This is a genomic window from Arthrobacter sp. NPDC058192, from assembly GCF_042883665.1.
In the GTDB taxonomy this organism is placed as follows: Bacteria; Actinomycetota; Actinomycetes; order Actinomycetales; family Micrococcaceae; genus Arthrobacter.
The window spans coordinates 1-111,435 of record NZ_JBHVVJ010000007.1 but is presented as its reverse complement, the minus strand read 5'-3'; the positions used below and the strand labels follow the sequence as shown (position 1 = coordinate 111,435).

Genomic DNA, 111,435 nt, shown 5'->3' with positions numbered 1-111,435 from the left:
CGTCGGCCGGCTTTTCGCGGCTGTCCTCGGCCTGGCGCCGGACGGCGGAGGTGAAATGCGGCGTCGCCTCGGCCATGGTGCCGGAATCAAAGATGTCTGCCGGTGCCGTGGCGTCATAGGCGGAGCCAAAGATGAAGGACTCGAGCGCCACGATCGCTGGGATGATCCGCTCCTGCGGGAAACCCGCCCGGCTGAAGCCCGCACTCACTGCCTCATACATCGCCAGCGTCTTGGGCGCATCGGCAACGGGCAGTACGGCGATGACCGGGATCAGCGGGGTGTGCTTAGAGAATACGTCGCGGTAGCTCCAGGCCCAGTCCCGCACGGCTTGTTCCCAGGGGCTGGCTTCGAAGGCGGTGACGTCCACGAACGAGGTCAAGTGGTCCTGGACGAGGACCAGGACGTCCCGCTTGGAGGAAACGTGGTTGTACAGCGCGGAGGGGGCCACATTGAGCGTCCTCGCCAGCGCCGCCATCGTGAAGCCGTCGTAGCCGCTCTTGCCGATCAGGCGCAGGGCGGCGGCAGTGATGCCCTCTTGGTCCAGGACTGCGGCCGCGGGCCGGCCGACGCGCCGACGCGGCTCGGCCGCGGCACTGTGCGGATCGGCGGGGGCGCTGGTTGCTGCCGTCATTGCGGGCCTTCCTGGCGTTTGCGGTTTTCGGGGCTCTCCCATTCTGCCCCTAACTCTACGGGCGAAATTCGTCGGCAAAAGGCCCTTCCCTAGGTCCGGAGGAAGGTCTATCATCATAAATGAACGCCATTCATTTAGTGGTCTGCCTCACTCGGGGGACTACGGAAAGGACACCATGCTTGAACTGGACCGCGACGTCGTCATCGTTGGAGCCGGGCCTTCGGGCCTGACCGCCGCCCGCGAACTGAGGAAGGCCGGGCTGAGTGTCGCCGTGCTCGAAGCGCGGGACCGCGTGGGCGGCCGGACCTGGACCGATACGATTGATGGCGCCACGCTCGAAATCGGCGGGCAATGGGTTTCACCGGACCAGACGGCGCTGCTGGGGCTGCTCGATGAACTCGGACTGCAGACCTACTCCCGCTACCGGGACGGCGAATCCGTGTACATCGGTGCGGACGGCAAGCGCACCCTGTACACGGGGGAGACCTTCCCCGTCAGTGAATCCACCGCCGCCGAAATGGACAGACTCACCGCCCTGCTGGATTTCCTGGCCGCCGAGATCGGCCCCGAGGAGCCGTGGGCACACCCCAAGGCGCGCGAGCTGGACACCATCTCCTTCCACCACTGGCTGCGGCAGAACTCAACGGACGAGGAAGCCTGCAACAATATCGGGCTGTTCATCGCCGGGGGCATGCTGACCAAGCCCGCCCACGCCTTCTCCGCGCTGCAGGCCGTCCTGATGGCCGCGTCCGCCGGTTCCTTCACCAATCTCACCGATGAGGACTTCATCCTGGACAAGCGGGTTGTCGGCGGCATGCAGCAGGTGTCACTGCTGCAGGCGGCGGAACTGGGCGACGACGTCGTCCTCGGCAGCCCCGTCCGCACGATCAATTGGGCCGAACGTGCCGGCGGGGGCTACCGGGTGACTGCCGTATCGGAAAGGGCGATCGTCAACGCCCGGTTCGTCATTATGGCCGTGCCGCCGAACCTCTACTCCAGGGTGTCCTTTAACCCGCCGTTGCCCCGCCGTCAGCACCAGATGCACCAGCACCAGTCCCTCGGCCTGGTCATCAAGGTTCACGCTGTGTACAGCACGCCGTTCTGGCGCGAAGACGGCCTGTCCGGAACCGCCTTCGGTGCCGGCGCCCTGGTGCAGGAGGTCTACGACAACACGAACCACGAGGACCCGCGCGGCACGCTGGTGGGCTTTGTCTCGGATGAAAAAGCCGATGCCATGTTCGAGCTCAGCGCGGAAGACCGCCGGCGAGCCATCCTCGAATCGATCGCCTCCTACCTTGGCGACAAGGCCCTCGAGCCAGAGGTCTATTACGAGTCCGACTGGGGCTCGGAGGAATGGACCCGCGGGGCCTACGCCGCCAGCTACGACCTCGGCGGTCTCCACCGCTACGGCAAGGACCAGCTGAAGCCGGTCGGTCCCATCTACTGGTCCTGCTCCGACCTTGCGGCAGAGGGGTACCAGCATGTCGACGGCGCCGTGCGGATGGGGCAGAACACGGCGGCACGGATCGTCGCCGCCGCGGACCGGACGTCCGTGACCTCATAGCAATACCCGGCAGTTCACGCCCAACAGCCCAGACCCGAACAACCCGGAGAGGATCGGTCAGATGCGGTACGTAGTGGGATACATAGCCAACGCCAGAGGCCACGATGCCGTGAACCTGGCCGTCGCTCTGGCCCGCGGACGCGGGGCGGCCCTGGACCTTGTGGTGGTGGTCCCCGAAGTGCAGCAGTTCGGGGCCGCCCATGCCCCCAGGGCCGGATTCGAGAACGTGCTCCACGAGCAGGCCCAGGAGTGGCTCGACGAGGCGCTGGCGCTGGTGCCATCCGATGTGCCGGCCAAGGCCCACCTCCGCACGGGGGATTCGGACGCCCACGCCCTGATCGAGGCGGCGGAAGTGCTGGGCGCAGACCTGCTGGTCATCGGGGCAACGAACAGCGGGATCTTCAAGCGGTTTACGATCGGGTCCGTGGCCAGCGCCCTGCTCCACGCCTCGACCGTCCCGGTGGTCCTTGCACCGCACGGCTACTATCGCCAGGAGGCCCTGACCCGGATCAGCTGCGGGCTTGGGAGCCGGGCGGGCGCCGAGAAACTGCTCGACTTCGCCCTGGGCATGGCCACGAATCGGGAGGTTCCGCTGCGCGTGGTGTCGCTTCTGGCGCTCGACGGCGGCGCTGAAGCCGACGCAGCCAAGGCCGCCGACGCGGCCCGGGAATATGCGGAGAAACACCTTGCCGCAGCCCTGCCGCCCCGGGGTCCCGAAGCGAAGGAACCGGAGGTCCGTGCGGAGGCAAAGACTGAGGTGGTCGTCGCCCACGGGCGCAGCATCGAAGAAGCCGTGGACCGGCTGGAGTGGGAAGCCGGCGAGGTCCTGTTGATCGGATCGAGCAGGCTCGCCGCAGGCCGGTCGATCTTCCTCGGCAGCACCGCCAACCGAATTCTGCGGGCCCTGCCGGTACCGATGATCGTGGTCCCCAGCGACTACGAACTCAAGCAGCTCAACCATTCAGCGTCGAATGACACACCCCGAGAGGCACAATCATGAGTACCGAACACGCGATGCCCAGGCCCTCAGGTGCCGGACGCCAGGCCGGACACCAAACCGGGCAGCGCACCGAAGAGCAGCACGGGCTGAGCGGGAAAGGCCTGAAGGCCGGATCCGTGGGGCTGATTGGCGCCGTCGTGATCGGCATTTCCTGCATCGCGCCCGCCTATACCCTGACCGCGGCCCTGGGCCCCACCGTCTCGGAGGTCGGCGTGCAGCTGCCGGCGATCTTCCTGGTCGGCTTCATCCCCATGCTGCTGGTGGCGCTCGGCTACCGCGAGCTGAACAACGCCATGCCCGACGCCGGCACGTCCTTCACCTGGGCCTCGCGGGCGTTCGGCCCGTGGATTGGCTGGATGGGCGGGTGGGGGCTGATCGCCGCGACGATCATCGTGCTCTCGAACCTGGCCGCCGTCGCGGTGGACTTCTTCTACCTGATGCTGGCACAGCTTTTCGGCAATCCGGAACTGGCCGACCTCACCACGAACCTGCCGCTGAACATCGCCACGACGCTGGTGTTCATCGCCCTCGCGTGCTGGATCTCGTACCGCGGGATGGAAACCACCAAATCCGTCCAGTACGTTCTGGTGGGATTCCAGCTGCTGGTGCTCGGCTGGTTCTCGGTGGCTGCGTTCAGCCACGTCGCCAACGGCACCGCCTTTGACGCCACCGCCATCCAGGCGGACTGGTTCAATCCCTTCGCCGTCGGATCGTTCTCCGCCTTCGCCGCCGGCGTTTCCCTGTCCATCTTCATCTACTGGGGCTGGGACGTCACGCTGACCATGAACGAGGAGACCAAGAACCCGGAGAAGACCCCGGGCCGTGCCGCCACCGTGACGGTGCTGGTCATCGTGATCATCTACATGACCGTCGCCCTGGCCACCCTGTCCTACGCCGGCGTCGGGGACACCGGGCTGGGCGCCGGAAACCCGGAGAACCAGGGCAGCATTTTCGCCGTCCTGGCCGGCCCTGTCATGGGCCCGTTTGCCATCCTGATGTCCCTGGCCATCCTGAGCAGCTCGGCCGCGTCCCTGCAGTCCACCTTCGTGTCGCCGGCCCGCACGCTGCTGTCCATGGGCCACTACAAGGCCCTGCCGCAGAAGTTCGGCCGGATCAGCCCCACGCACAAGTCGCCGAGCTACGCCACGATCGCCTCCGCTGTGGCTGCCGCCGCGTTCTACGTCATTACCCGCACCACGTCGGAGAACGCACTGTGGGACACCATCACGGCGCTGGGCATGATGATCTGCTTCTACTACGGCATCACCGCCCTTGCCTGCGTCTGGTTCTTCCGCGCCGAGGCCTTCACTGGTGCGAAGCCGTTCTTCTTCAGGTTCCTCGCCCCCCTCCTGGGCGGCGTCATGCTGCTGGTCATGTTCGTCAAGACGGCCTACGACTCCATGGACCCCGCCTACGGTTCGGGCTCATCGATCGGCGGTGTGGGCCTGGTCTTCGTCCTCGGCATGGGGGTCATCCTGCTGGGTGTGGTGCTCATGCTGGTCATGGCCAGGATCCGGCCCGAGTTCTTCAAGGGCAGGGTGCTGTCCCGCGGGCACTGAATCCGCGGCCCGCTCCGGTTCGGGAAGGTCCCCATCCGGCAGCCCTTGGAAAGTAAGCAAACTTACCAATAGGCTGTTCGGAGGGGGACCTTCCTCCGTTGGAACGAGAACGAGGTGAGAGCATGTCGGATGCCGAAAGCATCAGCAAAATCACGGACATCATCAACGATTCGCACATCGGAATGTTCACCACCATCAACGAAGAAGGCGCGCTCGTCAGCCGGCCGCTCGCCGTCCAGGAAGTCAAGGACGACGGCGACATGTGGTTCTTCACGTCGGCGAGCACCTCGCAGGTGGCCCACATCCACGCCAACCCCGCAGTGAACGTCTCGTTCGGCCAGCGCACCGAGTGGGTCTCGGTGGCCGGGACCGCCGAGGTGGTGACCGACCGCCAGCTGATCCACGACAAGTGGAACCAGGTGGTGGAGGCGTGGTTCCCCGACGGACCGGACACCCCGGAGGTGGTCCTGCTCCACGTTGACTCCGACTCCGCCGAATATTGGACCAGCCCGGGCGGCACGGCGGCCACAGTGCTGCAGTGGATCAAATCCAAGGTCACCCACAGCCGGATGAGCGTCGGCGAAAGCGGAACGGTTGAGCTGTAGCGCCCGAACAGCCAGACCGTTAGGTGTGGCCGGACTGCGCTGGATCAACGCCGCCCCGGACCGACGATCCGGGGCGATGACCCTACTCGATGATTTTCAGGCCGGTGCCCCAGTTGAAGTTTGGGTACGCCGGGTTGGCCTGCAGGGCCATGACCAGCAGCTGGAAGCCTTCGAGTTCACGGGCATGGCGCAGTCCGCCCACCTGGAGCGGACGCAGCCCGGCCGCCGCGGCGAAGGCCGCCACCTCATTGCGGGCCTCTTCCGAGTCCGAGGCGATGAACACATCCAGCAGCATTCCGCCGACGGTCCCGGGGCCGAGCACCCCGGCGAAAGTGGTGTTAAACGCTTTCACCACCCGCGCGCCGGGCAGCAGCGCGGCGATCTCCTCGGCCGCCGACGTCCCGGACTCGACCACGAGCGAGTCGAACGTTTCCGTGTTGATCGGGTTGCTGATGTCCACCACCGTCTTGCCGCTGAGCGTGTCACCGAAATGCGTGGCAACTTCCACGGCCGGGCCGAAGTAGAGCGCCAGGACCACGATGTCGCCCTCGGGAACCTCGCTCAGGCCGCCGGAGGTGGCGTTGCCGCCAAGGTCGGCCGCCAGTTTGGCGGCGTTCTCCGGTGTCCGGTTGAGAATCTGGACGGAACGGCCGGCGGCCACGGCCCGGGTGCCAATCGCCCGTGCCATGTTGCCGCTGCCAATGATCGTGATGTCAGCCATGATGGTCCTTCCAAGGTTGCGCGGACTGTCGGATGAGCGGTTTCAGGAAGTCAGTGGCGCGCGGGGTCGGGGCCCGGCAGACCTGCGGTGCCGACACCTGCCGCGCGTTCGGCGGCAGCCAGGGCGTGCTCCAACTGGTCCACCGCCGGGGCGTAGGCGGTGTCGATGCTCGCGCGGTCCTGACCGCCGAGGCGTCCGGCTGCCTTGATGGCCCGGATCAGGGCGGCCGTCTCCGGCTGCCGGGGATCGCTCATCGCGGGATAATCAATCGAAAACCGCGGATCAAGTTCGTACCGTTGCCACCGGGCAAGGGCACTCCGATGCCGTGCGGCCGCGGCCTCGTTCAAAAGCTGCGTCTTCCGGCTGGTCCGGCGAGCTTCTTGCCGGCGGAGCAGCCGGGGAGCCGTCGCAAAAGCCGCCAGGCCGGTCCCGGCGGCCAGTATCCCGAGCGCCAGCCCGGCCCAAGGCCACGTGAACGAGGCAAGGACCACTGCGGGCACCACGACGGCGAGCCCGGCGAAAACGTCCCAGAACAGGCCGTCGGCACCCTCAGAAAGCGGGTCGTCGGCTGCCAGGTGCTTGCGGGCGAAGTAGGCCGAGACGAAGGCGGCCCCGGCGACCAGGGCGGCGAGGGTCAGGAACTGCCAGGCCGCGAGGGCACCTGATGGTGAGAGCGACGTCATTGCACACCTCCCCGGAACGGGCTCCCGGGCGGGCGCAGTTCCGTTAGTTCCATTGGAATCCCTGGCGGCGGGGCCGTCAATGCCTGCCCTGCACCGGGCACCGACCGGCCGCTCAGCAGGCACGCCAGCCGTGAAGGGCACCGCCGCAGCCGCTTGGCGGAGGGTTTCCACGGCAATGCGCTCGGTCTGTTGCCTCACGTCAATACCTCCGGGAGTAGCCTAGGGACCATGCGACTGAAAATGTGCAGTATCCACGTCAAGGACCCTGCGTCCGCCCACGAGTTCTACACCGGCATCCTGGGCTTTGAGACCCTGCTGGCCATGCCGGAACACAACCTTTTCATCGTCAAGGACCCGGACGGCGCCGGAGGTGCCGGACTGCTGCTGGAGCCCAGCGACAACCCCATCGGGTCGGCCTACATGAACGGCCTTCACGACGCCGGCATTCCAGCCATCGTGTTTGGCGTGCCCGACGTGCGCGCGGAATATGACCGGCTGGCGGCCAAGGGCGTCATGTTCCAGGCAGAGCCGTCCGAGGGCCCCGCCGGGACCACAGTGGTCCTGGATGACGGCTGCGGGAACTTCGTGCAGCTGCACCAGGACTGACGGCAGAGCGGGCCTAGCGGCTCACTTTGTCCTTGTCCGGATGCTCGTCGCCGATATGGCCGGGTGCGTTGGCGGCAAGGACCCGCTCCACGAAGGAACCATACTCCTCCATGTAATGGCGCAGCAGCCCGGCCGTGACTTGGTCCTTGACCTCGCCGTCCTCGCCGTAGACCTCCGGGACGAATCGGATGTAAGCCTCTGGCGCGTTGAGCTGCGGAGCGTCGAGAAAGCTCAGCACGCTGCGGAACGAGGACTGCATCACGGCCGTGCCGATGCCGCCGGGGGACGCGCCGATGATCCCGGTGGGCTTGCGGGCGAAGGAGTTGGTGCCCCAGGGCCTGGATCCCCAGTCGATGGCGTTTTTGAGCGCCCCCGGGATGGACCGGTTGTATTCCGGCGAAACGAACAAGATGCCGTCGGAAGCGGCGACGGCCTCTTTCAGGGCCTGCCCCTCGGGCGGAAACGCGGCATCAAAATCCGGGTTGTACAGCGGCAGGTCCTTGATGGGGATTTCCGTGAATTCCAGTTCCGCAGGTGCAAGCTTGATCAGGGCCTTGGACAAGGTGCGGTTGATCGAAGTGCTTGAAAGGCTCCCGACGAAATATCCGATCTTGAGGACCATGGACTGATTCCTTCCCGATGCTCCGCCGGGGCTGGTGGATGGGAAACGCCAATGCGAAGCGGACCGGCGGTCCCGACTCACTCGGCGAGCATAGCCCGGGTCCGGGGGAAGAAAATAGGGGAGGGAAGGAACCGGCGCCGCTATTCGGCCTTGGCGCGGGCCTTCTTGGCGTCCTTCTTGGCCGCGTCGTCCTTGACCCGCTTGGCCTCGGCGCGGACGGCAGCGTGGGTGGCGCGCTCGGCAACCAGCCAGGCCGGGGGAGCCTGCAGCAGTGCGGTGATTTCCGCCGTCGTCAGCGCTTCCTCAACACCGCCGCGGGCCAGGCCGCTGATGGAGACGTTGAGCTTCTGCGCCACCACGGGCCGCGGGTGCGGGCCGTTGCGGCGCAGTTCCGCCAGCCACTCCGGCGGGTTGGCCTGGAGCTCGGCGAAATCAGCGCGCGTGATGGTCGAATCCTGAAACTCCTGGGGCGTTGCCGGCAGGTAGATGCCAAGCTTCTTGGCAACGGTGGCCGGTTTCATGGACTGGGAGTTCGCGGAGGTCATGGTTCAAGGGTATCCGGCCCGGGCGTCGCGGGGCACCATACAGGCTTCCGGCAACGGACCTCCGGCAACGCAAGGACACCGCCGGCGGTGGCGGTACTGTGAACTTGTGTCCGCTCCAGAAGAAACCCCCCACAACGCACCGTCCGAGCCCGGCGACCGCGAGCTGCGCTTCGCGTACGTCGCCGGCGTGACCCCCGGAAAGTGGATCCGGCGCTGGGAGGAGCGGATGCCGGACGTGCCGCTGCACTCCTTTATGTCCGACGACGGCGCGCAGCTCGCCGTGCTCCGCGACGGTTCCGCGGATCTCAGCTTTGTCCGGCTCCCGGTGGAACGCGAGGGCCTCAGTGTCATCCCGCTCTATGAGGAACAGCCGGTGGTGGTGGCACCGAAGGGGCACGAGATCTCCTTGTTTGAGGAAGTGGACCTGGCGGACTTGTCCGCCGAGACCTTCCTGGACGTACAGGACCTCGGCGGCCCGGCCATGGCCCTACAGGTGGTGGCCTCCGGCGCCGGACTGGTGATCCTGCCGATGTCGGTAGCCCGTCACTTCAACGTCAAGGACACTGTGGCCCGCAAACTCACGGGGGCGCCCGCCACCGAGATCGCCCTGGCCTGGCCCAGCGACGCCACGGACGAGGTCATCGAGGAATTCATCGGCATTGTCCGTGGTCGCACCGCAACAAGCTCCCGCCAGCCCTCGGCGCAGCAGGCGAAACCCAAGCGTGAGCCCAAACCGGACCGTCGAGGGACCGGAACGGCCGCCAAGAAACCCAAGGTGGCCCAGCGCTACGCGCCCAACCCGGACAAGGGCCGCGGCAAGGGATCGCGGAAAAAGGGGAAACGCTAGGGCGTAGCCGTGCGGGCACCGGCACGCATAGGCTCGGTTCGTGGACATCGTCGAGTTCCTCACCGCACGGATAGAAGAAGACGAAGCCGCCGCCCTGAAGCTGCTAGGCGATCCCACCCTGGCCGTATCCGGCGAGTGGTACGAACGCCGCCTGCTGCGCGAGTGCGAAGCGAAACGGCGGCTCATCGGCATTATTGAATCCGCCCGGCAGTCGGTGCTGGCCACGCTGGTCAGCCAGGAACGCGGCGATTCCGGATGGGTGCCGGATGTCATCGAATGGACCACCCTCTCCCTGAACACCCTGGCACTGCCGTACGCCGACCATCCTGAATACCAGCCCCGCTGGCGGCTCCCCGGGTAGTAAGCACGGGTCGGGAACAGAGGTAGGGCCGCACGAGCGGCTCAACCACGCCTCAATGACGCCTTCGTGACGCCTCGATGACGTAGGAAACCTGCAGGAAATCTCCCGGGCTTACGCTGGTCGCACCGCGGCATCCGCGGTCCGGCAGCCGGTCGGCTCTCGAAGGGATTCCGTCATGCACCTACTGCCCCGTGAGCAGGAAAAGCTCATGATCGTGCTCGCGGCGGACCTCGCCCGACGCCGCCAGGCCCGCGGACTGAAACTGAACTTCCCCGAGGCCGTCGCCGTCATCACCTACGAACTGATCGAAGGCGCCCGGGACGGCCACACCGTGGCGGAACTCATGAGTTACGGAACCACCCTCCTTGGCCGCGACGACGTCATGGAGGGCGTACCGGAAATGATCCACGACGTCCAGGTCGAGGCCACATTCCCGGACGGAACCAAGCTCGTCACCGTCCACGATCCGATCCGCTAGGGGCTTCCATGATTCCGGGAGAATACGTTCTCGGCAGTGCGCCGCTGGTGATCAACGCCGGCCGGGAGGCGGTGGAGATCGCCGTGACCAACTCCGGCGACCGGCCCGTCCAGGTGGGCTCGCACTACCATTTTGCCGAAGCGAACCCGGCGCTGCAGTTCGACCGGCAGGCCGCCTATGGCCGCCGCCTGGACATACCGGCCGGCACCGCCGCACGGTTCGAGCCGGGGGACAGCCGGAGCGTCAGACTGATCGAACTCGCGGGCAGCCGTGAAGTGTACGGCCTCAGCAACGCAGTCAACGGCACACTCCACGAGTCCGGAAAGCCAGGAGACGCCCAGTGAGTTTCGAATTGTCCCGCAAGCAGTACGCCGACCTCTACGGCCCGACCACCGGCGACGCCATCCGGCTGGCCGACACCGAGCTGTTCCTCGAGATCGAGAAAGACCTCACCGCCTACGGCGAGGAGGTGGTGTTCGGCGGCGGCAAGGTGATCCGCGACGGCATGGGCCAGAACGGCCAGATGACCCGGGACGGTGACGTCGTGGGGGGAGCCATCCCGGACACCGTGATCACCAACGTCGTAGTGCTGGACTACACCGGCATCTACAAGGCCGACGTCGCGCTCAGGGACGGCCACATCTTCCGGATCGGCAAGGCCGGCAACCCGCAGATCACCGACGGCGTGGACATCGTGATCGGTGCCAGCACCGAGATCATTGCCGGTGAACGGAAAATCCTGACCGCTGGCGGCATCGACTCGCACATCCATTTCATCTCCCCGGACCAAGTTTCCGCCGCCCTGTGCAGCGGGGTGACCACGATGGTGGGCGGCGGCACCGGCCCCGCCGAAGGCACCAAGGCCACCACCGTCACCCCCGGAAAATGGCACATCCAGCGGATGCTACAGGCGGCCGAAGGCCTCCCCATCAACATCGGCCTGTTTGGCAAGGGCCACGCGTCCGCCGTCGAGCCCCTGGCCGAACAGATCCGCGCCGGCGCGATCGGGCTGAAAGTCCACGAGGACTGGGGCTCCACCACCTCCTCGATCGACACCTCGCTGAAGGTCGCGGACCAATATGACGTCCAGGTGGCCATCCACACCGACACCCTGAACGAGTGCGGCTTTGTGGAGGACACCATCCGGGCCATCGACGGCCGGGTGATCCACACCTTCCACACCGAGGGCGCCGGCGGCGGCCACGCCCCGGACATCATCAAGATCGCCGGACTGCCCAACGTCCTGCCGGCGTCCACGAACCCCACCCTGCCGTACACGCGCAACACGATCGAAGAGCACCTGGACATGCTCATGGTGTGCCACCACCTGAACCCCGACATTCCGGAGGACGTGGCGTTCGCGGACTCACGGATCCGGGCCGAGACGATCGCCGCCGAGGACGTGCTGCAGGATCTGGGCATCTTCGCGATCACGTCCTCGGATTCCCAGGCCATGGGCCGGGTGGGCGAAGTGATCATCCGCACCTGGCAGGTGGCGGACAAGATGAAGAAGCAGCGCGGCGTGCTCAAAGACCCCCAGAGGGACGGCGCTGGGGACAGCACAGGCGGCGGGACGCACGGCGCGGCCGAGGGTTTGGGCGCGGAGAGCGATAACTTCCGGCTCAAGCGCTACGTGGCGAAATACACCATCAATCCGGCCATCGCGCAGGGGATGGCCGACTCGATCGGTTCGGTGGAAGTCGGAAAATTCGCTGACCTCGTGCTCTGGGATCCGGCGTTCTTCGGCGTGAAGCCGGAGCTGGTGCTCAAGGGCGGCCAGATCGCCTACGCCCTCATGGGCGACGCCAACGCCTCCATTCCCACCCCTCAGCCGCGCACCATGCGGCCGATGTTCGCCGCCTACGGCAAGGCCCTGCAGCAGTCCTCCATCACTTTCCTCTCGCAGGCCGCCATCGAGGCCGGGGTCCCGGAAGAGCTCGGGCTGGAGAAGGTCATTCGGCCGGTGTCCGGCATCCGGAGCCTCACGAAGGCTGACCTCAAGTACAACGGCGCCACCCCGGATATTGAGGTGGACCCGGAAACCTATCAGGTGAGGGTGGACGGCGAAGACGTCACCTGTGAACCGTCGGACGTGCTGCCCATGGCCCAGCGCTACTTCCTTTTCTAGGCTTCAGGAGTCGAACATGATCATCGAAAAGGTTCTCGGCAACACGCACGACGTTCCTCCCGGGCCCGACCCCTATCTCGGGCTCCACCGCGAAAAGGTGGTGCTGCCCAGCGCCCAGCTGGTCAAGCGCATCCAGCGTGTCACCACCGATCACGGCAAGGAGCTGGGCATCCGCCTGCCCTCGGGTTCGTCGGACCTGCGCGACGGCGACATCCTGCACGTGGCGGAGACCAACATGATCGTGGTGTCGGTGCTGCCCACCGACGTCCTGGTCATCGCCCCGCGTTCCATCCACGAAATGGGGGTGGTGGCACACTCCCTGGGCAACCGGCATCTGCAGGCCCAGTTCTTCGACGCTTCCTCGGAGTACGGGGCCGACGTGATGGTCTGCCAGTACGACCACACCGTGGAGGACTATCTCAAACACGTCGGAGCGCCCTACGACCGCCAGGAACGCGTGATGCCTGTACCTTTCCGCCATGCCGAACATAGCCATTAGTTCCGCGCAATGCGCGCCAGCGGGTGAAGGGGGCCGTGCCCGCTCCGCGGTGCCCGCCACGCCGCGGCCCCCTTCACCCGCCGCCGCTGCGGCCACGACGCGCGCCCTGCTAGGAAGGTGGCAGTCGCCACATCGCGGTGCCCGCCAGGCCGCGGCCCCCAAACCGGGGCGTCGCTTGGCTTCCTCACGTTGGGCGGCACTTCAGTGAGCGGATACCAGCTCGCTTTGCAGCAGTTGACGGATTCCGCGCTGCCTACTGGGGCGTTTGCTCACTCGCTGGGGTTTGAGGCCTATATTGAGCGCGGGTTGGTGCACGATGAGGAGTCGTTTGGGGTGTGGCTGGCGGCGTTTGTGGGGCAGCAGTTGACTTATTCGGATGCGTTGGCGATTCGGTTCCTGTATGACGGGGTGCCGGTTGGGGAACTGGATTCGTTGCTGACTGCGCAGCTTTTGCCACGGCAGGTGCGCGAGGCAAGTGTCAAGATGGGGAACCGGCTGCTGGAAATCGGGGCCGAGATTTTTCCGTCCCCGGGGCTGGCCGAGTACCGGGAGTTGGTGGCATCTGGGCGGGGTGCGGGGCACCAGCCGCTGGCGTTCGCGGTAATCACCCGCTCCCTGAGTGTCCCGCTGACCGAGGCCCTGGCAGCCTACTTGTTCGCCACGGTCACGTCGTTGACGCAGAACGCCGTCCGGGCGATCCCACTGGGGCAGAACGCCGGCCAGCGGCTCCTGCGCAAGGCCGCCGACGACGTTGATGCCGCCGCTGAGCGGGCCAGCCAACTCACGCCCGACGACTTTGGGTCGGTCAGCCCCGGCCTCGAAATTTCGCAGATGCGGCACGAGCGCCAGCGCGCCCGCATGTTCATGAGCTAGCCCAGTTTTCAAGGAAATATGTCTGGAGAAGAATATGTCTGAGTCCATCATCATCGGCATCGGCGGCCCGGTAGGTGCCGGCAAGACCCAACTCGTAGAGCGCCTCACCCGCCACATGAGCCGGGAAATCTCCATGGCGGCTATCACCAACGACATCTACACGATCGAGGATGCCAAAATCCTCGCCGCGAACGGGATCCTCCCGCTGGACCGGATCATCGGCGTCGAAACCGGCGGCTGCCCGCATACCGCCATCCGTGAAGACACCTCCATGAACACGGCAGCCATCGAGGAGCTGAAGAAGCGACACCCGGATCTGCAGGTGATTTTCGTCGAATCCGGCGGCGACAATCTCTCCGCCACGTTCAGCCCCGAACTCGTGGACTTCTCCATCTACATCATCGACGTCGCCCAGGGCGAGAAAATCCCGCGCAAGGCCGGCCAAGGCATGATCAAGTCCGACCTCTTCATCATCAACAAGACCGACCTCGCACCCCACGTCGGTGCGGACCTCTCCGTCATGGAACGGGATTCCAAGGAATTCAGGGGTGAGAAGCCGTTCTGCTTCACGAACCTCAAGACGGACGAGGGACTGGAGCGCGTCATCGAATGGGTGCGGCGGGACGTCCTGATGCTCGATCTGGCTTCATGAGCGCCGTACGGCTGAGTCCGGTGGCGGTCCAGCCCAGTGCGGTTGTCTCACCTAGGCCGGCGTCCGCTGATCGGCCCGTGATCGGTCGCCTTGAGCTTTTCATCGCTGACCGTGCGGGACGTTCTGTTGCCATGCGCCAGTTCCATCAGGGCGCCTTGCGCGTTTTGCGGCCGCATTACTTGGATGACTCCGGGCAGGTTTGTTATGTGGTCATAAATCCGGGCGGGGCGTATTTGGGGGCTGATCTTTATGTGATTGATGTGGAGGTGGCGGACGGGGCGAAGTTGCTGCTGACCACGCAGTCGGCCACCAAGATCTACCGGACGCCGGGGTCCTTTGCCGAGCAGCGGATGCGGCTGCGGCTGGGGGAGGGGGCGCAGTTGGAGCTGGCCCCGGACCAGGTGATCGCCTACAGGGACGCCAGCTACCGACAGAACACGCACGTTGCCATGCATCCGACGTCGAGCCTGATCATGGCCGAAATCATCACCCCGGGGTGGTCGCCGGAAGGCGCCTCGTTCCGGTACGAGGAACTGCGGCTGCGGACCGAGATCCGGGTCGAGTCCGGCGGAGCGGGCCGGCTGCTGGCCGTCGATAATCTGCTGATCCGGCCGCCGCAGCACGACGTGACCGGGATGGCGTTCATGGAGGGCTTCAGCCATCTGGGGTCATTGATCGTGGTTGACCCGCGCGTGGATCAGGCCCTCGCCGACGAACTGCACGAGATCACGGCTGTTTACGGAGCCCACACCGGCATTTCACTCACCGCCGCAGTGATGGGGACGGCAGGGCTGGTGATGCGATCACTCTCCAACAGCACGGAGGAACTCCAGCGCGTTGCCGGAGCCGCCACGGCCCTGCTGCGGAAACGCTGGTACGGCCAAGGTCCGTTGGACTTGAGGAGGTACTGATGGCCGCAGTCGAGCAGATGACGGTGCTGTACCGGCTCTACCGGGGGCGGGCGCACCTGCCGCTGAGGACCCGGCTCGTGGTGACTTTCGGTGCGGTGGCCGCACTGCATGTCGCCGCCGTCGTGCTCGTGGTGGCAGGTGTATCCGGAGGGGGACAGCCGCTGGGGATCGGGCTGGTCCTGACCGCCTATCTGGCCGGGGTGAAACACAGTTACGACTGCGACCACCTCGCGGCGATCGACAACTCCACCCGGAAGTTCGCGGCCGAGCACCGCGATCCGGTCAGTGTGGGCTTTGCCTTCAGTTTGGGTCACAGTTCCGTGGTGGTCCTCGCAGGGGTGCTCGTGGTTTCGGGAGTTTCGTTGGTGGGCGGTTTCATGGTCGAGGGGACTGCCGGCAACCGGATGCTCGGGTTGGTCGGCAGCGGGGTATCGGGGCTATTCCTGCTGGCCATGGGGGCATTCAACGGTTCGGCCTTCCTCCGGACCATCAAGGCCTGCCACGATGCCCGCAAGGGAGCCGAGATCTCCCATGATGATCTTGCCGCGCGGGGCTTCGTGGCCAGGCTGCTTGCCCGTCCGCTGGCCCGGGTCCGGCATCCCCGGAACATTTTCGTGATTGGTTTCCTCTTCGGGCTGGGCTTCGATACCGCCACCACCATCGGGCTGCTGGTCATGGCGGCGGCGGCCTCGCTGGCAGGCGTTCCCCCGCTCGCCCTGCTGGCGCTTCCGCTGGCCTTCGCAGCGGCCATGACGCTGTGCGACACCATCAACGGCGTGGCCATGATGCGAATGTACCGCTCGGCCTTGGCCGATCCGCGGCACAAACTCGGCTTCAATGCGGTCATTACCGGCCTGTCCGCGGTGTCCGCCCTCTTCATTGCGGTCATCACCCTGACCGGAGCCCTTCAGCGGGTATTCGGACTCGGCGACCCGCTGACCAGCTGGCTCCGGGCGGTGGATCTCGGCGACGGCGGGCTGCTGCTGGTGGCGCTGTTAACGTCCGTCTGGGCCTGTTTCTGGGCTGTGGCCTCGCTGCGTGGGCGAGCAAGGAGCGTACGCTGACCCACCCTGTCACAGCCGCCACGTCACAGCCGGGCTGGCAGGGGTAAGCTCCCCGGTCGTCAGCTATCTGGTGAACGGCGGCCACACCCGGGGCGGAGCGGCGAGTTGCGTCTTTTATGTCACCGGGAATCGGAACATGACGATCGCAAGGTTTCCTCCAGGTTAACTTTTGTGCCTGTGTTTTCCGGTCTTTTGCCGGTGAACTTACATTCGCAACCCCCGGCTGTGCGATGGACGAGGACTGCATGAAATGGGACAGAAACAAATTCAAAGCGTCCTGAAACAATTCGCTCCTACATTGAGCTCGTTGGGTCCGCCACCGGACCCGGGAGACCATGCGCTGCCTTGGGCAACGCGGAGCGAGAAGCAGGTAAACATGAAGGTTTCGGTAAGAAAGAGCGCTTTCATCCCCTTGGCCGCGGCAACCATGGCGATCGCCCTGGCGGGCTGCGGCAGTCAGGTTTCGAATCCGGCGTCCGCCGGTTCCTCCGCCAGCGGAGCAAAGTCCTGCGTCGACACGTCAGGTAGCAGCGTCAAGGTCGGATTCATCAACTCGCTGTCCGGCACGATGGCCATCAGCGAAAGCACCGTGTTCGATTCGCTCAGCCTGGCCGCCGAGGAAATCAATGCGGCCGGCGGTGTGCTGGGCAAACAGCTTCAGATCATCAGTGAAGACGGCGCCAGCGAACCCACGAAATTCGCCGAACGTGCCGGGAAGCTGATCCAGCAGGACTGCACGGCGGCGGTGTTCGGCGGTTGGACATCGTCCAGCCGCAAGGCGATGCTCCCCGTCTTCGAAGCCAACGACGCCCTGCTGTTCTACCCCGTGCAGTACGAGGGGCTCGAATCATCCAAGAACATCTTCTATACCGGCGCAACCACCAACCAGCAGATCATCCCGGCCCTGGACTACCTCGCTGAACAGGGCACCAAATCGATCTTCCTGGTCGGCAGCGATTATGTATTTCCCCGCACGGCCAACAAGATCATCCAGGCCTACGCCTCCGCCCACGGCATGAAGGTCCTGGGCGAGGAATACGCTCCCCTGGGTTCCACGGAATTTTCAACCATTGTCAACAAAGTCCGCGATTCCAAAGCCGACGCCGTGTTCAACACTCTCAACGGTGACAGCAACGTGGCCTTCTTCCGGCAGTACAAGAGCGTGGGACTGACAGCTGAATCGATGCCAGTGGTGTCGGTATCCATCGCCGAAGAGGAAGTCCCCGGCGTCGGGCTCGAGAACGTTGAGGGCCAGCTGACCGCCTGGGACTACTACCAGACCCTGGATACCCCGGCTAACAAGAAATTCGTGGCGGCCTTCAAAGCAAAGTTCGGGGCCGACAGGGTGACCAGCGACCCCATGGAGGCGGCCTACACCTCGCTTTACCTGTGGAAGGCCATGGTGGAAAAGGCCGGATCCTTCGAGGTGGATAAAGTCCAGGCTGCCGCGGGCGGTGTGACGTTTGAGGCACCTGAGGGAACGGTCACGGTAGACGCGAAGAACAACCACATCACCAAGACCCCCCGGATCGGGAAAATCACCTCCAATGGCCTGATCAACACGGTCTGGTCCTCGCCTGCCGCGGTGGAGCCTGACCCGTTCCTCGCCACGTACGACTGGGCCAAGGGCCTGGCCAAATAACTGCCGTCATCCCTGCACGAAATCGGAGGAAGGGCCCGCTGGAATGGAATTGCTGATTGGACAGATGTTCGCCGGACTCAGTCTCGGCTCGGTGCTGCTGCTTGCGGCGCTCGGGCTGTCACTGACCTTCGGCCAGATGGGGGTCATCAACATGGCCCACGGCGAATTCATGATGGCCGGTGCGTACACGGCCTTCGTGGTGCAGCGGAGCATCTCCGACGCCGGCCTCTCGCTGCTCGTATCCATTCCGGTGGGCTTCCTCGTGGGCGGGCTGCTGGGGCTTGTTCTCGAGGCCGTCCTGCTGCGCAGGATGTACCACCGCCCCTTGGACACCCTGCTGGTTACCTTCGGGGTGTCGCTCATCCTGCAGCAGGCCGCCCGGGACATCTTCGGGGCGCCCAGCGTGGACGTCCGGGCCCCACAGTGGCTGCAGGGCAACATCGAACTGCTGGGCGCCCCCATTCCGACGACCCGGCTGTTCATCCTGCTGCTGTCCCTCGTCTGTGTTTCCGCGCTGGTGGTGGTTTTGAAGGGGACCACGCTGGGGCGTCGGATACGGGCAGTAGTGCTGAACCGGGACCTCGCCGAGACGAGCGGCATTTGCAGCCGCCGCACGGACCAGTTGACGTTCTTCATTGGGTCAGGCCTCGCCGGTGTCGCGGGGGTGGCCGTCACCCTGATCGGGTCCACTAGCCCGTACTTGGGAACGAACTACATCGTCGACGCCTTCTTGGTGGTGGTGGCCGGAGGAGTCGGCCAGGTCAAGGGCGCGGTCATCGCCGCGTTCGCGCTTGGCGTGTTGCAATCCGTCTTTGAATTTTCGACGACGGCGAGCATCGGCAAAGTGCTGATCCTCGTTCTCGTGGTCGTGTTCCTTCAGCTTCGGCCGCAGGGCATCTTCAGCCTCAAGACAAGGAGCTTGGCATGAGCACATTCCTGACCAGCCGCTGGGGAGTACTGGCCGGATTCGCCCTGGGTGCAGGGCTCCTGTTGGTGGCGGCGCCCGTGGCCCTTTCCGTCTTCAACCTCGCCCTCCTGGGGAAATTCATCTGCTTCGCGATCGTGGCTGTAGGTATCGGCCTGGCCTGGGGCCGCGGCGGGATGCTGACCCTGGGCCAGGGGGTGTTCTTTGGCCTGGGCGCCTACATCATGGCGATGCATCTCAAGCTCGCCGATGCCTCCCTCTTCGGCGGTTCCGGCGTCCCGGATTTCATGTCGCTGTACGGCACCGGCAACGTTCCGGGGTGGTGGGAGCCGTTCCGGAACCCCGTGGTGACCCTGCTCGCCGTCGTTCTGGTGCCGGGACTGGTGGCGCTGGTTCTGGGCCTCGCCGTGTTCAAACGCCGCGTCAAGGGCGCCTATTTCGCGATCCTCAGCCAGGCTCTCGCCGCGGCTTTCGCCGTTTTCCTGATCGGCCAGCAGGCCACCACCGGGGGCTCTAACGGGTTAAGCGGCTTCCGGTCCTTCTTCGGCTTCGACCTGCAGGACCCAGCCAACAAATTGATGCTCTACTCGATGGCTGCGGTGGTGCTGCTGCTGGCGCTGGCGGCGACACGGCAGCTGATGGTCAGCCGATTCGGCGAACTGCTCGTTGCCGTACGGGACCAGGAAGAAAGGGTGCGGTTCCTCGGCTACGACCCGGCGGTCATCAAGACAGTCACCTATGTGATTGCCGCGGTGATGGCCGGGATCGCCGGGGCGCTGTTTGTTCCCCTCGTGGGGATCATCTCACCGGCGGACGTGGGAGTCATTCCGTCCATCGCCTTCCTGATCGGCGTGGCCATCGGCGGCAGGGCCACTCTGCTGGGCCCGGTGCTCGGCGCGCTCAGCGTCGCAATCGCGCAGACCAGCCTGTCTTCAACCTTCCCGTCCTTCTGGATCTACTTCCAAGGCCTTCTGTTTGTCCTGGTCATTGGTTTCATGCCCGGCGGGCTGGCCTCCCTGCCGGGCTTGATCGCCCGGCTGCGGGACCGCAGGCCCGCCGGGCAGCGAGCAGTTCCGGATCCTAAGGCGGCCGGCTCCGGGCTGCAAGACCGGGCAGGGTCGGGACCTGAGAGGTCCCTGGCGCCCGGCGCTGCAAAGTCCGCAGAGATTCCGGAGGAGGTTAGCCGATGACCAGCCCTACCCTGCTGCCCGACGGCGTTCCCCGCGCAGGCGGGCTCCGGCACGGCCGACCCAAGTACCTCGAAGTGCGTGGACTCACCGTTGCGTTTGACGGCGCCGTCGCGGTGGACAATGTTGACATCAACGTCGTCCAGGGCGATCTAAGGTTCCTCATCGGACCGAACGGCGCAGGTAAAACCACCATCATCGATGCGATCACCGGGCTGGTTCCGGCAACCGGGTCCGTAAACCATACCGGCATAGAAATCCTTGGCCGCAAGGTGCATCAGATCGCCCGGCTGGGCGTGGGGCGGACATTCCAGACGGCCAGCGTCTTCGAACACCTCTCTGTCCTCCAGAACCTGGACATCGCCGCCGGCTCGGGCCGCAACGCCCGCGAGCTGCTGCGGCGGCGCAAGGGCGTGGACCCCGCCGTGCAGGAGGCACTGGAAATCATCGGGCTGGAGAAGGCGGCGGATAGCCGGGCCGGAACACTGGCGCACGGGCAGAAGCAATGGCTTGAAATAGGCATGCTGCTGGTCCAGAACTCGGACATATTGCTCCTAGATGAGCCGATCGCCGGGATGAGCCAGGACGAGCGCGACGAAACGGGGGAATTGTTGCGCAGGATCGCCGCCAGCCGCATCACCATCGTGGTGGAACACGATATTGATTTTGTCCGGGAGTTCGCCACTTCTGTTACTGTGCTTGCCGCCGGGAAGGTGCTCAGCGAAGGCACGGTAGCCCAGGTTCAGGCCGACGCAAATGTGCAGAACGTGTATCTGGGCAATGCTGGATTGGAGGGGCACTGATGCTTGAAATCACGAACATGCAGACCGGCTACGGCCGCACGCAGGTCATTTCCGGGGTCAGTATCACCGTCCCCGACAATGCCCTTGTCGCCATCATGGGGCACAATGGCGCCGGGAAAACGACGCTGCTGCGCGCCGTCGTCGGGCTCCTCAAGCCCACCCGCGGGAGCATCCGCTTGGATGGAGAGGACATCACGGCATTGCCCCCGCACCAGCGGGTGGCGCGAGGAATGGCGTATGTTCCGCAGGGCCAGCAGTCCTTTGGGCAACTTACTGCCCAGGAAAACCTCCAGCTGGTAGCCGACGGGCGGAAGAATGGGAAGGAACGGGTGGCGGAGGCGTTGGACATGTTTCCGGCGCTCCGGCCGTTGCTGGGCCGGCGCGCAGGTCTCCTCTCCGGCGGTCAGCGCCAGCAACTGGCGATCGCCCGGGCCCTGGTCACGGAGCCCCGGATCCTCATTTTGGATGAGCCCACGGAAGGAATCCAGCCCAACGTGGTTGCCGAAATCCAGGAGACCATCATCAACCTGTCCCAGCGGAGCGGAATGCGGGTCCTGCTGGTAGAACAGCATGTCGGGTTTGCCCTCAAGGCCGCCGACAGCTATTACGTGCTGGCCGCCGGCCGGACAAGTTCCTCCGGGAAGGGCGGCGTTGAATCAGCGGCGGATGTGCGTGAAGCAATGCTGATCTGAGCGGGCGCGCCCTCGGCCCGGCCCGGATGTCCGGACGTGCGTCGTTGAACAGCCCCGCAAACGGCTGCGACCCGGATTGGCCCTCAACCGGCCAACCCGGGTCGCTCCTGTTATGAGGTCACCGCTGTGCGCTAGCGGGCAGCCGACGGTGCCGGCTGGCCAGCGCCGGCGGCCGGCATGCCGGCGATGATGGCGTCAACTTCAGCCTTTTCCGTGGCGCCCCAGGTTTCGCGGGTGTTCAGCACGCCGAGCAGGCCGATGATGCCCACCAGAACGTACAACGAGGCGCCGCCGGCCCACCCGAAGACGGAAGCCAGGAGAACCGCCAGGAAGGGGGCGAATCCGGAAATCGAGGCAGCAACCTGGTACCCGATGGATGCTCCGGAAGTCCTGGTGTTCGTCCGGAACAGCTCCGCGAACCAGGCGCCCTGCGTGCCGGTAAACGTGGCGTGGATGATGCCGATGCCGATCACGAACGCCAGGACAATGAGGAACGGGTTGCCGGTGTTGCTGAGCAGGAACATCGGGAAGCCGAAGACGATGACGGCGATGGTTCCGCCGAGGTAGAGCTTGCGCCGGCCGATGCGGTCGGTGAGCGCCCCGGCCATCATCGTGACCGGGATGGCCAGGAGGCTTGCGATCACAATGCCGGTCAGGCCGACAGCCCGGTCGCCGGGGTTGTTGTTGGTGATGTAGGAGAGCAGGTACGTGGCCGTGACGTAGTACGCGCAGCTCTCCACGATGCGCAGCGAGATCACCCGCAGGATGTTCCGCCAGTCATTTTTGACCACGGTGGCCAAGGGGTTCTTGACGATTGCGCCGGTGGCCTTGGTGTGTTCGAACTCCGGGGATTCCTCAAGTTTCATCCGGACAATCAGGCCCACGACGATCAGGATGGAGCTGGCAAGGAACGGCAGGCGCCAGGCCCAGTCGGTCTGCAGGGAGGCGGAGAGCAGGAAGGCGGCGTTTGCAAGAGTGATGCCCAGCGGGTTGCCCGCCTGCGGGATGGCGGAGTAGCAGCCGCGCCGCTTCCAGGGCGCGTGCTCGAAGGTCATCATGACGGCGCCGCCCCATTCCGCGCCGAAGGCGAGGCCCTGGATCATCCGGATGATGACCAGCAGGATGGGCGCAAGGATGCCGACCTGGCCGTATGTGGGAAGGCAGCCGATCAGGACGGTGGCGATGCCCATGGTCAGCAGCGCGCCGACGAGAACGGGCTTTCGGCCGAACTTGTCGCCGAGGTAGCCGCCTACAGCACCGCCGATGGGACGCATGAGGAAGCCCACGGCCAGGGTGGCGAACGCGAGGAGCGTTCCGACAACGGGGTCTGTGTTGGGGAAGAAGACCTTGCCGAAGTACAACGCCGCGGCTGTGCCGTAGGCGACGAAGTCGTAGTTTTCCACGCAGGTGCCGGCGGCCGAAGCCATGGCCGTCTTGATCTTTCCGGGTGAACCGTGGGCGGCCTGGCGAGGCCGGTCCGTGATTTCTGCCGTCATGTTCGATATCTCCTTTGATATTGCTGGGCAGCCTTGAGCGGTGTGCCGAAGGCCAGGTAAACGTTTGTCGTGCGAGGCCGGTCAGATTTCGGCTGCCAGCTCCCTGGCGCCCTCGAGTTCCATTTCGCGAAGCTTCCGTACCCGCCGGATGGTGTCCTCGTCGTTGTCGAACTTCGCGTCGAGGAAGGACTGGAGGACTTCCTTCGCGGTGGCCCGGCCAATCAGCCAGGCACCCATGGCGATGGCGTTCGCGTCGTCGTGCTCCACGCTTTGATGGGCGGAGTAGACGTCGTGTCCTAGGGCGCAGCGGATGCCCGGGATCTTATTGGCCGCCATCACGGCGCCGACCCCAGTGCCGCAGACCAGGACGGCCCGCTCGGCCTCGCCGGACCTGACGAGATCGCAGGTGGCCCTTGTGATGTCCGGGAAATCTACCGGCGCGTCGCTGGGCGAGCCGCGGTCAATGACCTCATGGCCGAGCTCCTCCAGGACTGTTTGGACAAACGATTTCAGCGGGAAGCCGGCGTGATCGTTGCCAAGTGCGATTTTCATGGGTCTCCTTAGTTCGGAACGACGGGACTGGACGTTGCAAGGGATGGTGCTGGTGCGGGGTTTTCCGCTGCTGGTACGGGGAGGGCCGGCAGTTTGCTTTCCGGGTCTTCGTCTGCCGGAAGTTCATCCCGCCATGGAATCGATTCCATGGCGCCGGTACGGGTAACGGCAAGAGCCGCCGCGCGGCTGGCGCGGGCCATGGCCGCGGGCAGCTCGCAGGCGCCTGCCAGCGATGCGGCGAGGTAGCCCACGAACGTGTCGCCGGCACCGGTGCTGTCCGCGGCGCTTACTTTCGTTGCCGGAACGTGCACGAGCTTGCCCTCGAGGACCGTAAAGGCCCCCTGCGCGCCGGCGGTGCACAGGACGGCCGCGCCCAGGATGGACGGTAGCGCCTGAACCAGCTCGTGGAGGTTCCCGGATATCCCGGCGAGGTCCGCCAGGACCTGGATTTCCTGTTCGTTCACCACCAGGAGGTCGACGTCGTCGAACAGTCCGTCGATCCGCCCGGGGGCGGGGGCAGCGTTAAGGATGACGGATGCCCCGCGGCTCTTCGCCGTGCGGGCGGCTTGCCGGACGAGCTCCGTGGGGATCTCCAGCTGCAGGACCAGGACATCGTCGGACCGCACAGCGGCGAGTCCCGCCTCGACGTCCGCGGCGGTGAGTGCAGCGTTCGCGCCCGGGCTGATGATGATCTGGTTTTCGCCCTGGTCGTCGACCGCGATAATCGCTGTTCCGGTCGCGGCAGCGCTGCTGACCCGGACGTGCCTCGCGTCGATGTGCGCCTCAGACAGGATCTGCAGAATCCGCCGTCCATGGGCGTCGTCGCCGACGGCGCCGGTAAATGCCGTCGCGGCACCGGCACGGGCCGCCGCCACGGCCTGGTTGCCGCCCTTGCCGCCCGGGCTGAAGGATGCGTCGGAGCCCCGCACGGTTTCGCCCGCCCGGGGCAGGGAACGGACCCGGATGTTCTGGTCGATATTGAGGCTTCCGACCACAAAAACCCTGCTCATTGGACGTGCTCCTTCGGTGGTGTCGAACGGGGACCCAAGCCGTAAATGAGAGGGGTCTGGCGGGAGGCAACCGATGTTGTCATGGCTGCCCAAGGCTGGGATCCGGGTTGCCCGAGGAGGCACGGACAACCAATTCGCTCGGCAGAACCACTGATTCCGGCTTCTGCCCGTCGATAACCTCCAGAAGGAGCCTGACCGCCGTCCGGCCCATTGCCTCGACATCGTGGGCGATAACGGTCAGCGGAGGATCAAGCAGGGAAAACCACTCGATGTCATCGAACGCGATGAGGGCCATGTCCCGACCGATGCGCAGGCCCTTGCGGTTCAGAGTGGCCAGCGCTCCGACGGCCATGGGGCTGTCGGCAGCCAACAGCGCGGTCGGCGGCTGGGCGAGGCCCAGAAGGTGGTGGGCGCCGGCTGAGCCGCTGGCTGACTGGAAGTCACCGAAATAGGTCAAGCCGGGATCGCTGCTCAGCCCGAACTCGCGGGCTGCGCGGGTGAATGACTTGAGCCGGTCCCGTCCGGTGGATGTGCTTTGTGGCCCGGCGATGTAGCCGACGCGTTGGTGACCCTGACGGGCAAGATGCTCCACGGCCTGCCGGATACCGGCTTCACTGTCCGTCGTGACGCTCGGGACGTCGATCCCGTCGATGGTGCGGTCGACGAACACCATCGGGATGTCCCGTTCCAGCAGGGCCTGAAGGCTGGAACTGCCTTCGCCCTGCGGTGCTGCTATGACGCCATCCACCCGCTGGGAAATGAAGGTGTCGAGATATCGGTCTTGCTGCGGGATGCTTTCGTTGGCGTTTCCCAGCAGGGTGACAAGCCCCTCCGAGAGGGCCGCCTGCTCGGCCGCGTGCGCCAGATCGGCGAAGAACGGGTTGCGGACGTCGGAAAGGAGCAACCCGATAACGTTGGTTCTGGTGGAGCGGAGTGCACGCGCCTGGGCGTTGGGGTGAAAATCCAACTCGGCGACGGCGGCGGCCACCTTCTGCCTGGACTCCGGGGAGGTGGCCGGGTTTCCGGAAAGCACTCTGGACGCGGTCGCGGGGGAGACGCCGGCGAGTGCCGCGACGTCTTTGATGGTGATGGACGGTCCCGTCACTGGTCTACCCCTCTCTTGAAGCTTCATCTTAAGTCCGCCATGGAATCGTTTCCATGGAATCGGTTCCACAAGTATGTGACACGCCTTACAAACTGTCAATGGCGGCGGGCGACGCCGCCGGCGGCCGCTTCCCACACGCACCGGCCCGATATCATGAGCCGGGAGTGTCTGGCCGAATACAGATCCTTTAATACACGTCCTTGAGGAGCCTTGGGAATGAACCATCAGCCGAACCGTGAAATGGTTGTGGAGTTGGAAGATGTGACGTTCCGCCGGGGTGACAAGGAAATCATCAGCGGGGTATCGATGTCTGTCCGGGCGGGAGAGCATTGGGCCCTGCTGGGCGCGAACGGGGCGGGGAAAAGCACGCTGATGGGGCTCTGCGGAGCCGTCACCCACCCCAGTTCCGGCACCGTGCGGGTCCTGGGCGAACGCCTGGGCCGCGTGGAACTGCAGGCCCTGCGGCGCGCCATTGGCCACGTCAATCCGCGGCACCGGATACTCTCCCCGCTGACCATCCACCAAGTTGTACTCACCGGCCTCACGGGCAGCAACGAACTGCCGGCCAGGTGGGAGCCGGGCCCCGCCCAGCTCGCCCGCGCCAATGCCCTGCTCGAAGAGCTCGGCCTGGCCGGCAAGGCCGCCTCCCGCTGGCCGACACTCTCGCAAGGGGAGCGGGGACGGGCCCTGATCGCCCGCGCGCTCATTTCCTCGCCCAAATTGCTGCTGCTTGATGAACCCTGCACGGGTTTGGACGTTGCTGCCCGGGAACAGCTGCTGGAAACCATCGACATTCTCACCCACACCCACCCGCAGATGGCGTCCGTCCTGGTCACTCACCATTTGGAAGAATTGCCGACGACCACCAGCCATGCCCTGCTGATCGCAGACGGCCGGACGGTCGCCGCCGGCCCGGCAGCAGAAATCATTACCAGCGCAAACATCACGTCCGCTTTCAGGCACCCCATCGAAGTTGAGCACCGGCACCGGCGCTGGAGCGCCCGCGTCGACCGTCCCCTCCGGTCAGTGCACTCCAGGGAAGCTGTCCCCGCCTGACAGCAGCTCGTGGGAGCGACCTGGCCAGAACTCAGTTGCCGAGCTCTTGGACATTAGACGGCGGCTGTAGTGCTCTTACGGACCACGAGTTCAGGTTCCACCACGGTGCTGCCCGGGCCTTTCCCCTCCCTGATGGCGGTCAACATGACATCCATGCAGCGCCGCCCCAGCTCCTCGAAATCCTGACGCACCGTGGTCAGGGGCGGGGTGAAGTAACCCGACTCGGGCTGGTCGTCGAAGCCCACAACGGAGACGTCCTCGGGCACCCGGACGCCAGCTTCGTTGAAGGCGCGCAGGAGACCCAGGGCCATCTGGTCGTTGCCCACGAACAGCGCCGTGGCGGAACGGTCCACGGCCAGTTTCCTGCCGATCTGGTAACCGCTGCCGGCACTCCAGTCACCCTCCACGAGCAGATCGGCGTCGAGGCCCGCCGATTCCAGAGCCGATCTCCAGCCCTCGGCCCGTGCGACGCCGTCGATCCAGTCCTGGGGCCCCGCGACATGCCCGATCCGGCGGTGGCCCTGCTCGATCAGATGCCTGACGGCGAGCTCCGTCCCGCGGAGCTGGTCCACCATGACGCCGCTCACGGCGTCGTTTCCCTGCGTCCCGACGGCCACCACGGGAATTCCGAGTGCCACCTCGGCGAGGGCTGCCAGGGTTTCCGAATGCGGCACGATCACCACGATGCCGTCCACGGACTGATCCAAAAAGTGCATGGTGGCGTCTTGAATCGCCTCCCGGCCAACCTCACGCAGGGCCGCAATGCTGACAAAGTACCCGGCGTCGCGCGCAGCCTGCTCGACTCCCAGCAAGGTGTTGGCCGGGCCATACTGGGACATCTCACTGCCCAGCACTCCGATTGTCTGGGAACGCCGGGTGACCAGGCTTCGCGCCGCGGTGTTGCGCCGGTAGCCCAGTTCGGCGATGGCCGCCTCAACCTTCCCCCGCGTGGAGGCGCTCACGTTGGGATGATTATTGATCACCCTGGACACAGTCTGGTGCGAGACTCCCGCGCGGTCCGCCACATCCTCAAGCCGTGGCAGGCGCCGCTCATTCCTTTGTCTCATGTGGCTATTCTGCGTCATTTGAGTGGCCGGGCAGTTGAAGACCGGACAATGAGTGTCGGATTTACGACTGATGCAGCGCTTGAATATCCGCTGCCCATGTCGAATCCGGTGTCCATCTCCGAAAGGAGCATCTGGATGCACCGGCCCCCGAGTTCCTTGAAACCCTGGTTGACGGAGGTAAGCGGTGGGACAAAGTAGGCCGCCTCGGGCTGGTCGTCATAGCCAACCACACTGATATCCTCCGGAACGCGCAGCCCCGCTTCAGCGAAGGCGCGCAGCGCTCCCAGGGCCATTTGGTCATTTGCCGCAAACAGGGCGGTGGCGGCGCGCCCACCCGCCAGCTCGAGGCCGGCCCGGTACCCGCTTTCAGCGCTCCAGTCGCCCCTGATCAGTGACGTAGCCGCCAGTCCGGCCTCCAGCAAGGTATGCCGCCACCCTTCAATGCGGGCTGCGGCATCGATCCAGTCGGGCGGCCCGGATACATGCGCGATTGCGGTGTGGCCGAGATCCACCAGGTGCTGCACTGCAAGGCTGGCGCCCATCCGCTGGTTCACTGCGGCGACTCTCAGCCCCTCGTCGACACCGAACCCGACGGCAACCAGGGGAACTGCGATCCTGATGGTGCGCAACGAACGGAACATCGCCTCATGCGGCACGATGACGACCATCCCGTCCACTGACTGCAGCATGAAATGCTCGAGCGCATCCCGGATGGCCGCCGGGGTCACTTTGCTAAGGCTCGCCATGCTCACGGAATACCCTTTGTCCCGCGCTGCCTCCTGGACTCCCAGCAGCACATTGGCAGGACCATACTCGGACATGCCGCTGCCCAGGACCCCGATGGTCTGGGAGCGCCGAGTCACCAGGCTGCGGGCTGCCGTGTTGCGGCGATAGCCCAATTCGGCGATGGCCTTTTCGACCCGCTCGCGTGTCTTCGCACTGACGTTGGGATGCTTGTTGAGGACCCGTGAAACCGTCTGATGGGAGACGCCGGCAAGCTTCGCCACGTCCTCCATTACAGCAGGACGCCTGTCCAATGAGTCTGCTCGCATCCCTCTCCTTTCCCGCGCGCCTCGTGCGTCTAAGCGGCGAAGATGCGCCAGGACGCCTGGTGTGATGTGCCGGGCTTCAGCTCCACCAAGTCCTGATCGCTGTTGAACGCATCCGGCGGGCAAGTCATGGGTTCCACGGCAAGCCCCAGCCGATTGGGCGCAGGCGGCTGCTTGTCGGCGGTGTGGATCTGGAGCCAGCGGCACTTCCGGTCCCAAGCCAATCCGACGCCGGTTCCGCCCGGGTCGCGGACGAGTACGCGGGCCTGTCCGTCGCCGTCGAACGCGATGTCGGTGAATGCGTGGTCGATCTCGATGGCGCCAATGGCGCGCGCGGCACGAAAGTCGAACTTGTGGCCTTCCACGGCGCGTATTTCCTTCGGCAGCAGCCGGTCCGGGGTGACCTCCAAGAATGCGCCCGCGGGGATTTCGAGGATCCAGTCGTCGAGGGGCGCCGGGCCGGCGACCAGGTAGGGGTGCGGGCAGACACCGTACGGGGCCGTGGCCCCGCCCACGTTGCTCGCGGTGACGCTAAAGTGCAGGCCGTTGCCGTCCAGCACGTACTGTGCCTGTAGCTCGAGCTCAAACGGGTAGCCGGCGGCGGGCCCCACAGTGCACACCAACGTAAGCGAGCCACCGTCCTGTTCATTCAGGGTCCAGTCGAGCGCAAAAGCCAGCCCGTGCAGGGACGTCTTCCGCTCTGGTTCATTGATCGGCAGCCGGTGCATCTCGCCGTCGAAGCTGTAAGTGCCGTCGGCGATGCGGTTTGGCCAAGGCGCCGCGATGATCCCCCGGTAATCGGGAACGGGACCGCCCGCCGGGGACGGGACAATCAGGTCCCGTCCCCGGTGGAGGAGCTCCCGCAGGGCCGCCCCCCGCGGGGTGATGACGGCGGCGTAGCCTCCGGCGCGGATTTCGTACTCGTTCACAGTCCGCCGGCGAGTTTGTAGTACGCGGCGTTCCAGGCGAGCTCTTTCTTGAACGCCCTGATGGTGGTGCCGTCGTCGATGGTGAGGAGCTCTGTCTGCGCGATGTCGGCGAAATCCTCGAAGACGTCCATGCCGATCTGGGTGCTCAGCACGGTGTGGTGCGCGGCTCCGGCGGTCAGCCAGGCGGCGGCCGACGTCGCGAAGTCCGGCTTGGGCGACCACAGCGCCCGGGCGACGGGCAGGTTGGGCAGCGGTTCGTCGAGGTCGACGACGTCGACGGCGTTTGCCACGAGGCGGAAGCGGTCGCGCATGTCCGACAGGGCGACGACGACGCCGGGGCCGGCGTCGGTGTCAAAGACCAGCCGCACGGGGTCCTCCTTGCCGCCGATCCCGAGGGGGTGGATCTCCACGCGGGGTTTGGTGGCGGTCAGGGAGGGGCAGACCTCGAGCATGTGCGCGCCAAGAATCTTCTCCTGGCCCGGGACCAGGTGGTAGGTGTAGTCCTCCATGAGCGATGCGCCGCCGGGAAGGCCGGCGCCCATGACCTTGGCCGCGCGGACCAGGATGGCGGTCTTCCAGTCACCCTCGGCGCCAAACCCGTAACCGTCGGCCATCAGCCGCTGGACCGCCATGCCAGGCAGCTGGCGCAGCGCGCCGAGGTCCTCAAAGGAGGTGGTGAACGCGGCGGAACCGTTGGCTTCGAGGAAACTGCGCAGGCCAAGCTCGATCCGTGCACTGTAGCGCAGCGATTCGTGCCGGGCACCGCCCGCCTGAAGCTCCGGGGCTACCTCATAAAGGCGCCCGTACTCGGCGATGAGGGCGTCGACGTCGGACTCCGCGGCGCCGTGCACGGCGCCGGCGAGCTCGTTGACGGACCAGGTGTTGACGGAGACGCCGAAGCGCAGTTCGGCCTCGGTCTTGTCGCCTTCGGTGACGGCGACGTTGCGCATGTTGTCCCCGAATCGGGTGAGCTTGAGGGTCCGGACGGCGGCCCAGCCTGCGGAGGCGCGCTGCCAGGCGCCGACCTGGCGGGTGACCTCCGGGTTGGAGACGTGGCCCACCACGGTCTTGCGCGGGATGCCCAGCCGGGACTGGATATAACCGAATTCGCGGTCGCCGTGGGCGGCCTGGTTCAGGTTCATGAAGTCGAAGTCGATGTCCGCCCACGGCAGTTCAACGTTGGCCTGGGTGTGCAGGTGCAGCAACGGTTTGCGCAGCAGGTCCAAGCCCTGAATCCACATCTTGGCCGGGGAGAAGGTGTGCATCCAGGCGGTCACGCCGATCACGGCGTCCTCGGAGTTCGCGTCGAGGGCGGTGCGGCGGATGGCGTCGGAGTCGGTGAGGACCGGCTTCCAGACGACCTTGACCGGGACGGCGGAGGACGCGTTCAGCGCGTCCGCAATCTCCTGCGACTGCGCGGCCACCTGCTTCAGGACGTCCTCGCCGTAGAGGTGCTGGCTGCCGGTCAGGAACCAGACCTCGTACTGCTCAAGGGACGTGCTGTTGGCGGAGGTGCTGCTGGCGTGGGGCATGGGTTTCTCCTGGAGGTTCTGTGGAAGATTCGGCGGCCTAGCGGCCGTAGACGTTTTGGTAGCGGTCGTAAAGCGACTCGATCTGGCCCGGGTCGATGGGCAGCGGCTCGCCGAGCTGCCGCGAGACGTGGACCGTCCGGGCCACTTCCTCGCACATCACGGCCGCCTTCACGGCCGAGCGGGCGTCCTTGCCGATGGTGAAGGGGCCGTGGTTCTGCATCAGAACGGCCGGGGAATTCGAGTTCCGGAGCGTTTCGACGATTCCCTTGCCGATCGAGTCGTCTCCGATCAATGCGAACGGGCCCGTGGGGATGGGTCCGCCGAATTCGTCGCCCATCATGGTGAGCACGCACGGAATGTCTTCCCCGCGCGCAGCCCAGGCGGTGGCGTAGGTGGAGTGGGTGTGCACCACGCCGCCGACGTCGGGCATGTTCCGGTAGACGTAGGCGTGCGCGGCCGTGTCAGAAGAGGGGCTCAGGGCCGGATTGCCCCACTCAATAATGTCCCCGCCTCCGCCGTTAGAGGCCGCGCTGACCGGGATTCCGTACAGGTCGGTGACCACCATGAGATCGGGGGTCAAGTCGTCATAGGACACCCCGGAGGGCTTGATGACCATGAGGTCGTAGCCGGGGACGCGGCCCGAGACGTTGCCGGCCGTCCAGACCACCAGCCCGTAGCGGGTCAGCTCGGCATGCAGGTCGCAGACCTCGCGGCGGATGCGCTCAATCGATTCGAGCAGCGTGCTCATGCGGAGACTCCCTCGAGGGCGGCGGTGCGTGTGTGGTGTGCACTGCGCTGGATGGCTTTGAGCCGGTGCATCACGTCATTGCCGCCCCGGCCGAAGTAGTCGTGCAGTGCCCGGTACTCCTGGAAGAGCGCCTCGTACGCGGCCACGTTCTCCGGGATCGGGGTGTACACCTCGCCCGGGGCGGCGCCCATGGCTTCGGCGGCAGCACGGATTTCCGGGTAGGCGCCGGCAGCGACGGCGGCGTGGATGGCCGAACCAAGGGCGGGACCCTGCGTGGAGCCGATGGTGGAGAGCTGCAGCCCGGTGACGTCCGCGTAGATCTGCATCAGCAGCCTGTTCTTCAGAAGGCCGCCGGCGGCAATGAATTCCGTCACCGGCACCCCGGAGTCGCGGAAGGCGTCAACGATGGTGCGGGTGCCGAAGGCCGTGGCCTCCAGCAGCGCCCGGTAGGTGTCCTCGGGCTTGGTCGCAAGGGTCTGGCCCACGACGATTCCGGACAGTTCGTGGTCCACCAGCACCGACCGGTTGCCCGAGTGCCAGTCCAGGGCAAGAAGTCCGTGTTCGCCGATGGCCTGGGCGGAGGCCAGTTCGGTGAGGTATTCGTGGACGCCCTGCCCGGCCGCGGCGGCGGCCTGATGGTAGGCGGGCGGCAAGCCGTTCTTGATGAACCAGCCGAAGATGTCGCCGACGCCGCTCTGCCCGGCTTCATAGCCCCAAAGTCCGTCGACGATTCCGCCGTCCACCGCACCGCACATGCCGGGGACTTCCTGCAGTTCGGCGCCGTTCAGAACGTGGCAGGTGGAGGTGCCCATGATGGCCACGAGCTGGCCGGGCTCCACGGCCTTCGCCGCGGGGGCCGTGACGTGGGCGTCGACATTGCCGACCGCCACCGCGATGCCCTCGGGCAGACCGGTCCAGGCCGCGGCTTCGGCCGTCAGGCGGCCGGCGGCGTCGCCGAGCCGGCCGATGGTGTGCTCCAGCTTCGTGCTGACGAAATCCTCGAAGTCCGGGTTGAGGGCGGCGAGAAACTCCTCCGAGGGGTAGCGGCCGTCCTGGTAGATGCCCTTGTACCCCGCTGTGCAGGCGTTGCGGACATAGTTGCCGCACAGCTGCCAGACGATCCAGTCGGCCGCCTCCACCCAGCGGTCCATGGCCGCGTAGGTCTCCGGGTCTTCCTCGAGCAGCTGCAGGCCCTTGGCGAACTCCCATTCCGAGGAGATGAGCCCGCCGTAGCGCGGCAGCCAGCTTTCGCCGCGTTCCGCGGCCAGGGCATTGATGCGGTCCGCCTGCGGCTGCGCGGCGTGGTGGCGCCACAGCTTCACGTAGGCGTGCGGGCGGTCAGCGAAGCCGGGCACCTCGTTCAGTGGAGTACCGTCGGCTTTGACCGGCACCATGGTGCACGCCGTGAAGTCGGTACCAATGCCGACGACGGCGGCCGGGTCGATCCCCGCGTCGGCGATCGCCGCCGGGACAGCGTGCCGGAGCACGTCCCGGTAGTCGTTGGGCACCTGAAGCCCCCAATCCCCGGGAAGGCGGGCGGCTGTTCCGTCCGCGACGCCCGCCACCCCGGCAGGAAGGGCGTCGGTGACCACGGCGTGCGGGTAGTCGAACACCCCGCTGCCGAGTTCCTTGCCGTCACGGACGCGGACCACCACGGCCCGCCCGGAAAGCGTGCCGTAGTCCACGCCGATGACGTAGCTGTCAGTGCCGGGGTCGAAGTCGACGGCATGGTTTGCATCTGCCATGAAACTGCCTCCATCCGGGAGGCGTCGGCCTCATTACCGGGGTTGTAGGGAAAGATCAGTCCAATTGTGAACGCTAACAAAACGGAAGTCAATGCCCCGCCGCCTGCCCCGCCTCGGCCCGGAGCCAGCTCCGGCTCGCTCTCCGACCTGCCTGGCAGGACGACGAAAAAAAGCTCTTGTTAGCGTTCACAATTGCGCTTATATTGGTACGAACACATCACCAATGTGCCGACGGTCAGGAAGCATAGACGCTACTCGGCCCAACAACACTCGCGGCAATGTTGCCGCGGAAGGAGCAGATCGTGCGAATCAAGAAACTCCTCGGCGCGTTCGTCGTCGCCCTCACGCTGGCGGCGGGGGCCACCGGTTGCGGTGCCCGGGGTGCCGCCAGCGAACCTAGCGGAACGGCCAACCCCAGCGACTCGCTGGTGGGAATCTCCATGCCGACCCAGACCTCCGAACGGTGGATCGCGGACGGCAAGAACGTCTCCGAGTCCCTGGCGAAGCTCGGCTACAAAACGGACCTGCAGTACGCCAATGACGACATCCCCACCCAGGTGTCCCAGATCGAAAACATGCTGACCAAGGGCGCCAAGGCCCTCGTTATCGCCGCGATCGACGGAACCACCCTGACCGATGTCCTCGCCAAGGCCAAGGAGCAGAACGTCAAAGTCATCGCCTATGACCGCCTCATCAACGGCACGCCCAACGTGGACTATTACACGACCTTCGACAACTACACCGTGGGCGTCCAGCAGGCGACCTCGCTCCTGACCGGGCTGGGCCTGATCGATGCCAGCGGAAAGAAGGTGGAGGGCAAGGGACCCTTCAACATTGAACTGTTCGCCGGGAGCCCGGATGACAACAATGCCAACTTCTTCTGGACCGGGGCCATGGACACCCTCAAGCCCTACCTGGATGCCGGAACGCTGAAGGTTCCCAGCGGCCAGACCAAGTTCGAGCAGGCCGCCATCCTGCGCTGGCAGGCCCCCGTGGCCCAGAAGCGCATGGAAGACATCCTCACAGCCGCCTACAGCTCCGGCACCAAGCTGCACGGTGTCCTGTCCCCGTACGACGGGCTGTCGATCGGCATCATCTCGGCCCTGACCAGCACCGGCGGCTATGCCAAGGGAAGCTTGCCGGTGGTCACCGGCCAGGACGCAGAAAAGGGTTCAGTCAAGTCCATCGTCGCCGGCGAGCAGTACTCCACGATCTTCAAGGACACCCGCCAGCTCGGCTCGCAGGCAGTCAAGATGGTCGACGCCGTCCTGAAGGGCCAGGAGCCGGAGGTCAATGACTCCAAGACCTACGACAACAAGGTCAAGGTCGTCCCGGCCTACCTGCTCAAGTCCGTGATTGTCACGGCGGACAACTACCAGAAGGAACTCATCGACTCCGGGTACTACACCGCAGCCGACGTCAAGTAGCCAACCCCGAGGGGTTGTGGCCGGGCGTCCGGCGCGGCCACAACCCCTCCCGCAAGCCCCTGCAGCCGCAGGAAAGCCCAGCTTCGACCAGTCAGCGGGAATTGACGATGAATACACCCATTCTTCAAATGCGAGGAATCACCAAGACCTTCCCCGGCGTGAAGGCCCTCCAGGACGTCATGCTGGATGTGAACCGCGGCGAGGTGCACGCCATTTGCGGTGAAAACGGCGCCGGAAAATCCACCCTCATGAAAGTGCTGTCGGGCGTCTACCCGCACAGCTCGTTTGAGGGAGACATCCTCTTCGAAAATGAACCGTGCGACTTCTCCAGCATCTCGGACAGTGAGAAGCGCGGCATTGTGATCATCCACCAGGAACTGGCGCTGAGTCCCTTCCTGTCCATCGCCGAAAACATCTACCTCGGCAACGAACAGGCCAAGAACGGCTGGGTGGACTGGCGGAAGACCAACCTCGAAGCGAGCAAGCTGCTGGCCCGGGTGGGCCTCAGCGAGAACCCCGTCACCCCCGTCCAGCACATCAGCGTCGGCAAGCAGCAACTGGTGGAAATCGCCAAGGCACTCTCCAAAGAGGTCAAGCTGCTGATCCTGGACGAGCCCACCGCCGCGCTCAATGACGAGGACTCCGGCCACCTGCTGGACCTGATCCTCCACCTGAAGGGGCAGGGCGTCACCAGCATCATCATCAGCCACAAACTGAACGAAATCCGCAAGGTTGCGGACGCCGTCACCATCATCCGCGACGGCAAGACCATCGAGACTCTCCGGCTGGACGAGGGCCAGATCACCCAGGAACGCATCATCCGCGGCATGGTGGGCCGGGACCTTGAAAGCCTGTATCCGGACCGTGACCCCAACATCGGCGAGGAGGTCCTCCGGATCGAGGACTGGTCAGTGCGGCACCCGCAGGACCACACCCGGATGGTCGTCAACAACGCCAGTCTCAATGTCCGCAAGGGCGAAGTGGTGGGACTCGCCGGCCTGATGGGTGCCGGCCGGACAGAGCTCGCCATGAGCGTCTTCGGCCGGACCTACGGCACCGCAACCTCGGGGAAGGTCTTTAAATACGGCAAGGAAATCAACACAGGCACCGTCGCAGGGGCCATCAAGCACGGCATCGCGTATGCCACCGAGGACCGCAAGCATTACGGCTTGAACCTCATCGAGGACATCAAGCGGAACATCTCCATGGCCGCGCTCCGCAAACTGGTCAAGGGCGGCTGGGTGGACAAGAACGAAGAGACCCTCGTTGCCAACGGCTACCGGAAGAGCATGAACATCAAGGCTCCTTCGGTGGCAGCCGTCACCGGCAAGCTCTCCGGCGGGAACCAGCAGAAGGTCGTGCTCAGCAAATGGATGTTCTCCGATCCGGACGTCCTCATCCTCGATGAACCCACCCGCGGGATCGACGTCGGCGCCAAGTTCGAGATCTACACGATCATCGCCAAGCTCGCGGCCGAAGGAAAAGCCGTCATCGTGATCTCCTCGGAGCTCCCCGAGCTCCTCGGGATCTGCGACCGCATCTACACCCTGTCCGCCGGCCACGTCACCGGCGAAGTGCCCATCGCAGAAGCATCCCAGGAATCCCTCATGCACTACATGACCCAAGAGAAGGAATAGCGAACATGTCCGCCCTACGAGAATCCCTCGGCTTCCTGACAAGCCGCCTCCGCCAGGTTGGCATCTTCGTCGCCCTGATCCTGATCGTCCTGCTGTTCCAAGGACTCACCGGCGGAATCCTGCTGGAACCGCAGAACGTCACCAACCTCGTTGTCCAGAACAGCTACATCCTCATCCTCGCCATCGGCATGGTGATGGTCATCATCGCCGGCCACATCGACCTTTCCGTGGGGTCCGTCGCCGGCTTCGTCGGAGCCATTGCCGGCGTCATGATCGTTCATTGGGGCTGGCCCTGGTGGCTCGCCATCCCGGCCTGCCTGCTGGTCGGCGCCCTGGTCGGCGCCTGGCAGGGTTACTGGATTGCCCACGTCGGCATCCCTGCCTTCATCGTTACCCTCGCCGGCATGCTGATCTTCCGCGGACTAACCCTGATCGTGCTCAAGAACCAGCAGATCACCCCCTTTCCCGCCGAACTGCGGGCCTTGGGCGGAGGCTTCCTCCCGGACATCTCGGGGGGCACCTCGGTGCTGGAGTGGCTCACCGTCATCCTCGGCGTGGGGGCAACCCTTGCCCTCCTGATCCAGGCGGTCAAGGAGCGGCGGATCCGCAAGAAGTTCGACCTTGAAAGCGAACCCACGGTCTGGTTCGTCGTCAAGACCGCCTTCATCGCGCTGCTCATGCTGACCATCACCTTCCTGCTCGCCTCCTACCGGGGCACGCCGGTCGTCCTGATCGTGCTTGCCGTCCTGGTGATCGTGTACACGGCCCTCATGAACAACAGCGTCTTCGGCCGGCACACCTACGCCATCGGCGGCAACCTCCACGCCGCCGAACTCTCCGGCATCAAGACCAAGGCAGTCACCTTTAGGCTCTTCGTCAACATGGGCGTCCTCGCGGCCCTCGCTGGCCTCGTTTTCACGGCCCGGCTCAACTCAGCACAGCCCGCCGGCGGCACCGGCTTCGAACTGGATGCCATCGCGGCGGCGTTCATTGGCGGCGCCGCGGTCACGGGCGGCATCGGAACCGTGGCGGGCGCCATGGTCGGCGGCCTCATCATGGGCGTCCTGAACAACGGCATGTCGATCCTCGGGCTCGGCACCGACTACCAGCAACTCATCAAGGGCCTGGTGCTCCTCCTGGCCGTTGCTTTCGACATCTTCAACAAGAACCGCAGCGGCGGGGAAAGCATCCTCGGGAAGCAGTTCAAGCGCAAGACCACGCCTCCGCCCGTCCCGGAGAAGACCACGCCCGCCCAGAGCGAAACCGTGGGCGCGAATACCAAATAATCCGTCCGATGCCATAACGCTCGGCACCGTCCAGACTGGACGGTGCCGAGCTTTTTTGGGTGCCGAGCGGGGGACAGCAAGCTAGTGCGGTCCGCGCTCAGTCCCCGTGCACGGCTGCCTGGCGCTCCTCTGAACGGTTCAGGTAGGACAGCAGAAGCTCGCCTGCCCGGTCCAGCTCCCCGGCTTCCAAGGCCTCGCAAATTTCCTCATTGTCCGGCAGGTACCCCCGGTAGAAATGCGCATCCAGGGTGGCCTTGTGGAAGAAGAGCCGCATCTCGGCCAGGACCTGGGCCATGATCGTGTCCAGCCGCCTGCTCTCTGCCAGGGCCACGATCGCGCCGTGGAAATGCTGGTTGGCGCTGCCCAGGCCCTCCTCGTCATCGGCGGCCGCCGCGGCTTTGCCCTCTTCGATTGCCGCGCGGACCGCTGCGATGCGCTCCGCGCTGCCGCCCCCGCGTATGGAGCTCACTTCGATGGCGCGGCGCACGGTGTAGACGTCGCGGATATCGCCGGGGCCCAGTCTTGCCACAAACACGCCGCGGTTGGGAAGGCGGACCACCAGCCGCTCGGCCGCCAGTTCGGCGAACGCTTCGCGCACCGTGTTACGGGAAACCCCGAGGTCCTCCGCGATGGTCGACTCGGTCAGCCGTGCTCCCGGCAGCAGAATGCCCTCCGCCAGTTGCAGGCGCAGTTCGGCTGCCACCCGGTCCGCGACGGGCGGAACGGCCACCCGCAGCCGGGCCGCAGCTGCGCTCAGGGTGGAGCCGGCAACTGCATCGGAAGTCGTCATACTGCCGAATTTACACGATCGTCGCATTGTGGGATCGAAGAATTGTTGAACAATCCGTCGGAATGATGCATCCTTGAAGGGGGCTATCATGAGACGAGGATCACAAATGGCAACCATTGACCTGAACAGCGACGTCGGCGAGTCATTCGGCCGCTGGACGTTGGGCGATGACACCGCGATGTTCCGCTCGGTGTCCAGCGCGAACGTGGCCTGCGGATTCCACGCTGGCGATCCCAGCGTCATCCGCCGGACCTGCCGCGAGGCGGTTGCCGCCGGCGTCGTGATCGGCGCGCACGTCGGCTACCGCGACCTCGCCGGATTCGGCCGCCGCTTCGTGGACATCGATCCGGGCGAACTGGCGGACGATGTCGTCTACCAGATCGGCGCGCTGCAGGCGCTGGCCGCCGCAGAAGGCGGTCAGGTCCAGTACGTCAAGCCGCACGGTGGCCTCTACAACGCGATCGTCGCGCACACCGCACAGGCGCAGGCCGTCGTCGACGCCGTGAAATCGGTGGATCCGACCCTGCCGATCCTGGGCCTGCCGGGCTCGGAAGTGCTGCGGCTGGCCGAGGCCGCCGGACTCCGGGCCGTCACCGAGGCTTTCGCGGACCGGGCCTACAACCCGGACGGCACGCTGGTCTCCCGCACCCTGCCGGGAGCGGTCCTGCACGACCCCCAGGAGGTCGCGGAGCATGTGCTCCGGATGGCCACCGACTCCGCCGTCCGCACCATCGACGGCTCCGTCCTCAAAATCCGCGCCGAAAGCATTTGCGTCCACGGCGACTCCCCGGGGGCTGTCGCCATGGCCACCGCCGTGCGCGAGGCGCTGACCGGTGCCGGGATCGCTACCGCCGCGTTCGTCTGAGACGCCTCACAGCGCATCCACTCCGCATCAACCGCATCACGCCAAGCAACAGGGCAGCACCCGCACACCTGGAGGAAAACCATGACCACACCGCAGCAGGCCACCCCGGCCGCCGGCAAGAGGAAGCTGCCGCCCGGGGCCCTCAAGGCCTACGTCGCGAGCCTCACCGGCACCTCGCTGGAGTACTACGACTTCGCGATCTACTCCGTGGCCTCGGCCCTGGTGTTCCCGAAAGTGTTCTTCCCCGGCAACGACGAATACATCGGGCTGCTGCTGTCCTTCTCGACCTTCGCGGTGGGCTACCTCGCCCGTCCCATTGGCGGTGTGATCTTCGGCCGGCTCGGTGACAAAATTGGCCGCAAGCACGTCCTTGTGACCACCCTGCTGCTGATCGGCATCGCAACCGTGCTGATCGGCGCGCTTCCGGGCTACGCCACCATCGGCCTGGCCGCTCCCACCATCCTTGTGCTGCTGCGCCTGGCCCAGGGCATCGGCGTCGGCGGCGAATGGGGCGGCGCCGTCCTGCTCTCCAGCGAGTTCGGTGACGCCAGGAAGCGCGGCTTCTGGTCCTCCGCCGCGCAGATCGGTCCGCCCGCCGGCAACCTGATGGCCAACGGCGTCCTGGCCATCCTCGCCGCGACACTGAGCAACGAAGACTTCCTTTCCTGGGGCTGGCGCGTCGCCTTCCTCGCCTCGGCCTTCCTGGTGGGCTTCGGTCTGCTAATCCGGCTGAAGCTGGAGGAAACCCCAATTTTCAAGGCCATCCAGGCCCACGGCGAACAGCCCAAGGCCCCCATCAAGGAGGTCTTCACCAAGGAACCGCGCGCCCTCGTGTCCGCCGCCCTCTCCCGCGTCGGCCCGGATGTGCTGTACTCCCTGCTCACCGTCTTCATGGCCGTCTACGCCACCAAGGAACTGGGCATGACTGCCAGCAACGTCCTCAGCGCGATACTGATCGGCTCGGCCTTCCAGCTGGTCCTGATCCCCGCGGCCGGCGCCCTCACGGACCGTATCAACCGCCGCCTCGTATACGGCATCGCCGCCGTGGGAACCGCCGTCTATATCCCGCTGTTCTTCGTCATGATCCAGGACAAGTCGGTCATCACGCTGACCATCGGCATCGTGATCGGACTGGCGTTCCACGCCTTCATGTACGGCCCGCAGGCCGCCTACATCACCGAGCAGTTCCCGGCCCGGCTGCGCTACGCCGGCAGTTCGCTGGCTTACACCCTCGCCGGTGTAATCGGCGGCGCCATCGCACCATTGGTCTTCACCGCCCTTTTCGCCGCCAGTGGCGACTGGTTCCTGATCGCCGGTTATCTCGCGGTCGCCTCAATCGTGACGGTGATCGGACTGGCCATCGGGCGCAACCCGCAGACCGCCGAAGAAGATCGGCTCCTGCAGGATGCCAGCGCCTAGGCAGCGCCGATCTTCTCCTACGGCACAATGATTGAGGCAACCCGTGATTGAGACAGCAGGGGAAACCCCGGCAGCAACTGAGCACACCAAGCACAAGGTCCGTTCCGTGCGGGCCGTGGGAACGCGCGCGGTCCTTGCCGAGCTCTCCGGCACCGAGGACGTCCTTGCCCTGCAGGCATTGCTCATCGAAAGGCCGCTGCCGGGGCAGCAGGACATCCTGGCCGCGGCCGAGACCGTCCTGGTCAAGGCCGATTCCCCGGCCTCGGCCCGGCGCATCGCCGCCGGGCTGCTGCAGCTCGACCTCACTGCCCGCGTGCAGCGCGACGGTGAGCTGGTGGTCATCGACACCGTGTACGACGGCGAGGACCTCGCCGAAGTCGGGCGGCTCACCGGCCTCGGGCCCGACGGCGTGATCGCAGCCCATTCAGGGCAGGTCTGGACCGTGGCCTTCGCCGGCTTCGCGCCGGGGTTCGGTTACATGGTGGGGGAGAACCAGCAGCTCGAAGTGCCGCGCCGCAGCTCGCCCCGCACCGCCGTCCCCGCGGGCTCGGTGGCCCTGGCCGGCAACTACTCGGCCGTGTATCCGCGCCGGTCCCCGGGCGGCTGGCAGCTGATCGGGCACACCAACGCCAAAATGTGGGACCTGGACAGGGAGCAGCCCGCCCTGGCCGCCCCCGGACACCGCGTGCAGTTCCGCCCCGTCCGGGACACCGTCACATTGGCGCCGGAGCCGGCCGCGGAGAATTCCGTCACCGCGGGCATAACCGGGCGGGACGTCACTGCAGGGCTCCGCATCGTGTCGCCGGGCCTGCAGAGCCTCGTCGAGGACCTGGGCCGGCACGGCCACTCCGGCTTGGGCGTCTCCGCGGCCGGCGCCCTGGACCGGGCCTCGCTGCGCCGGGCCAACCGCCTCGTCGGGAACGCGCCGTCGGCCGCCGTCATCGAGACCGTCGCCGGCGGACTCAAGGTCCAGGCCGTGGGGGACAAGGTCCTCGCCGTCGCCGGGGCGCCGTCGGCATTGGACATCGCGTCAAAGCCTGACGAGAACGGCGAATCCTGGCACCGAACCGTGCCGGTGGCCGCCCCTTTCGCGCTGCTCGACGGCGAAATCCTCAGCTTCGGCGCCCCGGAGCGCGGCTTCCGCAGCTATCTTGCAGTCCGCGGCGGCGTGGATGCCGCCCCGGTGCTGGGCAGCCGCTCCAGGGACACCATGTCAGGGATCGGCCCGGCGCCCCTGGCCGCCGGGCAGGTCCTTGTCGCCGGCGGGGAAGCCGAGTCCGGCGTCGTAGGGAATCCTGAACTGCAGCCGGAGTACCCGGACGCCGGGGTGACCGTCCTCGACGTCGTGCCCGGTCCCCGCGCCGACTGGTTCGACCAGGCGGCACTGGACTCCTTCGCCGCTCAGGAGTGGGGCGTGCTGCCGCAGTCCAACCGGGTCGGCATGCGGCTGGACGGGAACCCGCTGCGGCGCACCCGCCAAGGCGAGCTGCCCAGCGAGGGCACGGTCGCCGGTGCCCTGCAGGTCCCGCCCGAGGGCCTGCCCGTGCTCTTCCTGGCCGACCATCCGATCACCGGCGGCTACCCGGTGATTGCCGTGGTGGTCGACTCCCAGCTGGACCTCGCCGCGCAGGTCCCCATCGGCGGACGGATCCGGTTCCGCTGGGCCGAATCCGCCACCGGCGGGCACCCCGCCACCGAATCCGACGCCAAGTCCGACACCGAAGAAGAAGCGAGTAACTGATGCGCAAGGTCCTGATCGCCAACCGTGGAGAAATCGCGGTCCGCATAGCCCGGGCCTGCGATGACGCGCAGCTGGCATCCGTGGCGGTGTACGCCGACATCGACGCCGACGCCCTGCACGTCTCCGCCGCGGATGAGGCCTTCAGCCTGCAGGGCAACTCGCCCGCGGACACCTACCTGAACATCCCGAAGCTCCTCGCCGCGGCGGCCAAGTCCGGCGCGGACGCCGTCCACCCCGGCTACGGGTTCCTTTCCGAGAACGCGGACTTCGCCCAGGCCGTCCTCGACGCCGGGCTGACCTGGATCGGCCCCAGCCCCGACGCCATCCGGCTGCTCGGGAACAAGATCACCGCCCGCGACGCGGCCGTCCGGGCCGGCGCGCCGCTGGTTGCCGGCAGCGACGGCCCCGTGGCCACGGCCGCCGAGGCGCGCGCCTTCGCCGAACAGCACGGACTGCCGATCGCCATCAAGGCTGCCTTCGGCGGCGGGGGACGCGGCATGAAAGTGGTCCGGGTCCTCGACGAGGTCGAGGAAGCCTTCGACTCCGCGGTCCGGGAAGCCGTCGCTGCCTTCGGCCGCGGTGAATGCTTCGTGGAACGCTACCTGGACCGGCCCCGCCACGTGGAGGCGCAGGTCCTCGCGGATTGGCACGGCAACGTCGTGGTGGTCGGAACCCGGGACTGCTCCCTGCAGCGCCGGCACCAGAAACTCCTCGAGGAGGCGCCCGCGCCGTTCCTGAGCGACGAGCAGACCAAGCTGATCTACGACGCCGCCAAGGCAGTCTGCCGCGAAGCCGGCTACTCCGGCGCCGGCACCGTGGAATTTTTGGTCGCGGCCGACGGCACCGTGGCCTTCCTTGAAGTGAACACCCGCCTCCAGGTGGAGCATCCCATCACCGAGGAAACCACCGGCGTCGACCTCGTCCAGGAGCAGTTCAGGATTGCCGCCGGCGAGACGTTGCGGCTTGCCGGCGACCCGGTGCCGCGGGGGCACGCCTTTGAATTCCGGCTCAACGCCGAGGACGTGGGCCGCGGTTTCCTGCCCTCGCCCGGCACGATTGGCGAGTTCACCGGACCCACTGGGCCGGGCATCCGGCTGGACACCGGGGTCCGCTCCGGTTCCTTCGTGGCGCCGCAGTTCGACTCCCTGCTCGCCAAGCTGATCGTCACCGGCGCGGACCGCCAGCATGCGCTGCGCCGCGCCCGGCGCGCCCTCGCCGAAATGCACATCACCGGGGTGGCCACCGTGCTGCCCTTCCACCGGGCCGTGCTGGAGTCCCCGGACTTCACCTCCGAGGACGGTCTGGGCATCCACACCCGCTGGATCGAAACCGACTTCGCGGAGAGCATCCCCGCCGACCCGGACTACAGCACCACCGCGCCCGACGGCGAACGCCGCACCATCACGGTCGACGTCGACGGCCGCCGGCTCGCCGTCGGACTGCCGGCCGACCTTCTGGACGGCTGGGCCCGTTCCGGCCGGGCGCTGCCAGGAGGCCCGGTACCTTCGGGTGTCAGCGTGACTGGAGCGTCCGACGGCGGCGCTGCCGCCGGTAGTGCCGACCCGGCCGAACTGCGCGCCGACATGGCCGGAACCGTGGTGAAGTGGCTGGTGGAGCCGGGCACTGAGGTCTCGGCCGGGGACCCGGTGCTTGTCCTCGAAGCCATGAAGATGGAAACCCAGGTCCCCGCGCACCGCAGCGGCACCGTCACGGACGTACGCACGGAAGCCGGGGGAGTGGTCGCGGCCGGGGCGGTGCTGGCGCTGATCGGCTAGCTTCTTGGAGGGCCGGCCGGCCCGTCTGGGTAATACACCTAGACCACGACCAGACGTTGCCCTATGGTTGGGGCATCAACGGTCGTTGGCCGGGTGGAGCTCCACCCGGGAGGTGCATCATGGGTATCATTTCATCCGGTTTCCGTGGACGGCGGTCCGAGAATCCCGCCCTGCCTCCCGGGCAGCATGAAACACAGGACTTTCCCGTCCTCACCGCCGGTCCTGCTCCGCTTATCCCCATTGACGAATGGGAGTTTTTCATCACCACGGGGAACGGCCTGCGGCTCTCCTGGTCCTGGAACGAATTCATGGCCTTGCCGCAGGAGAAAATCACTCAGGACATTCACTGCGTGACCAGTTGGTCAAAACTGGGAACGGTATGGCGTGGAGTTTCATTGGACACGCTCTTTGAAAACGTCGAAACGACCAGCGACTTCGCCACCGCGCATTCCTTCGGCGGTTACACAACCAATGTTCCGCTGTGGGATCTCTTGGGCGGCAAGGCCTGGGTGGTGTGGGAATTCGATGGAGAACCGCTTGCACGGGCCCACGGCGGACCGGCACGGCTTCTGGTGCCGCATTTGTATTTCTGGAAAAGCGCGAAATGGATCCACGGCGTGGAACTGACACGGGAAGACGTACCCGGTTTCTGGGAATCGAATGGCTACCACCTTCACGGCAATCCCTGGCGCGAGGAGCGGTACTCGTGAGGCACGTGCCGTGAGCACCGCATGGCATGTCGCTGAAGTGGTAGCCGGGGTCGAGGAAAACGCCACGGCCCGGACCCTTCGGCTGCGCGTGGACGGCTTGATGGGACATCTGGCCGGCCAGCACATTGACATCCGCCTCACCGCCGACGACGGGTACACCGCGATCCGTTCGTACTCGGTGGCATCCGCAGGCTCGGATGAGCATCTGGAAATCACCGTTGACGAGCTGCCCGACGGCGAAGTGTCCCCGTACCTTGTCCGGGACCTGGCCGTCGGGGATCGGTTGGAAATCCGGGGGCCTGTGGGCGGCTGGTTTGTCTGGCGGCCGAGCAGTGGGAACCGGGTGCAGCTGATTGGGGGAGGGTCGGGTGTGGTGCCACTGATGTCGATGATCCGCGCCCATCAGGCCTCCACGAACGCGTCCCCTTTCAAATTGCTTTATTCCCTCAGATCGCCCGAGACCTCGCTTTACCGGGACGAGCTAGGCCGCTTGGATCAGGAATCAGCCAAGTTGATGGTCGACTACGTCTATACGCGTTCGACGCCGGAAGGCTGGCCGGTCCCGCCGGCACGCCTTACGTCGGACACCCTGTTGGGCAAGATCTTCCCAGCTGAGGAGAATCCGGATGTGTTTGTCTGCGGCCAAACGGTTTTCGTGGAGACCGTTGCGGACTGGCTTGTGATGGCCGGCTATTCGCCGGGCTCGATAAAGACCGAACGATTTGGCGGGACGGGGGGTCTCCGATGAACGGCGCCGACGACTTCGCTGCCCCCGAAGATCAGGACATTGCAGCATCAGCCCACGACCCGATCCCGCACGTGGACGGCAACGCCACAGCCGGCGCCCTGTCCGAAGTGTTCCGCATCGACATCATCGCAGCGCTCGGACGCTGCAGGCATTGCGGCTCAGTCAGGGCATTCGGCGAGGCCATGGTCTTCACCGACGCACCCGGCATCGTGGTGCGATGCCGCGACTGCCAGGGCGTGCTGCTGAGATTGGTGGAAACACCAACCCACTATTGGTTAGACCTGAGCGGCCTCAGCTACCTGGAGATCGACCGCGAGGAGTAGGCCACAGGGAGCCATGGCGTCGCGCGACTCAGGGCCACTGCCCCGCCGGCCCTTGAGAACGCCGATATGCAGATTCCGTCAAGCAATGGTTGGGCTGGATTGGAGCGCAAACGCTCAGTGTCCTGCCGCTCCGGGAAGAACATCCGGTGAAGCAGCCGGCCCGGAGAAGCGCCCCATCCGCTGCTTCGCTGTGTGCGTGCCCGCGCCGACCGGGACTTGGGCGGTGGCTTTGGCGAGCCCGAACAGTGGCATCCCGCTGTAGACGGTCTCAATCCCGGCTGCGGGCACCTGGTAGGTCTCGTGCCAGATGCCGATGTCTCCGGTTCCAGAGAGTTCTTTCATGAAGCGGCGCCAGGGTTCCAGATGGGGAGCGTCCCGGTCGGCGGCGAACTTCCGCAGGTGTTCAGGGCTTTCCCAGTAGCTGACCAGCATGGTGGTGCGCCCAAACCATTGTTCAAAGCCGAGCATGCCTGCGGCAGGATCGCTTGCCAGATGGCGAAGGATGCGGGGCATCGCCCCGGCGACCTGGGCCACCTTGCCGGCCTTCCACCATCGGTTTGCCCGCATGCCGATCAGGAACACAGTCACAGAGTCCGTGCCGGGGTCCGCGGTGTACCGGCCGGGATAGATGTATTGCCCCATCACATACGCCTCCATCTAAAGCCAAATTCGTTTGATAACGCTGTTATGAAACAATGTTATGGAATGATGGTATTTATGGCAAGACCCGTGGTGCACACCAGTACGTTGCGTGATGAACTCCTGGCAGTGACGGCCGACTTGGTTGACCGGAACGGTCCGGCCAGGGTGACCGTGCGGGACGTGGCTGCAGCTGCGGGGACATCAACCACGGCGGTTTACTCCCTTTTTGGAGGCAAATCCGAGCTTCTCACCGCAGTGGTGGACGATGGTTTTCGTTCGTTTGGCGGCTCACAGGCAGCAGCGCTGAGCGGCGGACTGCGCGGGTTGGGCATCGCGTACCGGAGTTGGGCGCTGAGTCATCCGGCGCTCTACCGGTTGATGTTCGGCGGCTCACTGGCCGCCTTAACCGATTGCCAGCCAAGTCCGGAGGTCGCCACCGATGCCATGGGGCCACTCAAAGATGCAGTCACAGCCGCACAGTCAGCAGGCAGCCCATCGGCAGCCGCAGTGGAAATAGTCGCGGCAGCAATATGGGGCCAGGTTCACGGCCTAGTGAGTCTGGAGCTGGCGCACGTGGGCCCGCCCGGCGTCGATTGGGATGCAGCTTACGACGCCGCCCTGGACGCAGTGGCCCGCAGTTGGACCCCACCGGCGCCACCCAGCCCGGAAAAGAGCAGTCAGTAATGGAGCAGGGCATAAGCAGACACGCGCCTGCCCTGCCTGCAGTGACAGTCTGCCTGTGTATGCCGCGTACTCGAAGCTCATAGTGCGGCGGCAGCGGTGTGGCCGCTGCCGCCGGCAAACCAGGGTTTCATCGGATGCGCTCCGCTCCCGCTGCCGGCGTGACGGTGAAGATGTCCGGCCGGGTGAACCCTGCGTCAGCAAATGCGCGGACGACGGCGTCGCGGACATGCTGCTCGTCCTGCACCGGGGTAAGGGCGATCGCCGAACCGCCGAAGCCGCCGCCGGTCATCCGGGCGCCGATGGCGCCGTGGGCACGGGCCGTGTCCACGGCGAGGTCGAGCTCGGGGCAGGAGATCTCGAAATCGTCGCGCATGGAGGCGTGGCTGTCATCGAGGAGGCTGCCGATGTGCGCCGGTCCCCGCGTCTGCAGGACATTCACGGTCTGCAGCACGCGGTCGTTTTCGGTGACGATGTGGCGGGTGCGCCGGAACGTCGTGGCATCGAGGAGCCCGCTGGCCTCCTGGAGGTCCGCGACGGAGACGTCCCGTAGGGCTTTTACGCCCATGAGTTCGGCGCCGACCTCGCACGATGCGCGGCGGGAGGCGTAGCCGCCGTCGGCATGCGAATGTTCCACTTTTGTGTCGATGACCAGCAGGACGAGCCCGGCTTCGAGGGCCTGGAACGGCACGAGTTCCACGGATTGGTCGCGGCAGTCAAGGAAGACGGCGTGGCCGGTGGCGCCGCGCAGCGAGGCCGACTGGTCCATGATGCCGGTCGGCGCTCCGACGAAGGCGTTTTCCGCGTGCTGGGTCAGCAGGACCATTTCCTCGGCCGAAAGCCCTGCGCCGGTGAGTTCGTTCAGGGCGGTGACGACGGCGCATTCAATCGCGTGCGAGGAGGACAGCCCGGCGCCGAGTGGGACGTCCGAATCGAGGAGGAGGTCGAAGCCGGGGACCCCGATGCCGTGCTGCTGCAGCGCCCAGACCACTCCGAGGGGATATTTGGCCCAGCCGGTGACGGTGCCCGGCGCGAGGGCGCCGGTGTCGGCCTCAACGAGTCCCTGGTCTCCGAACGTGGACAGCAGCCGGACGGCGGAGTCGCCGCGGAGCCGGACGGCGGTTCTGGCCCGGTTGTCGATCGCGAAGGGCAGGACGAAGCCCTCGTTGTAGTCGGTGTGCTCACCGATCAGGTTCACCCGGCCGGGGGCGGCCCAGACGCCGTGCGGTGGTGCGCCGAAGGCCGCCTCGAAGCGGTCAGCCAGGGTGCCGGGCCCGGCGTCGGTGCGTGCTGGCGTTTTCATGCGGGGGTGCCTTCCGGGGTCAAGGTGGGGCGGGTTGCGAGGCCAGCTGGCTGGGCAGCCACTTCGCGCAGCCGGGCCGCGACGGACTCGGGGGTGGTGTCGTTGATGAAGGCACCCATGGCGGCCTCGGATCCGGCAAGATACTTCAGCTTGTCCGCTGCGCGGCGCGGAGACGTCAGCTGCAGGTGCAGGTGACCGGCCCGGCGCATGGCCGGCTCCAGCGGAGCCTGGTGCCAGGCTGCGATGTAGGGGGTCGGCGTCGGATACAGGGCGTCAAAGCGCTTGAGAAGTTCGGGGTACAGCTCCGCCAGCTCGTCGCGCTCGGCTCCGTCCAGGGCGGCGAGATCCGGGACCTGGCGGTGCGGGACGAGATGGACTTCCAGGGGCCAGCGTGCCGCGAACGGGACGTAGGCGCTGAAGTGTTCGCCCTCGAGGACCATGCGGCTGCCGTCGCTGCGTTCGGCCTGGAGCAGGGAGGAGGTGAGCGTTGCCGTGCCGTCCGTCGAGGTGGCGAACTCGCCGGCTGCGGCGGCCAGCACCGCGGCGCGCGGTGTCACGTAGGGATAGGCGTAGATCTGCCCGTGCGGGTGGTGCAGGGTGACGCCGATGTCTGCGCCCCGGTTTTCGAACGGGAAGACCTGCCGGATGCCGGGCAGAGCACTCAGCGCCTGCGTCCGGTGGGCCCAGGCGTCAATCACGGTGCGGGTCCGGCGCCAGCCCAGTTCGGAGAAGGATCCGGTGTGCTGCGGGGTGAACGCTACCACTTCGCACCGGCCTGCGGCGGGTGCTGTCGTCCCCCAGACCGGCGTCGCCGGAATCTCGTGGGCGTCAGGGCCGAGCGAGGGGAAGCGGTTTTCAAAGACGGCCACGTCGTAGTCGGGGGCCGGGATCTCGGTCTGGTTGGCCGGCGTCGTCGGGCAGATCGGGCACTGGTCCGCCGGTGGCAGGTGGGTGCGCGACTGCCGGTGCGCGGCGACGGCCACCCAATCCCGGCTCAGCGCATCGAAGCGCAGCTCGCCGGGCTCGGGGCGAGTGGGCAGATCCCGGTGGTCCACCAGGGATTCTGCGGGCCGCTCGGCGGACTCTGCGTCGTCAAAGTAGATGATCTCCCGGCCGTCGGCGAGCTGGGTCATGGTGGTTCGCGTCATGGTTCCCTTTGTACACGAAAACACATTTTCAAACAATCCGGCACATAAAGAAACAACGTTTTTGTTGCGTCTGGCGCGTCCGAACGTGTCCGCCGGCTTCGACTGGCAAGCACCACGGCGGCAGCCGACAAGACCGGGCAGACGAAACAACGCCGCACCCCGGTCCAGTGGTGTCTGGATCCGCGGAATGAGGACAGGGCGGAGCGGTGCCTGCCCGCCGTTCCCTCTACCCGCAAGAGTGGGGAACGGCGGGGCAGGCTGCGGTGTCGTCGTTTCCGGCGCCTAGAGGGCCGTGAACTTCAGTACCACGGCGTGTTCCGGATTGAGGATGGGCATGGGCAGGCCCACTTCGGCCAGGAAGCGTCCGCCAGCCTCGGCCCCGTCGGCCAGCCAAGCCGGGGGACGGACCTGGGTGAATGTGTGGGCATAGTCCGCGTCGCCGGGTGCCGGGAAGACTGCGTCCACCCGGTAGCGGCGCTCAGATTCCAGCCCGGGGATCGTGATCCGGCCCGTCTGTTCAGCGAGAGAGGTGCCCGTGCGGACCAGGGCAAACAGAGCCGCCGTCGTGCCCTTTTCTGCCGGGCGGGGGGAGACCACGCCATGGAGGAGGAGCGAGCGGTCGGCGATATCCGCCCGGACCATGGGCCCGGAGTGGATGAGGTTGCGGTGCTCCTTGTACAGGGCGATGAACCGTTTGAGTTCCTCACGCTCGGCGCCCCGGACCTCCCGGACGTCCCATTCCATGCCGAAGTGGCCGAACAGTGCCGTGATGGCCCGGAAGGACAGATCGTGGGTGCGGGCGGTGGTGTGTGACGTGGTGGGGCCGACGTGTCCACCCACGAGCTCCGGCGGGACCACGATGCCGGTCCAGCGCTGGATGGTCTGGCGTTCCAGGGCGTCGTTGCAGTCGGAGGCCCAGATGCGGTCGGTGCGTTCGAGGATGCCAAGGTCCACTCGGCCGCCGCCGGAGGAGCAGCTTTCAATCTCGACGCCGGGGTGGGCCTTGCGGAGTTCGTCGAACAGGCGGTAGGCGGCGAGGGTCTGCTCGTGGACCGAGGATCGGCCGGCGTGGCCGTGCTCGGTGAGATCGCGGTTCTGGTCCCACTTGAGGTAGCTGATGTTGTTCTCGCGCAGCAGGGCGTCGATGCGGTCATAGATGTACTGCCAGGCGGCGGGGTTGACCAGGTCGATGACGTGCTGGTTCCGCCACTCCAGCGGCAGCCGGCCACCGTCCTTGTAGCTCTGGACCGAGGGGCCCGCGATCCACTCCGGGTGCGCCCGGACGACGTCGGAGTCCAGGTTGACCATTTCCGGTTCCACCCAGAGCCCGAACTCCATCCCGCGGGATGTTACGGCGTCGATCAGCGGCGTGAGCCCGCTGGGCCAGAGGGACTCGTCCACGTACCAGTCGCCCAGGCCCGCGTGGTCGTCGCGGCGTCCCCGGAACCAGCCGTCGTCGAGCACGAAACGTTCCACGCCGAGATCGGCGGCGGAATCCGCCAGCTCGATGAGGGTGGGCAGATCGTGGTTGAAGTAGACCGCTTCCCAGGTGTTGAGCACCACCGGGCGGGGCTTGCCGGCACCTGCGTTGCCGGCCCCGGCGGCTGACGCGGCCGGGAGCACGTGGTGCGGGCGGGACCGGAACCAGCTGTAGAACGCTTCGCTGATGCCGTCCAGGCCGCGCTCGGAGTAGGCGGCGAAGAGTGCCGGTGTGGTGTAGCTGCCGCCCGGCTGGAGGATGACTTCGGCGGGGCCGAGGAGTTCGGAACCGCCGATCATGGTGCGGCCGTCGCCAATGGTGTCCGCGAACTGTTCGTGGTTTCCGCTCCAGGCCAGGTGGGTGGCCCAGACCTTGCCCTGGCGGTTGCCGAAGCCGGCGGTGCCGGCCGCGAACAGCAGCGAGGAGTCGTGTCCGGTGCGGCCGTGCCGCCCGGTGCGGACCCAGGTGCCCTGCTGGAGGGGGCGGCGCTGCGGGTGGCGTTCGCGGCACCAGCGTCCGGTGAGGTCCAGGAGTTCGACGGCGTCCGGCGCCACCGGGAGCACTGTTGCCAGCTCATCGAGCTGGTATGCCGTGGCGCCGTCATTGGTCACGCTGTGCCGGAGCTCCAGCAGGCCGCCCTCATGAAGTTCCAGGGTGGACTCCACGGTGATGCCGGAGTCGGGGTCGCTGTGGACGATGACGGCGGAGTTTCCCCGGGCGCTGGCTGTCACGACGCGGAGGCGGGGGGAGAAGTCCAGGCCGGAGCCGGCGTCGGTGATGCGGTGGCCGCGGAGGGCGGGACGGCCCCGCCAGCTGGACGAGGCCTGCGGCAGGAGGCCGGCGGGCACGGTCGCGTCAATGGCCGAGTGGGGAATCGGTTCGCCGAGGATGGCCAGGTCCGGCAGGGTCTCGCCAAGGTCCGCGCCCCAGTGGATGACCTCGGCCTCCCCGCTCTCGAAGTTAATCACCAGGCTGGTACCGGCGGAACGGAGGTGCAGGAGGTCCATGTGGGGTCTCTTTCAGTAATGGTGTGCGTACGGTGACGCGGAAACGGTGGTGCTGCCGGTGGAAAGGCGGTGCCGGCTTCGTCCGGATGCCGCCGTCGCGAGGAGGAAGCGGCGGCATCCGGCCCGGGTGGCTGCGGGCACATCCGCAGCCACGGCTTTTGGGAGTGCCCTACTTGAACAGGCTGTTGACCTGCTCGTTGGCCTGGGTCAGGGAGCTGGCGGGAGCCTTGCCGGACACCACGGCGTCCATGGCGGGCTCCATGATGCCCTTGACCTTGGCGGTGTTGTCGGTGATGGGGTACAGGAACGTGGTCTTGTTCTTGACGTGCTCGGTGAATGCCGTGGGGTCAATACCCTTGGCCTTGAACGCTGCGGCGGCTTTGTCGGAGGAGGCCTTGAGTGCCGGGAAGACAACCGCCTTGGAAGCGACGACGTCCTGGCAGGCGGCCGAGGCGAGGTACTCGACCCACTTGATGGAAGCGGCGGGGTTCTTGGTGCCGGCCCAGATGGAGTCGGCGAGTCCGTTGAACGTGCTGGCGCGCTTGCCTTCCGGTCCCACAGGGGTGGGGGCGATGCCCACCTTGACGTTCTTGTAGCCCGTGTACTGGCCGATCATCCACGATCCGTGGGCGTTGATGGCGGACTTCCCGGCTGCGAAGGTATCGGCCATGCTCGCGCCGACGGTGGTCTCCAGCTTGGGCATGTAGCCCTTTTTGACCAACCCGGCAAACCAGTCGATGGAGGCCTGGAACTTGGGGTCATCGTAGTTATAGTGCGTGCCCCACGGGTTCTTGTCCGTGTGGGACCAGCCTGTGGTGTTGGTGAAGTAGCTCCACTCCGTCTGGCCTGAGGAGTCACCGCCACCGTTGAGCCCGAGGCCGTAGACGGCAACGTTGTTCTTGTCGAAGCCGGCCTCATCTCCGCGCTTGCCGTTCTTATCCACCGTCAGGTGGGCGATGACTTTCTCGTAGGTTCCGCCGTCCTGCGGGTTCCAGGTGAGGTTCTTCATCTGGTCCTCGGAGATGCCGGCGTCGCTGAGCATCGTCTTGTTGTAGAACAGGGCGATCGTGTCCCAGTCCTTGGGCAGGCCGTAGCGCTTGCCGTCCTGGCCCACCCAGAGGTCGGCGAGGCCCTCGTTGTAGGCAGTCAGGTCCACGTTGTCCTTCTTAACTGCCTCATCAATGGGCAGGAGCTGCTTGTTCTTGGCGAGCTCACCGTAGCGCCCGAGGTGGTCGGTGAAGACGTCGGGGGCCGTACCGCCGACAAAGCCGTTGGTAAGTGTGCTCCAGTAGTCGTCCCAGCCGCGCTGGGTGATCTTGACTGTGATGTCCGGGTTGGCCTTGGTGAAATCGTCAGCGCACTGCTGGTAGGCGGGGAGTTGGTTGGCATCCCAGAGCCAGTAGTTGATTTCGCCCTTGGCCTCGGCGGATGTGGCGGAGGATCCGCCGCCACAGGCGGACAGCGAAAGGGCGATGGCTGCGGCGGCAGCGACGGCGGCTGCGGCAGTGCTTATGGGCTTCTTCATGATGGACCTTTCTTCGTTGGTGCACGGGGGTGCCGGGAGCGGCTGGTTAGGAGATTCTTGGTGAGGGACCTACTTGATGCCGGAGAATCCGATGGAGTTCACGATCTTCTTGCCGAAGGCGGCGAAGAGGATGAGCACCGGCAGGGCCGAAATCAGGGTGGCGGCCATGAGGCCGGACCAGTCGGGTGCTCCCTGGGGAGACTGGGACTTGAAGACGCCGAGCCCCACCTGCAGGACCCGTACGTCGTTTTGGGAACCGACCAGCAGCGGCCAAAAGTACTCGTTCCACTGGCCGATGAAAGTCAGCAGGGCAAGCGTCGCAATGGGTGCCGCGGCGTTGGGCAGAACGATCTGGAAGAAGATGCGCAGGTGCTTTGCGCCGTCCAGCATGGCTGCCTCTTCGACTTCGCGGGACATGTTCAGGAAGAACTGCCGGAGGAAGAAGATCGCGAAGGGGGTCATGAACACGTAGGGCAGGACCATTCCAAGCATGGTGTTGAGTAGGTCTAGGTTCTTGATCAGCAGGAAGTTGGGCAGGGCCGTGAAGATCGGCGGGACCAGCATGGTGCCCAGGAACAGGCTGAAGACCGCGTTGCGGCCCTTCCAGCGCAGCCGGGCGAAGGCGTAGGCGGCCATCGCGCTGAAGAACACGGCCCCGGCGGTGGTGATCGAGGAGAAGATGATCGAGTTGCGCAGGTACAGCCAGAAGTTGATCGCGGCCCCGGATCCTCCTTCCGCGACGGCCTCGGCAGGGCTTTGCAGGCCGAGGACGCGCTTGAAGGCGCCCAGAGTGAAGTCCGCCGGAAGCAGGCTGCCCGATTGGGAGGCCAGCGCTCCGTTGGTGGACAAGGCTGTGCGGAGGACCCAGAGGAACGGCAGCACTGAGACGGCGATTGCCAGGGCCAGGAGAATCCAGGCGCCCGCGCGGCGGGCGTTGAAGGGCCGGCGGCGGGCGGCGGCCGGCTGCGGTGCGCGGCTGGTGGTGGAGGTGGTCATGCGGGACTCCTTAGTCCAGGTCCGACTCGTTGCCCTTGAGGAACTTCATCTGAATGAAGGCCACCAGGGCGAGGATGAGGAAGAGAATGACGGCGATGGCGGATCCGTAGCCGAAGTCGGACTCCGTGAAGGCCCGCTGGTAGATGTAGTACTGGATGACGCGGGTCGCGTTGACCGGTCCGCCCTGGGTGGTCACCGCCACGCTGTCGAAGATCTGGAACGAACCGATCACCGTCACCACGAGCACCAGGACCAGGACCGGCCGGAGCAGCGGCAGCGTAATCTTGCGGAAGGTCTGGAACGCTGAGGCGCCGTCGAGTTTGGCCACCTCGTAGAGGTGCTGCGGGATGGCCTGCAGGCCGGCGAAGAGCAGCAGGCCGGTGTAGCCCATGTGGCGCCACGTGTTGACCAGGGCCTGGGTGGGGATGGCCCACTCCTCGCTGCCAAAGAAGGCGACGCGTGGCAGCCCGGCCCATTCGATGAACTGGTTCACGACGCCGATCTGGTAATCGAGCATCCAGAACCAGAGCAGGGCGGCGATCACATTCGACATCAGGTACGGCAGGAGCAGCGCGCCGCGGACCAGGGTGGACTTTGCCACCCTGTTCATCAGGAGGGCCAGGCCGAGTGCCAGGGCCGTCTGGAGGGCGATGTTGATCAGGACGTACTGGCCGGTGACGGCCAGGGAGTTCCAGAACAGCGGATCCTTGGCGATCGCCACGTAGTTGTCGAAACCCACCCACTCGGGGTCGCCAAGGATGTTGTACTCCGTGAAGCTCAAGTAGATGCCGCGGACGGTGGGCACCACGTAGAAGACAACGAACCCGATCATCGCGGGCAGGATGAACAACAACGCGATCCTCAGGTCGCCCAGGCCCTCCCGCCGGCGCTTCCTGATGGGATTCAGCGGCTCTTTGCCCCGGGCCGGGGCGCTGTTTTTGGTAAGGGTGGTCATCGTCGACCCTTCCTGAAGTGTGATCCGACTAACAATCGCCATCGAATCTACACGCGTAGATATGCCACCGCAACCCCCTTCCCTTGTATTGCGGCCGCATATCCCGGCTCTTGACCTTGGTATTGACTCGTGTAGATTGGATGGGGAGAATTAGTGTCGGCTCTGAGAGGATTTGAACGATGACGTTTTCCATCGGCGTGGTGGGAGCCGCCGCCGTGAACCAAGGTCTGCTCCCGCCGGTCAATGCGTGGGTGGCTGCCCGGTTCACGCTGCCCGGCATTGTGGCCCACCAATCCGCCCTGCGCGGCGGGGAACGGCTGCCAATCCGCGACGTCGGCGACGCCCCGGCGGGGATGTAGCTAGCATGAAGACCATGACCACTCCAGCAGTGCCTGCCCAGCGCAGCCAGGTGACCCGCAAGGACGTCGCCCGCTACGCCGGCGTGAGCACCGCCGTCGTCAGCTACGTGGTCAACGGCGGACCCAAGAACGTGGCCCCGGCCACCGAGGCCAAGGTTCAGGAAGCCATCCGGTTGCTGGGCTACCGCCCCAACGCGGCGGCCAGGGCGCTCAAGCTGGGCTCCAGTGAGACCATCGGCCTGGTCATCCCGGACAACAGCAACCCCTTCTTCTCCCTGCTGGCCCACGCCGTCGAGGACGCCGCGGCCGAACTCGGCTACGCCCTGGTGCTGACCAACTCCGCCGGCAACCTCGCCAAGGAGCGCCGCAACATCCGCAACCTGGCCGCCCGGCAGGTCGACGGCGTCGTGCTGTCCAGCGTCCTGATGGAACCGGACCTCGCTGATCTCGAAGCGGCGGAAATACCCGCGGTGCTCCTGAACCACAGCGCCGACGCCCCCGGGTTCAACAGCGTCGGCGTGGATCTCGCGGCCGGAGCAAAATCCGCGGTTGAACATCTCATCAGCCACGGCCACACCAACATCGCCCTGGCGATGGGCACGAACACCGGGAACTACTTTGACGGCAGGGAGCAAGGCTGGCTGCAGGCCCTAGCGGAAGCGGGGCTGCCGGAAGGTTCCATCGTTCGAAGCCCGTTCACGCGCGACGGCGGCTACGCCTCCGGGCGCCGTCTCCTTGCCGCAGCGAGCCGGCCAACTGCGATCTTTGCGAGTTCGGATATGCAGGCTGTGGGCATCCTCCGGGCCATCCACGAGGCGGGCCTGTCGATTCCTGATGACATCGCAGTAGCCTCCTTCGACGGTTCGGCGGAGTCGGAATATTGCTGGCCGCCGCTGACCACTGTCCAACAGCCCGCGCAGGCCATGGCAGAAGCTGCTGTCAGGGCACTCCTCCAGACGCCGCGCGGCCACGAACCTGAGCACCTGATCTTCCCGACGGAGCTGCTGGTTCGGCGATCCTGCGGCTGCGAGAAGCCTTTCGCCTAACGATCCTGGCTACCTGGAGGGATCTTTACCGGCTGTCCGCCGGCCGGCACACCGCGCCGGCCGCGTCGGTCAGTCCTCGGGGATGTCCCGTCCGAAGGATTCCAGGGTGATGGCTTCTGCTTCGGGACCGCCCCGTACCCCGGTGTCGAGCGCGTCGATCCGGGCGAGCTGGTCACCCGAGAGCTCGAAGTCGAACACGTCGAAGTTCTCGGCGATGCGTGCCGCCTTCACGGACTTCGGGATAGCAGCCCGGCCCTCCTGGAGGTGCCAGCGCAACATGACCTGGGCGGCAGTCTTCCCGTGGGCTTCAGCGATAGCAAGGATCTCCGGGTCTTCGAAGGTGCTCGTTGCGTGTTCCCCGCGGTAAGAGGTGATCCCGCCTATGGGCGACCAGGCCTGGGTGAGGATTCCATGTTCGGCCCCGAACGCCTGCAGCTCCGCCTGCGTGAAGTAGGGGTGCACCTCAATCTGGTTGACCGCGGGAACCACCGTGGCCTCGGAGAGCAGGGCCTCGAGGTGCGGGCGCATGAAGTTGCTCACGCCGATCGAGCGAACCTTGCCATCGGCGAGCAGCTTCTCCAGCGCCCGGTACGCGGCAGCAGTTTTGGCAAACTCGCCCGGCAGGGCTTGGTGCAGGAGGAACAGATCGATGACCTCGACGCCCAGCTTGCGGGCGCTCTTCTCGAACGCGTGCAGGGTCTCGTCGTAGCCGTAGTCGCTGATCCACACCTTCGATTCGATGAAGACATCGTCGCGCGGAAGACCGGCTGCACGGATCGCATCACCCACCCCGCGTTCGTTGCCGTAGGCGGCCGCTGTGTCGATGAGCCGGTATCCGGTGGACAGCGCCGCGCTCACGGCCTCGGCGGTCTCGGCGGGCGGCGTCTGGAAAACTCCGAAGCCCAGGGCAGGCATCTCGACGCCGTTGTTCAGAGTCAATCGCTTGTTGGATGACATAGTTTCTCCTTCTTCTTGGTTCCTTCGGCGCAGAGGGTTCGCCCGTTCTCGGTCCTCAGTGTCATGATTGTCGGCGGCCCCACGCTGCGTGTTCATTCGGCTAATCAGACCTGGGCCGCCGGGCGGAGCAGGATCTCGTTGATCGCGAGGTGCTTCGGTCGTTGAACAGCGAACGCGATGACCTCGGCCACGTCCCCAGCCGTCACGGTTGCCTCGCTGTACATCTCGTTGACTGCCTGGCGCAGCGACTCGGCCGGCGTAGAACGCAAGGTGCGCCCTGGTGCTGGCTATTGATCGTCTTGAGACGGCTTGGGCAGGGCTGGACTGGCAAGGGCCGGTTCGACCGGACGCTTCCCGGCGTTGCTCCAGCTGGCGAGGAAGTCGAGTTGTTCCTGGGCGTGGCTGCCTGGTTCGGCGGTGTAGACAATCATTGTCATGCCTTCTCCGGGAAGTTCGAGTGCGTCGCCGGTGAGTTCGATCTCGCCGATGAGGGGATTGCGCATGGTTTTGCGCGCTGTCCGGTGGAAACGGACGTTGTGACGGGCCCAGCGGGTGGAGAACTCGGCGCTACCGGCGGCGAGGTCACCGATGAGGCTGTTCAGGTATCGGTCGCGGGGGTTGCGGCCGGACTCGGCGCGCAGTGCGGCGGCGAAATCGTCGGCGAGGGTGTTCCAGCCAACGAAGAAGTCCTGTGAGCGGGGGTCGAGGAACATGAACCGGGCGAGGTTCAGGGGAAGGGCGTCGGGGCTGAGGATGCCGGTGTAGAGGGCGAAGCAGAGGTTGTTCGCTGCCACGATGTCCATGCGGGAGTTCCGGACGTACGCGGGTGCGCCGGTCATCCCGGCGAGGATCCGTTCGACGCTTGGCCGCACGTCGGAGCGTGCCCGCCGGTTGCCGGCTGGACGGGACGGTGCGGCAGCTTTGGCCAGGTCAAACAGGTGGGCCCGTTCGGCTTCATCGAGCTGGAGGGCGCGGGCGAGTGAGTCGAGGACGGAGTCAGAGACTCCGCGCAGGTTTCCGCGTTCGAGACGGGCGTAGTATTCGGTGCTGACTCCGGTCAGCATGGCGACTTCCTCGCGTTTGAGTCCGGCTACCCGCCGTGTTCCGCTGTAGGAGGTAAGGCCGGCCTGGGCGGGGGTGATGCGCGCTCTGCGGCTCATGAGGAACTCGCGGACGTCCTTGGTGTTGTCCATCCCCCTACGCTACGACGCCGCAAGGCGGCTCTAACAGGAACTGGCAGTACACCGCACAACAGGCACTCCTCCGCGTCTAAAGGAGCTGGTTTTCTGGAACCAGTTACTTTTCCCGAGCGAAAGGACGCCATGCCTGCGTCTGTTGTCAGCATCCGCCCCGTAGCGGTCAAACCGCGGGCATCGCTGGCTGTGGCCATGCTGGGCTTCTTCGTCGTTGCCCTGGACGCCCAGATCGTCAACGTCGCCCTCCCTGCGATCCGGAACGACTTCGGCGGCGGACTGGCCGGGCTTCAATGGGTGGTCACGGGCTACACGCTGATGTTCTCGGCACTCCAACTCTTCGCGGGGACGTTCGCGGACAGGGTCGGTGCCCGCCGCGCCTACGGGATCGGCATGATCCTGTTTACCGTGGCGTCCGCTGCCTGCGCCTTCAGCCCCGGCCTCGCCGCCCTGGTCGCGGGACGGATCCTGCAGGGCATCGGAGCCGCGCTGATCACCCCTGCCTCCCTGGCCCTCATCCGGGAGGCCTACCAGGAAGCGGTGCAGCGGGGCCGGGCCATCGTGTACTGGGGGTTGGGCGGCTCCGTCGCGGCCGCGGCCGGACCGGTGCTCGGTGGTGTCCTCACCGAAATCGACTGGCGGCTCATCTTCTTCGTCAACCTGCCGGTCGGGGCCACGGCGCTGCTGGTCCTTGCCCGTGTGGCCCGGTCACCGCGCCGGCCGATGCCTTTCGACTGGGCGGGGCAGATCACCGCCGTGCTGGCACTGGCAAGCTTGACGTACGGCATCATCGAGGGCGCCTCCGCCGGCTACGGAAGCCCCGAAATCCTCGCCGTCTTTGCCCTGGCTGCCGTATCGCTGACGGCATTCATGGTGGTGCAGGTCAAGGGGCGGGCCCCGATGATCCCCTTGGACATGTTCAGTTCCCGAACCGTCTCCACCACGCTCGGCGTTGCCCTGGCCACGATGGCGGCCTTCTACGGCGTCGTTTTCCTGCAAAGCCTGTACTTCCAGCAGCAGCGGGGGGCCACGGCGCCGGAGACCGGGCTGCTATTCCTGCCGATGACCGCCCTGGTTGCCATCCTGAATCCCTTGGTGGCCCGGCTCATGGCCCGTTTCGGGCAGGTAGCCCTGATCGCGGCGGGACAGCTGCTCATGGCTGTGGGCCTCGCCGGGCTGTGCCTGCTGCCTGAGGACGCGCCGGTGCTGCTCGTCGCCTTCGTGATGGTGCCGGTAGGTGTTGGCGGATCCTTCACCGTGCCGCCGATCATCGCGCTGGTGATGGACAATGTGCCCGCGGAACGCGCCGGGACGGCCAGCGGCGTCGTCAACACGGCCCGGCAAGTGGGAGGTTCCCTCGGCGTCGCGATCTTCGGCGCCGTCCTCGCGGGGCAGGGCTTCATGGAAGGACTGCGCGCCAGCCTCGGGTGGACCGCGCTGATCCTCGTCATTCTCGTCTTTGCCTCCATGAGGCTGCGCCACGGTCAAAGGAAAGCAGCATGAAAACTCATTGACCCTGCACCTATCAGATAGCCCCCGCACCTCTACCCGAACAAAAGGAAACCATGAAAACTGTGACCCTGAACAATGGCGTCGAAATGCCAATCCTCGGCTTCGGCGTCTTCCAGATCCCCGACGAGGAAACCCAGGCCGCCGTCGAAGCTGCCCTCGCCGCCGGCTACCGCCACCTGGACACTGCCGCCTCCTACGGCAACGAAGCGGCCGTCGGCGCGGCGATCAAAGCGAGCGGGATCGCCCGCGATGAGCTCTTTGTCACCACCAAGCTCTGGATCCAGCACGCCCCCACCGGCAACGTCCAGGACGACGCCAAGCGCGCGTTCGACAATTCATTGAACCGCCTCGGCCTTGATTACGTGGACCTGTACCTGATCCACCAGCCCCTCGGTGACTACTACAGCGAATGGCGCGCCATGCAGGAGATCAACAAGGAAGGACGTGCCCGCGCGATCGGCGTCTCGAACTTCCACCCCGACCGTCTGGTGGACCTCATTGACCACAACGAGATCGTCCCCGCGGTCAACCAGATCGAAACCCACCCGTTCCACCAGCGCGAAGCCGACCAGGTGCTGATGCGCGAACGCGGCGTCCAGATCGAGTCCTGGGGACCCTTCGCAGAGGGAAAGAACAACCTGTTCACCGATCCCGTCCTGAGTGCCATCGCCGAAGCACAGGGAAAATCTGTCGCCCAGGTGGTGCTGCGCTGGCTCATCCAGCGCGACGTCGTGGTCATCCCCAAGTCCGTCCGGCCAGAGCGGATGGCGGAGAACCTGGACGTCTTCAACTTCACGCTCACCGAAGAACAAATGGGCCGGATCGCGGCGCTGGACACCGGTGCGAGCCTCTTCTTCGACCACCGCGACCCCGCCATGGTCAGCTGGCTGGGCGGACGACGGATCAACTGATCCTCATGGACATGCCCACCAAGATGCCGTTGGCCGGCGTTCCGTGCTGAGGTTTGGCGCCGGAACGCTGGCCGGCGCGCTCTTGGCCACTGGCCTATCCGGCTGCGCCCCAGGAGCAAACACCGTGCCTTCACCGACCACCGCCCCGTCGCAGGGCCCCCCTGACATCGCCAACCCGGACCGCGGGTGCTGCTGGCCTACTTCTCGCGCGCCGGGGAGAACTACTCCTGCGGTGGCCGGACCAACCTCACCGTCGGCAACACTGAAGTGCTGGCCGGGATGATCAGGGACCGCACAGGCTGTGACGTGTAAGGGGCCGAGCCTGGCCCCCCGATGGAAGCGCGGTGCCCCGCCCGCGGCGTAGCTCACGGCTCACGGACGGGGGCGCTCCATGAATTCATGTGCCTCGCTCACCCTAGAACGGGTACGGCGCGATCTCCGGGCGCATGGTCAGCCACTGGACCTCGGTGAACGCCTCGATGTTGGCCGTTGCCCCGCCGAACCGCGAGCCGGTCCCGGACGCCCCGACGCCGCCGAAGGGCGCATTGGCCTCGTCCAGTACGGTTTGTTCGTTGATGTGAACTTTGCCCGAGTTAACCCGGTCGGCAAGTTCCATGGCCGTGCCGACCTCGCCCAAGATTCCGACCGAGAGCCCGTATGCACTGGCGTTGACGAGTTCCACCGCCTCGTCGAGGGAGGAGAACTTGATCACCGGGGCGACGGGGCCGAAGATTTCCTCGGCAAAAGCCGGGTTGTCCGCGCGGAGGTCCGCCAGCACTGTGGGCTGGTAGAAGAGCCCTTCGTAGGTTCCGCCCGCGGCCACCCGGGCGCCCGCCTTGACGGCGTCCTCGACGATCGCGTGAATGCGCTGGAGTTGCGCCGCGTCGATAATCGGCCCCAGTGCCACTGCACCGCCGGCCGGATCGCCCACCGGGAGGTGGGCGGCCTTCTCGCTGAGGGCGGCCACGTAGGCTTCGTAGACAGACTCGTGGACCAGGTGCCGGCCGGTGGTCATGCAAATCTGGCCCTGGTGCATGAAAGAGCCGAAGGCGCCCGCGGATGCGGCCTTCGCTAAGTCGGCGCCGGGCAGCACGATCAGCGCGTTGTTGCCGCCAAGCTCCAAGTGCGCGCGCTTGAGGTGCCGGGCAGCTGCCTCGCCCACCTTACGGCCGGCCGCCGTCGAACCGGTGAAGGACACCACGCGGACCTCCGGGGCCTCGACGACGGCGGCACCCGTATCGGCGCCACCTGGCAGGAGCGAGAGTACGCCCGGAGGCAGGCCGGCCTCCTCGAAGACCCGCATCAATGCGACGCCGCCGCACACCGCGGTCCGGGGGTCCGGCTTCAGCAGCACAGCGTTGCCCAGGGCCAGAGCCGGGGCCACCGAGCGGATGGAGAGGATAAGGGGGAAGTTGAAGGGCGCGATCACGGAAACGACGCCGGCGGGCCGGCGCCGCGCGAAGGACCAGCGCGCGTCGTTGGAGGTCAGAACCTCTCCGGCCGGGTGCGATGGCAGCGCGGCGGCCTCGTAGCATTCGTTGGCGGCGATGTGCGTTTCCAGCGCGGCTTTTGCGGGGATGCCGCCGCTTTCGCGGATGATCCAGCCTTGGATTTCCTCGGCGTGCTCTTCCCAGAGCTGGCCGGCGCGGCGCAGGACTGCGGCGCGTTCCTCCGGGCGTTTGGCGGCCCATTCCTGCTGGGCTTTGGCGGCCACGGTGGCGGCACGCCCGGCGTCGGCGGCTGAGGCGACACCGAAGCGGCCCAGAACGGTTCCGGTAGCCGGCTCGAGGACGTCCCGGCCGCCGCCGGATCCTTCGATCCATCCGGCGATGTTGATTTTTCCATCCCAGCGGGCCGTGTCTAGGAACGTATCGAGATAGGTGTCAGAGAGAGTCATGATGTTACCTTTCGTCAGGAAAGCTCAGAAGGGGGAGACGGTGGAGATGGGCACTTCGATCAGGGTAGGCCGCTCGGAGGCGAACGCTTTGGCGATGCAGTCGCGCAGCTTTTCCAGTGAGTCAGCGCGGTCAGCGTCCACGCCGTATCCTGCGGCGAGTGACACGAAGTCGATGCCGGGTACGTCCAGGCCGGGTGCATCGAGGGCATTGAGTTTCGCCGCGAAGCCGCGCAGGGCGCCGTAGGTGCCGTTGTTCAGGATCACGAACACCACGGGGATCCCGTACTGGGCCGCCGTCCACAGGGCCGTGATGCCATAGTTTGCGGAGCCGTCGCCGATGAAGGCCACCACGCGGCGCTCTGGTTCGGCCAGCTGGACCCCGACGGCGGCCGGCATGCCGAACCCGAGCCCGCCCGAGGCCGGGAAGTAGTAGCTCCCGGGGTGGCGCATGTCCATCCTGTCCCAGAAGGCGCCGACCGTCGACGTCGTCTCGTTGACGTAAACCGCATCCTCGGGGGCGAGATCGTTGATCAGGTCGAACACCGCTTCCGGGGCCAGCGGGGCTCCATCCGCCGGCCCCTGCGCCGTCTGGGAAGGAACGCCCCGCCTTTCGCGCGGCTGCAGCTGCCCGCCGCGAGGTGCCACGGCCGCGGCCAGGCGTCGCAGGGCCGGCCCGATCGAGGCGACCACGGCGCGGCCCATGGGTGCGCGGGCGGCCTCTCCCGGATCGCAGCTGATCTGCAGCAGGGAGGCACCCTCTGGCAGGTAATCCCCTGGCTCGTACTGGTGGTAGCGAAACACCGGGGCACCAATCACCACGATCAGGTCATGCCCAGCCAGCAACCGGGTGATGCCGTCGACGGAAGCGGGCAGCACGCCGCGGAACGCGGCGTGTGTGGTCGGGAAAGGGCAGCGCGGGGCGGAGGGCGCCACCCAGACAGGGGAGCCGAGACGCTCGGCGAGCGTGACGGCGTCGGCGTTTCCCCGCGCGGAGTCAACGTCGGGTCCGAGGACCAGCACCGGATTCACGGCCGCGTCGAGCGCCGTCACCAGCTCCGCGAGCTGGCCGTCGGAAAGCTCGCCGGCGTGTTCGACGGCGCGCGCGGTGAGGTGCTCGTCTTCCGGTCCGGTCTCTTGGGACCAATCATCGTACGGAATGGAGACGTACACGGGCCCCGACGGCTCCAGGGCCGCGGTGTGGATGGCTTGGCCGATGGTGCGGACGACGTCGCGGGGCGAGGCCGGCTCGGCACTCCACTTCACCAGCGGCCGGGGCAGCGAAGCGGCATCCACGTTGGAGAGCATGACCTCTTGGCCGATGGTGGCGCGGACCTGCTGTCCCGCGGTGATCACCAGCGGTGTGTGCGAGTACCAGGCGTTGGTGAGCGCGCCCATCGCGTTGCCCGATCCGGAGGCTGCGTGCAGGTTGACCATCGCGGGCCGGCGGGTGGCCTGGGCGTAGCCGTCCGCCATGCCGGCCACCACGCCTTCGTGGAGGCCCAGGACATAGCGGAAGTCGTGGGGCATGGCCGCAAGGAACGGAAGCTCGTTGGAACCCGGGTTGCCGAAAATGGTGGTGAGCCCGTGCCGGCGCAGGAGCTGGTATGTGGCGTCATTGACACTAGTCATGGTGATGCTTCCTATCCGGGGTTGATGTTCTTATCCACGCTAGAAGCTCCAAGCTATGCTGACAAATAAATAAATACGAGTACGCACATAGAACACATCTATAATCATGGCGTGAGTCTCGATCTGAATCTGCTCCGCACGTTCCTGAGCATCTACGACCACCGCTCGGTGACCCGCGCCGCGCGGGAACTGGCCCTAACCCAGCCGACCGTCAGCCACGCCCTGGGAAGGCTGCGCCGCGCCTTGCGCGACCCGCTGTTTGTCCGCGGCCCGGCCGGATATGAGCCGACAGCCCGCGCCTCCGCGCTTGCTACTGTGTTCCGCAAGGCGGTGATCGCCGTCGACGACGCCGTGGACGCGGACCGGATCTTTGATCCCTCCACGACCAGCAGGACATTCCGGCTGTGCCTGACGGACATCGGCGAGAATGCCTTCCTGCCGCGGATCATGAAGAGTCTGGTGGCTCAGGCGCCGGGCGCCAGCCTTGAGGTGGTCCCGATGCAGATCTCCCAAGTTCCGGGCTGGCTCGCGCACGGCGAGATCGACGGCGCCATCGCCAGCGTTCCGCTGGAGGTGTCCGGCCGCCGGACCGTCGTCGTCGATGAGCGCTACGTTTGCGTATTGCCGGCCGAGGTGGCGGCGCCGGAACCGCGCATTTCCTGGGACGATTTTCTGGCCCTGAAGCACGTGGCCATGGACCCGGCCACGGGACATGACCAGGTGGAGCAGGCCATCCGGGCACTGCTGGTGGAACGCGTGGTCGCGCTGCGTGTGCCGCACTTCTCCGCGCTGGCTGAAGTGGTGGTCGGCTGCGGCATGGCGGCGATCCTGCCGCGGCAAATGGCGGCCAGGATGGCGGAGCAGTGGCCGGTGGCCATCCGGGAGCTGCCCTTCGATATGCCCGAGTTCGACGTGAACCTCTATTGGGACGCTGCGGTTTCGTCCGCCGGCGCCGCGGCCTGGTTCCTGGACCTAGTAGCCGAGGCGCTGGGTGTTCCGGGCGACTAAGGCCGATCGCGACGGTGCCCGGTCCGCATAACCGGACCGGGCACCGTCACTGTAGTGCCGGATGTTTTCCGAAGCTGGGGAAGCGCCTTAGACGTCAGCTGTAGGCTTACGCGCTTCCGTGGAGATTTCCTGGGCGGTGGCCCGCCCGGCCTTCGGAACGACGGCCACGGCCGCGACGCCAAGCAGGGCCGCCGCCGCGAACACATAGAAGCTGAAGGGATAGGCGATGCCGGCAACAACCAGCAGGCCGGTGATCCACGGGCCGGTGATCGCGCCGAGGCGACCGACGGCGGAGACGAAGCCCATGCCGGAAGCGACGATGTGGCGGGGGTAAAGGTAGCCGACGAAGCCGTAGACCAGCACCTGGGCGCAGAAGACGAAGAAGCCGGTCACAAAGACGGCGCTGTTGAGCACCAACTGGTTCTCCATCTTGATGCTCAGCACGGCCAGCAGCGCGGCCGCTGCCCCGAACCAGAACATGGTGGTGCCCTTGACTCCGCGGCGGTCAGCGATCCGGCCGCCGGCCAGCAGACCGCCGATGGCGCCCACATTCAAAATCAGGAGCAGGACGAGCGAATCGGCGACGTTGTAGCCGGCCCCCCGCATCAACTGGGGCAGCCAGGTGTTCAGGCCGTAGACAAGCAAGAGACCCATAAAGGCGGCAACCCAGAGGCCCAGCGTGATGCGCAGGTACGACCCGCGGAGCAGGTCACCGAGGCGGACCTTCGGGGCGGCCCCCATTGACTTGTGGGCTTCGGCGACGGGGGACGTTTCCGGCAGCTTGGCCCACATGAGCGGGACGGCGAGGAGCCCGAGTATGCCGCCGGCGTAGAAAAGCCATTCCCACTGGCGCCCGACCAGCAAAGCGATAAGGGACGCAGCGACGGCGCCGATGTGGTACCCGGTCATGGTCAGGGTACTGGAGTGTGCCTTTCCGTCGCCGGCGGCCGATTCCTGCATGGAGGTCACGGCGACGGGCATGCAGCCGCCCAGGCCGAGACCGGCGACGAGCCGCAGGACGCCCATCATGGCCACGTTCGGCATCAGCGGGAAAAGCAGGGTGAAGACAGAGAAGAGCAGCACGCAAACTATCAGCGGCAAACGACGGCCGAAGCGGTCCGAGATCGGGCCGATCAGGGCCGCGCCGATGCCGACGCCGACAAGGGAAATCGTGGCCACGAAGGTGGCTCCGGCAGGATCGATCCCAGCGTGCTTTGTGTCCAGCAGGGTGGGGATGGAGGCGCCCAGGGCAACAAGGTCGAATCCTTCGAAGACGACAGTGAGCCAGCAGAGAATGACCACCCATTTCCGTTGAGTATTCATGGTGTGAACGTCCTTGGTCTACACGGCAGGCCGTTGGAAAGGCCTGCGACAGGTTATTTCATCCAAGTCTCATGAGACCCGACTCACAAGTCCAATAGATAATGATGGCCCAACTCATAGATGCGGTCTATGAGGCGTGCGTCTGCGCAAGCCGGGGATCGCCCGAATCATGAGATGCCTGTGGGCGCTTTGGAGCACCAAGGGCGCGGCAGCGCCAGCCGGACTGCAAGTGAGAGAACGCCCGCCCGGATATCCTAACGGGCGTTTCTGCCCCGCGCAGCGCGGTGACGCTACAGGAGGCTGGTCCCGATGTCCCTGCCGATCTGCCGAAGCAGCGCGGCGGACAGTATCGGGTCTTTGGACGAGTCCTGGTCCGTGTACTCGGCGAGCGTGTAGACCCGGGTGAGGTCCATTTCGGCCCAGCGTTCCCGGGGCAGGAGCGAGCGGCCGGCGACTGCGATGACCGTGCGGGATCCGGACCGCCGGGCGACGGCGGCGGGCAGTTTGCCGCCAAGCGTTTGCTCGTCCAGGCTGCCTTCGCCGGTGATGACGACGTCGCAGCTGTCCTTGCGGGCGTTGAAGTCCAGCAGGTCCAGGAAGTAGTCGGCGCCCGAGACCTGCTTTGCCCCCAACAGCAGGCACGCGTACCCGAGTCCTCCGGCGCTTCCGGCCCCCTCGCGGTCGGCCAGCGCTGCCGCGTCGGGGAATCCCGCAGCCTCCATTGCAGCGACGAGGTGTTGGAGCCCCTTGTCCAGGGTGGCGATCTCCTCAGGGCCGGCGCCCTTTTGGGGGCCGAAGACCGCCGGAGCCCCGTGGGCGCCGAGCAGCGGGTTGTGGACGTCGCTGGCGACGACGAGTTCGGTGTCGGCCAGTTCGGGGAGGACGGTCCGGTGGAGGCTGTGGATCTGCGCCAGCGCCCCGCCGCTGCCGTGGAGCTGGCGGCTCTCGGCGTCGCGGAAGGCGTAGCCGAGGGCGGTGAGCATTCCCATGCCGCCGTCGGTGCTGGCGCTGCCGCCCAGGGCCAGCACGATCCTGGCGGGTTTCAGGCTGAGGGCGAACAGCACCGCTTCGCCGAATCCCCGGCTGGAAGTGCTCAGCGGCTCCAGGGTGCCGCCCGGCAGGAGTCCGAGGCCGCAGGTGTTGGCCACCTCCACGACGGCAGTGACGCCGTCGAACGCGATGCTGGCCTGGACCGGCTGGCCGGTGGGTCCTGCAACCGTGTGGCTGCGCCGGCTGAAGCCGGAGGCGACGGCGGCGTCAACGCTGCCGTCCCCTCCGTCCGCCAGGGGAAGCAGCTCGCAGTGGACGGTCCCGGGCCTGCCGGTGGAGGATGCGCTCCGGAGCCCTGCCGCCAGGGCGTCAGCTACCTCACCGGCCGTGAGGCTGCCCTTGAACTTGTCGGGTGCGATGAGGGTTCGGACGCTCTTCGGGGCGCTTATGGTGTGCATTTCAGAGGCTTTTTGAGTAGGCGGGGCTGCGGTCATCCGTCGACAAGGAACCGAAATCGGCCGCGTTTGCGGGGTCGATTTCCCCGGCCGCGTGGCGGGGGTAGCCGGTCAAGTCCCCGTCGAGCTTCTTGAGCGCATCGACGGGGGCAGGGTCCGCCTGGGGCAGGGGCTCAACCGTTTCGCCGTTGAAGACGCGGCGGACACGGTCGGCGTCCAGCGTCCGGTCCCACCAGGCGATGAAGAGGGTGGCGACGGCGTTGCCGGTGAAGTTCACCAGGGCCCGGCATTCGGACATGAACTTGTCGATGCCGAAGATCAGCATGATGCCGGCGGCCGGGATGGTTCCGAGAGTTGCCAGGGTGGCGGTCAGGGCGATGAAGCCGCCGCCGGCGACCCCGGCCGCGCCCTTGGAGGTGAGCAGCATGACCGCGATGAGGCCCAGCTGCTGGGTGATGGTCAGGTTGGTGTTGGTGGCCTGGGCGATGTAGACGGCGGCGAGCGAAAGGTAGATGGCGGCGCCGTCGAGGTTGAAGCTGTAGCCGGTGGGAACGACGAGCCCGACCGTTTCCTTCTTGACGCCTGCGTGCTCGAGCTTGCGCATCAGGCCTGGCAGTGCGGGCTCGGCGGTGGAGGTGCCCAGGAGGAGGAGGTATTCCTCTTTGAGGTGGCGGATCATCTTGAAGATGTTCAGCTTCAGGAAGGCCATGACGGATCCAAGGACCACGACGACGAAGAGGATCGAGGTGGCGTAGAAGAGCGCTATCAGCCCGCCCATGCTGGAGAGGGACGAGACGCCGTATTTGCCGACGGCGAAGGCCATCGCGCCGAAGGCACCCAGCGGAGCGGCCTTCATGATGAAGCCGAGGATCTTGAACATGACCCCGGTGAGGCGCTGGACCCCGTCCAGGACGGGCGCGCCGACCTTGCCCATGGCGTTCAGCGCGATGCCGAAGACCACGGCGATGAAGATGATCTGGAGGATGTCACCCTCCACGAAGGGCCCGGCGATGCTGGTGGGGATGATGTGGGTCAGGAACTGCCACCACTCCTGGTGGGCGCCGGCGTCGATGAGCTTTGCCGCGGAGTCCGTGGTCTTGATCGTGCTGGCGTCGGCGTTGACGCCCTCGCCTAGGCGGAAGACGTTGATAGCGACGAGGCCGAAGAGCAGTGCGAAGATGGTCCCGATCTGGAAGTACGTCAGCGCCTTCAGGCCGGTCATGCCGACCTTCTTCAGGTCCGCGACGCTCGCGATGCCGCCGACGATGGTCAGGAACACGATCGGGCCGATCAGCATTCTCATGGAATTGACGAAGGTCGTGCCGATGGGTTCCAGGGCGATGCCGGCGGCGGGTGCGAGCCAGCCCACGAGAATGCCGAGGACGATGCCGGTCAATACCCAGAAGTACAGCTGCGTGTACCAGCGTTTCTTGGGGGCCGCGTTCTTAGTTGCCGCGGCTCTGCCTGCGGGGGTGATGTGTCCCATGATTCCTACCTCATTGTGGAATGTGAATGGAGTGGTGCTTGAAGAATGGAGGAGCTGAGTCGGGGCGGGCAGCGGCGTTACGCGGCGCCGCCCGCCCCGGGCATGGTCAGGCTAGACGGCAGCCAGTGAGTGGGTCAGGGCCTTGATGATGGCGTCGGTGACGTCATCGGTGTCGGCTTCGCCGCCGACGTCGCGCGTCAGGTGGCCGGCGGCGGTGGTCTGCTCGATGGCGGCTTCGACCAGGCGCGCTTCCTCGTGCAGGCCGAAGTGGTCCAGCATCAGGGCCGCACTGGCGATCGCTCCGATCGGGTTGCTGATGCCCTTGCCGGCGATGTCCGGGGCGGAGCCGTGGACCGGCTCGAACATGGACGGGAAACGGCGTTCCGGGTTCAGGTTGGCGCTGGCTGCCAGGCCGAGGCTTCCGGCAAGGGCCGAGCCGAGGTCCGAGAGGATGTCCGCGTTCAGGTTCGAGGCGACGACGACGGAGAGGTCTTCGGGGTGCAGGATGAACTTGGCGCTCATGGCATCGACCAGGACGCTTTCGGTGGCGACGTCCGGGTAGTCCAGGGCCACCCGGTGGAAGGTTTCGTCCCAGAGGACCATGCCGTACTGCTGGGCGTTGGACTTGGTGACGGAGGAAACCTTCTTCACCGTGCGGGTGCGGGCGAGGTCGAAGGCGAACCGCATGATCCGCTCGCAGCCCTTCTCGGTGAACAGCGCGGTCTGCAGGGCGACCTCGTTGCCGGGGCCGCGGCCGCTGAGGTTCCGTCCGCCGAGGCCGGCGTACTCGCCCTCGCTGTTTTCGCGGACCACGATCCAGTCGAGTTCCGTGTGGTCGGCCTTGCGCAGCGGGGACTGAATGCCGGGCAGGAACTTCACTGGACGGATGTTGGCCCACTGGTCAAAGTTCTGCGTGATGTTCAGGCGCAGGCCCCAGAGGCTGATGTGGTCCGGGACGTTTTCCCAGCCGACGGCGCCAAAGTAGATGGCATCGAAGTTCTTCAATGCCTCAAGGCCCTTCGGGTCCATCATCTGGCCGGTTTTTTCGTAGTAGCCGCAGCCCCAGGGGAACTCGGTCCACTCAAAGGCGAACTTGCCGCCGGAATTGCGTGCCACCGCGTCCAGGACGCGCTGCCCGGCGGAGACAACTTCCTTGCCCACGCCGTCGGCGGGAATGGAAGCGATGGTGAAAGTCTGGGTGGTGCTCATGCTGTCTCCTCGTTGAGTGTGTTAGCAGCGTCACACTGCTTGTCCTCTTCAAGTAGACGGTTCGCCGTCACCCGGCGTCCAAGACCAAGATCCAATTCCGTAGATAGGTTGAGCCTATTGGTCGGTCTGCCAGCCTGCCGGTTCTGCATGTCCGCGCCCGTTCGCGGGTCCCATGGCCACATGCAGTTCCGCCACCTTCAGGAAGGCCGTGGCGGCGGGAGTGAGGCCGTCCCGTCGGCTCAGGACGGCGACGTCCAGGTGCGACACGGGTTCGATCAGGAGGGTCCGCAGGCCGGCTTTGTGGGCCGTCTGCGCCCAGGCGGAAGACATGACCGCGTGGCCGACGCCGGCCAGGACCAGTGGCAGAATTGAGGTCCGGTGGGCGACCTCGACGACGATTTCGGTGTTGACGCCGTGGGCCAGTGCATCGTCGACCAGCCAGCGCATAAGGGATCCGCGCTGGCTTGCGATCAGTCGGTGCCCGCCCAGGTCCTCGCGTTGGATGGCCGGCCCGGCCGTGAAGGTGTCGGCCTGGGGATTGACGATGAGGATCAGCGGCTGGCGCTCCAGTTCCAGGACCTGGACTCCCGGCACCCGGATAGGGGTGGGGGACCCGGCGAGACCGATCTCCGTGCTGCCGCTGCGGACGGACTCAATGACTTCCTCCGGCGTGAATGCGGCGCTGACGTTGAGCCGGACCGACGGATGTGCGCGGGTAAACCCGGCGATCATGGACGTGAGCGGCTCGATGCCAGGTGAGGGCATGGTGATGATGTCCAGCCGCCCGCTGCGCACCCCACGCAGGGCTTTCACGGCAGACTGGGCGGCATCAAGGTCCCGCATCACGAGCCGCGCCGGTCCCACGAGCTCTTTGCCGGCTTCGCTGAGTACCGCGCGGCGGCCGATACGGTGAAAGAGCGGCACGCCGAGTTCCTTCTCCAGCGCGGCGATGGTCTGGGAGAGGGACGGCTGCGCGATGAGGAGATGCTCCGCAGCCCGGTTGAACCCGTCGTGGTCAACGACGGCCAGGAAATACTTCAGCTTTCGGGTGTCCACGCCAGCTCCTTAACCTCTCCGGTCCATGGGCTTCCGGCGCGGCTGAGTCGGTCCTGGGGTGGAAAGGTGCAGGGCGCTGAAGCGTAGATAGCCTACGCCTATCAGCCGCTGCTCGTTAGGGCGACGGGCGGACGATTACAATGTCGGCGCTGCTGCCGGCACCTGCGCGACGGGTCCGGTATAGGTGACGGCGTCGGCCGCATCCAGCACCTCAAGTGCGGTGAGGTGTGCCGCTGCGGCCACGTCCTTGATGGATTTGCCGTGCGTGACCGCCGTGGCCACTGCCGATTGCAGGCTGGCGGCGTTCTCCTCGCTGATCTCCTCGCCCGCAGCTGAGGATTCCAGCCTAGCGGCGGCGGCTTCTACAGCCAGGATTTCACTATCGATCACGGGGTTGTCCTCCAATTCCGTCTCTGCGTCTTTGCAGTTGAGCCGGGAAGCGTTTGGGTGCCTGGCAAGGGCCGCTCCGGCGTTCACCAACAACACTACCGAAGGACCGACCAGTCTGTCTCGCGCCCAGAGAAAAAAACCAAGCAAACTTACTGTACGACGTCTGCCATGGTGTTTTCACCCCGAGGCAGGGTGCGCGCCGGGGTGATGACAAGACCTGCGGGCAAGCCACCAGCCATGGGCCGCTCCTTAACACCCAATATTTCTCACTCAGGACCTGTGTCGGAGCCGTCCAGAGAAACTTGCGCGAGCGAGATAGAAAAGTCTGTCTTCACTCCCGTCGGGAGGACCGTCGCGCAGCCGCATCGTAACGCGGGACGTCCTCCCTGCCGACGGTGGCGGCCGTACGGCGGCCACCCCTTGCGCGGACGGGGACCGTAGTTCCGGGGACTCTACCTTGGGAACAAGCCTGCTACGGCGGGGCAGGTGTAAAATTGCTCTTACGATGACCGTCAACGAAGCTGCCAGTTCCACGTTGTTGCCCGCCGGGGTGATGGCTGGCCGTGATGATCCAGCAGATCGCATTCTCGCCACAGCCTACGAGTTGTTCTCGCGCCGTGGTATTCGCAGTGTCGGCGTCAACGAACTGATCGACAGTTCCGGGGTCTCTAAGGCGACTTTTTACCGTCACTTTCCGTCCAAAAACGCACTGGTGCTTGCCTTTTTGGACCTGCGCGACCAGGTCTGGACCGTCGATCTGATCGTCTCCGAAGCCAGGCGCCGTGGAAGCACGGCCGAGGAACAGCTGCTTGCGATCTTCGATGTTTTCGGGGACTGGTTCCAGCGCGATGACTTTGAGGCGTGCACCTTTATCAACGTCCTGCTGGAGATGGGGCCGGAACACCCCCTGGGACAGGCCAGCATCGGATATCTCAGCAGGATCAGGGGCCACATCCAAGCACTGGCCGAGGAAGCCACGCTGAACCGCCCCGAGGAATTCGCGCGCTCCTGGCACATCCTCATGAAGGGCTCCATCATCTCGGCGAGCGAAGGCGATCTGCTGGCATCTAAGCGTGCCCAGCAAATGGCCCGGTGGCTGATCGAACATCACCGAACCCTATAGCCGGGGCTGCTTCGGTAGCGCAAATTGGGCGGCGCTGAGTTGTCCGCGCGGACGTATGCTTTTTCTATCGGTTCAGCAGTGAGCTACGTGCTTTGATCTCGAGCGTGGAACATGACCCAAGAAGCTGGTACAGACAGCAGGCCCGAGCCCCGGTCTGCCTTCTGGGACAGACATTTCAACGACCCGGTCATCGGTGCGTTCCTCAACGAGGCGGTCAGTGAGCTCGTCGACGAGATCGGCGGTCCGGGTCGGGGGATCAGCTGGGCGATCACCATTCTTAGGTCAGGGGAGACCGCCACCCTCATCGCGGGCAGCGCGCCGTCGCGCGCCGCGGACGAAACGCAACGTTCCTTCGACGATGGGCCCGCACGCGCAGTGGTTCGTGGCGGGGAGTTCGTATTCGTTGGAGACACGACTCTGGACCGCCGCTGGCCCGGCTATGCCAGTGCCGCCGCTGCCGAGGGGGTCCGGTCGCTCCTAGCGGTACCGCTGGTCCCCGCAGAGGTTTTCTGTGCTGCCGTGAACCTGTATGCGCCCTGGCCGCATGTCTTCACCAGCGCAGACATCACCGCAGCGACCCGGCTGGGCCGCCAAGTGTCCAGCTCGCTGCGCCTGGTCGAAGAGTGGGCGCTCAGGTACGGCGGGAGTGCCGATCTCTCCTCCGCCCAGCTGCTGCGGGTGCTGGCCGGCCTGGCGCTGAGGACGCTGGTGCGCGACTACGGGTTCACCGAAGGGGGCGCCTTGGACTACCTTCGGAAAGTAGCGGGCGGCCCCGTGCCGGAATCAGCCGGTCCGGCCGCTACGGTCCCCGTGCTCGTTCCCGATGCCGGCGCGGGCCAGGAAGAGCCACCGTCCAGCCCTCCTGTCCCTGCGCTCCACGCGCCGGACTCTCCCCCAGCCCGTCGACGGCGGCGCAAGGTTGAGAGCCCGGCCTAGCACCGCGTGAAGGGACGCGGGTTAGGCGGCCATGCCGGGTTCATTTCCGTGGGACTGGTCCGGACGGAGGACCTTCAGGGCGCCGGCCCACGCTATTACCTGGTCAAACAGGGTCTGCAGATTCGTCTCTGCGGCCGCCGTCGGGATGAACGTGCGGTAGTTTTCGAACTCTGCCGCTAGGGGCAGCGCCACTTGTGCCCGGACGTCCGCCAGCTGCAGCTCTGCGGCCACCGCCCGGAAGTGTTCGACGGCGCGGATGCCGCCGCTGCTTCCGTAGCTGACGAACCCGGCCGCCTTGTTGTTCCACTCCTTGTAGAGATAGTCCACGGCGTTTTTCAGTGCACCCGGAATCGAATGGTTGTACTCCCCGGTGACGAAGATGTAACCGTCGAAGCGCTCGACAGCCTCGGACCAGGCCTTGGTGTGCGGCTGGCTGTACCGGCCGAGGGAGGGCGGCAGCGGCTCATCGAGGATGGGTAGCTCGAAGTCGGCGACGTCGAGTACGTCGAACGTGGCATCGTCGCGTTCTGCTGCCCGTGAAAGCACCCAGTCCGCCACGGGCTTGCCGAGGCGTCCTGGCCGTGTACTGCCGAGCACGATGGCAATGCGGATCATGGCGGGCTCCCTTCCGGAGACTTCTTCTTACTTACTCAGAACAACAACCCGGTCCGTGCAATGCTTCCGCTGCGGGGACTGGGCAGGACGGAGATAGTAAGTAGGCGGGATAGGGCCGCCGCCGGGCAGATCGGCGCTGAGACGCAGCGTCCGGCAAATGTCTACAAGGGGCTCCTCAGGAAACAGAAGCCGATTACAGCGACTGCGGTGATTCCGGCGACTGCGGTGGCTCCGGCGGCTGGTAGCCGCCCCGGGAGACCCTGATCTTCGTGGCGGCCGGACCGGGCTGGTCGGGAACCTGAACGCGGATTTCCAGGACGCCGTCGACGTAGCTGGCTTGCACGCCTTCCGGGGCGGCCCCGCGCGGCAGCGGCACGGTGCGGGAGAAGACCCCGTATCGGAGCTCACTGCGGTACCCGGGCCGGTCTCGGTGGCCGGGGTCCTCGCGCCGGGCCTCGATGTGCAGGGCGTCATCGGCGATGGTGATGTCGACGTCGTTCTCGGGATCGATGCCGGGCAAATCGGTTCTGACCACCAGCGTGGTTCCGTCCCGGTATTCCTCGATCCGGAGGCCGGTCTCCGACTCTCCCTGCAAGAAGCGGCGGACCTGCTCGGGGACTTCGAAACCGGTGCGCGTGAAGATGTTATCCATGCCTGCCTCCTAGGTCGGCTCGGTATCCATAAGGACACGTTACGACGAAACCCGCCCAGTTTTGAGGGGTTCTGGCATAACCCGTTTCAGCAGAGCCCTCGCTAGGATTGCCAGCTGCCGGTTTCATGGAGATAGACCCCTTTTAACTTCCGACCAGCGCATCACGTCATGCGCGCAACAATCACGCATGCCTCTGGCGGCGAGGCTGTAAGGCCATGGATGAGCGCCGCGCCATCAAGGTGCTTCTCCGCCCGTGAAGCCCGCCGCTTGAAAAGAACCTAACCACCAAAACAGGAGAACGATGACTACCGTCAACGCCTATGCAGCCCCGTCCGCCACCGGGGACCTTGTCCCCACCACCATCGAGCGCCGCGACGTGGGCCCCCACGACGTCCTGATCGAGATCAAGTACGCCGGCATCTGCCACTCCGACATCCACACCGTCCGCGGCGACTGGGGTCCCCAGTCCTATCCTCTGGTTCCGGGCCATGAGATCGCCGGCATCGTCACCGAGATCGGCTCCGCGGTGACGAAGCACGCCGTCGGCGACCGGGTCGGCGTCGGCTGCATGGTCAATTCCTGTGGCGAGTGCACCAACTGCCAGACGGGCGACGAACAGTACTGCCAGAAGGGAATGACCGGCACCTACGGCGCCGTCGACCGCGACGGAACCGTCACCCAGGGCGGCTACTCCACCCACGTCGTCGTTACCGAGGACTTCGTCGTCACCATCCCCGAGGGCATCGAGCTCGACGTCGCCGCGCCCCTGCTGTGCGCCGGCATCACCACCTACTCGCCGCTGCGCCGATGGGGCGCCGGCCCCGGCAAGAAGGTCGCCGTCGTCGGGCTCGGGGGGCTTGGCCACATGGCCGTCAAGCTCGCCTCCGCCATGGGCGCGGACGTGACTGTCCTGTCGCAGTCGCTGAAGAAGCAGGAGGACGGCCTGCGCCTGGGCGCGAACAACTACTACGCAACCAGCGATCCGGGCACGTTTGAACAGCTCGCCGGCAGCTTCGACCTGATCATCAACACGGTCAGCGCCTCGATTGACATCAGCTCCTACCTGCAGCTGCTGTCCCTCGACGGCGCCTTGGTGAACGTGGGCGCCCCTGCGGAGCCGCTCCCCGTCAACGCGTTTGCGCTGATCGGCGGACGCCGCTCCTTCGCCGGTTCCATGATCGGCGGCATTCCGGAAACCCAGGAGATGCTCAACTTCTGCGCCGAGCACGGTCTCGGCGCCGAGATCGAGGTCATCCCGGCCCACAAGATCAACGACGCTTATGAGCGCGTCCTGGCCTCGGACGTCCGCTACCGCTTCGTGATCGACACCGCCACTCTCTAAACGCCGCGTCCTCGCCAGGAGGCCCTGCCCGGAATCAGTTCCGGCGGGGCCTCCTGTGTGCTCCGGAAGGGGCGATACTGGGCAGGGGGCGGTCCCTCCCAACAGCCACGACAGCGTACGAAAACCACGAAGGGGCAGACATGGCGCGCGTTCTGGTCACCGGTTCAACGGATGGGCTTGGTCTCGCGACGGCGGAAACGTTGCTCGAAGACGGCCATGACGTGATCGTGCACGCCAGGTCCGCTCAGAGGAGGGCGGCAGTGCAGCACCTCATCGAACGGGGCGCACACTGTCTTGTGGCGGAGCTCGCCGATCCCGCCGACGTCCGGCAGATGGCCGACCAAGCGAACCAGATCGGCGCGATCGACGCCCTCATCCATAATGCCGGCGTGCTGAACGGTTTCGCACTGCTGCCAGTCAACGTTGTGGCCCCGTACGTGCTGACGGCGCTGATCCAAGGGCCCCGGCGACTGATCTACCTGAGCAGCGGCATGCACCGCGGCGGCGACACCGGGTTGAGCGGCCTGGACTGGTCGGGGCGTTCCGCGACAGCCTCTTACTCGACGAGCAAGCTGCACGTCACCGCGCTCTCGGCCGCGGTGGCGCGCTTGGCGCCGCGCATTGTCAGCAGCGCCGTAGACCCCGGGTGGGTGCCCACCCGGATGGGAGGGCGCTCAGCGCCCGACGACCTGCGGCTTGGACATCGCACTCAGGAGTGGCTGGCAACCAGCAATGACCCTGCCGCGTTGAGCACCGGGGGTTACTGGTACCACCAACGCACGCACGCCCCGCACCCGGCCGTTCAGGATCAGCGGTACCAGGACGCCCTGCTGGCGCAGCTGGCGGAGCATACCGGCGTCACGCTCGAGGCGCTGGCCTAGCGGGGGATACCAGGCGGCTCCCGGTGCGCAGGTCAGCGCGCGGTGACCACCTGGGTAGCCCTCTCCACGACGTGTTCGGTCGCGGCCCAGGATGCCAGCAGTTTCAGGGCCTGTTCTGTGGGGCTGCCGGGGACGGCCGGGTAGACGGTGAGGGACTGGCCGGAGTCTTCCTCGAGTTCCAGCTGCTGATAGTTGAGTTCAAGCGGCCCAACGACGGGGTGGTGAAACGACTTCGTCCCCGAATAGTGACGGCGGACGTTGTGCGCCGCCCACCGGGTGCGGAACTCCTCGCTGCGCATGGAAAGCTCGCCCACGAGTTCCGCAATGCCTTTGTCGTGCGGGAAACGGCCGGCCTGGCGGCGAAGGATCGCCACGTTGACGTTCGCGGCCCGGTCCCAGTCGGGATAGAAATCGTGGGCCCGGGGGTCTAGGAAAATGTACCGAGAATGGTTCGCGGGCCGTGACGTGCCACGGTACATGTCGAAGTACATTGCAAAGCCCAGCGCATTGGCGGCGATGATGTCCATCCGGTTGTTCGTGATAAGTGCCGGGGCTTCCGTGATCGCGTCAAGAAAGTATTGCAGGGCCGGTGGGACGGTGTTCGCCAGCTGCTTGGACCGCACCCGAGGTGCCTTGTTGGCTGTGCGGGCGAGGTCGTGGAGGTGGTCGTGTTCGGCGCGATCGAGTTCGAGCGCCCGCGCGATCGCGTCCAGCACAGTGTCGGACGCGCCTGACAGATTTCCGCGCTCCAGCCGGGTGTAGTAGTCAACACTGACCCCGGCGAGGCGGGCGACTTCGTCGCGGCGCAGTCCCGCGACGCGGCGGCGCGTCCCGACAGGGTCGATCCCTGCCTGTTCAGGGGTGATGCGCGCCCTGCGGGAGATGAGGAATTCCCGCACCTCAGCGCGATTGTTCATGGTCATGTTCACTACGTTACGTCGTTCGTCCGGGAACTTGAGAGGTTCTGCTGGACCCCGTTACACCAGACCTCTCCCTAACTTCCGCTCCCGCAATCAGACAGTACGCCGGCCGAACCACCCCTTCGGCTTCCGCCCATTGAAATTGCCGGGGACCAGGCAAGGCGGATCAAGCCACACTGATTCATGAACATGATCAATGTGGAGCCGCGCTGCCGAATCATCCTTGACAACGACTGGGCAGGTGACCCGGACGGACTCATCGGACTGACCCATCACGCGCTGTCGCCGGCGAATAGGATCATCGCGATAACGAGCTCGCTGACCAATCCAATGTTTGGATGCCCCGAAGGGATGGCACAGGGCGGGGCGGACCTGGCAGAGGATTTGCTGCGGGTTTTGAAGCTCCCGGAGTTGGCAAGTGTTCACGCCGGTCCTGACAGCCCCTTCACCGGGCAACGTCGGAACACAGCCGCCGCGCGGGCCATCATTGACGCCGCCAATGCCGAGGGACAGCTGCCGTTGCTCCTGGTGTGTGCTGGCCCCCTGACGAACATTGCCGATGCGCTCCTCCTGGAACCGGATATCGCAACCTGCTTCACGCTGGTATGGGTCGGCGGGTCCGCTGCGAACGAGGGTGAATACAACTTCGACACGGATCCGGCCGCCGCCCAGTTTGTGCTGGGGAATCAGCAACTCGCCGTGTGGCAATTTCCTTTGGAAACGTACCGTCAGGTTGCCATCTCTGTTGCCGAGCTCGACTACTCCCTCAGCACGGCCGGAGCGGGCGGTGCTTGGCTGTGGCAACGGTTCAACAGTCTCAAAGTGCCGGACTTCGTCCACTTCGGTCCGTTGTGGTGCTTAGGAGACAGCGCGCCGCTCGTCGTCACCGGGCTCGACGACGTCACCTCCAGGTTTGATGAAACACGCGATTCGCCCTCCAGAAGGACGTACACCGACGTGGACTCGAGACTGGTCATCGCCGACTTTTTTGCGCGCCTGCGAATGCAAGGCTAATGCTGGCGGCGCTGGCCTACTCGGCAGGTGCCGGTCTGGTGCCAAGGAGAACATTCAAACCCCAGCCTGCAGCGGTGATGAGCAGGATGGCGCCAGCCATGGAAAGCAGCTGCGGCGGCGTGGTCAGGATTCCGAGGCTGACGATCAGCGTTGTCGCTCCGGCCGGTGGGTGCGGCTTCCGCAGCCACGTCAGGATCAGCGTGGTGAGCGCCACGGACAAGGACCCGGCGGCGACGTAGAGGACAGTGAGCCCGCCCACCGGGGCCGGCGGGCTGTCCTGGAGGCCGAATGCGTACAGGCAGAGCACGCCCATCACGAGGCCGGTGAGGTGCCCGATCAGCGTGTTCGCTGGCCGGGCTGCGGGCTGCTCCGGCGATTCGAAGAACAGCATCACCGTGGGGCCCAGGCTGGGAAACAGCCAGGGGAGGTGCAAGGCCACGCCGACCACGCCGGCCAGGGCAAGAACCACGAGCGAGAGCACGGCGGCGTAAGCAGCGGGCCCCAGTGCGCTGCGTCCTGAACTCACGCGCTTCAGCAGTGACGGCTTCAGGGGCACGGGCGGCCGCCTTCTGAGAAGAATCGCTCTAGGGTGCTGCCACGCGGGGCTGCGGGCCGGCTGATCACCCTTGCCGCCAGTCGTTGCTGGCAATGTGAGAGCCGGCCTGTGGGCCCATCTGGAGCATCCCGCCATCCACAGCCCAGGAAGCCCCGGTGACGTAGCTGGACGCCGCAGAGGCCAGGAACGCGATAACTTCGGCAACCTCCCGCGCATCCCCAGGCCTGCCGAGGGGAACACCGGGCCGCTCGACACCTTCCGGGTTCACGTCGGTATTGCCCGTCATCGGTGTGGCGATTTCCCCCGGGGCCACGCTGTTGGCAGTGATGCCAAACTCCGCGAGTTCTAGGGCCATCGTTTTGATGAGCCCTCCCAAAGCGTGCTTGGAGGCGTCGTAGGCGGAGGCACCCACGCGCGGCTGGAACTCGTGGACACTGGTCACCGCAACGATGCGGCCTCCGCGGTCGGCGGCGACCATCCGCCGGGCAGCCGCTTGCATGCAGACGAACGCACCGTTGAGATTGGTGTCCAGTGTCGACATCCAAGTCTGATAATCAAGATCCAGGAACCTGGTGCCGTCACCGGTCCCGGCGTTGTTCACGAAGACGTCCACACCGCCGAGCTCGTCGGCGAGTTGATCGATATTGACGGCCGCGCCGGAAACATCCGTGGTGTCCAAGTGCCGCACAACAGCCTTCCGGTGCAAGCCTCGGACCTCTGCTGCGGTTTCCTCGGCTCCGCGCTGGTCCGAATGCCAGGTAATTCCGACATCCAGCCCGACGCGGGCAAGCGCCACGGCAGTGGCGCGCCCGATCCCTGAGTCCGATCCGGTGACAATCGCCGTCGTCGGGTGGAAATCTGCCCTGTGCTTCATAAATCCGCCTTCCGTGCCTAGCTCGTGGATTTTGTGGGGTTGTCGGTCGCCTTAAGCTCGTCCTCCGCCGTGGCTTGGACGCCGGGGCTCAGTCGGGCTTTGAGGGAGGGAAATCCGGCGGTTGCGCCAGAAGAGAGATGTCCTCTTTCCTAGCTGCCGATGGGCATCTTTTTGGGGCTGCGCAGCGTTGCTGATGAGGAGCCGATCATGGTCGAAGTGCTGCCTTCACTGTCGGTCAGAGTCATGTGGACGAGCTTTCCTGCTCGTTCCGCCGTAGCTACTTCGAAGACAAACCCGCCCATTTTGACCTGGTCACCGGGCCTGAGCTGGCTGATCTTCCTTTTTTCGAGCTTGTTAGTCACTGCGCCTCCCAGCTGAGCTTCGCGGATTCCAGTTTGTCCTGGCCGTCGGCATCGGACTCCAACGGCGTCCGCACAGAAATACTAAGTGTGCTTATTGATCATGTCCAGACGCTGCTTGGACAGCGTAGAGGGCTTGCTAAAAGGCACGCGATGCCACGAGCGCCGCATCGTGCCTCGGGTCAGCCTTTCCGGCCTTCGGTGGCGACCCCTTCAATGAAGTGCCGTTGTCCGAAGGCGAAAAGAACGAGCATGGGCAAGGTAATGAGCAAGGTGGCCACCATGACGTATTGATAGTCGCCCTGGCCTCCGTTGGTGGGGCTGTATTTGGTCATGGCGTAGGCAATCCCGAGCGGAGCAGTGAAACCTTCGACCGATCCGGCGTTGAGGTAGATCAGTGCGGACTGCAGGTTGTTCCAGCTTGCCTGGAATTCGAAGATGAAGATCACCACCAGCGACGGGATGGAGAGCGGCAGGGCGATCCGGCGAAAGAGCCCAAAGTAGCTGGCGCCATCGATCCGCGCGGCTTCGAAGAGCTCCCGGGGGAGCCCGAGGAAGAATTGCCGTTGCAGGAAGATGTAGAAGGCCGAACCGAAGAGGTTCATCCCAAACAGTGGAATCCAGGTTCCGAGGACTCCGAGGTTTTTCCAAATCAGGTACTGCGGCACCATGGTCACCGCCCCCGGGAGCATCATTGTGGCCAGGACGAGGCCGAAGAGTAAGTTGCGGCCCGGGAACCGGAAATAGGCGAAACCGAAGGCGATCATGGCGCTGGAGAAGGTGACGAGTGTGGCAGCCAGGACGGCGATCAGGAAACTGTTGGCCACCCAGTGTCCCAGCGGGAGCTGGTCCCAGACCTGGACATAGTTTTGCGGCGAGAACGTGCGGGGAACCAGCGCATTGTCGAACACCTCGGCGCGGGGTTTGAGGCTGGCGGCAATCAGCCACACCAGCGGGTACAGGAACGCGGCGCTGATTACGACCAGCAGAGCCCAAAGCAGCAGCCGCACCGCCCTGGCCCGCGGAGGGCGCGTTTTTCGGCGGGGCCTTGAGGGCCCGACGTCGGTCTTCGCGTCGGGCGTGGGGGTGGGGAGCTCTGTGCCGGCCGGCTGGGCCCGTGTGGTTGCCATCAGCGTTTCTCGCCTTCGTAGTAGACGAACCTGTTCCCGATTCTCACCTGCACGAGGCTGATGAGCAGGATCAGAACGAAGAGTACCCAGGCCATGGCCGAGGCGAAGCCGAAATTGAACTCGCGGAAGGCCTGCTGGAACAGGTAAATCCCGTAGAAAAGTGATGCCTCCGGGGACGAACTGGTCTGGTCCCTCCAGAAAAGGAGGTAGGCCTGGTCGAAGACCTGCAGCGCCGCGATCGTCAAGACAATCACGTTGAAGAAGATAGCACCCGAGATCATGGGCACGGTGATGTAAAAGAACCTCCGGACAGAACCGGCGCCGTCCAGGTCGGCCACTTCGTAGAGGTCCTTGGGGACGCTCTTCAGTGCCGCGAGGAAAATGACCATCGTGCCGCTGACACCCCACAGTGTCATCAGTACGATCGAAGGCTTTACCCAGCCCGGATCGATAAGCCACTGCGGACCCGAGATTCCAACAAAGCCAAGCGCCTGGTTGATGGCCCCGGTGTTTCCGTTCAGCAGGAGCAGGAACACCGCAGCGGTGGCAACGGACGGCGTCATCTTCGGAAGGTAGTACACGGTGCGGAAGAAACCCGCGCCGCGCCCGACCCGGTTCAGCAGAAGGGCAAGCCCAAGCGCGACGCAGATTTCCAGCGGCACGGCCATGACGGCGTAAAACAAGGTGTTGGCCAGCGATGTGGCCACCTTTGGGTCGTCAAAGAGCCGGGCGTAGTTTGAGATGCCTGCCGGTCTCGCAACGTTGGTGGCGAGGTTGTAGCGGCTGAAGGAGATCACCAGGCTGTAGGCCATGGCGCCGAGCATGAACACGACGAAGCCGACGATCCACGGCGAAATGAACAGGTACCCTGCCAGCGCTTCCCGGCGGTTGTACTTGATCCGCGCTGGACGCACCTTGCCGGCAGACTTGCGCGCCGGAATCTTCACGGATGATCTTTCTCCCACCACTGGCCCCCCCAATTCCGCGCTTGCGCGCCCATTCAGCTTCGGCTAGCTTTCCAAATAGCAAGCTTACTTACAGTCTGGCAGTTAAACCGGGTTTCACCGAAAGAATCCCCGGCCGCGCTGACATCGAAACTCGGAGGATGCAGATGGGTGTTCGGCAAAAGAGTGTGGCGTTTCTCGCTCTGGCGGTCTTAGGTCTGACGGCGTGCGGCGGGGACAACGGGTCCCCGGCCGGAACGGCGGATTTTAAGAAGGAGGCCTCCGGGTCACTGAGTGCCTGGGCTTTCGATAACGCCGACGACGTCGGCAAGGCCCGGATGCAGTACGCCGTCACACAGCTGCCGGGCGTCAAGATCACGATGGATCAGACGCCTTTTGATGCGCAGAAATTCACCACACGCGCCGCCAGTGGCGATGTGCCGGACGTGGTGCAGATGGACCGGGCATTCGTGGCCACTTACGCCGCCCAAGGGCTCATCAAGCCCCTCGACGGGTGCTTTAGCGCGCACGGCATGGACCCGAAGAAGCAGTTTTATCCCGCCGTCACCGAGCAGGTCACCTATCAGGACAAGATCTGGGCGGTGCCCCAGTTCTACCAACCGGCTGCCATCATCCTCAACCAGGACGTACTGCAGGCTGGAGGCGTCTCTGCAGGCGACATTGACACTTCGGATAAGACGAAGCTGCTGGACGCGGTGGCTAAGACGTACAAGTCCAGCGGAAGCAACCCCTCAACGCTGGGTTTTGATCCGGTTGCCGGTGGCCAGGCCGAACTGTGGCTTCTGGGGCAGGGCGGCAAGCTCATGGACGACAAAGGCACCCCGGCCTTGGATGACCCGGCGAACATCGAGGCGCTGACCCTGCTGAAGGAGATTTACGACGCCCAGGGCGGATATGCCAAAGCCAAGAGTTTCAGCGATTCGTTCGACACCTTCGGCAAGGACAACCAGTTCGTCAAGAAGCAGGTGGGCGCCCAGGTCGATGCCCAGTGGTACGTCAACGTCCTCGCATCCTATGCACAATCACTGAAGATCTCCGCTGTCCCGTTCAAGGACAAGGATGGCAAGCCCTTCACCGTCGCGGGCGGAACATCGTTCGTCATTCCCGCGGGGGCCAAGAACGCCGACGCGGCATGCGCCTGGATGACATCGCTGGTCACCGACGAGGCCTGGTCAGCGGCGGGCGCGGCCAGGGCCGAGAAAATCGCCTCCACACCCGGGGCCATCAACACCGGCCTCTTCACCGGCTCTCCCTCGGCTGACAAGCTGATCCGGGACAAATTCGTCAAGGCCAGCGGCAACGCCGGATTCGACGAGGCCATCGCAACGTACTACGACGTCTTGCCGACCGGAAAATCGCTCGGGGCCTCACCCGCCGGCCAAACCATCAAGACCGAACTCAACAACGCCATCGCCTCGGCCCTTCTCGGCACGAAGACGCCGGACAAAGCACTCGCCGATGCCCAGGCCGCGGCCAAGCGTGCCGCCGACCAGGTTGGCTCCTAAGGGACTGAGGAGTTAGCGCCGCCTGGCTGCCGCGCGGAGCTGGAGGTGGCGAGACCTACTCTCGGGTGGGCGTTTCCTCCAAGGGGTGCTCGGCCGCCTCGTGGTGTTGCCGGGCCTGCTCCAGATGGCGGGCGAGCTTTTCCTCGGCATCGTGGCGCCGCTGCCCGATGGTACGCATCTGTCGGGTGCTCACATTCTCGCGATGCGGTCGGGGGCCGCCCGGGACGGTTCCTTCCGTGCTCTCAGCCGGTGGCCCCATCGGAACCGGCTCAATGGTCTCGCTCATGAGCGTATTATCCCACCGCGCTCTCGATGGAAGAAGGACATCCTGCAAGCGGGTACGGAAAAGCTGCGACGGTGACAGATCCCGTTTGAACTTTCTGCGCCGTCGCGGTGTGCCGCTGGCCGCGCCGTGCAAGACTGTTCAAAGGTTGTCCGACCCGAGCCCGGAGGTCTATTGATGTCGCTATACCAGCCGGAACCCGTCGAGATCTCCACGCGGATGCGGCCCGGAGAGTGGACGGAGAACACTCTCGAGGCGTTGATCGCGAGTTATCGGGAGAAGCTGCAGCGCATGGGCGCCGCGGCGTCCGAGATCGACGTCGTGACCGATCGTGACGACGGCGGCGGCGTCAGCGTGGTGGCAACCTGGCTCAAGCCCGCAGTGGCAGAGGAACTCCGGGAGGAACCGGACCGGTCCGGCCTTTTGGCGATGAAGCCCGACGACGAGCCGCTGAGGCGGACCCCGCCGGGCGAGCCTGTGCATCCGAGAGCCGCGGAGGAACTCCTCGCGGACGACTCGGCCCCGGACGAACCCGCCCCGTAGCCGGGCTGAGTCCGGTCAGGTCGGCTCTTCCTGCGTTTGGGCGCTGCCCGCGCTCTGCTTTTGGGCGCTCCCCGCGCTTCGGATGCGGTTGACGACGGCGGTCGTGGACACGTCCTGGACGTAGTCGAGGATGGTCACCCGCCCGCCGTAGCTTTCCACCGCGTTGGTTTCTACGAGCATTTCGGGGCTGTAGTCGCCGCCCTTGGCGTACACCTCCGGGCGCAGCTGTTCGATAAGTGGGACGGCCGTTGACTCGTCGAAGACGGTCACGTAGTCCACGCAGCTTAGGGCCGCGATCACGGCGGCCCGGTCGGTCGCCGTGTTGATGGGGCGCCCGTCGCCCTTGAGCCGGCGCACGGAGGCATCGCTGTTGAGGGCAACCACCAGGACGTCCCCGAGCTGCTTGGCCTGGTTGAGGTACCTGGTGTGCCCGCGATGGAGCACGTCGAAGCAGCCGTTGGTCAGCACGATCCGCTGGCCCTCTGCCCGGTGGACCTGAAGCTGCCGGGCCAGCTCCCGAGCGCTGAGTGCGCTGTTTTCGAAACTCCCCAGGTAACGGCTTAGGTCATCGCTCCCGCAGACCGCGGTGCCCGGTTTGCGGACAGCCACGTCTGCTGCCGCCTGGGCCAGATCCACGCTGGTGCTCAGGGCGAGCCCGGCGGCCCGCCCCACCGTCAGGGCCGCGACAAAGGTGTCGCCGGCACCCGAAGCCTGTTTCTCCGCGACAGGCCTGGCCCAAGTGCGGTGTACCGGCCCGGACGAGGGCAGGAGCACCGTGCCTTCCCTGTCCAGGGTGACCACGACGGCGGAAGCCCCCGCCGCGCCGAGCAGCTCGTCCCGATGCGAGACGGCCCAGTCCTGCCGGCCGCCGCTGCCGGGGTGCTGAAGTCCCAGCATGCGGGCGGCTTCCTGCGCATTTGGCGTGACGAGGTCCGGCCGCAGCCCGGCCCATGGCGTCGGATCGTGGGCGTCGACCACCACCAGGAGTGACTCCGGGCGCCGCGGCAGGGAGGTCATGAGGAGGTCCCGGACCGGGCCGTCCAAGGCTCCATTCCCGTAGTCGCACAGCACCACGGCGTCAAAATCGCGGAAACGCTCCGCGAGGCAGGCCGTGATGCCGTCCAGCGCGGCAGCGGGTACGGGCCCTGCACCGTCGTCGAACCGCACCAGGAGCTGACCGCCGCTGCTGATCCGGGTTTTCGTCGTCGTCACCATTTCCGAGTGCCGCTGCACCCAGCCGGCGTCGACTCCCGCCGCCTCCAGCTGCCGTTGGAGTTCGTCACCGGCGGCATCAAGCCCCGCCGCGCCGGCCAGCTTGACGCGGGCTCCCAGCGCGGCCAGGTTCATGGCCGTATTGGCGGCACCGCCCGGCGCCCAGGTGCGGAGCCGGACGTCAACAACCGGGGCAGGGGCCTCCCGGCACAGGCGATCAATGGTGCCGTCCCACCAGCCGTCCAGCATGAGGTCACCCACGAGGAGAACGGCCGGGGCCGACTCTGCAAGTTTCAGCGGCAGCCATTCAGTGAGGCCGCGCTGGGCAGCGAACTGGCTTTCGACCGTTTCCGGGTGCTCTCCGTCGGCGCTCATGGTTCCCCGTTCCCGATCCGACCCGCGAGGCAGGCCGGCTGCGTTTGTTTCGGTGACTGGAGGTCTTGAGCTGGCTGCGGGGCCTCCCTATCCGTTCCCGTACCCAGGGGCGCCGGTTTCTACACGCCCCCGGACCGATTGGTTGGCGCACGCCGTTCACACGGATGTTCCTGCCTCAGGGCCAGGAGTTCTCCCCCTCGTGGCAGATAAGCATCTCCCGGACCTCGCAGCCGATCGGCTGGGACAGAACGAACAGGATGGCGCGGGCGACGTTCGCAGGGTCGTTCAGCCGGGAATCGTCCGAGGGCTTGTACTGCTCCGGCCGGTCGTCGAAAAATCTTGTCTTCATGCCACCGGGGATCATCGCCGTCACACCGATTTCTCCCGCTGTTTCGGCAGCGAGGGCGTGGGTGAAGCCCAGCACGCCGAACTTGGACGCGCAATAGGCGCTGGCCTCGGGCAGTGCCCGCTTCGCAAGCGTGGATGCGACCGTGACGACCCTGCCGCGGGATTCCTTCAGATAGGGCAGGGCCGCCCTGACTGTGGATACCGTGCCGAGGAGATTTACGGCAATGACCTTTTCCCAGTCGTCGGCGGACACCGACTCGAGTTTGCCGCAGCGGTCGATGCCCGCCGCGGTGACCACCGCGTCGAGGCCGTTCAGGCTGACAGCCGCTTCCCGGACAGCTTCTTCAACCGCTTCCCGGTCGCTGACATCGACCTGGAAGGCTTTCGAAGCAGTGGCGGCGGTGATGTCCCTGTCCAGGACCACCGGGACGCCGCCCACCTGCAGGACGGCGTCGACGATGGCGGCGCCGAGACCCGACGCCCCGCCGGTTACCAGGACCCGGCCGGGCCATAATGCTTTTTCACTCATGATCGTTTCCTTTCACAGAGGGGAGGCAATGATTCCCCGGGGCGGGTCCCGGGAAAAGTCAGCTGACGCGCGCCAAGGAACGGGCGAGTACGGTCGTGGAGCGGGCGGGGTGGTAGGGGACGATGGCGCAACGGCCGCCCCAGCTTTCCACCAGGGCCGCCTCCGGCAGGCTGGCTGGATCGTAGTCGCCCCCCTTGACCCAGATGTCCGGGCGGAGTTGGGCGAGGCAGGCCTCCGGGGTGTCTTCCTCGAACACCACGACGGCGTCGACGGCGCCGAGGGACTCCAGCAGTTCCTTGCGGTCCGCCTGGTTCAAAATGGGACGCTCCGGGCCCTTGAGCCGGCGCACCGAGGCGTCGGAATTCAGGCACACGATGAGGCAGTCACCAAGCTTCGCGGCGGCAGCGAGTGTCCGGGCGTGGCCGGCATGCAGGAGGTCAAAGCAGCCTCCGGTCGCCACCACGGTTCCCCCTCGGGCCTGGATGCGGCGGGCGAGGCTGACAGGATCGGCGGCAGCGGGCCCGCCCGGTGCCGGATGCGGCCCGCCCGGACCATGCCTGCCGAGCGTTTCGACGCCGCCGCGGCCAAGGAAGGCCGCCGCGTCCCGGACCGCCAGGGCGGCCGCTTCCTCGACCCCGTGCCCGCGTGCCCGGTGCAGCGCAAGCGTTGCGGCGAGCCTGTCGCCGGCCCCGCAGGGGTCGGCGACGTCCACGCGGGGCGCGGCGATGCGCTGACCCGGCAGCCCGGCCACAGCGAGCTCCGCCCCGACTTCGCCGAGGGTCACCAGAACCGCTTTGGAACCCCAGCGTTGGCGAAGGACCCGGGCGAGGCTGGCGGGGCTTTCGGTGCCGGACCCCGCGGAGCCGTCCAGCCCCGCCGCTGCGGCCAGGAAGCCACGGGCCTCTGCCAGGTTCGGCGTCACGACGTCGGCCCCGGGAACCGGCGCGGCGCCCTTGGGGTGCGGGTCCCAGATCACCGGGACCCGGGCTGCGGCCAGTTCCAGGGCGGCCCGGAGGCGGGGATTGCTGGTCAGGCCCCTGCCGTAGTCGGACACCACGATCACCGCGGCATGCCGGATGGCCCGAAGCATGGCCCCCGTGACTTCCGGGGTGCGGACTTCGCCGCAGCCCTCGTCGTAGCGGACCACGGGACGGCCGGCTGCCCGCACACGGGTCTTGACCGGCGTGGGCAGCCCGGACGGTCCTGCGACGAGGCTGACCGCGCCCAGACAGGAGCCCAGCGTGCGGCCGGCCTCGTCGCCCGCAAGGACGGTGACCAGACTGACTTCATGGCCGTCGTCCGCCAGCATGCTGGCCACCAGGCCCGCGCCGCCGGCGCGGCGGCGGACGGCGGCGACATCCACCACCGGGACGGGGGCGTCCGGGCAGAGCCGGGTCGTCTCGCCCTCAATGTCGACATCGAGCAGCACGTCGCCCACCACGGTGATTTTCATGACCGTCGCTCGCTGATCGATCCCGGCGAGAGCCGGGCAAGCTGGGCGTCGAACGCGCGGCACACGGCGTGGATCGCGATCAGATGGCACTCTTGGGCGCTCGCTGGTCCGGCGTCGATCGCAACTGCCTCCCCGCACTGCGAGGCGAGGGGATTGGGGGCACGCCCCGTCAGCGCCCACGTCGTTATGTGCAGCCCGCTTGCGGCCTCGGCGGCGCGCGCCAGGTTGGGGCTGCGGCCCGACGTCGAAAGGAGCAACAGGATGTCTCCGGCACGGCCGTGGGCGCGTACCTGGCGGGCGAAGACCTCTTCGAAACCGTAATCGTTGGCGATCGCGGACATCGCCGAACTCTCGGCGTGCAGGGCAAGTGCCGAGAACGGCACCCGCTCTCCGTCGAAACGCCCGACCAGTTCGGCGGTCAGGTGTTGCGCCTCAGCGGCGGACCCGCCGTTGCCGGCGACGAGGAGGCGGTGGCCGCCCAGGAGCCGCCGGGCGAGCTCCTCGCCCCACGCGGCCAGCCGCCCGGCGTGGCCGCGGAGCGAGGACAGTGCCGGCAGTACGTCGTCCAGATGGGACTCGACGACCGCCAAACTGCCGTCGGCGGTCGACGGCGGAGCAGGTGCCGGGGCCGCGTCGGCGCGGGTCCAAGAGATGCTCACAGCGCCGCCCCCTTCAGTGCCGCCGTGCTGCTGCCTGCAGCGCGCGCCGCCAATGTCAGCCGGTAGGCCTTCTCCGAGTCCGCGGCCACCCGGTCCCAGGAATAGCGGGCCGCCGCCCTGGTCCTGCCGGCAGCCCCAAGTTCCTGCCGGAGCCGTGGACTGGACAGCAACATGGCCAGGGCGTCGGCGGTGGCTTCCGGACAGCGGGGCGGCACGTGGATGCCGGTGGCTTGGTCGAGAACGGTGTCCGCGAGGCCCCCAACTGCCGCGGCCACGACGGGGATGCCGCAGGCCATGGCCTCCAGGGGCACAATGCCGAACGGTTCGTACCACGGGGTGCAGACCACCGCGTCGGCGCTGCGGAAGATTCCGGGCATATCTTCGCGCGGAACCTGCCCCTGAAACGTCACGTGCTCGCCGAGCCCGAGCTCTGCTGCCAGCAGCGCAAGCCGTGTGGCTTCAGGATCGGCGCCGGATCCGGCGTTTCCCTTTCCTCCCACGATCAGCAGCTCCGTGTCCGGGAAGCCCCTGTCCCGCAACAGGGCAAGGGCCTGGAGCACTGTGTCCACGCCCTTGCGGGGGACCAGCCGGCCCACCGAAAGAATCCTGTGGCGGTGTTTTCTGGTCGCTGCCGGACCAACGGGTGTGAAGAATTCCAGGGCGACGCCGCAGGGGGCGATCGACACCTTGGCGGCGTCTATGCCCATGGCTTTGAGTTCGAAGACCTCGTCCGAGCACGTCGCGATGATGCGGTCCGCCGAACGGCCGACGGCAGGTTCGAGCCAGCGGCGCTCCCCGGGGCTGGTGTCTGCCTTCCCCTGGTGCCGCCGCTTGACCGTTCCCAGTGCGTGAAAGGTCTGGACTACAGGGACCCGCGGGCCGGTGCCGGCCGCTGCCGCCTCGAGTGCTGCCAGCCCCGACATCCAGAAGTGCGCGTGGACGATGTCCGGTGCCACCCTCTCAAAGTCCCTGCCGATTCCGGCCGCGAGGTCGCCGATAAAGGGCAGGAGTTCATCCTTCGGCACCGCGCAGGGGGGTCCTGCATTGACGTGGACCACCTCAAGCCGCGGCTGGACCCGGACGCGATCCGGCAGTGCGGGATCGTCCCGGCGGGTGTACACCCGGATGTCGTGGCCCCGGCCAGCCAAGGCTGCGGACAGCGCGGCAACGTGGACGTTCTGCCCGCCGGCATCTACTCCGCCCAGGGCGGCGAGCGGGCTGGCATGCTCCGAAACCATGGCTATTTTCACCTGGTGCTCCTCTCTCCGGCCTGTCTGAGGCTCCGCACGGATCGGTGCGGGCGTAGGGGCAGCTCGCTCAGCAGCGAGTCCCAGTCGTTGAGGAAGCGGGCCAGCCCGTAGCGGGACAGGGCGGCTTCGCGAGCCTGGAGGCCGCGTCGCCTGGCCTCCTCCGGGTGACGGAGCAGGAACCGCGCGGCGCTGACCAGTTCGTCGACGTTTGCTGAAATGGCACCGGCGTCCGGGGGGACGGCCCGGCTGGCCTCGGTCGTGGCCAAGGCCAGCACGGGAGCGCCGAGGTGCATCGCTTCCAGCAGCGCCAAACCCAGTGACGTCCAGCGCAGCGGATGCACGTACGCCCGGCACCGGGCGACGGCGGCGTGGAGCTGGGGGCCCGGCAGATCGCCGCCAATGCGCAGCCGGGAGGCGGGGATTCCTGTGGCCTCCTGCAGTTCCGCTCCGCCCATGCCGAAAACCTGGAGCGGGGCCGCCGCGGCGAAGTGTGACAGCAGGTCCGTGCCCGTCACGCGTCCCCTGCGCACCGGCTCGTTCACCACCACCGCCAGCTCCGGGGTCTGGCCTGTATAGAGGTACCCGGGATCGTTTATGCCGTGCTCGATGACCACCACCGGCGCGGCGCCGTTGTCCCAGATCAGGGCGTTAAAGTGCGTGACGTGGACCAGCGGGATGGTGCGCTGCTCCGCCAGCGGATGGACGGTGGCGGGAATGTGGCCCTTGGGCGTGTTGTGCTCTACGTACACCGCGGGAAGGTCGTGCCCGGGCCTGCGGTGCAGGACGCGGGCCACCTCGTCTATTTCCTCCGGTCGCTGGAGGACCACGGCGTCCACGCTGTCTGGATCAAGGCTGCGGAGGTCGACGTCCTGTACCGACTCGGGCCACGGGCGGCCCGCACGACCGAGGCCCCACGGACCCCCCGCGGCCAGGGACGGGAGCAGATACGAGTGCGGTCCGCGGACGAAGGCGTCGGTCCAGGACCCGTGGACGTGCCAGAGCAGAATCCTCACCGGCGGACCTTTCGCCGTGTGGCCAGCGACGAAACGCCCCTGATGAGCCGCTCCACTGCCTCCATGACCTGTTCCGGGGAGACCGAACTCAGGCACGGGTGGCCCGGCACAGGGCAGTCCCGGGCGCGGGTCTGCCTGCACGGGGCGTTCTGGTCACCCAGCAGTTCCAACGGCACGCCGAAGGGAGCCCAACGAACCGCGGGAACGACGGGGGAGAACAGGCAGGCCACCGGCGTTCCGACGGCGGCGGCCAGGTGGGCGGGCCCGGTGTTTCCGGTGACCAGCACGTCGGCACCGGCAATGACCCCGGCGAGGGCCTTCAGGTCGGTGCGGCCGCCAAGATCCAGCGCCGCCGGTCCCGCGACGGTCGCGGTCAAGGCCGTCTCGCTGGGCTGTCCGGTCACCACCACCCGGTACCCGGCACCTTCGAGCAGTTCCACGGCCGCGGCATGGTGCAGCGGCGGCCAGACACGCGACGGCGCCGACGCTCCGGGATGCACCACCACATACGGCCCCTCGCCGGCGAGGCCATGAACGTCGGGAACCTCCGAAATCCTCAGCCGGCCGTCGTCACCACGGGGAAGGCTGTAGCCGGCGGCCCGGGCGATGCCCAGCGCGCGTTCGGCCTCGGGCTGGTCTTCTGGAAAATCCTCTCCGGGACGTAGCCTGATGTCCAGAAGCGAACCAGGGTAGTCCGTGGACGCCGCCACGGTCCGGGAGACGCCGGCGAGCCGCAAGAGCTGTGCCAGCGGTAGCGGCGACTGGTGGAACGACGTCAGAATCACGGCCTCTGTGATGCGCGAGTTCCGGACGAAGTCCACGAACTGCTCGAAGTGCCCACGCGTCACCGGGGGAGGCGGGTTGGCGATCCACGGGCAGTCCCACACGAAGACCTCCGTGACGCCGGGGAGCAACGCCGCGGCGGCTTCGCCCTGCGGGCCGCAGACGAAGACGACCTCGTTGGGTGATGTCCCGTCCGGGTCCGGGCCGTTGGCCGCGGCACGCACGGCGGGGCCGGCGAGAAGAACGTCGCCGATGCTGTCCAGCCGGGCCACGAGTACGCGGCTCACCGCTGGTCCTCCTGCCCGATCGCCGCCACGATCAGTTCGAGTGCGCCCTCCAGATCCGGGGCCACCGTGGCTGCCGCCGCGATCTCATCTTCAAATGTCACGGCCGTGGGCACCAGGATCCCCCAGGACCCCGCCCGCGCGGCCGCCTCGACGTCTGTGCCGATGTCGCCGACATAGGCCGTCTGGCTGGGTTCGACGCCGAGCCGGCGGCAGGCAGTCAGAATCATGCCGGGGGCAGGTTTGCGGCACAGGCACGAGTCCTCCGGGCCGTGGAAGCAGACCTCCCAGAGATCGAACGGCCCCAGCAGTTCCTCGACGCGGCCGTTGACGGCGTCAACCTGCGCTGGTGTCAGGAGACCGCGGGATACGCCGGACTGGTTCGTCAGGACCCCGGTGCGCAGGCCCAGGCAGCGCAACCGCCGGAGCACATCCCCGGCGTGCGGCATCGCCCGCACAAGGTCTGGATCACCGTTGTACGGCACATCACAGACCAAGGTGCCGTCCCTGTCGAACAGTGCCGCCAGCAGCGGGAGCCTCCGTGGGCTTTCCATACTGCGCCCGTTCCCCGAAACGGGCGCAGCTAAACCCCTTTGCTAAACCTTTTTGCTAAACCCCATTATTTGGACCCCCTTCGCGGACAGCGACGGTCCCGCGTATTGGACTCCCTGCACCGGCCAGAACCGGGAGGGCCGGAGACCAGGAGGTTCCGCCGGTGGTCACATTGTGCTTGAACGGCCGGAGCTGCGGCGGGGAGATCCCTTCGCCTCCGATCCTGACCCGGCCCTGCTCGGCGTCTCGGTGGGGGAGGTGCTGGACGCCGTCGGCAGGCTTGCACTGCCCGCGTCGGGCTCCAGCAGCCGGCGCTGAAGGGCCACGAGCACGCGGGCCAGCCGGCGCGATACCTGCATCTGCGAGACACCGAACCGTTTGCCGAGATCTGCCTGGCTGTCCTCGCAAAAATACCTGCGGTACAGCAGCTCCCGATCGTCGGCGGCGAGCTCGCAGATCGCCTGCCGCAGGCACAGCACCTGGTCCAAACGCTCCCACGGTTCTTCTCGAAGCGGCGCCGGGACATCCGGACGAGCCGCCCCCTGCCCCTGGTGGTCCACCGCATCGAGCGAATCAGGGCGCATGCTGGCCGCCGCGGCATGGGCTTCCCGCACAGCTGCCGCGTCTGTCCCCAGCTCAGCTGCGAGCTCGCCATCCGTGGGCCTGCGCCCCAGCCGCTGCGTCATTTCAGGTTCTGTCCACAGGATCTCCGACCGCAGGTCCTGGACCGGCCGCGGCGGACGCACCATCCAGCAGCGATCCCGGAGATAGCGTTTGAGCTCGCCTCTGATGGTCGGTGCCGCATACGCCGGGAACCCCCCGCCGCGTTCCGCGTCGAAGCCCCGGGCGGCCTTGACCAGGCCGAGGTACGCAACCTGGAGCAGGTCGGCATGCTCCCTCCCCGGCGCGACGTAGCGGCGGGCAAGGGCCTCGGCCAGATCCATGTGTTCGAATACCAAGTCATCGAGGAGGGCCCGGCGGAGCTGGCTTGCGCCCGCCCGCCCGGCCGCCGCGGGTTTATGCGTCATCTCGTCGTCCCCGGTCCGGAGCGGTCGAAAAAGCCCGTGGCTAGGCTCAGCAGTAGCAGACCATAAGGCTGCTTATTAAGCAATGCTTGATTCCGGACGACAGCACTGTTAGTCCACCCCGTATCGGTGCACCGAATGGTTGGGGAAAACCCGGAAGGCCAAGGGCAGGGCGGCGGAGCGGCCCGACCCTACCGGCGTGCGGGCTGGCGGGCTGCGGTGTATGAGGGTTCGCGCAGCCGGGCGGCCCAGTCGTAGGTGCCTGTGCCCGGGAGGGTGTTCAGCACCGGGTCGAACCGTTCGGACGTGTCCGGGGCGCCGCCGGCTCCAAGGGTGAGTGTTCCGAACCCGACCCAGTGCCCGGTGGGGCGGGCGTAGTAGAGGCCCAGTACCCAGGCGTTCTGACCGAGGTCAGAGCGGAAAGTCTGTGGCTCTGCCAAGAGTGGCCCGGGTGCCGAGACCGTGCGGGCGGCCAATAGGAGGGGACCGGACGCAGTCTTGTAGGGCATGAGGGAGCTGAACACGCCCGCGGCGGCGTTTCGTCGGAGGGTGAGGGCGAACCGTCCGGCACGTGATGCCCCGGTCGAGGCCAGCAGGACGTCTGAGGGGGTGCCGTCGTTGGTGAAACGCAGCGCCAGGCCCAGGACATCGGGGCACCGGCCGGGCAGGCCGAGGGAACGGGAGAGCCGGGCTGTCACTGGGTCCGTGCCGGCGGTATCGATCCACTCCGCGCCCGAGGAGGCGCCGTGACGTTCGAGGGTTCCTGTCAGCCGCACACCTTCGGGGTGTATGGGCCTGCCGGGCCGCACAGCTTTGATCGTGCGGAAAACCCCGGCAAAGCCGGAGCCAAACGCCCTGCTGATTCTTCGACGCACACTTGCCTTCCTAACCGTCCGCTTCGGTCAGTGACCGTCGGGGCGGTCCAATCTCCCGGGCTGCTGGCCCGGTGCCGGGCGGGTGGGCACGCGTTCGGCGTCCGGGTGGGGAGTCTTGACCTGGGTCAACCACCGCGTGTTGTGCACGTGCCCGGGCTGGGATGCCGGAGGCAGTCCCCGGTCCGGCGTGCCTTCCGGCACAGGACCCGCGGAATGTGCATGGGCCGGTTCGACCGGCTGCGGAGCCTGGAACGAGTCAATGAATTTCGTCAGTTGTTCCTGCAATGCATCCCAGCCGTCGTCGTCCCTGGCGGCCGGAAACGCGTCGACCTCCGCTTGCCGGGCCGCGTTCAGGGCGGTCTTGCCCGCGTGGGTCAGTTTCACTTGGAGTTGGCGCCGGTCGGCCGCATTCCGGGTTCTGGTGACAAGGCCCTGCGATTCCAGCCGGGCCAGGACCCGGCCGAGCGTCTGGCCCTGGACGTGGACTTTCGCCGCCAATTGTTCCTGGTTCATGGGATGGGAGGCCACGGCCTCGAGGGCGATGACGGCGGCTCGCGTCAGGCCCAGGGGCGCCAGCGCCTGTTCCTGACGGCGCTGGATTAGTCGGGCCGCCGTTGTAAGTAGTTTGTAGCTGTCCCGCAGATGCGGCCGTTCAGAATCGCGGCTCATCGGTGAGGCCCTTCCGGTCGAGGATGATGCTGGGCCAACGTGAACGACACAGTCAGGGCCAGGGATTCGCCTGGCCCTGACTGCATGCTCAGCTCCTACCGGCGTGTGTCGTCGTCGACGCCATCGGTTTCGATGCGTTCCTTGCGGACCTGCTCATCGACGGTGACTTCATCGGTCACGGTTTCCTTGTCGAGTCGGACCCGTTCAACGGGAACGGCCTCCTTCTCAACAACGGGACGCTCCTCGTGGAGGGTGATTTCGTGTTCCTCATCGCTGATGTCCGGACCGGACAGAGCTTCGGCCCGGTTGGCATCGGTGATCGGCTCACGCTCGATCCGCACTTCTTCACGCTGCACCGGAACGGTCTGGGTGACGTTCTCAGTGGTGACGTATTTGCGCAGCCGCACCCGCCCGGTTGCCTGCCGTTCGGTGCCGACATTGAGGCGTTCCTCGGACCGGGTCATGGCATCATCCGTGGTGGGCCCCGAGGTGTCGCGTCCCACGGTTTCGCGCTCCGAACGCCCGCCAGCTGTGAAGCCGGCGGCGCCGCCGTCATTTGCGTATTCTCCGGTTGTCGCGTCGGTGTAGGTCTGGTTCAGGCCACCGAGGTCGTAGTGGTCATACAAGCGGTCTTCCTCCGCGGGGTCCAAGTGACCGTCGGACTCCACCCGGGGGGCGTCCTTGATCTGGGCCTTGGTGTGGGGGACGACGATGTCGTCGCCTTCCAGGCGCGCGTTCTGGAGCGGAACGAACGACTCCGACGTGCCGAACAGGCCCGTCCTGACCGTGACCCAGGTTGGCTGGCCATCCGCGTCGTCCGCGTACACCTGTCCGATGGAGCCGATCTTGTCCCCGTCGGTGGAAAGTACGTTTCCGTCGCGCTTGAGCAGTTCGTCGATGTGTTCCTTGGTGAGCATGGTGTCTCCTTGGATCTCGGGTGTGGTCTAAAGGTGGCAACGCCGCGCTGCAGGACACTGCACCTACCCACCATAAGCATGCTTAGTAACTGCTTGGCAAGCGTGTCTAAAAACTTTCCGTCCGGCACCAGGGGCCTCGTGCGGCGTGTCCCGCTTGCCATGGCCTGCCCGGCCGGGGAAATAGAAAAGTCAGGCACACTGCGTCTTGCGCATCGGGTAGCAAGCGTGCTTACTATCTACTTAGTAACATTGCTTACTGTTTGATCCAGCACTGCTGGTTCTTGATCGCCAGCTAACCTTTCTGAAAGAGAGCAATGATGACAGAGAACCAATGGCCGCAGACGCCTGAGCCGTATTCCGAGCCCGACGTCTACGCCGGAACCGCTGCAACAACCCCGCTGTCTACCACGCAGGGCGCCTCTACCAAGAAGGACGCCGCGAAGGAAGAAGCTTCGAACGTCGCTGGCCAAGCCGCCGATGCAGCCCAGAACGTGGCGGGCACCGCGAAGGCCGAGGCCGCGAACGTGGCTTCGGAAGCGAAGACCAGTGCCAAGGACCTTCTGCACCAGGCGAAATCAGACCTGACGAGTCAGGCAGGGGCCCAGCAGCAAAAGGCTGCCGAAGGCCTCCGCACGGTCTCCTCACAACTGCACTCCATGGCCGATGCCCCGGACCAGCAGGGCGTCGCCTCGGACCTTATCCGTCAAGCCGCGCAGCGCTCCGAGTCCGTGGCCACCTGGCTGGACAACAGGGACCCGGGCTCTCTCCTGGACGAAGTGAAATCCTTTGCCCGCCAGCGCCCGGGAACGTTCCTGCTGCTGGCCGCCGGCGCCGGCGTGCTCGCCGGACGCCTGGGCAGGAGCCTCCAGGCCGGAGCTCCCGCCACTTCCACGACAGCTCGGACGGCCCTGCCGCCCCAGCCAATCCAGCCGCCGATCGCAGAGGGTGTTGTCGGCGCGGGCGTCGGGGAGCCCTTCTATGACGAGACAACCGCGGGAGCGCCCGTTTACGGCGGCACCGGTTACGGCGTGCCGGCACAGACGGGCACCGGGCCGGCCTCGGCACAGAACCTTCCGGGCGGAACCGCCGCCGAGCTTCCGTTGCGCGACGTGGATGACCCCCTCGCCGAAGGTGAAGGGCGTCACCTGTGAGCAGCCAGATACCGGAGACCCCTCCCACAGCCGCCCATGCCAAAGCGGACGCTAATTCGCTAGGAGACCTCCTCGGTGATGTCACCCGGGATCTCTCCACCTTGATGCGACAGGAAGTGGAACTCGCCAAAGCAGAGGCCAAGCAGTCCGCCACCAAGGCAGGCAAAGGCGCCGGCATGCTCGCCGGCGCCGGCGTCGCCGGCCACTTCGTGCTCCTTTTCCTGTCAATTGCCTTGTGGTACGCCCTCGGTTTGCTGATCGGCTTGGGCTGGTCCGCCGTCGTCGTTGCGATCATCTGGGGCATCATCGCCGCGATTTTGGCCTCAATCGGACGCAAGGAACTCAAAGCGATCAAGGGCATGCCCCAGACCGCTGAAACCATCCAGGAAATTCCACCGACCCTGAAACCCAATGGAGACCAACGATGAGTGAAAACCCGGACGCCATCCGCGCCGACATTGAAGCCACCCGTGCACGCCTCGGCACCAACGTGGACGCGGTCGCCGACAAAGTAACACCGTCCAACATCGTCCACCGGCAGACCGACAAGGTCAAAGACGCCGTCTTCGGAGTGAAGGAGAAAGTTATGGGGGCAGCCGATCACACCTCTGACAAGACCCACCGGGTAACGGACAAAGCAGGATCCGCAGTCGGCGACGCCGGCTCCGCCGTGAGTTCCACCCTGCACGACGCCGGCAATGCTGTCGCCGACGCTCCGCATAAGGCTGCTTTGAAAACTCAGGGCAACCCGCTGGCGGCAGGGCTCATCGCCTTCGGCGCCGGCCTGCTGGTCTCCTCCCTGATTCCGCCGAGCGAGAAGGAACGCGAAGCGGCAGACGCCCTCAAGAGCGCCGCCGAACCCGTCACTACCGAGCTCACAGAGGCCGCGAAGGATATGGCCCAAGGGCTGAAGGAACCGGCCCAGGAAGCCATGGAAAACGTTAAAGCCACAGCGGCCGATGCTGCTGACCGCGTCAAGGGAGAAGGCCAGGCGGCCGTCTCCGACGTCAAGGCCACCGCCGCCGACGCGAAGGACCACGTGCAGAACACGTAAGGCCTGCGCCTAAGTTGTGGCCGGGCCGCACCCCCAGCAGGGGGTGCGGCCCGGGCTTTATCACCCCTGAAAGGACGGCCAAATGGCTACGAACGAAGCTCCGGAAACAAGCACGGCGAAGGCGTCTACGGCGCCGGCGCCGGATGACTCAAGCAAGCCCGACAGCCCCACCGATGTCACCAAGCCGTCCTGGAAGTACATCGCCCGCAAGACACTGCGCGAGTTCACGAAGGACCAGTGCCCGGATTTGGCCGCGGGCCTGACCTATTACGCCGTCCTATCGCTTTTCCCGGCCCTGCTGGCTCTAGTGTCGCTCCTGGGGATTTTCGGGGATGCGGAAAAGACCACCACTGCGCTGTTGGACATCGCGAAGGGCATCGCGCCTGGCTCCACCATCGACACGATCAGCGGACCGATCAAGGAACTGACCGCCTCCCCGGCGGCCGGCTTCACCCTGGTCATCGGCCTGGTAACGGCCCTCTGGTCCGCCTCCGGTTACGTCAGTGCGTTCAGCCGTGCGATGAACCGGATCTACGAAATCGATGAAGGCCGCGGCTTCGTCAAGCTCCGCGGAACCATGCTTGCCGTCACGGTGCTCTGCGTGGTGATCGTCGCGCTGCTCGCCGCGATGCTGGTGCTCAGCGGCCCGGTGGCACAAGCGGTGGGCGGGGCCTTGGGCGTCGGCGGGGCGTTCGTGACCGTCTGGGACATCGTGAAGTGGCCGGTGATCGTGCTGCTGGTGATCGTGGTCATCGCGATCCTGTACTACGCCACTCCCAACGTCAAACAGCCGAAGATCCGCTGGATGAGCATCGGCTCCCTGATCGCCTTGGTCGCTTTCCTCATCGCCTCGCTAGGCTTCGGCTTCTACGTGGCCAACTTCGCCAACTACAACAAGACCTACGGCGCCATCGGCGGCGTGATCATCATGCTGCTCTGGCTCTGGATCCTGAACATGTCGCTGCTGTTCGGTGCGGAGTTCGACGCCGAGATGGAACGCGGCCGGCAGCTCCAGGCCGGCATCAAGGCCGAGGAAACCATCCAGCTGCCGCCCCGGGACACGAAGAAGAGCGACAAGCTCCAGGCGAAGGAGGACGAGGACATCCAGAAGGGCCGCGAGCTCCGTGAGCAGTACGAGCGCGAAGGGAACGGCCAGAACGGCAACGGGAACGGCGGGCGCGGAAACTCCGCCCAGGAAGGCTCCCACCGCGAAAACCGTAGCTGACTCAGGCCGCCTCCGCCGGCCAAAAGAGGCACCGCGGCCTGCGGCGCCGCAGGCGGGGACCCGGTCAGGCGGGGGCGTTGAGGTTTATGCCGCCGCGCAGGACGCGCAGTAGTTCGAAATGCGGGCCGACGGCGACGACGTCGGCCCGCATTTTCGTCTGGAGGGCGCCAATCTGGCCGTCCAGGCCCAGGACTCGTGCCGGGACCAGCGTCGCCGCCAGGACGGCTTCGGCGGGACTGACTCCCGCCGCAATTGTGGTGCGGACAACTTCCAGGAGGGTTGCCGTGCCACCCGCCAGGGCGCCGTTACTCCGCAGGGTGGCCACGCCGTCGTGCACCGTCACCTCCGAGGGACCGAGTTCGTAGTCGCCGTCGGCCAGGCCGGTGGCGGCCATCGAGTCGGACACCAGAGCGATGTTCGCTGCCCCCACCAGCTCAAACACCATCCGGACCGTCTCCGGATCGAGGTGGACCCCGTCGCCGATCAGCTCCACGGCAACCGTCCCCCTGGCCGCCAGCCGCAGGCCCGACGCCACCGGGCCGGGCCTCCGGTGGTGCATCGGAGCCATGCCGTTGAACAGGTGGGTGACGGTGGGCCGGGCGCGCGGACCGAAGCCCGCTGCTGCGCCGCCGATGAGCTCGGCGGCTTCCACCAGCGAGGAAGCCACCTGCCGGGCATCGGCATCGGTGTGGCCCAGCGACGGCGTGATGCCATGGTCCGTGAGGATCCGGAGCAGTTCCCCGGCGCCGGGCAGCTCGGGTGCATAGGTCATGGTCCTCAGGGTGCCGCCGGCCGCTGCCAGCATTTCCCGCAACAGTTCAGGGTCGGGGTCGCGGAGCCAGCGCGGGTTCTGCGCGCCGCACCGGGCGCGGGCCAGGAACGGGCCCTCCGAATGGACGCCCGCGATCAGCCCCTCGGCCGCCAGGACCCTGAGTACGCCGAGCGCGCGCACCAGCTCCCCGCGGGAGGCGGCAACGAGGCTGGCCAGCAGGGTGGTGGTCCCGTTGCGGTGCAGGAAGTCCACCGCCTCCCGGCAGGCCAGGTCACTTCCGTTCGGGAATCCGCCGCCCGCCGCGCCGTGGCAGTGGAGGTCCACCAGCCCGGGAAGGAGCGAAGCGCCGTCCGGCAGCGGGAGCTCCTGTGCGTCGGGGAGCTGGGCGGCGTCATAGTCGCTGCCGGGCCCCGCGTAGGCGATCCGGCCTCCGGCCACCGCCACCACACCGTCCGGCGTAACCGCGCCTGCACTCACGAGGGTGCCCCTTAGGACGTAAGCCGGCGCGGCTTCGGCTTCGCGGTGGTTCATGGTGCCTGGTTTCTCTGCGGCCCGGTGGGTCAGCGGCCGGGAACGGTCACTTGAAGAAGACTAACAGCCATCCCGCAGGCGCAGCATTAGACGCAACCACGTCTCGCTCATTGCAACCCGGCAGCTGTGCCGGTTGAGCGTGCGGCCGGGTGGCGGCGGTTGTCCACTGTCTTGCGCTTCGCGACCGCGCGCAGACTTGGGGGTCTTGACCGCACCGGGTTCCACATCCTAATCTGATGCAACAACGTTGCACTGACTGCAACGAAGGCAGCAGAAAGGTATGACCACGATGACCATCACCTCCGACAACGCTTCGTCCATCGCCGAACTGGAGCGCCTGAAAGTCCTGCACAACGGCCAGAAAGAAAAGCTGACCTTTTCACATGATGAGTTTGAACGCCGGCTCGGCGGACTGCGCCGGATCATGGAAGAGAAGGACCTGGACGCCGTCGTCCTGACCAGCTACCACTCCATCAAGTACTACTCCGACTTCCTCTTCACCTACTTCGGCCGCTCCTACGCCATGGTGGTCACCAAGGACGACACCGTCACGGTCACTGCCAACATCGACGCCGGCATGCCATGGCGGCGCAGCTTCGGCGACAACGTGGTCTACACGGACTGGCGCAGGGACAACTACATCTTCGCGATCCAGGAGGCGCTCCGGACCCGGGGCATTAACCCCCGCCGGCTCGGCGTCGAAGACGATTCGCTCCCGCTGGACAACCGGAACAAAATCCAGGCAGCCTTCGAAAGCGCCACCCTGGTGGACGTAGCCCAGGCGGCCATGCGCCAGCGGATGATCAAGTCGGCCGAAGAGATCGAGGTGATCAAGCACGGGGCCCGTATCGGCGACCTGGGCGGCGAGGCCATCCGCAACGCCATTACCGCCGGCATCACCGAATATGAGGTCGCCCTGATCGGTACGGAAGCCATGGTCCACGAGATCGCCCGGACCTTCCCCGATTCCGAGATCCGTGACACCTGGGTATGGTTCCAGTCCGGCATCAACACCGACGGCGCCCACAACTGGGCCACCACGCGGAAGATCCAGGAACACGACATCCTGTCCCTGAACTGCTTCCCGATGACCTCCGGCTACTACACCGCGCTGGAGCGCACCCTGTTTTACGGCGAACCCGACGCCCGCTCCCTGGCGCTGTGGAACATCAATGTCGAAGTCCACCGGCGCGGCCTCGAGCTCATCAAGCCGGGAGCCGTCTGCAAGGACATCGCCGCCGAGCTGAACGAGATCTACGTGGGACACGGACTCCTCGCGAACCGGACGTTCGGTTACGGGCACTCGTTCGGCGTCCTGAGCCACTACTACGGCCGGGAAGCCGGACTGGAACTCCGTGAGGACATCGACACGGTGCTCGAGCCGGGCATGGTGGTCTCCATGGAACCCATGATCACGGTCCTGGACGGCCAGCCCGGCGCCGGCGGCTACCGCGAGCACGACATCCTGGTGGTCGGCGACGACGGAGCCGAGAACATCACGAAGTTCCCCTTCGGTCCCGAGCACAACATTGTGGGCGCCTGACCGGTCCACGCCCCTGCAAAGACGGCAAAGAAGCGGCGCCACGTCCGACGTGGCGCCGCTTTCGGCACTCATACGGAATGATGGTAGGCACCATGACCCCAGCAGAATCTCCCCTGGCCAGCGGAAACGGCGACACCAAGGGCACGTCCGTCATAGTCAACGCCATTGCCGTGCTGCGAACGTTCACCGCCGACGAGCCGCTGCTCGGAGTCACCGAGATCGCCAACCGCGTGGGCCTGCACAAAAGCACCGTTTCGCGGATCCTGGCCACCTTCGAACAGGAACGCCTGGTGGAACGGGACCCGGAAACCCGCCGCTTCCGGCTGGGGCTGGGGCTCATCGCCGTCGCCGGACCGCTGCTGGCCGAACTGGAGGAACGGCGTGTGGCGTACCCGGTCCTGCGGGAACTCGCCGAACAGACCGGCGAAACAAGTGCCCTCATGGTCTGGAACGGTGCCGAATCGATGTGTGTGGAGCAGATCGCCAGCCACCACCAGATCAAGCACACCACGCCGCTGGGTGCACGCTACAGGGACGCCATGAGCGCCTCGGTGCAGGTCTTCCTGGCCGCCGAGCCGGCCGAGCGTGTCCGTACCCTGCTGCGCAGCGGGGAGATCGGCTATCCGGGGCTCGATGATGCCGGCCTGGACGGCTACCAGGCCAGGCTCAAGGATGTGGCTGAGCGGGGCTGGGCCGTCAACTACGGCGAATCCTCCGTCGATGAAGTGGGTGTGTCCGCCCCCGTCTACGGTCACCGCGGCGACGTCGCGGCGGCCGTCCTGATTCCGGCGCCGCGGTTCCGCGTCTCGCCGGAGCGGCTGCAGAGCCTGGGTGAAGCCTGCGCAGCCGCGGCCCACAAGGTCACCACCCGCCTGGGCGGCCGCGCGCCCCGGGCCGGCGGCTGACGCGGACGCCCCTGTCCGGTCTCACCCCCTGCCGGTGTCCGGTCAATCGAGCGGGGCCAGCCGCGTGGCCAGGTGCAGCGCCGCGAGCCGGCCGGTGCGCCGGGGGTCGCCGTCGCACAATTCGAAGATCCGCTGCAGCCGCTGATGCATCGATTGACGCTCCAGGTGCAGCTCCCTGGCTGCCTGGGCGGTATTGCAGCCGGAGTCCAGCCAGGTGGCCAGGGTGCCCACCAGCCGTGAACTGCGTTGCGCGTCATGATCAAGAAGCGCGCCCAGCTGCTGGCGCACAAAGTTCCGCCGCTGATCAGCGTCCAGGCTGCCAACAGCGAGGCGTTCGACGGCGAATGCCTCACAATCGATCACGGGACTGCGGGTGCCCTGGCTTCCCGCATGTGGTTGTCCCAGCGCGTGCGCCAGATCCAGGGTGAGCCTGGCTTCCGACAGGGACCAAGGGGCTTTCGAAATGTCGGCGGCCAGCGGGCCAACGGCGACCCGCGTATCTGACGGGGCGGGAAGGGCCCGTAATCCGGCCAGCAGAGCCTGGCGGCTTTCGGCCGGGGCATCGCCAGCGACGACTGCCACTGCCATGAACTCGGCGTTATCGACATAGGTGGCGCTGGGCTGACCCGGCCGGGCCAGGAGGTGCTCCACGGACCCCCGGAGGTGTTGGAGCATGCCGGACCGGATCACGATGGCCACAAGCGGGGCAGCCGGCGGGATCCCGGCCGCCGAAGCCAGCTGCTGGAGCCGCCAGGCCTGGCTGCCTGAATCAACTGCGCGAAGCAGGGCCGCCCCAGCAACTTCCTTCAGTCCGGGAGACATCCGCTGCAGCAGTGCCAAGGCCAGGATGTCCACAGAGCGGTTTCCGGCTGTGCGGGCCAGGTTCTGGTCCTCGTCCGCCGGGACCCGGAGCAGCAGCTGCGCCGCGAGGATGCCCCGGATCGGCACGTCGATGTGGATCAGGCGGCCCTGCTCCTGCGGTTCCGGGGAGGACGCGTCAGCGTCGTCCCCGTCGGCAGCGTGGGCCTGCCCGGCGCTGGCGCTGGCCAGGGTCGCACCCGATATCGACATCAGGGTCACCTCGGCATGGGTGATGCCGGCCAGGACCGCCAGTATCCGGTCCAGGCCGCCGCCGTGCGCCAGTTCGACGGCCATCGCGTGACTGGCCTCGTCGGCCCGCCGCAACTGTGATACCGAATCACTGACCAGCATGGAGTTGATGGCCTGCGTGACCCCGACGAACGGCACCACCGCGCGAAGCTCGATCAGTGGCAAGCCGGCTGCTTCGGCGGCGGACACCATGGAGGACGGCAGGGACGGAAGTGCATTCCCGGTTTCGATGGCTACGGCTGCAATGCCCCGCTCTGCAAGTTGGTGGATGTAGTTGACCTGCCGCTCCTCAGAGGCGAGGGCAAGGGCTGCCCCGCCCGTCAGCAGCAGTTCCCCGCCGGCCAGCAGGGGCGCGATGTCAATAATTTCACTGGAGTGGATCCACCGAAGCTGCGCGTGGGCGGCGGCCTTCGCCCCTGCCCGGATGACGGGATCGGCGGCAGCCAGAGACGGATGCTTCAAGGCATCTTCAAGACGTATGGACATTACACTCCGTCGCGTTGCTCTGCGTTTATTTAGACACATTGTATATAGTGGAATGTGGCGTCGGACACATAATCTTGAGGAATTCCACACACCCTCGGAGGCTCCATATGCGTCAGAAATCCCCTGCGGCCCCAGCCGGCACCGCGCCGGAGGCGAGCGTAGACCACGTAGACCACGAAGCGTGGCTCCAGCCCATCCCCGAATCACAGCGGACCCGAAAGGTCTCCGGCCAGTTCTGGATCTGGGCCGGCGCCAACCTCGCCCCGATCAACTGGGTGCTTGGAGCGCTGGGCATCCAACTCGGCCTGGGCTTCGCGGACACCGTCACGGTGCTGGTCCTCGGAAACCTCATCGGGATGCTGCTCTTCGGGTGCTTTGTCCTGCTGGGCCAAAAGACGGGAGCGACCGGCATGGTGCTGGCCCGCGCCGCCTTTGGCCGGCGCGGAAACTACCTGCCGGCATCCATCCAAGCCCTCCTGGTGATCGGCTGGTGTGCGGTCAACACCTGGATCATCCTGGACCTGGTCATGGCGCTGTTCGGAACTTTGGGCTGGGTTGATCCGCTGGCCCATAACTACGCCTGGAAGATCGGCGTCGCCACCGTCATCATGGCAACCCAGGTCGCCATCGCCTGGTTCGGCTACAAAGCGATCGCGGCGTTCGAAAAGTGGACCGTCCCGCCGACCATCCTCATCCTGACGGTGATGTCGGCCGTGGCGTGGTTCGGCATGAAGATCAACTGGACCTACGCCGGCCCCGCGGGCCACGTCCTGGAAGGCTCCGAACGCATCGCCGCGATGAGCGCAGTCATGACGGCCATCGGCATCGGCTGGGGCATCACCTGGTTCACCTACGCCGCGGACTACTCCCGCTTCGTCAGCACTTCGGTGCCCAAGCGCAGGGTCTACCTCGCGTCCGTGCTGGGCCAGTTCATCCCCGTCGTCTGGCTCGGCATCCTGGGGGCCAGCCTGGCCACCAACACGGGGGAAATCGACCCCGGCAAGCTCATCGTGCAGAACTTTGGCGCCCTTGCCCTTCCGGTGCTGCTCATGGTGCTGCATGGCCCGATCGCGACCAACATCCTGAACATCTACACCTTTTCCGTAGCCACGCAGGCGCTGGACATCTCCATCAGCCGGCGCAAATTAAACCTCTTCGTCGGAGTGTTCTCCCTCGCCGCCGTCATCTTCTTCATCTTCCAGGAGGATTTCGCCTCCGTGCTGGATGCCTGGCTGATCGGGCTGGTCGCCTGGGTGGCCGCCTGGGGCGGGGTCATGCTGGTCCACTACTTCTGGATCGAGAAGCGCTGGCCCGCCGACACGGTCAGGCTCTTCGACGCCGTCGGCACCAAGCGCCTTCCGGCCGTGAACCCGGCAGGCATCGCCTCCCTCCTCGTCGGCATTTTCGCCACCTGGCTGTTCATGTACGGACTGGTGCCGGTCATGCAGGGACCCATCGCCGTCGCCCTGGGCGGATGGGACTTGTCCTGGCTCGCGGGCGGACTGTGCAGCGCGGCGTCGTACGCCGTTCTGGGGCCGCGGTTCCACCGCAAGTTCCTTCCCGGCCACGCCGGTACCGGACAGGCATCAGAGTCATCCACTCCCGGTTCATCCACCCCCGAAGCGGCCGGCCTGCCGGTCCCGTCCACCGCCCCCTCCACCCTTTAGCTCTTTAGCCAGGAGATTTGCCCGTGAACTTCCCCGCCTTCCCTGACGCCGCCCACCCCATCACCTGGCCCGACGGCCACCGCGCCGCAGCATCCTTCACCTTCGACGTCGACGCCGAATCCTGCACCATCGCCCATGACCCAAAGAGCACCCGGCGGATGTCGCTCATGACGCACCAGTCCTACGGGCCCAAGGTCGCCGTTCCCCGCCTTCTGCAGATCCTGGAACGCCAGGACGTCCAGGCGACGTTCTTTGTCCCGGGTTTCACCGCCGACTGCTACCCGGATGTGGTCCGCCGGATCGCGGACGGCGGCCACGAGATTGCCCATCACGGATACCTGCACGAACCCATGCAGGGCATCGACGCCGCCACCGAGGCACGGTACCTGGACCGCGGCCTGGACGCGCTGGCCAAGGCCGCGGGCGTCCGGCCGACCGGCTACCGCGCCCCGTGGTGGGAGCTCAACTGGCATTCCGCAACGCTCCTCGCCGATCGCGGGTTCCTCTATGACTCGAGCCTGCTCGACGGCGATGCCCCCTACCGCTTCAGCGTTGCCGAAGGGGACCCCCGCGACCTTGTGGAGATCCCCGTCGACTGGGCTCTCGACGACTGGGAACAGTACGCCTTCTATCCCGGCGTCACCGGGAGCGGGGTGATCGAAAGCCCGGCCAAGGTCCTTGAAATGTGGACGCTGGAGGCCGAGGCGCACCATGCCGCCGGGAGCTGCTTCGTACTGACCAACCACCCCTTTATCTCCGGCCGGCCGTCCAAGGCCGTGGCCCTGGAACAGCTGATCGACCGGGTCAAGTCGATGGACGGTATGTGGGTCACCACCCTGGAGGAGATCGCGCAGCACACCCGCGACTCCGTCCGGGAGATCCACACCCATGCGCGTCTGGCCGTGCCCGAATTCCCGGACACCGGGGCACGGTTCACGCCCGCTGCAATCCGGCAGGCCAACGAGGCCGTGTCCGGCCGGGCCGGAGCTGAAATCTAAGACGCAGTCGGTCCCGCGGTTGGAAGTCCCGAACACGGGTGCAGCACATCGGCAGCGCTACAGGTCCCCGGCGCCGCCCCTCTTCAGGGGGTGGCGCGCCGGGGACCTTTCGGTTGCGCCGCTGGGGCTCCGGATGTGGCGGCCCGCAGTAACCGCGCTTCGCTAGCCCGTCTTCCCGGCGGCGTAGGCGATGGTGGCGTAGGCCATGGCGGCGGACATTTCCTTGAGCAGGTCGGCGTTGGCGTTGCTGATGGTGTCGCAGGCTCTGTGGTAGCAGGGATCGAGTTTCTTGCCGGCCACGCCGCCGTAGGCCTGCACCTGGGCTTCGGTCTTTGACTTCACCTCGCCGGTGAACAGCCCGCCGCCGGGAATGCCTGCCCTGAGGAACGGTTCGTAATCAGAGTCGCCCTCGACAAAGGGCGTTGTTTCCGCCGGCAGCGAGTTGCTTTCGAAGAACCGGAAGAAGACTCCCTCGATCCCCTGGGAGCCGTTCGGCCCGGCATCGCCGAAATCGGACCCGTCGCCGTCGTGGAATGACCTTACGCCGTTCGGCGAGGCCGCCATGTCCACGTTCAGGTAGGCCGC

At 66.2% G+C, this 111,435-nt stretch carries 109 protein-coding genes and 1 pseudogene (1 of these 110 only partly in view); 52 read left to right on the top strand and 58 right to left on the bottom strand.

Translation table 11 applies throughout. From position 1 onward, the window contains the following. On the bottom strand, positions 1-631 hold the 5' portion of the coding sequence (locus ACFVVK_RS09225) for a TetR/AcrR family transcriptional regulator (RefSeq protein WP_390266123.1). It extends 62 nt beyond the left edge of the window; 631 of the gene's 693 nt are visible here — the first part of the coding sequence; the start codon lies at positions 629-631; its stop codon lies off the left edge, out of view. 175 nt (positions 632-806) lie between these two features. On the opposite strand from ACFVVK_RS09225, the gene ACFVVK_RS09220 reads away from it, so the two are divergent. The 4 genes from ACFVVK_RS09220 to ACFVVK_RS09205 all read left to right on the top strand — a co-directional run bounded on the left by ACFVVK_RS09220 (position 807) and on the right by ACFVVK_RS09205 (position 5,359). Further along, complete coding sequence (locus tag ACFVVK_RS09220; protein WP_390266122.1) at positions 807-2,195, top strand: flavin monoamine oxidase family protein; 1,389 nt, start codon at positions 807-809, stop codon at positions 2,193-2,195. 61 nt (positions 2,196-2,256) lie between these two features. Beyond that, positions 2,257-3,195, top strand: coding sequence for a universal stress protein (locus ACFVVK_RS09215; RefSeq protein WP_390266121.1), 939 nt, complete (start codon positions 2,257-2,259; stop codon positions 3,193-3,195). Beyond that, the gene (locus tag ACFVVK_RS09210) at positions 3,192-4,754 is read left to right on the top strand and encodes an APC family permease (protein WP_390266120.1); all 1,563 of its coding nucleotides are present in this window, start codon (positions 3,192-3,194) and stop codon (positions 4,752-4,754) included. The genes ACFVVK_RS09215 and ACFVVK_RS09210 overlap by 4 nt, the downstream gene beginning before the upstream one ends. Before the next feature lie 122 nt (positions 4,755-4,876). Then, complete coding sequence (locus ACFVVK_RS09205; RefSeq protein WP_390266119.1) at positions 4,877-5,359, top strand: pyridoxamine 5'-phosphate oxidase family protein; 483 nt, start codon at positions 4,877-4,879, stop codon at positions 5,357-5,359. Positions 5,360-5,441: 82 nt separating this feature from the next. Here the strand turns inward: ACFVVK_RS09205 and ACFVVK_RS09200 are convergent, their stop codons facing one another. Both ACFVVK_RS09200 and ACFVVK_RS09195 read right to left on the bottom strand, forming a co-directional pair. Continuing rightward, complete coding sequence (locus tag ACFVVK_RS09200) at positions 5,442-6,080, bottom strand: NADPH-dependent F420 reductase (RefSeq protein ID WP_390266118.1); 639 nt, start codon at positions 6,078-6,080, stop codon at positions 5,442-5,444. Positions 6,081-6,130: 50 nt separating this feature from the next. Beyond that, positions 6,131-6,763, bottom strand: a complete 633-nt coding sequence (locus tag ACFVVK_RS09195) for a hypothetical protein (RefSeq protein ID WP_390266117.1) — start codon at positions 6,761-6,763, stop codon at positions 6,131-6,133. Between the two features lie 228 nt (positions 6,764-6,991). Between ACFVVK_RS09195 and ACFVVK_RS09190 the strand changes: the two genes are divergently transcribed. Next, positions 6,992-7,369 carry a VOC family protein gene (locus tag ACFVVK_RS09190; RefSeq protein ID WP_390266116.1) on the top strand — a complete coding sequence of 126 codons (378 nt, stop codon included), beginning with the start codon at positions 6,992-6,994 and terminating at the stop codon, positions 7,367-7,369. A 13-nt stretch (positions 7,370-7,382) separates the two neighbouring features. Here the strand turns inward: ACFVVK_RS09190 and ACFVVK_RS09185 are convergent, their stop codons facing one another. Together ACFVVK_RS09185 and ACFVVK_RS09180 are read right to left on the bottom strand one after the other, a co-directional pair. After that, positions 7,383-7,991: an NADPH-dependent FMN reductase gene (locus tag ACFVVK_RS09185; RefSeq protein ID WP_390266115.1), complete on the bottom strand. Its 609-nt coding sequence runs from the start codon at positions 7,989-7,991 to the stop codon at positions 7,383-7,385. 140 nt (positions 7,992-8,131) lie between these two features. After that, positions 8,132-8,536, bottom strand: coding sequence for a DUF5997 family protein (locus ACFVVK_RS09180; RefSeq protein WP_390266114.1), 405 nt, complete (start codon positions 8,534-8,536; stop codon positions 8,132-8,134). Between ACFVVK_RS09180 and ACFVVK_RS09175 the strand changes: the two genes are divergently transcribed. The 15 genes from ACFVVK_RS09175 to urtE all read left to right on the top strand — a co-directional run bounded on the left by ACFVVK_RS09175 (position 8,499) and on the right by urtE (position 21,598). Continuing rightward, the gene (locus ACFVVK_RS09175; RefSeq protein WP_390266113.1) at positions 8,499-9,383 is read left to right on the top strand and encodes a LysR family substrate-binding domain-containing protein; all 885 of its coding nucleotides are present in this window, start codon (positions 8,499-8,501) and stop codon (positions 9,381-9,383) included. The genes ACFVVK_RS09180 and ACFVVK_RS09175 overlap by 38 nt on opposite strands. A 40-nt stretch (positions 9,384-9,423) precedes the next feature. Next, positions 9,424-9,744 (top strand): DUF6221 family protein, encoded by a 321-nt coding sequence (locus tag ACFVVK_RS09170; RefSeq protein WP_390266112.1) that lies wholly within the window; start codon positions 9,424-9,426, stop codon positions 9,742-9,744. A 175-nt stretch (positions 9,745-9,919) separates the two neighbouring features. Beyond that, a complete protein-coding gene (locus ACFVVK_RS09165) occupies positions 9,920-10,222 on the top strand; it encodes an urease subunit gamma (RefSeq protein WP_390266111.1) in 303 nt (100 codons plus the stop codon). A gap of 8 nt (positions 10,223-10,230) precedes the next feature. Next, positions 10,231-10,566 (top strand): urease subunit beta, encoded by a 336-nt coding sequence (locus tag ACFVVK_RS09160; protein ID WP_390266110.1) that lies wholly within the window; start codon positions 10,231-10,233, stop codon positions 10,564-10,566. Further along, positions 10,563-12,350 (top strand): urease subunit alpha, encoded by a 1,788-nt coding sequence (gene ureC, locus ACFVVK_RS09155; RefSeq protein ID WP_390266109.1) that lies wholly within the window; start codon positions 10,563-10,565, stop codon positions 12,348-12,350. The genes ACFVVK_RS09160 and ureC overlap by 4 nt, the downstream gene beginning before the upstream one ends. Before the next feature lie 16 nt (positions 12,351-12,366). After that, positions 12,367-12,849: an urease accessory protein UreE gene (gene ureE / locus ACFVVK_RS09150; RefSeq protein WP_390266108.1), complete on the top strand. Its 483-nt coding sequence runs from the start codon at positions 12,367-12,369 to the stop codon at positions 12,847-12,849. A gap of 204 nt (positions 12,850-13,053) precedes the next feature. Continuing rightward, positions 13,054-13,722: an urease accessory protein UreF gene (locus ACFVVK_RS09145; protein ID WP_390266107.1), complete on the top strand. Its 669-nt coding sequence runs from the start codon at positions 13,054-13,056 to the stop codon at positions 13,720-13,722. A gap of 34 nt (positions 13,723-13,756) precedes the next feature. Continuing rightward, positions 13,757-14,374, top strand: a complete 618-nt coding sequence (gene ureG / locus ACFVVK_RS09140; RefSeq protein ID WP_390266106.1) for an urease accessory protein UreG — start codon at positions 13,757-13,759, stop codon at positions 14,372-14,374. Beyond that, the gene (locus ACFVVK_RS09135) at positions 14,371-15,285 is read left to right on the top strand and encodes an urease accessory protein UreD (RefSeq protein WP_390266105.1); all 915 of its coding nucleotides are present in this window, start codon (positions 14,371-14,373) and stop codon (positions 15,283-15,285) included. The genes ureG and ACFVVK_RS09135 overlap by 4 nt, the downstream gene beginning before the upstream one ends. Before the next feature lie 17 nt (positions 15,286-15,302). Next, the gene (locus ACFVVK_RS09130; protein WP_390266187.1) at positions 15,303-16,349 is read left to right on the top strand and encodes a HoxN/HupN/NixA family nickel/cobalt transporter; all 1,047 of its coding nucleotides are present in this window, start codon (positions 15,303-15,305) and stop codon (positions 16,347-16,349) included. 376 nt (positions 16,350-16,725) lie between these two features. Next, positions 16,726-17,991, top strand: coding sequence for an urea ABC transporter substrate-binding protein (gene urtA / locus ACFVVK_RS09125; RefSeq protein ID WP_390266104.1), 1,266 nt, complete (start codon positions 16,726-16,728; stop codon positions 17,989-17,991). Between the two features lie 43 nt (positions 17,992-18,034). Then, entirely contained in the window at positions 18,035-18,919 is an 885-nt protein-coding gene (urtB, locus tag ACFVVK_RS09120) for an urea ABC transporter permease subunit UrtB (RefSeq protein ID WP_390266103.1), read from the top strand. Further along, positions 18,916-20,106, top strand: a complete 1,191-nt coding sequence (gene urtC, locus ACFVVK_RS09115; protein ID WP_390266102.1) for an urea ABC transporter permease subunit UrtC — start codon at positions 18,916-18,918, stop codon at positions 20,104-20,106. The genes urtB and urtC overlap by 4 nt, the downstream gene beginning before the upstream one ends. Beyond that, on the top strand, positions 20,103-20,906 hold the full coding sequence (gene urtD, locus ACFVVK_RS09110) for an urea ABC transporter ATP-binding protein UrtD (RefSeq protein ID WP_390266101.1): 804 nt from the start codon (positions 20,103-20,105) through the stop codon (positions 20,904-20,906). Before urtC ends, urtD begins: the two co-directional genes overlap by 4 nt. Next, positions 20,906-21,598, top strand: a complete 693-nt coding sequence (gene urtE, locus ACFVVK_RS09105) for an urea ABC transporter ATP-binding subunit UrtE (RefSeq protein WP_390266100.1) — start codon at positions 20,906-20,908, stop codon at positions 21,596-21,598. The genes urtD and urtE overlap by 1 nt, the downstream gene beginning before the upstream one ends. A gap of 131 nt (positions 21,599-21,729) precedes the next feature. Here the strand turns inward: urtE and ACFVVK_RS09100 are convergent, their stop codons facing one another. The 4 genes from ACFVVK_RS09100 to ACFVVK_RS09085 all read right to left on the bottom strand — a co-directional run bounded on the left by ACFVVK_RS09100 (position 21,730) and on the right by ACFVVK_RS09085 (position 25,761). After that, on the bottom strand, positions 21,730-23,094 hold the full coding sequence (locus ACFVVK_RS09100; RefSeq protein WP_390266099.1) for an MFS transporter: 1,365 nt from the start codon (positions 23,092-23,094) through the stop codon (positions 21,730-21,732). Between the two features lie 81 nt (positions 23,095-23,175). Then, positions 23,176-23,646, bottom strand: a complete 471-nt coding sequence (locus tag ACFVVK_RS09095; protein ID WP_390266098.1) for an RpiB/LacA/LacB family sugar-phosphate isomerase — start codon at positions 23,644-23,646, stop codon at positions 23,176-23,178. An 8-nt stretch (positions 23,647-23,654) separates the two neighbouring features. Continuing rightward, on the bottom strand, positions 23,655-24,656 hold the full coding sequence (locus ACFVVK_RS09090; protein ID WP_390266097.1) for a ribokinase: 1,002 nt from the start codon (positions 24,654-24,656) through the stop codon (positions 23,655-23,657). Between the two features lie 79 nt (positions 24,657-24,735). Continuing rightward, the gene (locus ACFVVK_RS09085; RefSeq protein ID WP_390266096.1) at positions 24,736-25,761 is read right to left on the bottom strand and encodes a LacI family DNA-binding transcriptional regulator; all 1,026 of its coding nucleotides are present in this window, start codon (positions 25,759-25,761) and stop codon (positions 24,736-24,738) included. A gap of 216 nt (positions 25,762-25,977) precedes the next feature. Here ACFVVK_RS09085 and ACFVVK_RS09080 point away from each other — a divergent pair, with 216 nt between their 5' ends. Then, positions 25,978-26,817 (top strand): ABC transporter ATP-binding protein, encoded by an 840-nt coding sequence (locus tag ACFVVK_RS09080; RefSeq protein WP_390266095.1) that lies wholly within the window; start codon positions 25,978-25,980, stop codon positions 26,815-26,817. Between the two features lie 53 nt (positions 26,818-26,870). On the opposite strand, the gene ACFVVK_RS09075 is transcribed toward ACFVVK_RS09080, so the two are convergent. The 6 genes from ACFVVK_RS09075 to araB are packed head-to-tail and all read right to left on the bottom strand — an operon-like array spanning position 26,871 to position 33,887. Continuing rightward, the gene (locus ACFVVK_RS09075) at positions 26,871-27,884 is read right to left on the bottom strand and encodes a LacI family DNA-binding transcriptional regulator (RefSeq protein ID WP_390266094.1); all 1,014 of its coding nucleotides are present in this window, start codon (positions 27,882-27,884) and stop codon (positions 26,871-26,873) included. Between the two features lie 14 nt (positions 27,885-27,898). Next, complete coding sequence (locus ACFVVK_RS09070) at positions 27,899-28,936, bottom strand: LacI family DNA-binding transcriptional regulator (RefSeq protein WP_390266093.1); 1,038 nt, start codon at positions 28,934-28,936, stop codon at positions 27,899-27,901. 29 nt (positions 28,937-28,965) lie between these two features. After that, positions 28,966-29,862, bottom strand: a complete 897-nt coding sequence (locus tag ACFVVK_RS09065; RefSeq protein ID WP_390266092.1) for an aldose 1-epimerase family protein — start codon at positions 29,860-29,862, stop codon at positions 28,966-28,968. Then, entirely contained in the window at positions 29,859-31,394 is a 1,536-nt protein-coding gene (gene araA, locus ACFVVK_RS09060; RefSeq protein ID WP_390266091.1) for an L-arabinose isomerase, read from the bottom strand. Before araA ends, ACFVVK_RS09065 begins: the two co-directional genes overlap by 4 nt. 37 nt (positions 31,395-31,431) lie before the next feature. Beyond that, positions 31,432-32,142, bottom strand: a complete 711-nt coding sequence (locus tag ACFVVK_RS09055; protein WP_390266090.1) for an L-ribulose-5-phosphate 4-epimerase — start codon at positions 32,140-32,142, stop codon at positions 31,432-31,434. Continuing rightward, positions 32,139-33,887 (bottom strand): ribulokinase, encoded by a 1,749-nt coding sequence (araB, locus tag ACFVVK_RS09050; RefSeq protein ID WP_390266089.1) that lies wholly within the window; start codon positions 33,885-33,887, stop codon positions 32,139-32,141. Before araB ends, ACFVVK_RS09055 begins: the two co-directional genes overlap by 4 nt. Before the next feature lie 278 nt (positions 33,888-34,165). On the opposite strand from araB, the gene chvE reads away from it, so the two are divergent. The 3 genes from chvE to mmsB all read left to right on the top strand — a co-directional run bounded on the left by chvE (position 34,166) and on the right by mmsB (position 38,237). Further along, complete coding sequence (gene chvE / locus ACFVVK_RS09045) at positions 34,166-35,314, top strand: multiple monosaccharide ABC transporter substrate-binding protein (protein ID WP_390266088.1); 1,149 nt, start codon at positions 34,166-34,168, stop codon at positions 35,312-35,314. 107 nt (positions 35,315-35,421) lie between these two features. Beyond that, positions 35,422-36,951, top strand: a complete 1,530-nt coding sequence (gene mmsA, locus ACFVVK_RS09040; protein WP_390266087.1) for a multiple monosaccharide ABC transporter ATP-binding protein — start codon at positions 35,422-35,424, stop codon at positions 36,949-36,951. Between the two features lie 5 nt (positions 36,952-36,956). Further along, positions 36,957-38,237: a multiple monosaccharide ABC transporter permease gene (gene mmsB, locus ACFVVK_RS09035; protein ID WP_390266086.1), complete on the top strand. Its 1,281-nt coding sequence runs from the start codon at positions 36,957-36,959 to the stop codon at positions 38,235-38,237. 97 nt (positions 38,238-38,334) lie between these two features. Here mmsB and ACFVVK_RS09030 read toward each other — a convergent pair whose 3' ends face one another. Then, the gene (locus ACFVVK_RS09030) at positions 38,335-39,027 is read right to left on the bottom strand and encodes a GntR family transcriptional regulator (protein WP_390266085.1); all 693 of its coding nucleotides are present in this window, start codon (positions 39,025-39,027) and stop codon (positions 38,335-38,337) included. 106 nt (positions 39,028-39,133) lie between these two features. Between ACFVVK_RS09030 and ACFVVK_RS09025 the strand changes: the two genes are divergently transcribed. The 7 genes from ACFVVK_RS09025 (at position 39,134) to ACFVVK_RS08995 (ending at position 46,608) form a co-directional block, all read left to right on the top strand. Continuing rightward, positions 39,134-39,892, top strand: coding sequence for a LamB/YcsF family protein (locus tag ACFVVK_RS09025; RefSeq protein ID WP_390266084.1), 759 nt, complete (start codon positions 39,134-39,136; stop codon positions 39,890-39,892). A gap of 81 nt (positions 39,893-39,973) precedes the next feature. Then, on the top strand, positions 39,974-41,311 hold the full coding sequence (locus ACFVVK_RS09020; protein ID WP_390266083.1) for an MFS transporter: 1,338 nt from the start codon (positions 39,974-39,976) through the stop codon (positions 41,309-41,311). A 46-nt stretch (positions 41,312-41,357) separates the two neighbouring features. Next, the gene (locus ACFVVK_RS09015) at positions 41,358-43,052 is read left to right on the top strand and encodes a 5-oxoprolinase/urea amidolyase family protein (protein WP_390266186.1); all 1,695 of its coding nucleotides are present in this window, start codon (positions 41,358-41,360) and stop codon (positions 43,050-43,052) included. Further along, on the top strand, positions 43,052-44,827 hold the full coding sequence (locus ACFVVK_RS09010; RefSeq protein WP_390266082.1) for a biotin carboxylase N-terminal domain-containing protein: 1,776 nt from the start codon (positions 43,052-43,054) through the stop codon (positions 44,825-44,827). Before ACFVVK_RS09015 ends, ACFVVK_RS09010 begins: the two co-directional genes overlap by 1 nt. 119 nt (positions 44,828-44,946) lie before the next feature. Further along, the gene (locus tag ACFVVK_RS09005; protein ID WP_390266081.1) at positions 44,947-45,537 is read left to right on the top strand and encodes a molybdopterin-dependent oxidoreductase; all 591 of its coding nucleotides are present in this window, start codon (positions 44,947-44,949) and stop codon (positions 45,535-45,537) included. Continuing rightward, positions 45,488-46,285, top strand: coding sequence for a ferredoxin reductase (locus ACFVVK_RS09000; RefSeq protein ID WP_390266080.1), 798 nt, complete (start codon positions 45,488-45,490; stop codon positions 46,283-46,285). The genes ACFVVK_RS09005 and ACFVVK_RS09000 overlap by 50 nt, the downstream gene beginning before the upstream one ends. Next, a complete protein-coding gene (locus tag ACFVVK_RS08995; RefSeq protein ID WP_390266079.1) occupies positions 46,282-46,608 on the top strand; it encodes a DUF6510 family protein in 327 nt (108 codons plus the stop codon). Before ACFVVK_RS09000 ends, ACFVVK_RS08995 begins: the two co-directional genes overlap by 4 nt. A gap of 114 nt (positions 46,609-46,722) precedes the next feature. Here ACFVVK_RS08995 and ACFVVK_RS08990 read toward each other — a convergent pair whose 3' ends face one another. Continuing rightward, on the bottom strand, positions 46,723-47,250 hold the full coding sequence (locus ACFVVK_RS08990; RefSeq protein ID WP_390266078.1) for a DUF4188 domain-containing protein: 528 nt from the start codon (positions 47,248-47,250) through the stop codon (positions 46,723-46,725). Between the two features lie 63 nt (positions 47,251-47,313). On the opposite strand from ACFVVK_RS08990, the gene ACFVVK_RS08985 reads away from it, so the two are divergent. After that, positions 47,314-47,934, top strand: a complete 621-nt coding sequence (locus ACFVVK_RS08985; RefSeq protein ID WP_390266077.1) for a TetR/AcrR family transcriptional regulator — start codon at positions 47,314-47,316, stop codon at positions 47,932-47,934. 127 nt (positions 47,935-48,061) lie between these two features. On the opposite strand, the gene galK is transcribed toward ACFVVK_RS08985, so the two are convergent. The 6 genes from galK to ACFVVK_RS08955 all read right to left on the bottom strand — a co-directional run bounded on the left by galK (position 48,062) and on the right by ACFVVK_RS08955 (position 56,345). After that, the gene (galK, locus tag ACFVVK_RS08980) at positions 48,062-49,234 is read right to left on the bottom strand and encodes a galactokinase (protein ID WP_390266076.1); all 1,173 of its coding nucleotides are present in this window, start codon (positions 49,232-49,234) and stop codon (positions 48,062-48,064) included. Continuing rightward, positions 49,231-50,382, bottom strand: coding sequence for a galactose-1-phosphate uridylyltransferase (gene galT / locus ACFVVK_RS08975; protein ID WP_390266075.1), 1,152 nt, complete (start codon positions 50,380-50,382; stop codon positions 49,231-49,233). Before galT ends, galK begins: the two co-directional genes overlap by 4 nt. Before the next feature lie 282 nt (positions 50,383-50,664). After that, positions 50,665-52,869, bottom strand: a complete 2,205-nt coding sequence (locus tag ACFVVK_RS08970) for an alpha-galactosidase (RefSeq protein ID WP_390266074.1) — start codon at positions 52,867-52,869, stop codon at positions 50,665-50,667. Positions 52,870-53,038: 169 nt separating this feature from the next. Then, positions 53,039-54,394 (bottom strand): ABC transporter substrate-binding protein, encoded by a 1,356-nt coding sequence (locus tag ACFVVK_RS08965; protein WP_390266073.1) that lies wholly within the window; start codon positions 54,392-54,394, stop codon positions 53,039-53,041. 69 nt (positions 54,395-54,463) lie between these two features. Beyond that, complete coding sequence (locus ACFVVK_RS08960; RefSeq protein ID WP_390266072.1) at positions 54,464-55,390, bottom strand: carbohydrate ABC transporter permease; 927 nt, start codon at positions 55,388-55,390, stop codon at positions 54,464-54,466. A gap of 10 nt (positions 55,391-55,400) precedes the next feature. Continuing rightward, positions 55,401-56,345, bottom strand: a complete 945-nt coding sequence (locus tag ACFVVK_RS08955) for a carbohydrate ABC transporter permease (protein ID WP_390266071.1) — start codon at positions 56,343-56,345, stop codon at positions 55,401-55,403. A gap of 212 nt (positions 56,346-56,557) precedes the next feature. Between ACFVVK_RS08955 and ACFVVK_RS08950 the strand changes: the two are divergent. Together ACFVVK_RS08950 and ACFVVK_RS08945 are read left to right on the top strand one after the other, a co-directional pair. Then, positions 56,558-56,704 (top strand): annotated as a pseudogene (locus ACFVVK_RS08950) (gfo/Idh/MocA family oxidoreductase); the annotation flags it as partial. Positions 56,705-56,718: 14 nt separating this feature from the next. Next, positions 56,719-57,750 (top strand): LacI family DNA-binding transcriptional regulator, encoded by a 1,032-nt coding sequence (locus ACFVVK_RS08945; RefSeq protein WP_390266070.1) that lies wholly within the window; start codon positions 56,719-56,721, stop codon positions 57,748-57,750. Between the two features lie 69 nt (positions 57,751-57,819). On the opposite strand, the gene ACFVVK_RS08940 is transcribed toward ACFVVK_RS08945, so the two are convergent. The 3 genes from ACFVVK_RS08940 to ACFVVK_RS08930 all read right to left on the bottom strand — a co-directional run bounded on the left by ACFVVK_RS08940 (position 57,820) and on the right by ACFVVK_RS08930 (position 59,900). Then, positions 57,820-58,707 (bottom strand): aldo/keto reductase, encoded by an 888-nt coding sequence (locus ACFVVK_RS08940; protein ID WP_390266069.1) that lies wholly within the window; start codon positions 58,705-58,707, stop codon positions 57,820-57,822. A 104-nt stretch (positions 58,708-58,811) separates the two neighbouring features. After that, the gene (locus ACFVVK_RS08935; protein ID WP_390266068.1) at positions 58,812-58,976 is read right to left on the bottom strand and encodes a hypothetical protein; all 165 of its coding nucleotides are present in this window, start codon (positions 58,974-58,976) and stop codon (positions 58,812-58,814) included. An 18-nt stretch (positions 58,977-58,994) separates the two neighbouring features. Next, positions 58,995-59,900: a helix-turn-helix transcriptional regulator gene (locus tag ACFVVK_RS08930; RefSeq protein ID WP_390266067.1), complete on the bottom strand. Its 906-nt coding sequence runs from the start codon at positions 59,898-59,900 to the stop codon at positions 58,995-58,997. 129 nt (positions 59,901-60,029) lie between these two features. On the opposite strand from ACFVVK_RS08930, the gene ACFVVK_RS08925 reads away from it, so the two are divergent. Together ACFVVK_RS08925 and ACFVVK_RS08920 are read left to right on the top strand one after the other, a co-directional pair. Next, entirely contained in the window at positions 60,030-61,403 is a 1,374-nt protein-coding gene (locus ACFVVK_RS08925) for an MFS transporter (protein ID WP_390266066.1), read from the top strand. Between the two features lie 62 nt (positions 61,404-61,465). Next, positions 61,466-62,323 (top strand): aldo/keto reductase, encoded by an 858-nt coding sequence (locus ACFVVK_RS08920; RefSeq protein WP_390266065.1) that lies wholly within the window; start codon positions 61,466-61,468, stop codon positions 62,321-62,323. A 415-nt stretch (positions 62,324-62,738) separates the two neighbouring features. Here the strand turns inward: ACFVVK_RS08920 and ACFVVK_RS08915 are convergent, their stop codons facing one another. Both ACFVVK_RS08915 and mdlC read right to left on the bottom strand, forming a co-directional pair. Beyond that, complete coding sequence (locus tag ACFVVK_RS08915; RefSeq protein WP_390266064.1) at positions 62,739-64,220, bottom strand: benzaldehyde dehydrogenase; 1,482 nt, start codon at positions 64,218-64,220, stop codon at positions 62,739-62,741. 24 nt (positions 64,221-64,244) lie between these two features. Beyond that, positions 64,245-65,849: a benzoylformate decarboxylase gene (gene mdlC, locus ACFVVK_RS08910; protein ID WP_390266063.1), complete on the bottom strand. Its 1,605-nt coding sequence runs from the start codon at positions 65,847-65,849 to the stop codon at positions 64,245-64,247. A gap of 111 nt (positions 65,850-65,960) precedes the next feature. Here mdlC and ACFVVK_RS08905 point away from each other — a divergent pair, with 111 nt between their 5' ends. After that, complete coding sequence (locus tag ACFVVK_RS08905) at positions 65,961-66,857, top strand: LysR family transcriptional regulator (protein WP_390266062.1); 897 nt, start codon at positions 65,961-65,963, stop codon at positions 66,855-66,857. Between the two features lie 87 nt (positions 66,858-66,944). On the opposite strand, the gene ACFVVK_RS08900 is transcribed toward ACFVVK_RS08905, so the two are convergent. From ACFVVK_RS08900 to ACFVVK_RS08875, 6 genes are all read right to left on the bottom strand, one after another. Further along, entirely contained in the window at positions 66,945-68,180 is a 1,236-nt protein-coding gene (locus ACFVVK_RS08900) for an MFS transporter (protein WP_390266061.1), read from the bottom strand. A 290-nt stretch (positions 68,181-68,470) separates the two neighbouring features. Next, positions 68,471-69,628: a glycerate kinase gene (locus tag ACFVVK_RS08895; protein WP_390266060.1), complete on the bottom strand. Its 1,158-nt coding sequence runs from the start codon at positions 69,626-69,628 to the stop codon at positions 68,471-68,473. A gap of 1 nt (position 69,629) precedes the next feature. Next, entirely contained in the window at positions 69,630-71,111 is a 1,482-nt protein-coding gene (gene dctA / locus ACFVVK_RS08890; protein WP_390266059.1) for a C4-dicarboxylate transporter DctA, read from the bottom strand. 111 nt (positions 71,112-71,222) lie between these two features. Continuing rightward, complete coding sequence (locus ACFVVK_RS08885; protein WP_390266058.1) at positions 71,223-72,320, bottom strand: tartrate dehydrogenase; 1,098 nt, start codon at positions 72,318-72,320, stop codon at positions 71,223-71,225. Positions 72,321-72,434: 114 nt separating this feature from the next. After that, positions 72,435-73,376: a LysR family transcriptional regulator gene (locus ACFVVK_RS08880; protein WP_390266057.1), complete on the bottom strand. Its 942-nt coding sequence runs from the start codon at positions 73,374-73,376 to the stop codon at positions 72,435-72,437. 135 nt (positions 73,377-73,511) lie between these two features. Then, positions 73,512-73,766, bottom strand: coding sequence for a hypothetical protein (locus ACFVVK_RS08875; protein ID WP_390266056.1), 255 nt, complete (start codon positions 73,764-73,766; stop codon positions 73,512-73,514). A gap of 505 nt (positions 73,767-74,271) precedes the next feature. On the opposite strand from ACFVVK_RS08875, the gene ACFVVK_RS08870 reads away from it, so the two are divergent. Continuing rightward, positions 74,272-74,889, top strand: a complete 618-nt coding sequence (locus ACFVVK_RS08870) for a TetR/AcrR family transcriptional regulator (protein WP_390266055.1) — start codon at positions 74,272-74,274, stop codon at positions 74,887-74,889. Positions 74,890-75,000: 111 nt separating this feature from the next. Continuing rightward, positions 75,001-75,825: a GAF domain-containing protein gene (locus ACFVVK_RS08865; protein ID WP_390266054.1), complete on the top strand. Its 825-nt coding sequence runs from the start codon at positions 75,001-75,003 to the stop codon at positions 75,823-75,825. Between the two features lie 21 nt (positions 75,826-75,846). On the opposite strand, the gene ACFVVK_RS08860 is transcribed toward ACFVVK_RS08865, so the two are convergent. Together ACFVVK_RS08860 and ACFVVK_RS08855 are read right to left on the bottom strand one after the other, a co-directional pair. Then, positions 75,847-76,440: an NADPH-dependent FMN reductase gene (locus ACFVVK_RS08860; RefSeq protein ID WP_390266053.1), complete on the bottom strand. Its 594-nt coding sequence runs from the start codon at positions 76,438-76,440 to the stop codon at positions 75,847-75,849. Between the two features lie 193 nt (positions 76,441-76,633). Beyond that, a complete protein-coding gene (locus tag ACFVVK_RS08855; protein WP_390266052.1) occupies positions 76,634-77,092 on the bottom strand; it encodes an Hsp20/alpha crystallin family protein in 459 nt (152 codons plus the stop codon). A 301-nt stretch (positions 77,093-77,393) separates the two neighbouring features. Here ACFVVK_RS08855 and ACFVVK_RS08850 point away from each other — a divergent pair, with 301 nt between their 5' ends. Further along, entirely contained in the window at positions 77,394-78,434 is a 1,041-nt protein-coding gene (locus tag ACFVVK_RS08850; RefSeq protein ID WP_390266051.1) for an NAD(P)-dependent alcohol dehydrogenase, read from the top strand. Positions 78,435-78,574: 140 nt separating this feature from the next. Further along, the gene (locus ACFVVK_RS08845) at positions 78,575-79,315 is read left to right on the top strand and encodes an SDR family NAD(P)-dependent oxidoreductase (RefSeq protein ID WP_390266050.1); all 741 of its coding nucleotides are present in this window, start codon (positions 78,575-78,577) and stop codon (positions 79,313-79,315) included. Between the two features lie 32 nt (positions 79,316-79,347). Here the strand turns inward: ACFVVK_RS08845 and ACFVVK_RS08840 are convergent, their stop codons facing one another. Beyond that, complete coding sequence (locus ACFVVK_RS08840) at positions 79,348-80,232, bottom strand: helix-turn-helix transcriptional regulator (protein ID WP_390266185.1); 885 nt, start codon at positions 80,230-80,232, stop codon at positions 79,348-79,350. Positions 80,233-80,418: 186 nt separating this feature from the next. Between ACFVVK_RS08840 and ACFVVK_RS08835 the strand changes: the two genes are divergently transcribed. Further along, on the top strand, positions 80,419-81,249 hold the full coding sequence (locus ACFVVK_RS08835) for a nucleoside hydrolase (RefSeq protein WP_390266048.1): 831 nt from the start codon (positions 80,419-80,421) through the stop codon (positions 81,247-81,249). A 16-nt stretch (positions 81,250-81,265) separates the two neighbouring features. Here the strand turns inward: ACFVVK_RS08835 and ACFVVK_RS08830 are convergent, their stop codons facing one another. The 5 genes from ACFVVK_RS08830 to ACFVVK_RS08810 form a co-directional block, all read right to left on the bottom strand. After that, positions 81,266-81,805 carry an HPP family protein gene (locus ACFVVK_RS08830; protein WP_390266046.1) on the bottom strand — a complete coding sequence of 180 codons (540 nt, stop codon included), beginning with the start codon at positions 81,803-81,805 and terminating at the stop codon, positions 81,266-81,268. Positions 81,806-81,869: 64 nt separating this feature from the next. Beyond that, the gene (locus ACFVVK_RS08825; protein ID WP_390266045.1) at positions 81,870-82,679 is read right to left on the bottom strand and encodes an SDR family oxidoreductase; all 810 of its coding nucleotides are present in this window, start codon (positions 82,677-82,679) and stop codon (positions 81,870-81,872) included. A 149-nt stretch (positions 82,680-82,828) separates the two neighbouring features. Beyond that, positions 82,829-83,041 (bottom strand): hypothetical protein, encoded by a 213-nt coding sequence (locus tag ACFVVK_RS08820; RefSeq protein ID WP_390266043.1) that lies wholly within the window; start codon positions 83,039-83,041, stop codon positions 82,829-82,831. Between the two features lie 179 nt (positions 83,042-83,220). Beyond that, a complete protein-coding gene (locus tag ACFVVK_RS08815) occupies positions 83,221-84,168 on the bottom strand; it encodes a carbohydrate ABC transporter permease (RefSeq protein ID WP_390266041.1) in 948 nt (315 codons plus the stop codon). Beyond that, positions 84,168-85,115: a carbohydrate ABC transporter permease gene (locus tag ACFVVK_RS08810; RefSeq protein WP_390266039.1), complete on the bottom strand. Its 948-nt coding sequence runs from the start codon at positions 85,113-85,115 to the stop codon at positions 84,168-84,170. Before ACFVVK_RS08810 ends, ACFVVK_RS08815 begins: the two co-directional genes overlap by 1 nt. A gap of 185 nt (positions 85,116-85,300) precedes the next feature. Here ACFVVK_RS08810 and ACFVVK_RS08805 point away from each other — a divergent pair, with 185 nt between their 5' ends. Next, positions 85,301-86,638, top strand: coding sequence for an ABC transporter substrate-binding protein (locus tag ACFVVK_RS08805; protein WP_390266038.1), 1,338 nt, complete (start codon positions 85,301-85,303; stop codon positions 86,636-86,638). A gap of 55 nt (positions 86,639-86,693) precedes the next feature. On the opposite strand, the gene ACFVVK_RS08800 is transcribed toward ACFVVK_RS08805, so the two are convergent. Next, the gene (locus tag ACFVVK_RS08800; protein ID WP_390266037.1) at positions 86,694-86,831 is read right to left on the bottom strand and encodes a hypothetical protein; all 138 of its coding nucleotides are present in this window, start codon (positions 86,829-86,831) and stop codon (positions 86,694-86,696) included. 267 nt (positions 86,832-87,098) lie between these two features. On the opposite strand from ACFVVK_RS08800, the gene ACFVVK_RS08795 reads away from it, so the two are divergent. Beyond that, positions 87,099-87,464, top strand: a complete 366-nt coding sequence (locus tag ACFVVK_RS08795) for a hypothetical protein (protein WP_390266036.1) — start codon at positions 87,099-87,101, stop codon at positions 87,462-87,464. Between the two features lie 15 nt (positions 87,465-87,479). Here ACFVVK_RS08795 and rfaE2 read toward each other — a convergent pair whose 3' ends face one another. From rfaE2 to ACFVVK_RS08735, 12 genes are all read right to left on the bottom strand, one after another. Further along, complete coding sequence (rfaE2, locus tag ACFVVK_RS08790) at positions 87,480-89,051, bottom strand: D-glycero-beta-D-manno-heptose 1-phosphate adenylyltransferase (RefSeq protein ID WP_390266034.1); 1,572 nt, start codon at positions 89,049-89,051, stop codon at positions 87,480-87,482. Between the two features lie 175 nt (positions 89,052-89,226). Further along, the gene (locus ACFVVK_RS08785; protein ID WP_390266032.1) at positions 89,227-89,928 is read right to left on the bottom strand and encodes an SDR family oxidoreductase; all 702 of its coding nucleotides are present in this window, start codon (positions 89,926-89,928) and stop codon (positions 89,227-89,229) included. Positions 89,929-89,986: 58 nt separating this feature from the next. Further along, positions 89,987-91,381 carry a PfkB family carbohydrate kinase gene (locus ACFVVK_RS08780; RefSeq protein WP_390266030.1) on the bottom strand — a complete coding sequence of 465 codons (1,395 nt, stop codon included), beginning with the start codon at positions 91,379-91,381 and terminating at the stop codon, positions 89,987-89,989. Beyond that, complete coding sequence (locus tag ACFVVK_RS08775; protein ID WP_390266028.1) at positions 91,378-92,040, bottom strand: SIS domain-containing protein; 663 nt, start codon at positions 92,038-92,040, stop codon at positions 91,378-91,380. Before ACFVVK_RS08775 ends, ACFVVK_RS08780 begins: the two co-directional genes overlap by 4 nt. Continuing rightward, positions 92,037-93,290 carry a glycosyltransferase gene (locus ACFVVK_RS08770; protein WP_390266027.1) on the bottom strand — a complete coding sequence of 418 codons (1,254 nt, stop codon included), beginning with the start codon at positions 93,288-93,290 and terminating at the stop codon, positions 92,037-92,039. Before ACFVVK_RS08770 ends, ACFVVK_RS08775 begins: the two co-directional genes overlap by 4 nt. Then, on the bottom strand, positions 93,287-94,303 hold the full coding sequence (locus tag ACFVVK_RS08765; RefSeq protein ID WP_390266026.1) for a glycosyltransferase: 1,017 nt from the start codon (positions 94,301-94,303) through the stop codon (positions 93,287-93,289). Before ACFVVK_RS08765 ends, ACFVVK_RS08770 begins: the two co-directional genes overlap by 4 nt. Next, positions 94,300-95,373, bottom strand: coding sequence for a glycosyltransferase family 9 protein (locus ACFVVK_RS08760; RefSeq protein WP_390266024.1), 1,074 nt, complete (start codon positions 95,371-95,373; stop codon positions 94,300-94,302). Before ACFVVK_RS08760 ends, ACFVVK_RS08765 begins: the two co-directional genes overlap by 4 nt. Continuing rightward, on the bottom strand, positions 95,370-95,924 hold the full coding sequence (locus ACFVVK_RS08755) for a D-glycero-alpha-D-manno-heptose-1,7-bisphosphate 7-phosphatase (RefSeq protein ID WP_390266022.1): 555 nt from the start codon (positions 95,922-95,924) through the stop codon (positions 95,370-95,372). Before ACFVVK_RS08755 ends, ACFVVK_RS08760 begins: the two co-directional genes overlap by 4 nt. 165 nt (positions 95,925-96,089) lie before the next feature. Next, on the bottom strand, positions 96,090-96,950 hold the full coding sequence (locus ACFVVK_RS08750) for a sigma-70 family RNA polymerase sigma factor (RefSeq protein WP_390266020.1): 861 nt from the start codon (positions 96,948-96,950) through the stop codon (positions 96,090-96,092). Positions 96,951-97,138: 188 nt separating this feature from the next. Then, positions 97,139-97,822, bottom strand: a complete 684-nt coding sequence (locus ACFVVK_RS08745) for a hypothetical protein (RefSeq protein WP_390266018.1) — start codon at positions 97,820-97,822, stop codon at positions 97,139-97,141. A 27-nt stretch (positions 97,823-97,849) separates the two neighbouring features. Beyond that, positions 97,850-98,491: a MarR family winged helix-turn-helix transcriptional regulator gene (locus ACFVVK_RS08740; RefSeq protein WP_390266017.1), complete on the bottom strand. Its 642-nt coding sequence runs from the start codon at positions 98,489-98,491 to the stop codon at positions 97,850-97,852. A gap of 95 nt (positions 98,492-98,586) precedes the next feature. Further along, the gene (locus ACFVVK_RS08735) at positions 98,587-99,408 is read right to left on the bottom strand and encodes a DUF2382 domain-containing protein (RefSeq protein ID WP_390266015.1); all 822 of its coding nucleotides are present in this window, start codon (positions 99,406-99,408) and stop codon (positions 98,587-98,589) included. Positions 99,409-99,725: 317 nt separating this feature from the next. Here ACFVVK_RS08735 and ACFVVK_RS08730 point away from each other — a divergent pair, with 317 nt between their 5' ends. The 4 genes from ACFVVK_RS08730 to ACFVVK_RS08715 all read left to right on the top strand — a co-directional run bounded on the left by ACFVVK_RS08730 (position 99,726) and on the right by ACFVVK_RS08715 (position 102,838). Beyond that, positions 99,726-100,559 carry a hypothetical protein gene (locus ACFVVK_RS08730; protein ID WP_390266013.1) on the top strand — a complete coding sequence of 278 codons (834 nt, stop codon included), beginning with the start codon at positions 99,726-99,728 and terminating at the stop codon, positions 100,557-100,559. Then, positions 100,556-100,987, top strand: a complete 432-nt coding sequence (locus ACFVVK_RS08725; RefSeq protein WP_390266011.1) for a phage holin family protein — start codon at positions 100,556-100,558, stop codon at positions 100,985-100,987. Before ACFVVK_RS08730 ends, ACFVVK_RS08725 begins: the two co-directional genes overlap by 4 nt. Then, the gene (locus ACFVVK_RS08720) at positions 100,984-101,613 is read left to right on the top strand and encodes a DUF3618 domain-containing protein (RefSeq protein WP_390266010.1); all 630 of its coding nucleotides are present in this window, start codon (positions 100,984-100,986) and stop codon (positions 101,611-101,613) included. The genes ACFVVK_RS08725 and ACFVVK_RS08720 overlap by 4 nt, the downstream gene beginning before the upstream one ends. 82 nt (positions 101,614-101,695) lie before the next feature. Then, on the top strand, positions 101,696-102,838 hold the full coding sequence (locus ACFVVK_RS08715; RefSeq protein WP_390266008.1) for a YihY/virulence factor BrkB family protein: 1,143 nt from the start codon (positions 101,696-101,698) through the stop codon (positions 102,836-102,838). Positions 102,839-102,902: 64 nt separating this feature from the next. Here ACFVVK_RS08715 and ACFVVK_RS08710 read toward each other — a convergent pair whose 3' ends face one another. Then, a complete protein-coding gene (locus ACFVVK_RS08710; protein WP_390266006.1) occupies positions 102,903-104,141 on the bottom strand; it encodes an N-acetylglucosamine-6-phosphate deacetylase in 1,239 nt (412 codons plus the stop codon). A 289-nt stretch (positions 104,142-104,430) separates the two neighbouring features. Here ACFVVK_RS08710 and ACFVVK_RS08705 point away from each other — a divergent pair, with 289 nt between their 5' ends. Beyond that, positions 104,431-105,684, top strand: coding sequence for an aminopeptidase P family protein (locus ACFVVK_RS08705; protein WP_390266005.1), 1,254 nt, complete (start codon positions 104,431-104,433; stop codon positions 105,682-105,684). A 92-nt stretch (positions 105,685-105,776) separates the two neighbouring features. Then, a complete protein-coding gene (locus ACFVVK_RS08700) occupies positions 105,777-106,589 on the top strand; it encodes an IclR family transcriptional regulator (protein WP_390266003.1) in 813 nt (270 codons plus the stop codon). Between the two features lie 42 nt (positions 106,590-106,631). On the opposite strand, the gene ACFVVK_RS08695 is transcribed toward ACFVVK_RS08700, so the two are convergent. Next, on the bottom strand, positions 106,632-108,185 hold the full coding sequence (locus tag ACFVVK_RS08695) for a PucR family transcriptional regulator (protein ID WP_390266001.1): 1,554 nt from the start codon (positions 108,183-108,185) through the stop codon (positions 106,632-106,634). A 107-nt stretch (positions 108,186-108,292) separates the two neighbouring features. Here ACFVVK_RS08695 and ACFVVK_RS08690 point away from each other — a divergent pair, with 107 nt between their 5' ends. Continuing rightward, on the top strand, positions 108,293-109,852 hold the full coding sequence (locus tag ACFVVK_RS08690) for a purine-cytosine permease family protein (protein WP_390266000.1): 1,560 nt from the start codon (positions 108,293-108,295) through the stop codon (positions 109,850-109,852). 23 nt (positions 109,853-109,875) lie between these two features. Further along, positions 109,876-110,850 carry a polysaccharide deacetylase gene (locus ACFVVK_RS08685; protein WP_390265998.1) on the top strand — a complete coding sequence of 325 codons (975 nt, stop codon included), beginning with the start codon at positions 109,876-109,878 and terminating at the stop codon, positions 110,848-110,850. A 162-nt stretch (positions 110,851-111,012) separates the two neighbouring features. On the opposite strand, the gene ACFVVK_RS08680 is transcribed toward ACFVVK_RS08685, so the two are convergent. After that, a partial coding sequence (locus ACFVVK_RS08680) for a M28 family peptidase (RefSeq protein ID WP_390265996.1) occupies positions 111,013-111,435 on the bottom strand: 423 nt, incomplete at its 5' end.

What these genes read in the sequence shown, in the direction of transcription:
- ACFVVK_RS08865 (WP_390266054.1), top strand. Translation starts at nt 75,001, where the DNA reads ATGACCCAAGAAGCTGGTACAGACAGCAGGCCCGAGCCCCGGTCTGCC.
- ACFVVK_RS09195 (WP_390266117.1), bottom strand. Translation starts at nt 6,763, where the DNA reads ATGACGTCGCTCTCACCATCAGGTGCCCTCGCGGCCTGGCAGTTCCTG.
- ACFVVK_RS08715 (WP_390266008.1), top strand. Translation starts at nt 101,696, where the DNA reads ATGGCTACGAACGAAGCTCCGGAAACAAGCACGGCGAAGGCGTCTACG.
- ACFVVK_RS09080 (WP_390266095.1), top strand. Translation starts at nt 25,978, where the DNA reads ATGAACCATCAGCCGAACCGTGAAATGGTTGTGGAGTTGGAAGATGTG.
- chvE (WP_390266088.1), top strand. Translation starts at nt 34,166, where the DNA reads ATGTTGCCGCGGAAGGAGCAGATCGTGCGAATCAAGAAACTCCTCGGC.
- ACFVVK_RS08945 (WP_390266070.1), top strand. Translation starts at nt 56,719, where the DNA reads ATGACCACTCCAGCAGTGCCTGCCCAGCGCAGCCAGGTGACCCGCAAG.
- araB (WP_390266089.1), bottom strand. Translation starts at nt 33,887, where the DNA reads ATGGCAGATGCAAACCATGCCGTCGACTTCGACCCCGGCACTGACAGC.
- urtD (WP_390266101.1), top strand. Translation starts at nt 20,103, where the DNA reads ATGACCAGCCCTACCCTGCTGCCCGACGGCGTTCCCCGCGCAGGCGGG.
- ACFVVK_RS09070 (WP_390266093.1), bottom strand. Translation starts at nt 28,936, where the DNA reads ATGCGAGCAGACTCATTGGACAGGCGTCCTGCTGTAATGGAGGACGTG.
- mmsB (WP_390266086.1), top strand. Translation starts at nt 36,957, where the DNA reads ATGTCCGCCCTACGAGAATCCCTCGGCTTCCTGACAAGCCGCCTCCGC.
- ACFVVK_RS08705 (WP_390266005.1), top strand. Translation starts at nt 104,431, where the DNA reads ATGACCATCACCTCCGACAACGCTTCGTCCATCGCCGAACTGGAGCGC.
- ACFVVK_RS09130 (WP_390266187.1), top strand. Translation starts at nt 15,303, where the DNA reads ATGACGGTGCTGTACCGGCTCTACCGGGGGCGGGCGCACCTGCCGCTG.
- ACFVVK_RS08995 (WP_390266079.1), top strand. Translation starts at nt 46,282, where the DNA reads ATGAACGGCGCCGACGACTTCGCTGCCCCCGAAGATCAGGACATTGCA.
- ACFVVK_RS09200 (WP_390266118.1), bottom strand. Translation starts at nt 6,080, where the DNA reads ATGGCTGACATCACGATCATTGGCAGCGGCAACATGGCACGGGCGATT.
- ACFVVK_RS08840 (WP_390266185.1), bottom strand. Translation starts at nt 80,232, where the DNA reads ATGAACAATCGCGCTGAGGTGCGGGAATTCCTCATCTCCCGCAGGGCG.
- ureE (WP_390266108.1), top strand. Translation starts at nt 12,367, where the DNA reads ATGATCATCGAAAAGGTTCTCGGCAACACGCACGACGTTCCTCCCGGG.
- ACFVVK_RS08825 (WP_390266045.1), bottom strand. Translation starts at nt 82,679, where the DNA reads ATGAAGCACAGGGCAGATTTCCACCCGACGACGGCGATTGTCACCGGA.
- ACFVVK_RS09000 (WP_390266080.1), top strand. Translation starts at nt 45,488, where the DNA reads ATGGCTACCACCTTCACGGCAATCCCTGGCGCGAGGAGCGGTACTCGT.
- ureG (WP_390266106.1), top strand. Translation starts at nt 13,757, where the DNA reads ATGTCTGAGTCCATCATCATCGGCATCGGCGGCCCGGTAGGTGCCGGC.
- ACFVVK_RS08740 (WP_390266017.1), bottom strand. Translation starts at nt 98,491, where the DNA reads ATGAGCCGCGATTCTGAACGGCCGCATCTGCGGGACAGCTACAAACTA.
- ACFVVK_RS09215 (WP_390266121.1), top strand. Translation starts at nt 2,257, where the DNA reads ATGCGGTACGTAGTGGGATACATAGCCAACGCCAGAGGCCACGATGCC.
- ACFVVK_RS08710 (WP_390266006.1), bottom strand. Translation starts at nt 104,141, where the DNA reads ATGAACCACCGCGAAGCCGAAGCCGCGCCGGCTTACGTCCTAAGGGGC.
- ACFVVK_RS08695 (WP_390266001.1), bottom strand. Translation starts at nt 108,185, where the DNA reads ATGTCCATACGTCTTGAAGATGCCTTGAAGCATCCGTCTCTGGCTGCC.
- ACFVVK_RS08955 (WP_390266071.1), bottom strand. Translation starts at nt 56,345, where the DNA reads ATGACCACCCTTACCAAAAACAGCGCCCCGGCCCGGGGCAAAGAGCCG.
- ACFVVK_RS08755 (WP_390266022.1), bottom strand. Translation starts at nt 95,924, where the DNA reads ATGGAAAGCCCACGGAGGCTCCCGCTGCTGGCGGCACTGTTCGACAGG.
- ACFVVK_RS09020 (WP_390266083.1), top strand. Translation starts at nt 39,974, where the DNA reads ATGACCACACCGCAGCAGGCCACCCCGGCCGCCGGCAAGAGGAAGCTG.
- ACFVVK_RS08930 (WP_390266067.1), bottom strand. Translation starts at nt 59,900, where the DNA reads ATGGACAACACCAAGGACGTCCGCGAGTTCCTCATGAGCCGCAGAGCG.
- ACFVVK_RS08730 (WP_390266013.1), top strand. Translation starts at nt 99,726, where the DNA reads ATGACAGAGAACCAATGGCCGCAGACGCCTGAGCCGTATTCCGAGCCC.
- ACFVVK_RS09100 (WP_390266099.1), bottom strand. Translation starts at nt 23,094, where the DNA reads ATGACGGCAGAAATCACGGACCGGCCTCGCCAGGCCGCCCACGGTTCA.
- ACFVVK_RS08845 (WP_390266050.1), top strand. Translation starts at nt 78,575, where the DNA reads ATGGCGCGCGTTCTGGTCACCGGTTCAACGGATGGGCTTGGTCTCGCG.
- ACFVVK_RS08785 (WP_390266032.1), bottom strand. Translation starts at nt 89,928, where the DNA reads ATGAGTGAAAAAGCATTATGGCCCGGCCGGGTCCTGGTAACCGGCGGG.
- ACFVVK_RS09220 (WP_390266122.1), top strand. Translation starts at nt 807, where the DNA reads ATGCTTGAACTGGACCGCGACGTCGTCATCGTTGGAGCCGGGCCTTCG.
- ACFVVK_RS09005 (WP_390266081.1), top strand. Translation starts at nt 44,947, where the DNA reads ATGGGTATCATTTCATCCGGTTTCCGTGGACGGCGGTCCGAGAATCCC.
- ACFVVK_RS09025 (WP_390266084.1), top strand. Translation starts at nt 39,134, where the DNA reads ATGGCAACCATTGACCTGAACAGCGACGTCGGCGAGTCATTCGGCCGC.
- galT (WP_390266075.1), bottom strand. Translation starts at nt 50,382, where the DNA reads ATGACGCGAACCACCATGACCCAGCTCGCCGACGGCCGGGAGATCATC.
- ACFVVK_RS08835 (WP_390266048.1), top strand. Translation starts at nt 80,419, where the DNA reads ATGAACATGATCAATGTGGAGCCGCGCTGCCGAATCATCCTTGACAAC.
- ACFVVK_RS09160 (WP_390266110.1), top strand. Translation starts at nt 10,231, where the DNA reads ATGATTCCGGGAGAATACGTTCTCGGCAGTGCGCCGCTGGTGATCAAC.
- ACFVVK_RS09180 (WP_390266114.1), bottom strand. Translation starts at nt 8,536, where the DNA reads ATGACCTCCGCGAACTCCCAGTCCATGAAACCGGCCACCGTTGCCAAG.
- urtB (WP_390266103.1), top strand. Translation starts at nt 18,035, where the DNA reads ATGGAATTGCTGATTGGACAGATGTTCGCCGGACTCAGTCTCGGCTCG.
- ACFVVK_RS08960 (WP_390266072.1), bottom strand. Translation starts at nt 55,390, where the DNA reads ATGACCACCTCCACCACCAGCCGCGCACCGCAGCCGGCCGCCGCCCGC.
- ACFVVK_RS08815 (WP_390266041.1), bottom strand. Translation starts at nt 84,168, where the DNA reads ATGGCAACCACACGGGCCCAGCCGGCCGGCACAGAGCTCCCCACCCCC.
- ACFVVK_RS09030 (WP_390266085.1), bottom strand. Translation starts at nt 39,027, where the DNA reads ATGACGACTTCCGATGCAGTTGCCGGCTCCACCCTGAGCGCAGCTGCG.
- rfaE2 (WP_390266034.1), bottom strand. Translation starts at nt 89,051, where the DNA reads ATGAGCGCCGACGGAGAGCACCCGGAAACGGTCGAAAGCCAGTTCGCT.
- ACFVVK_RS08690 (WP_390266000.1), top strand. Translation starts at nt 108,293, where the DNA reads ATGCGTCAGAAATCCCCTGCGGCCCCAGCCGGCACCGCGCCGGAGGCG.
- ACFVVK_RS08915 (WP_390266064.1), bottom strand. Translation starts at nt 64,220, where the DNA reads ATGACTCTCTCTGACACCTATCTCGATACGTTCCTAGACACGGCCCGC.
- ACFVVK_RS08885 (WP_390266058.1), bottom strand. Translation starts at nt 72,320, where the DNA reads ATGAGCACCACCCAGACTTTCACCATCGCTTCCATTCCCGCCGACGGC.
- ACFVVK_RS08965 (WP_390266073.1), bottom strand. Translation starts at nt 54,394, where the DNA reads ATGAAGAAGCCCATAAGCACTGCCGCAGCCGCCGTCGCTGCCGCCGCA.
- galK (WP_390266076.1), bottom strand. Translation starts at nt 49,234, where the DNA reads ATGAAAACGCCAGCACGCACCGACGCCGGGCCCGGCACCCTGGCTGAC.
- ACFVVK_RS09135 (WP_390266105.1), top strand. Translation starts at nt 14,371, where the DNA reads ATGAGCGCCGTACGGCTGAGTCCGGTGGCGGTCCAGCCCAGTGCGGTT.
- ACFVVK_RS09075 (WP_390266094.1), bottom strand. Translation starts at nt 27,884, where the DNA reads ATGAGACAAAGGAATGAGCGGCGCCTGCCACGGCTTGAGGATGTGGCG.
- ACFVVK_RS09095 (WP_390266098.1), bottom strand. Translation starts at nt 23,646, where the DNA reads ATGAAAATCGCACTTGGCAACGATCACGCCGGCTTCCCGCTGAAATCG.
- mmsA (WP_390266087.1), top strand. Translation starts at nt 35,422, where the DNA reads ATGAATACACCCATTCTTCAAATGCGAGGAATCACCAAGACCTTCCCC.
- ACFVVK_RS08860 (WP_390266053.1), bottom strand. Translation starts at nt 76,440, where the DNA reads ATGATCCGCATTGCCATCGTGCTCGGCAGTACACGGCCAGGACGCCTC.
- ACFVVK_RS08850 (WP_390266051.1), top strand. Translation starts at nt 77,394, where the DNA reads ATGACTACCGTCAACGCCTATGCAGCCCCGTCCGCCACCGGGGACCTT.
- ACFVVK_RS08735 (WP_390266015.1), bottom strand. Translation starts at nt 99,408, where the DNA reads ATGCTCACCAAGGAACACATCGACGAACTGCTCAAGCGCGACGGAAAC.
- ACFVVK_RS08985 (WP_390266077.1), top strand. Translation starts at nt 47,314, where the DNA reads ATGATGGTATTTATGGCAAGACCCGTGGTGCACACCAGTACGTTGCGT.
- ACFVVK_RS09190 (WP_390266116.1), top strand. Translation starts at nt 6,992, where the DNA reads ATGCGACTGAAAATGTGCAGTATCCACGTCAAGGACCCTGCGTCCGCC.
- ACFVVK_RS08795 (WP_390266036.1), top strand. Translation starts at nt 87,099, where the DNA reads ATGTCGCTATACCAGCCGGAACCCGTCGAGATCTCCACGCGGATGCGG.
- araA (WP_390266091.1), bottom strand. Translation starts at nt 31,394, where the DNA reads ATGCCCCACGCCAGCAGCACCTCCGCCAACAGCACGTCCCTTGAGCAG.
- ACFVVK_RS08750 (WP_390266020.1), bottom strand. Translation starts at nt 96,950, where the DNA reads ATGACGCATAAACCCGCGGCGGCCGGGCGGGCGGGCGCAAGCCAGCTC.
- ACFVVK_RS09055 (WP_390266090.1), bottom strand. Translation starts at nt 32,142, where the DNA reads ATGAGCACGCTGCTCGAATCGATTGAGCGCATCCGCCGCGAGGTCTGC.
- ACFVVK_RS08870 (WP_390266055.1), top strand. Translation starts at nt 74,272, where the DNA reads ATGACCGTCAACGAAGCTGCCAGTTCCACGTTGTTGCCCGCCGGGGTG.
- urtA (WP_390266104.1), top strand. Translation starts at nt 16,726, where the DNA reads ATGAAGGTTTCGGTAAGAAAGAGCGCTTTCATCCCCTTGGCCGCGGCA.
- ACFVVK_RS08970 (WP_390266074.1), bottom strand. Translation starts at nt 52,869, where the DNA reads ATGGACCTCCTGCACCTCCGTTCCGCCGGTACCAGCCTGGTGATTAAC.
- ACFVVK_RS09210 (WP_390266120.1), top strand. Translation starts at nt 3,192, where the DNA reads ATGAGTACCGAACACGCGATGCCCAGGCCCTCAGGTGCCGGACGCCAG.
- ACFVVK_RS08920 (WP_390266065.1), top strand. Translation starts at nt 61,466, where the DNA reads ATGAAAACTGTGACCCTGAACAATGGCGTCGAAATGCCAATCCTCGGC.
- ACFVVK_RS09010 (WP_390266082.1), top strand. Translation starts at nt 43,052, where the DNA reads ATGCGCAAGGTCCTGATCGCCAACCGTGGAGAAATCGCGGTCCGCATA.
- ACFVVK_RS08990 (WP_390266078.1), bottom strand. Translation starts at nt 47,250, where the DNA reads ATGGGGCAATACATCTATCCCGGCCGGTACACCGCGGACCCCGGCACG.
- ACFVVK_RS08925 (WP_390266066.1), top strand. Translation starts at nt 60,030, where the DNA reads ATGCCTGCGTCTGTTGTCAGCATCCGCCCCGTAGCGGTCAAACCGCGG.
- ACFVVK_RS08900 (WP_390266061.1), bottom strand. Translation starts at nt 68,180, where the DNA reads ATGAATACTCAACGGAAATGGGTGGTCATTCTCTGCTGGCTCACTGTC.
- ACFVVK_RS09185 (WP_390266115.1), bottom strand. Translation starts at nt 7,991, where the DNA reads ATGGTCCTCAAGATCGGATATTTCGTCGGGAGCCTTTCAAGCACTTCG.
- ACFVVK_RS09090 (WP_390266097.1), bottom strand. Translation starts at nt 24,656, where the DNA reads ATGAGCAGGGTTTTTGTGGTCGGAAGCCTCAATATCGACCAGAACATC.
- urtE (WP_390266100.1), top strand. Translation starts at nt 20,906, where the DNA reads ATGCTTGAAATCACGAACATGCAGACCGGCTACGGCCGCACGCAGGTC.
- ACFVVK_RS08720 (WP_390266010.1), top strand. Translation starts at nt 100,984, where the DNA reads ATGAGTGAAAACCCGGACGCCATCCGCGCCGACATTGAAGCCACCCGT.
- urtC (WP_390266102.1), top strand. Translation starts at nt 18,916, where the DNA reads ATGAGCACATTCCTGACCAGCCGCTGGGGAGTACTGGCCGGATTCGCC.
- ACFVVK_RS08780 (WP_390266030.1), bottom strand. Translation starts at nt 91,381, where the DNA reads ATGAAAATCACCGTGGTGGGCGACGTGCTGCTCGATGTCGACATTGAG.
- dctA (WP_390266059.1), bottom strand. Translation starts at nt 71,111, where the DNA reads ATGGGACACATCACCCCCGCAGGCAGAGCCGCGGCAACTAAGAACGCG.
- ACFVVK_RS08895 (WP_390266060.1), bottom strand. Translation starts at nt 69,628, where the DNA reads ATGCACACCATAAGCGCCCCGAAGAGCGTCCGAACCCTCATCGCACCC.
- ACFVVK_RS09165 (WP_390266111.1), top strand. Translation starts at nt 9,920, where the DNA reads ATGCACCTACTGCCCCGTGAGCAGGAAAAGCTCATGATCGTGCTCGCG.
- ACFVVK_RS08700 (WP_390266003.1), top strand. Translation starts at nt 105,777, where the DNA reads ATGACCCCAGCAGAATCTCCCCTGGCCAGCGGAAACGGCGACACCAAG.
- ACFVVK_RS08855 (WP_390266052.1), bottom strand. Translation starts at nt 77,092, where the DNA reads ATGGATAACATCTTCACGCGCACCGGTTTCGAAGTCCCCGAGCAGGTC.
- ACFVVK_RS08940 (WP_390266069.1), bottom strand. Translation starts at nt 58,707, where the DNA reads ATGTCATCCAACAAGCGATTGACTCTGAACAACGGCGTCGAGATGCCT.
- mdlC (WP_390266063.1), bottom strand. Translation starts at nt 65,849, where the DNA reads ATGACTAGTGTCAATGACGCCACATACCAGCTCCTGCGCCGGCACGGG.
- ACFVVK_RS09205 (WP_390266119.1), top strand. Translation starts at nt 4,877, where the DNA reads ATGTCGGATGCCGAAAGCATCAGCAAAATCACGGACATCATCAACGAT.